This is a genomic window from Streptomyces sp. SudanB25_2051, assembly GCF_964272635.1.
GTDB lineage: Bacteria > Actinomycetota > Actinomycetes > Streptomycetales > Streptomycetaceae > Streptomyces.
In genome coordinates this window covers 4421028-4532728 of record NZ_OZ186787.1, presented here as the reverse complement: position 1 = coordinate 4532728, position 111701 = coordinate 4421028, and the positions used below count along the sequence as shown (strand labels likewise).

Annotated in this window: 105 protein-coding genes, 2 tRNA genes, 1 pseudogene and 1 riboswitch (2 of these 109 cut by a window edge); of the genes and pseudogenes, 46 read left to right on the top strand and 62 right to left on the bottom strand. The window is 73.6% G+C overall.

What is annotated here, in order from left to right; translation table 11 throughout:
• Positions 1 to 244, top strand: the 3' portion of a protein-coding gene (locus ACSUPT_RS20540) for a C40 family peptidase (RefSeq protein WP_436945212.1). The gene continues 854 nt to the left of window position 1, outside the view; 244 of the gene's 1098 nt are visible here — the last part of the coding sequence; its start codon lies beyond the left edge, outside the window; it ends in the stop codon at positions 242 to 244.
• 23 nt (positions 245 to 267) lie between these two features.
• Here ACSUPT_RS20540 and ACSUPT_RS20535 read toward each other — a convergent pair whose 3' ends face one another.
• The 5 genes from ACSUPT_RS20535 to ACSUPT_RS20515 all read right to left on the bottom strand — a co-directional run bounded on the left by ACSUPT_RS20535 (position 268) and on the right by ACSUPT_RS20515 (position 6035).
• Positions 268 to 1503 (bottom strand): styrene monooxygenase/indole monooxygenase family protein, encoded by a 1236-nt coding sequence (locus ACSUPT_RS20535; RefSeq protein ID WP_436945211.1) that lies wholly within the window; start codon positions 1501 to 1503, stop codon positions 268 to 270.
• Positions 1504 to 1653: 150 nt separating this feature from the next.
• Positions 1654 to 2268, bottom strand: a complete 615-nt coding sequence (locus ACSUPT_RS20530; RefSeq protein ID WP_351965827.1) for a GTP-binding protein — start codon at positions 2266 to 2268, stop codon at positions 1654 to 1656.
• Positions 2249 to 2656, bottom strand: a complete 408-nt coding sequence (locus tag ACSUPT_RS20525) for a DUF742 domain-containing protein (RefSeq protein ID WP_351965828.1) — start codon at positions 2654 to 2656, stop codon at positions 2249 to 2251. Before ACSUPT_RS20525 ends, ACSUPT_RS20530 begins: the two co-directional genes overlap by 20 nt.
• Positions 2653 to 3153, bottom strand: a complete 501-nt coding sequence (locus tag ACSUPT_RS20520; protein WP_351965829.1) for a roadblock/LC7 domain-containing protein — start codon at positions 3151 to 3153, stop codon at positions 2653 to 2655. Before ACSUPT_RS20520 ends, ACSUPT_RS20525 begins: the two co-directional genes overlap by 4 nt.
• Positions 3150 to 6035, bottom strand: a complete 2886-nt coding sequence (locus tag ACSUPT_RS20515) for a nitrate- and nitrite sensing domain-containing protein (RefSeq protein WP_436945209.1) — start codon at positions 6033 to 6035, stop codon at positions 3150 to 3152. The genes ACSUPT_RS20520 and ACSUPT_RS20515 overlap by 4 nt, the downstream gene beginning before the upstream one ends.
• Positions 6036 to 6479: 444 nt before the next feature.
• Here ACSUPT_RS20515 and ACSUPT_RS20510 point away from each other — a divergent pair, with 444 nt between their 5' ends.
• Positions 6480 to 7262: a hypothetical protein gene (locus ACSUPT_RS20510; protein WP_436945208.1), complete on the top strand. Its 783-nt coding sequence runs from the start codon at positions 6480 to 6482 to the stop codon at positions 7260 to 7262.
• Between the two features lie 141 nt (positions 7263 to 7403).
• On the opposite strand, the gene ACSUPT_RS20505 is transcribed toward ACSUPT_RS20510, so the two are convergent.
• The 5 genes from ACSUPT_RS20505 to ACSUPT_RS20485 all read right to left on the bottom strand — a co-directional run bounded on the left by ACSUPT_RS20505 (position 7404) and on the right by ACSUPT_RS20485 (position 13969).
• Complete coding sequence (locus ACSUPT_RS20505) at positions 7404 to 7991, bottom strand: MarR family winged helix-turn-helix transcriptional regulator (RefSeq protein ID WP_436945207.1); 588 nt, start codon at positions 7989 to 7991, stop codon at positions 7404 to 7406.
• A gap of 80 nt (positions 7992 to 8071) precedes the next feature.
• Positions 8072 to 8545 carry an NUDIX hydrolase gene (locus ACSUPT_RS20500; protein ID WP_351965833.1) on the bottom strand — a complete coding sequence of 158 codons (474 nt, stop codon included), beginning with the start codon at positions 8543 to 8545 and terminating at the stop codon, positions 8072 to 8074.
• A gap of 361 nt (positions 8546 to 8906) precedes the next feature.
• Positions 8907 to 10037: a sensor histidine kinase gene (locus tag ACSUPT_RS20495; RefSeq protein WP_436945205.1), complete on the bottom strand. Its 1131-nt coding sequence runs from the start codon at positions 10035 to 10037 to the stop codon at positions 8907 to 8909.
• Positions 10038 to 10069: 32 nt separating this feature from the next.
• Positions 10070 to 10747 (bottom strand): response regulator, encoded by a 678-nt coding sequence (locus ACSUPT_RS20490; RefSeq protein WP_403503452.1) that lies wholly within the window; start codon positions 10745 to 10747, stop codon positions 10070 to 10072.
• Between the two features lie 153 nt (positions 10748 to 10900).
• Positions 10901 to 13969, bottom strand: coding sequence for a M4 family metallopeptidase (locus ACSUPT_RS20485; RefSeq protein WP_436945203.1), 3069 nt, complete (start codon positions 13967 to 13969; stop codon positions 10901 to 10903).
• Positions 13970 to 14053: 84 nt separating this feature from the next.
• Here ACSUPT_RS20485 and ACSUPT_RS20480 point away from each other — a divergent pair, with 84 nt between their 5' ends.
• The gene (locus tag ACSUPT_RS20480; RefSeq protein ID WP_436945202.1) at positions 14054 to 15340 is read left to right on the top strand and encodes a helix-turn-helix domain-containing protein; all 1287 of its coding nucleotides are present in this window, start codon (positions 14054 to 14056) and stop codon (positions 15338 to 15340) included.
• 109 nt (positions 15341 to 15449) lie between these two features.
• Here the strand turns inward: ACSUPT_RS20480 and lon are convergent, their stop codons facing one another.
• Complete coding sequence (lon, locus tag ACSUPT_RS20475; protein WP_436945200.1) at positions 15450 to 17879, bottom strand: endopeptidase La; 2430 nt, start codon at positions 17877 to 17879, stop codon at positions 15450 to 15452.
• Positions 17880 to 18108: 229 nt separating this feature from the next.
• Between lon and ACSUPT_RS20470 the strand changes: the two genes are divergently transcribed.
• From ACSUPT_RS20470 to ACSUPT_RS20435, 8 genes are all read left to right on the top strand, one after another.
• Complete coding sequence (locus tag ACSUPT_RS20470) at positions 18109 to 18534, top strand: DUF4259 domain-containing protein (RefSeq protein ID WP_436945198.1); 426 nt, start codon at positions 18109 to 18111, stop codon at positions 18532 to 18534.
• 51 nt (positions 18535 to 18585) lie between these two features.
• On the top strand, positions 18586 to 19083 hold the full coding sequence (locus ACSUPT_RS20465) for a YfbM family protein (protein ID WP_351965840.1): 498 nt from the start codon (positions 18586 to 18588) through the stop codon (positions 19081 to 19083).
• Between the two features lie 134 nt (positions 19084 to 19217).
• The gene (locus ACSUPT_RS20460) at positions 19218 to 19877 is read left to right on the top strand and encodes a GNAT family N-acetyltransferase (RefSeq protein ID WP_361658701.1); all 660 of its coding nucleotides are present in this window, start codon (positions 19218 to 19220) and stop codon (positions 19875 to 19877) included.
• 56 nt (positions 19878 to 19933) lie between these two features.
• Positions 19934 to 20746 carry a spermidine synthase gene (locus ACSUPT_RS20455; RefSeq protein WP_436945196.1) on the top strand — a complete coding sequence of 271 codons (813 nt, stop codon included), beginning with the start codon at positions 19934 to 19936 and terminating at the stop codon, positions 20744 to 20746.
• Positions 20747 to 20829: 83 nt separating this feature from the next.
• Entirely contained in the window at positions 20830 to 21567 is a 738-nt protein-coding gene (locus ACSUPT_RS20450) for a response regulator transcription factor (RefSeq protein ID WP_351965843.1), read from the top strand.
• 308 nt (positions 21568 to 21875) lie between these two features.
• On the top strand, positions 21876 to 22949 hold the full coding sequence (locus ACSUPT_RS20445) for a HAMP domain-containing sensor histidine kinase (RefSeq protein WP_351965868.1): 1074 nt from the start codon (positions 21876 to 21878) through the stop codon (positions 22947 to 22949).
• Between the two features lie 301 nt (positions 22950 to 23250).
• Positions 23251 to 27108 (top strand): multifunctional oxoglutarate decarboxylase/oxoglutarate dehydrogenase thiamine pyrophosphate-binding subunit/dihydrolipoyllysine-residue succinyltransferase subunit, encoded by a 3858-nt coding sequence (locus ACSUPT_RS20440; protein WP_351965844.1) that lies wholly within the window; start codon positions 23251 to 23253, stop codon positions 27106 to 27108.
• Positions 27109 to 27239: 131 nt separating this feature from the next.
• On the top strand, positions 27240 to 27419 hold the full coding sequence (locus ACSUPT_RS20435) for a DUF6104 family protein (protein ID WP_023586593.1): 180 nt from the start codon (positions 27240 to 27242) through the stop codon (positions 27417 to 27419).
• Positions 27420 to 27488: 69 nt separating this feature from the next.
• Here the strand turns inward: ACSUPT_RS20435 and ACSUPT_RS20430 are convergent, their stop codons facing one another.
• Positions 27489 to 28370 (bottom strand): hypothetical protein, encoded by an 882-nt coding sequence (locus tag ACSUPT_RS20430; protein WP_403503252.1) that lies wholly within the window; start codon positions 28368 to 28370, stop codon positions 27489 to 27491.
• 205 nt (positions 28371 to 28575) lie between these two features.
• Between ACSUPT_RS20430 and ACSUPT_RS20425 the strand changes: the two genes are divergently transcribed.
• Positions 28576 to 29625 carry a helix-turn-helix transcriptional regulator gene (locus ACSUPT_RS20425; RefSeq protein ID WP_436945194.1) on the top strand — a complete coding sequence of 350 codons (1050 nt, stop codon included), beginning with the start codon at positions 28576 to 28578 and terminating at the stop codon, positions 29623 to 29625.
• Positions 29626 to 29652: 27 nt separating this feature from the next.
• Here the strand turns inward: ACSUPT_RS20425 and ACSUPT_RS20420 are convergent, their stop codons facing one another.
• From ACSUPT_RS20420 to ACSUPT_RS20400, 5 genes are all read right to left on the bottom strand, one after another.
• Positions 29653 to 31086 (bottom strand): glycoside hydrolase family 5 protein, encoded by a 1434-nt coding sequence (locus tag ACSUPT_RS20420; RefSeq protein ID WP_436945192.1) that lies wholly within the window; start codon positions 31084 to 31086, stop codon positions 29653 to 29655.
• A 121-nt stretch (positions 31087 to 31207) separates the two neighbouring features.
• Positions 31208 to 32176, bottom strand: a complete 969-nt coding sequence (locus ACSUPT_RS20415) for a zinc-binding dehydrogenase (RefSeq protein ID WP_404144575.1) — start codon at positions 32174 to 32176, stop codon at positions 31208 to 31210.
• Between the two features lie 233 nt (positions 32177 to 32409).
• Positions 32410 to 32856, bottom strand: coding sequence for a hypothetical protein (locus ACSUPT_RS20410; RefSeq protein ID WP_436945191.1), 447 nt, complete (start codon positions 32854 to 32856; stop codon positions 32410 to 32412).
• Entirely contained in the window at positions 32853 to 33119 is a 267-nt protein-coding gene (locus ACSUPT_RS20405; RefSeq protein WP_399216844.1) for a hypothetical protein, read from the bottom strand. Before ACSUPT_RS20405 ends, ACSUPT_RS20410 begins: the two co-directional genes overlap by 4 nt.
• Positions 33120 to 33412: 293 nt before the next feature.
• The gene (locus ACSUPT_RS20400) at positions 33413 to 34636 is read right to left on the bottom strand and encodes an NAD(P)-dependent malic enzyme (protein WP_436945189.1); all 1224 of its coding nucleotides are present in this window, start codon (positions 34634 to 34636) and stop codon (positions 33413 to 33415) included.
• Between the two features lie 955 nt (positions 34637 to 35591).
• On the opposite strand from ACSUPT_RS20400, the gene ACSUPT_RS20395 reads away from it, so the two are divergent.
• The 3 genes from ACSUPT_RS20395 to ACSUPT_RS20385 are packed head-to-tail and all read left to right on the top strand — an operon-like array spanning position 35592 to position 38327.
• Positions 35592 to 36581 (top strand): ABC transporter substrate-binding protein, encoded by a 990-nt coding sequence (locus ACSUPT_RS20395; protein WP_351965852.1) that lies wholly within the window; start codon positions 35592 to 35594, stop codon positions 36579 to 36581.
• Between the two features lie 43 nt (positions 36582 to 36624).
• Positions 36625 to 37563, top strand: a complete 939-nt coding sequence (locus ACSUPT_RS20390) for an amino acid ABC transporter permease (RefSeq protein WP_351965853.1) — start codon at positions 36625 to 36627, stop codon at positions 37561 to 37563.
• The gene (locus ACSUPT_RS20385) at positions 37560 to 38327 is read left to right on the top strand and encodes an amino acid ABC transporter ATP-binding protein (RefSeq protein WP_351965854.1); all 768 of its coding nucleotides are present in this window, start codon (positions 37560 to 37562) and stop codon (positions 38325 to 38327) included. The genes ACSUPT_RS20390 and ACSUPT_RS20385 overlap by 4 nt, the downstream gene beginning before the upstream one ends.
• Before the next feature lie 110 nt (positions 38328 to 38437).
• Here the strand turns inward: ACSUPT_RS20385 and ACSUPT_RS20380 are convergent, their stop codons facing one another.
• On the bottom strand, positions 38438 to 38893 hold the full coding sequence (locus tag ACSUPT_RS20380; RefSeq protein ID WP_351965855.1) for a hypothetical protein: 456 nt from the start codon (positions 38891 to 38893) through the stop codon (positions 38438 to 38440).
• Between the two features lie 364 nt (positions 38894 to 39257).
• On the opposite strand from ACSUPT_RS20380, the gene ACSUPT_RS20375 reads away from it, so the two are divergent.
• Positions 39258 to 39887, top strand: a complete 630-nt coding sequence (locus tag ACSUPT_RS20375) for a CGNR zinc finger domain-containing protein (RefSeq protein WP_351965856.1) — start codon at positions 39258 to 39260, stop codon at positions 39885 to 39887.
• On the opposite strand, the gene sodX is transcribed toward ACSUPT_RS20375, so the two are convergent.
• Positions 39791 to 40216, bottom strand: coding sequence for a nickel-type superoxide dismutase maturation protease (gene sodX, locus ACSUPT_RS20370; protein WP_351965857.1), 426 nt, complete (start codon positions 40214 to 40216; stop codon positions 39791 to 39793). The genes ACSUPT_RS20375 and sodX overlap by 97 nt on opposite strands.
• A 159-nt stretch (positions 40217 to 40375) precedes the next feature.
• On the opposite strand from sodX, the gene sodN reads away from it, so the two are divergent.
• From sodN to ACSUPT_RS20355, 3 genes and pseudogenes are all read left to right on the top strand, one after another.
• Positions 40376 to 40771, top strand: a complete 396-nt coding sequence (gene sodN, locus ACSUPT_RS20365) for a superoxide dismutase, Ni (protein ID WP_023586605.1) — start codon at positions 40376 to 40378, stop codon at positions 40769 to 40771.
• Between the two features lie 127 nt (positions 40772 to 40898).
• Positions 40899 to 41069 (top strand): hypothetical protein, encoded by a 171-nt coding sequence (locus tag ACSUPT_RS20360; RefSeq protein WP_436945186.1) that lies wholly within the window; start codon positions 40899 to 40901, stop codon positions 41067 to 41069.
• A 139-nt stretch (positions 41070 to 41208) separates the two neighbouring features.
• Positions 41209 to 41847, top strand: a pseudogene (locus ACSUPT_RS20355) (phosphatase PAP2 family protein); the annotation flags it as partial.
• Positions 41848 to 41916: 69 nt separating this feature from the next.
• Here ACSUPT_RS20355 and ACSUPT_RS20350 read toward each other — a convergent pair.
• The 3 genes from ACSUPT_RS20350 to ACSUPT_RS20340 are packed head-to-tail and all read right to left on the bottom strand — an operon-like array spanning position 41917 to position 45068.
• Positions 41917 to 42597 (bottom strand): response regulator, encoded by a 681-nt coding sequence (locus tag ACSUPT_RS20350; RefSeq protein ID WP_436945185.1) that lies wholly within the window; start codon positions 42595 to 42597, stop codon positions 41917 to 41919.
• Positions 42598 to 42610: 13 nt separating this feature from the next.
• Complete coding sequence (locus ACSUPT_RS20345) at positions 42611 to 44071, bottom strand: sensor histidine kinase (protein ID WP_436945184.1); 1461 nt, start codon at positions 44069 to 44071, stop codon at positions 42611 to 42613.
• A gap of 28 nt (positions 44072 to 44099) precedes the next feature.
• Entirely contained in the window at positions 44100 to 45068 is a 969-nt protein-coding gene (locus tag ACSUPT_RS20340) for a LysR family transcriptional regulator (protein WP_436945183.1), read from the bottom strand.
• A gap of 89 nt (positions 45069 to 45157) precedes the next feature.
• Between ACSUPT_RS20340 and ACSUPT_RS20335 the strand changes: the two genes are divergently transcribed.
• Positions 45158 to 46210, top strand: a complete 1053-nt coding sequence (locus ACSUPT_RS20335) for an alpha/beta hydrolase family protein (protein ID WP_436945182.1) — start codon at positions 45158 to 45160, stop codon at positions 46208 to 46210.
• A gap of 53 nt (positions 46211 to 46263) precedes the next feature.
• On the opposite strand, the gene ACSUPT_RS20330 is transcribed toward ACSUPT_RS20335, so the two are convergent.
• Complete coding sequence (locus ACSUPT_RS20330; protein WP_351965863.1) at positions 46264 to 47217, bottom strand: LysR family transcriptional regulator; 954 nt, start codon at positions 47215 to 47217, stop codon at positions 46264 to 46266.
• A 199-nt stretch (positions 47218 to 47416) separates the two neighbouring features.
• On the opposite strand from ACSUPT_RS20330, the gene snpA reads away from it, so the two are divergent.
• A complete protein-coding gene (gene snpA, locus ACSUPT_RS20325) occupies positions 47417 to 48142 on the top strand; it encodes a snapalysin (protein WP_436945180.1) in 726 nt (241 codons plus the stop codon).
• Positions 48143 to 48217: 75 nt separating this feature from the next.
• On the opposite strand, the gene ACSUPT_RS20320 is transcribed toward snpA, so the two are convergent.
• From ACSUPT_RS20320 to ACSUPT_RS20300, 5 genes are all read right to left on the bottom strand, one after another.
• A complete protein-coding gene (locus ACSUPT_RS20320) occupies positions 48218 to 48676 on the bottom strand; it encodes a DUF6304 family protein (protein WP_361664395.1) in 459 nt (152 codons plus the stop codon).
• A gap of 62 nt (positions 48677 to 48738) precedes the next feature.
• Positions 48739 to 49008: a hypothetical protein gene (locus ACSUPT_RS20315; protein ID WP_351968204.1), complete on the bottom strand. Its 270-nt coding sequence runs from the start codon at positions 49006 to 49008 to the stop codon at positions 48739 to 48741.
• Between the two features lie 19 nt (positions 49009 to 49027).
• Entirely contained in the window at positions 49028 to 49615 is a 588-nt protein-coding gene (locus tag ACSUPT_RS20310) for a dihydrofolate reductase family protein (RefSeq protein WP_351968203.1), read from the bottom strand.
• 160 nt (positions 49616 to 49775) lie between these two features.
• Complete coding sequence (locus tag ACSUPT_RS20305) at positions 49776 to 50831, bottom strand: family 2 encapsulin nanocompartment cargo protein polyprenyl transferase (RefSeq protein WP_436946245.1); 1056 nt, start codon at positions 50829 to 50831, stop codon at positions 49776 to 49778.
• Positions 50832 to 50923: 92 nt separating this feature from the next.
• Positions 50924 to 52348, bottom strand: a complete 1425-nt coding sequence (locus tag ACSUPT_RS20300) for a family 2B encapsulin nanocompartment shell protein (protein ID WP_351968202.1) — start codon at positions 52346 to 52348, stop codon at positions 50924 to 50926.
• 221 nt (positions 52349 to 52569) lie between these two features.
• Between ACSUPT_RS20300 and ACSUPT_RS20295 the strand changes: the two genes are divergently transcribed.
• The 3 genes from ACSUPT_RS20295 to ACSUPT_RS20285 all read left to right on the top strand — a co-directional run bounded on the left by ACSUPT_RS20295 (position 52570) and on the right by ACSUPT_RS20285 (position 55150).
• Entirely contained in the window at positions 52570 to 53511 is a 942-nt protein-coding gene (locus ACSUPT_RS20295) for a 1-aminocyclopropane-1-carboxylate deaminase/D-cysteine desulfhydrase (RefSeq protein WP_436946244.1), read from the top strand.
• Between the two features lie 263 nt (positions 53512 to 53774).
• Positions 53775 to 54188 (top strand): anti-sigma regulatory factor, encoded by a 414-nt coding sequence (locus ACSUPT_RS20290; RefSeq protein ID WP_028963827.1) that lies wholly within the window; start codon positions 53775 to 53777, stop codon positions 54186 to 54188.
• Positions 54185 to 55150: an RNA polymerase sigma factor SigF gene (locus ACSUPT_RS20285; protein WP_403501135.1), complete on the top strand. Its 966-nt coding sequence runs from the start codon at positions 54185 to 54187 to the stop codon at positions 55148 to 55150. Before ACSUPT_RS20290 ends, ACSUPT_RS20285 begins: the two co-directional genes overlap by 4 nt.
• A gap of 60 nt (positions 55151 to 55210) precedes the next feature.
• Here ACSUPT_RS20285 and ACSUPT_RS20280 read toward each other — a convergent pair whose 3' ends face one another.
• Positions 55211 to 55633 (bottom strand): hypothetical protein, encoded by a 423-nt coding sequence (locus ACSUPT_RS20280; protein ID WP_351968200.1) that lies wholly within the window; start codon positions 55631 to 55633, stop codon positions 55211 to 55213.
• Between the two features lie 70 nt (positions 55634 to 55703).
• Between ACSUPT_RS20280 and ACSUPT_RS20275 the strand changes: the two genes are divergently transcribed.
• Entirely contained in the window at positions 55704 to 56672 is a 969-nt protein-coding gene (locus tag ACSUPT_RS20275) for a diacylglycerol/lipid kinase family protein (protein WP_351968199.1), read from the top strand.
• Positions 56673 to 56990: 318 nt separating this feature from the next.
• Positions 56991 to 57248, top strand: a complete 258-nt coding sequence (locus ACSUPT_RS20270; RefSeq protein ID WP_003953983.1) for a WhiB family transcriptional regulator — start codon at positions 56991 to 56993, stop codon at positions 57246 to 57248.
• Between the two features lie 203 nt (positions 57249 to 57451).
• Here the strand turns inward: ACSUPT_RS20270 and ACSUPT_RS20265 are convergent, their stop codons facing one another.
• Positions 57452 to 58915 carry a sensor histidine kinase gene (locus ACSUPT_RS20265; RefSeq protein WP_351968209.1) on the bottom strand — a complete coding sequence of 488 codons (1464 nt, stop codon included), beginning with the start codon at positions 58913 to 58915 and terminating at the stop codon, positions 57452 to 57454.
• Positions 58916 to 59630: 715 nt separating this feature from the next.
• On the opposite strand from ACSUPT_RS20265, the gene nagB reads away from it, so the two are divergent.
• The gene (nagB, locus tag ACSUPT_RS20260) at positions 59631 to 60416 is read left to right on the top strand and encodes a glucosamine-6-phosphate deaminase (protein ID WP_351968198.1); all 786 of its coding nucleotides are present in this window, start codon (positions 59631 to 59633) and stop codon (positions 60414 to 60416) included.
• 80 nt (positions 60417 to 60496) lie between these two features.
• Here nagB and ACSUPT_RS20255 read toward each other — a convergent pair whose 3' ends face one another.
• From ACSUPT_RS20255 to ACSUPT_RS20240, 4 genes are all read right to left on the bottom strand, one after another.
• Entirely contained in the window at positions 60497 to 62020 is a 1524-nt protein-coding gene (locus ACSUPT_RS20255; protein WP_351968197.1) for a glycoside hydrolase family 3 protein, read from the bottom strand.
• Positions 62021 to 62028: 8 nt separating this feature from the next.
• On the bottom strand, positions 62029 to 62943 hold the full coding sequence (locus ACSUPT_RS20250; RefSeq protein WP_351968196.1) for a carbohydrate ABC transporter permease: 915 nt from the start codon (positions 62941 to 62943) through the stop codon (positions 62029 to 62031).
• Positions 62940 to 63944, bottom strand: coding sequence for a carbohydrate ABC transporter permease (locus ACSUPT_RS20245; protein ID WP_361656624.1), 1005 nt, complete (start codon positions 63942 to 63944; stop codon positions 62940 to 62942). The genes ACSUPT_RS20250 and ACSUPT_RS20245 overlap by 4 nt, the downstream gene beginning before the upstream one ends.
• Before the next feature lie 74 nt (positions 63945 to 64018).
• Positions 64019 to 65296 (bottom strand): extracellular solute-binding protein, encoded by a 1278-nt coding sequence (locus tag ACSUPT_RS20240; RefSeq protein WP_404144556.1) that lies wholly within the window; start codon positions 65294 to 65296, stop codon positions 64019 to 64021.
• Positions 65297 to 65591: 295 nt separating this feature from the next.
• Here ACSUPT_RS20240 and ACSUPT_RS20235 point away from each other — a divergent pair, with 295 nt between their 5' ends.
• The 6 genes from ACSUPT_RS20235 (at position 65592) to ACSUPT_RS20210 (ending at position 72763) form a co-directional block, all read left to right on the top strand.
• A complete protein-coding gene (locus ACSUPT_RS20235; RefSeq protein WP_351968208.1) occupies positions 65592 to 66377 on the top strand; it encodes a GntR family transcriptional regulator in 786 nt (261 codons plus the stop codon).
• A gap of 185 nt (positions 66378 to 66562) precedes the next feature.
• The gene (locus tag ACSUPT_RS20230; protein ID WP_351968193.1) at positions 66563 to 66826 is read left to right on the top strand and encodes a DUF3311 domain-containing protein; all 264 of its coding nucleotides are present in this window, start codon (positions 66563 to 66565) and stop codon (positions 66824 to 66826) included.
• Positions 66823 to 68445, top strand: a complete 1623-nt coding sequence (gene mctP / locus ACSUPT_RS20225) for a monocarboxylate uptake permease MctP (RefSeq protein ID WP_351968192.1) — start codon at positions 66823 to 66825, stop codon at positions 68443 to 68445. Before ACSUPT_RS20230 ends, mctP begins: the two co-directional genes overlap by 4 nt.
• Positions 68446 to 68584: 139 nt before the next feature.
• Positions 68585 to 69088, top strand: coding sequence for a GNAT family N-acetyltransferase (locus tag ACSUPT_RS20220; RefSeq protein WP_436945177.1), 504 nt, complete (start codon positions 68585 to 68587; stop codon positions 69086 to 69088).
• A 21-nt stretch (positions 69089 to 69109) separates the two neighbouring features.
• Positions 69110 to 69255: riboswitch (cobalamin riboswitch) on the top strand.
• Between the two features lie 146 nt (positions 69256 to 69401).
• Complete coding sequence (locus tag ACSUPT_RS20215; protein WP_436945176.1) at positions 69402 to 71747, top strand: ribonucleoside-diphosphate reductase subunit alpha; 2346 nt, start codon at positions 69402 to 69404, stop codon at positions 71745 to 71747.
• A complete protein-coding gene (locus tag ACSUPT_RS20210) occupies positions 71747 to 72763 on the top strand; it encodes a ribonucleotide-diphosphate reductase subunit beta (protein ID WP_351968189.1) in 1017 nt (338 codons plus the stop codon). The genes ACSUPT_RS20215 and ACSUPT_RS20210 overlap by 1 nt, the downstream gene beginning before the upstream one ends.
• A gap of 79 nt (positions 72764 to 72842) precedes the next feature.
• On the opposite strand, the gene ACSUPT_RS20205 is transcribed toward ACSUPT_RS20210, so the two are convergent.
• The 9 genes from ACSUPT_RS20205 to ACSUPT_RS20165 all read right to left on the bottom strand — a co-directional run bounded on the left by ACSUPT_RS20205 (position 72843) and on the right by ACSUPT_RS20165 (position 81352).
• Positions 72843 to 73580 (bottom strand): D-Ala-D-Ala carboxypeptidase family metallohydrolase, encoded by a 738-nt coding sequence (locus ACSUPT_RS20205; RefSeq protein WP_351968188.1) that lies wholly within the window; start codon positions 73578 to 73580, stop codon positions 72843 to 72845.
• A gap of 171 nt (positions 73581 to 73751) precedes the next feature.
• Positions 73752 to 74402, bottom strand: a complete 651-nt coding sequence (gene def / locus ACSUPT_RS20200; protein WP_351968187.1) for a peptide deformylase — start codon at positions 74400 to 74402, stop codon at positions 73752 to 73754.
• Between the two features lie 74 nt (positions 74403 to 74476).
• Positions 74477 to 75457, bottom strand: a complete 981-nt coding sequence (locus ACSUPT_RS20195; RefSeq protein ID WP_351968186.1) for a tetratricopeptide repeat protein — start codon at positions 75455 to 75457, stop codon at positions 74477 to 74479.
• Between the two features lie 97 nt (positions 75458 to 75554).
• Positions 75555 to 76787: an HD-GYP domain-containing protein gene (locus tag ACSUPT_RS20190; RefSeq protein WP_436945174.1), complete on the bottom strand. Its 1233-nt coding sequence runs from the start codon at positions 76785 to 76787 to the stop codon at positions 75555 to 75557.
• Positions 76784 to 78328, bottom strand: coding sequence for an HD-GYP domain-containing protein (locus tag ACSUPT_RS20185; RefSeq protein WP_436945172.1), 1545 nt, complete (start codon positions 78326 to 78328; stop codon positions 76784 to 76786). Before ACSUPT_RS20185 ends, ACSUPT_RS20190 begins: the two co-directional genes overlap by 4 nt.
• A gap of 206 nt (positions 78329 to 78534) precedes the next feature.
• Positions 78535 to 78831: a mycothiol system anti-sigma-R factor gene (gene rsrA, locus ACSUPT_RS20180; RefSeq protein WP_436945171.1), complete on the bottom strand. Its 297-nt coding sequence runs from the start codon at positions 78829 to 78831 to the stop codon at positions 78535 to 78537.
• Positions 78828 to 79484, bottom strand: coding sequence for a sigma-70 family RNA polymerase sigma factor (locus ACSUPT_RS20175; RefSeq protein WP_351968206.1), 657 nt, complete (start codon positions 79482 to 79484; stop codon positions 78828 to 78830). Before ACSUPT_RS20175 ends, rsrA begins: the two co-directional genes overlap by 4 nt.
• Positions 79485 to 79769: 285 nt before the next feature.
• Positions 79770 to 80417, bottom strand: coding sequence for an alpha/beta hydrolase family protein (locus ACSUPT_RS20170; protein WP_361656647.1), 648 nt, complete (start codon positions 80415 to 80417; stop codon positions 79770 to 79772).
• Between the two features lie 119 nt (positions 80418 to 80536).
• Positions 80537 to 81352: an SOS response-associated peptidase gene (locus tag ACSUPT_RS20165; protein WP_436945169.1), complete on the bottom strand. Its 816-nt coding sequence runs from the start codon at positions 81350 to 81352 to the stop codon at positions 80537 to 80539.
• Between the two features lie 49 nt (positions 81353 to 81401).
• On the opposite strand from ACSUPT_RS20165, the gene ACSUPT_RS20160 reads away from it, so the two are divergent.
• From ACSUPT_RS20160 to ACSUPT_RS20135, 6 genes are all read left to right on the top strand, one after another.
• On the top strand, positions 81402 to 82106 hold the full coding sequence (locus tag ACSUPT_RS20160; RefSeq protein WP_361656650.1) for a M50 family metallopeptidase: 705 nt from the start codon (positions 81402 to 81404) through the stop codon (positions 82104 to 82106).
• Between the two features lie 27 nt (positions 82107 to 82133).
• Positions 82134 to 83480 carry a 3-phosphoshikimate 1-carboxyvinyltransferase gene (gene aroA / locus ACSUPT_RS20155; RefSeq protein ID WP_351968180.1) on the top strand — a complete coding sequence of 449 codons (1347 nt, stop codon included), beginning with the start codon at positions 82134 to 82136 and terminating at the stop codon, positions 83478 to 83480.
• A gap of 5 nt (positions 83481 to 83485) precedes the next feature.
• On the top strand, positions 83486 to 84496 hold the full coding sequence (gene rsgA / locus ACSUPT_RS20150; protein ID WP_351968179.1) for a ribosome small subunit-dependent GTPase A: 1011 nt from the start codon (positions 83486 to 83488) through the stop codon (positions 84494 to 84496).
• 111 nt (positions 84497 to 84607) lie between these two features.
• Entirely contained in the window at positions 84608 to 84931 is a 324-nt protein-coding gene (locus ACSUPT_RS20145; protein ID WP_028963833.1) for a DMT family transporter, read from the top strand.
• Between the two features lie 117 nt (positions 84932 to 85048).
• A complete protein-coding gene (gene hisN / locus ACSUPT_RS20140; protein ID WP_351968178.1) occupies positions 85049 to 85849 on the top strand; it encodes a histidinol-phosphatase in 801 nt (266 codons plus the stop codon).
• A 179-nt stretch (positions 85850 to 86028) separates the two neighbouring features.
• Complete coding sequence (locus ACSUPT_RS20135; protein WP_351968177.1) at positions 86029 to 86436, top strand: CBS domain-containing protein; 408 nt, start codon at positions 86029 to 86031, stop codon at positions 86434 to 86436.
• A 128-nt stretch (positions 86437 to 86564) separates the two neighbouring features.
• Here the strand turns inward: ACSUPT_RS20135 and ACSUPT_RS20130 are convergent, their stop codons facing one another.
• A complete protein-coding gene (locus tag ACSUPT_RS20130; RefSeq protein WP_361656656.1) occupies positions 86565 to 88016 on the bottom strand; it encodes a catalase in 1452 nt (483 codons plus the stop codon).
• A 144-nt stretch (positions 88017 to 88160) separates the two neighbouring features.
• On the opposite strand from ACSUPT_RS20130, the gene ACSUPT_RS20125 reads away from it, so the two are divergent.
• Positions 88161 to 88577: a Fur family transcriptional regulator gene (locus ACSUPT_RS20125; protein WP_351965747.1), complete on the top strand. Its 417-nt coding sequence runs from the start codon at positions 88161 to 88163 to the stop codon at positions 88575 to 88577.
• A gap of 163 nt (positions 88578 to 88740) precedes the next feature.
• On the opposite strand, the gene ACSUPT_RS20120 is transcribed toward ACSUPT_RS20125, so the two are convergent.
• From ACSUPT_RS20120 to ACSUPT_RS20105, 4 genes are all read right to left on the bottom strand, one after another.
• Positions 88741 to 88814 (bottom strand) — tRNA-Met (locus ACSUPT_RS20120).
• Between the two features lie 49 nt (positions 88815 to 88863).
• Entirely contained in the window at positions 88864 to 90807 is a 1944-nt protein-coding gene (locus ACSUPT_RS20115) for a tetratricopeptide repeat protein (RefSeq protein ID WP_365728636.1), read from the bottom strand.
• Positions 90808 to 91016: 209 nt separating this feature from the next.
• Positions 91017 to 91090, bottom strand: a tRNA-Met gene (locus ACSUPT_RS20110).
• Positions 91091 to 91227: 137 nt separating this feature from the next.
• Complete coding sequence (locus ACSUPT_RS20105; RefSeq protein WP_351965755.1) at positions 91228 to 94236, bottom strand: UPF0182 family membrane protein; 3009 nt, start codon at positions 94234 to 94236, stop codon at positions 91228 to 91230.
• Between the two features lie 153 nt (positions 94237 to 94389).
• Between ACSUPT_RS20105 and ACSUPT_RS20100 the strand changes: the two genes are divergently transcribed.
• The gene (locus ACSUPT_RS20100; protein ID WP_351965745.1) at positions 94390 to 94947 is read left to right on the top strand and encodes a PPA1309 family protein; all 558 of its coding nucleotides are present in this window, start codon (positions 94390 to 94392) and stop codon (positions 94945 to 94947) included.
• Between the two features lie 204 nt (positions 94948 to 95151).
• On the opposite strand, the gene ACSUPT_RS20095 is transcribed toward ACSUPT_RS20100, so the two are convergent.
• From ACSUPT_RS20095 to ACSUPT_RS20080, 4 genes are all read right to left on the bottom strand, one after another.
• Positions 95152 to 96240 carry a YlbL family protein gene (locus ACSUPT_RS20095; RefSeq protein WP_399216859.1) on the bottom strand — a complete coding sequence of 363 codons (1089 nt, stop codon included), beginning with the start codon at positions 96238 to 96240 and terminating at the stop codon, positions 95152 to 95154.
• 61 nt (positions 96241 to 96301) lie between these two features.
• Positions 96302 to 96472, bottom strand: a complete 171-nt coding sequence (locus ACSUPT_RS20090; protein WP_351965743.1) for a hypothetical protein — start codon at positions 96470 to 96472, stop codon at positions 96302 to 96304.
• Between the two features lie 116 nt (positions 96473 to 96588).
• Positions 96589 to 97050 carry a molybdenum cofactor biosynthesis protein MoaE gene (locus ACSUPT_RS20085; protein ID WP_351965742.1) on the bottom strand — a complete coding sequence of 154 codons (462 nt, stop codon included), beginning with the start codon at positions 97048 to 97050 and terminating at the stop codon, positions 96589 to 96591.
• A 291-nt stretch (positions 97051 to 97341) separates the two neighbouring features.
• Positions 97342 to 98451 carry an SDR family oxidoreductase gene (locus ACSUPT_RS20080; protein ID WP_351965741.1) on the bottom strand — a complete coding sequence of 370 codons (1110 nt, stop codon included), beginning with the start codon at positions 98449 to 98451 and terminating at the stop codon, positions 97342 to 97344.
• Between the two features lie 190 nt (positions 98452 to 98641).
• Between ACSUPT_RS20080 and ACSUPT_RS20075 the strand changes: the two genes are divergently transcribed.
• Both ACSUPT_RS20075 and ACSUPT_RS20070 read left to right on the top strand, forming a co-directional pair.
• Positions 98642 to 100048: a zinc-dependent metalloprotease gene (locus ACSUPT_RS20075; protein WP_436945166.1), complete on the top strand. Its 1407-nt coding sequence runs from the start codon at positions 98642 to 98644 to the stop codon at positions 100046 to 100048.
• Positions 100045 to 100563, top strand: a complete 519-nt coding sequence (locus ACSUPT_RS20070; RefSeq protein WP_361656669.1) for an NUDIX hydrolase — start codon at positions 100045 to 100047, stop codon at positions 100561 to 100563. The genes ACSUPT_RS20075 and ACSUPT_RS20070 overlap by 4 nt, the downstream gene beginning before the upstream one ends.
• A gap of 109 nt (positions 100564 to 100672) precedes the next feature.
• Here the strand turns inward: ACSUPT_RS20070 and ACSUPT_RS20065 are convergent, their stop codons facing one another.
• From ACSUPT_RS20065 to ACSUPT_RS20050, 4 genes are all read right to left on the bottom strand, one after another.
• Positions 100673 to 101428, bottom strand: coding sequence for an AIM24 family protein (locus tag ACSUPT_RS20065; protein ID WP_351965738.1), 756 nt, complete (start codon positions 101426 to 101428; stop codon positions 100673 to 100675).
• A gap of 22 nt (positions 101429 to 101450) precedes the next feature.
• Positions 101451 to 102131: an AIM24 family protein gene (locus tag ACSUPT_RS20060; RefSeq protein ID WP_351965737.1), complete on the bottom strand. Its 681-nt coding sequence runs from the start codon at positions 102129 to 102131 to the stop codon at positions 101451 to 101453.
• A 13-nt stretch (positions 102132 to 102144) separates the two neighbouring features.
• Positions 102145 to 103959, bottom strand: coding sequence for a TerD family protein (locus ACSUPT_RS20055; RefSeq protein WP_436945164.1), 1815 nt, complete (start codon positions 103957 to 103959; stop codon positions 102145 to 102147).
• 117 nt (positions 103960 to 104076) lie between these two features.
• On the bottom strand, positions 104077 to 104652 hold the full coding sequence (locus tag ACSUPT_RS20050) for a M48 metallopeptidase family protein (protein WP_436945162.1): 576 nt from the start codon (positions 104650 to 104652) through the stop codon (positions 104077 to 104079).
• A 188-nt stretch (positions 104653 to 104840) separates the two neighbouring features.
• Between ACSUPT_RS20050 and ACSUPT_RS20045 the strand changes: the two genes are divergently transcribed.
• On the top strand, positions 104841 to 106037 hold the full coding sequence (locus ACSUPT_RS20045; RefSeq protein ID WP_436946243.1) for a ThiF family adenylyltransferase: 1197 nt from the start codon (positions 104841 to 104843) through the stop codon (positions 106035 to 106037).
• Positions 106038 to 106097: 60 nt separating this feature from the next.
• Positions 106098 to 107450, top strand: a complete 1353-nt coding sequence (locus ACSUPT_RS20040) for an ABC1 kinase family protein (protein ID WP_436945160.1) — start codon at positions 106098 to 106100, stop codon at positions 107448 to 107450.
• Between the two features lie 112 nt (positions 107451 to 107562).
• Here ACSUPT_RS20040 and ACSUPT_RS20035 read toward each other — a convergent pair whose 3' ends face one another.
• The gene (locus ACSUPT_RS20035) at positions 107563 to 107880 is read right to left on the bottom strand and encodes a hypothetical protein (protein WP_399216864.1); all 318 of its coding nucleotides are present in this window, start codon (positions 107878 to 107880) and stop codon (positions 107563 to 107565) included.
• 107 nt (positions 107881 to 107987) lie between these two features.
• Here ACSUPT_RS20035 and ACSUPT_RS20030 point away from each other — a divergent pair, with 107 nt between their 5' ends.
• Positions 107988 to 108416, top strand: a complete 429-nt coding sequence (locus tag ACSUPT_RS20030) for a DUF6210 family protein (RefSeq protein WP_403499591.1) — start codon at positions 107988 to 107990, stop codon at positions 108414 to 108416.
• A gap of 93 nt (positions 108417 to 108509) precedes the next feature.
• Here ACSUPT_RS20030 and ACSUPT_RS20025 read toward each other — a convergent pair whose 3' ends face one another.
• The 5 genes from ACSUPT_RS20025 to ACSUPT_RS20005 all read right to left on the bottom strand — a co-directional run.
• Positions 108510 to 108707, bottom strand: coding sequence for a hypothetical protein (locus tag ACSUPT_RS20025; RefSeq protein ID WP_351965731.1), 198 nt, complete (start codon positions 108705 to 108707; stop codon positions 108510 to 108512).
• A 98-nt stretch (positions 108708 to 108805) separates the two neighbouring features.
• The gene (locus ACSUPT_RS20020) at positions 108806 to 109132 is read right to left on the bottom strand and encodes a hypothetical protein (protein WP_351965730.1); all 327 of its coding nucleotides are present in this window, start codon (positions 109130 to 109132) and stop codon (positions 108806 to 108808) included.
• Positions 109129 to 109497, bottom strand: a complete 369-nt coding sequence (locus ACSUPT_RS20015; RefSeq protein WP_023586667.1) for a WhiB family transcriptional regulator — start codon at positions 109495 to 109497, stop codon at positions 109129 to 109131. The genes ACSUPT_RS20020 and ACSUPT_RS20015 overlap by 4 nt, the downstream gene beginning before the upstream one ends.
• A 168-nt stretch (positions 109498 to 109665) precedes the next feature.
• Positions 109666 to 110007 carry a hypothetical protein gene (locus ACSUPT_RS20010; RefSeq protein WP_436945157.1) on the bottom strand — a complete coding sequence of 114 codons (342 nt, stop codon included), beginning with the start codon at positions 110005 to 110007 and terminating at the stop codon, positions 109666 to 109668.
• Positions 110008 to 110177: 170 nt separating this feature from the next.
• A protein-coding gene (locus ACSUPT_RS20005; protein WP_436945155.1) for an ATP-dependent DNA helicase UvrD2 crosses the window boundary here: on the bottom strand, positions 110178 to 111701 show its 3' portion. 657 nt of this gene lie beyond the right edge of the window; only the last 1524 of its 2181 coding nucleotides appear in the window; the start codon falls outside the window, past its right edge; the stop codon is at positions 110178 to 110180.

Genomic DNA, 111701 nt, shown 5'->3' with positions numbered 1-111701 from the left:
GAGGGTGCCGCTGCGCTCCCTGCGCCCCGGCGACCTGGTGGTGTACTACCCGGAGGCCACGCATGTGGCGCTGTACGCGGGCGGCGGGCGGGTCGTGCACGCCCCGCGCCCGGGCGCCGCCGTGGCCGTGTCGCCGCTGGCCGCGCTGCCGGTGCTGGGCGCCGTACGGCCCGACGCGGACGCCCCGCCGCTGGACGGGTACACCCCGCCGGCCCTGGCGGACGGCGGGGGCGGCGGGGTGTGAGGGCCGGGGGCGTCAGGCGGACGTCACTCCGCGGCGGCCGCCTTCAGCAGGGCGGCGGTCTTCTCCGGGTCGTACAGGAAGTTCTCGAAGTCCGACGGGTCGTTGAAGCCGTTGGCGAAGCGGTGGGCGACGGACGGGTACTCCTGGCCGGCGCCGATCAGCCGCAGGACGTGCTCCGGCGGGACGCCCAGCATGGCGTTGGTCCACTTGGTGACGTGCTGGGCGGTGTCCCAGTACCGGTCGAACGTGGCCCGCATCCACTCCTCGTCGAACGGCCGGTCGCCGTGCTCGACGATGGACGCCAGATAGCTCGCGGCGCACTTTGACGCGGAGTTGGAACCCTGCCCGGTGATCGGGTCGTTGGCCACGACGACGTCCGCGACGCCCAGCACGAGCCCGCCTCCGGGGAGGCGCCCGACGGGCTTGCGGACGGTCGGCGCGTAACGGCCGGCGAGGGTGCCGCCCGCGTCGGTCAGCTCGACCTTGGTGGCGCGGGCGTACTCCCACGGCGTGAAGCGCTCCATGAGCTCCAGGGTCAGCGCCAGGTGCTCGGCCGGGTCCTTGACGCCCCGGAAGACGTCGAGCGGCCCACCGGGGATGCCCTCCCAGAACAGGATGTCCGCGCGGCCGCTCGTGGTGAGCGTCGGCATCACGAACAGCTCGCCCACGCCGGGCACCAGGTTGCAGCGCACGGCGTCGTACTCGGGGTGCTCGGGGCGCGGGCCCATACCGTGCACGTACGCCACGGCCAGCGCGCGCTGCGGCTCGGTGAACGGGGACCGGGACGCGTCCCGCTCGAACATCGACACCAGCTCGCCCTTGCCGGCGGCGACGAGGACCAGGTCGTAGGTGCGGGAGAAGAAGTCCAGGTCGGAGACGGCCGCGCCGTGGATGACGAGCTGGCCGCCGCGCTGCGCGAACGTGTCCATCCAGCCGGCCATCTTCACCCGCTGGTCGACGGACTGGGCGTAGCCGTCGAGCCGCCCCACCCAGTCGACGGCGCGGCTGCCGTCGGGGCCCGCGACGGAGATGCCGAGGCCCTCGATGCGGGGCGCCTGGGGCTCCCAGAAGTTCAGGCCGAGGTCCCGCTCGTGCTGGAGGGCGGTGTGGAACATGCACTGCGTGGACATGACGCGCCCGTAGCGGATCTCGTCGGCCGTCCGGTTCGACATCAGGGTGACCTCGTACCCCTGTGCCTGGAGGCCGAGGGCGAGCTGGAGCCCGGACTGGCCGGCTCCGACGATGAGTATCTTCCGCATCGAGAGGGGGCCTCTTTCCTTGGGTGGCGCCGCGGTGGGCGCGGGTTGAGCGGGACGGCGGGGGGCGGCGGGGAGCGGCACGGACCCGCCGGGCGGTGCCCGTCGGGCCCCTCGGGGCCCTGCGGGTCCTGCCGGACGGGTCCGGGGCCGCTAGGCGGGGGTCGCCTCCAGGGCGCGCATGACGAGGGCGAGCAGCGACTCGATGACGGTGAATCGTTCCCGCGCGTCCATGAGCACGATGGGCACGTCCTTCGGGACGGTCAGCGCGTCCCGTACGTCCTCCACCTCGTACCGCTCGGTGCCCTCGAACTGGTTGACGGCCACCACGTACGGCATGCCGCAGCTCTCGAAGTAGTCGAGCGCGGCGAAGCAGTCGGTGAGCCGGCGGGTGTCGGCCATGACGACGGCGCCGATCGCGCCGCGCACCAGGTCGTCCCACATGAACCAGAAGCGCTCCTGGCCCGGTGTGCCGAACAGGTACAGGACGAGGTCGTCGTCGAGGGTGACCCGCCCGAAGTCCATGGCGACGGTGGTGGTGAGCTTGTCGGGGGTCGCGGAGAGATCGTCGGTGTCCGCGCTGGCCTGGGTCATCAGGGCCTCGGTGCGCAGCGGTGTGATCTCGGAGACCGATCCGACGAAGGTGGTCTTGCCGACGCCGAAGCCGCCCGCGACGACGACCTTGGTGGCGATGGGGGCGCGCTCGGGGTCGAGCTGCCAGGGTGCCGGGACCTCCTCGTCCGGCAGGTCAGAGACGGCGAAGTCCACTCAGCACCCTTTCCAGCAGTGCGCGGTCGGGCTGACCGGAGCCGTGTCCGGTCCCGTACACACGGAGCTTTCCCTGGTCGGCCAGGTCGCTGATCAGCACCCGTACGACTCCCAGCGGCATCCGCAGCAGCGCGGACACCTCGGCGACCGTCCGCATGCGGCGGCACACCTGGACGATGGCCCGCATCTCCGGCATGAGCCGACCGCCGGGCCTGGCGGACCGCCCGTCGGCCGCCTCGGCGGCGGCCGCGGCCGGGGCGGCGACGAACGTCTCGACCAGCAGGACGTGCCCGAAACGGGTCCGTCCGCCGGTCAGCGAGTACGGGCGGACGCGGGCGGGCCTGCGGCCCTCCCCGCGCACCGGCAGCTTGGCCGACAGCGCCGTCATCGTCCGCCCTCCATCGACTGGCGCAGCTCACTGCGCAGTTCCGGGGTGAGCACGTGTCCGGCACGGCCCACGAACAGCGCCATGTGGTACGCGACGATGCTCATGTCGCAGTCGGGAGCGGCGTGCACGCCGAGCAGCGAGCCGTCGCTGATCGACATGACGAAGACGCTGCCCTCCTCCATCGCGACCATCGTCTGCTTGACGGCTCCGCCGTCCATGAGGCGGGCGGCGCCCACGGTCAGGCTGGCGATGCCGGACACGATGGTGGCGAGGTCGGCGCTGGAGCCCCGCGGGCCGCGCGGCCGGTCCGCGCCCGTCTCACCGGGGGCCTTGCCCGTCGCCTCCGGGTCGGACGAGAGCAGGAGCAGGCCGTCCGACGAGACCACGGCGACCGACCGGACGCCAGGCACCTCCTCCACGAGATTGCCCAGCAGCCAGTGCAGGTTGCGTGCCTCGCTGCTCAGTCCTTGGGTGCCGGTGCCGGTCGTCGGACTCAACTGTGTGCCTCCTCGACTGTGTCCCCCGCTCCTGGTGCCGCTTCTTCCGTTCCCCCGGCCAGCTCCGCCTCCACGTCGCGCCGCCCTTCCTTGGCGCCCTGGTGGAAGCCGCCGAGCCTGCGCCGCAGCTCCTCCGCGTTCACTCCGCCGGTGCGTTCGGCGCGGGTGACGCCCGCGTCGACGATCCGGGGGGTCCGCTTCGGCAGGCCCTTGTCGGTGACCCGCCCCGCCGCCGGCCCGTCGTCCGCCGTCCTGGTGTGCTCGGCCTCCCCGCCGGGCGCGGGCAGCCGCACCTGGAGGGTCGCCTCGTGGACGGCCGGCTCGCCGTCCCCGGTGTCCCCGGTGGCGGCCGGGGCGTGGTCGTCGGCGGTGTCATGCCGGTCGTGCTCGTCGTGGGCCCTGGCCCCCGCCTGCTCGGCGTCCTGCCGGGTGCCCCGGTCCTCGTCCCGGGCGGGGTCCGCGGCCTCGGCGTCCGGGGCATGGGCCTCGTCGCGTACGGGCTCGGCGTCCTCCCGTACGGGCTCGGTCTCGCCCCCTGCGGGCTGTGCGGTCTCCCGTACGGGCTCGGCGTCGTCCGGCGCGGCCTCGGCGTCCGGCGCGGCCTCGGCGGCGTCCCGTGGGGGCTCCTCCGCTGCCGTCGCCGGGCCGGTGCCGGACGCTTCGGGGTCCGCCGGGGCGGCCGGGTCGGGCTCGGTCCTGCGGGACGGCAGCGCGTTGGAGTTGGCCTCCGCCACCGATCCCGGCAGGGACACCGCCGGCATGCCCTCGGCGAGGGCGACCGCCGGGGGGCCGGCCGTCGGCGGGGCGTCCGGCAGGAGGGCCTGCGGGAGGACGACGACGGCCGTCACCCCGCCGTCCTGCTCCGCCCGCAGCTCGACCCGCACCCCGTGGCGCGCCGCGAGCAGCGCGGCCACGCGCAGGCCGAGGCCCTCGCCCTCGGGGGCGCCCTCCTGGCCCGCGTCCGCGTCCCGCGACGGCACCGCCGCGGCCTCGGCGAGCGCCGGGTCCGCGAGGCGGGCGTTCAGGTCGGCGAGCCGGGCCGGGGTGATCCCGATGCCCTTGTCGCGTACGGAGAGCATCACGTCACCGCCGTCCAGCAGCCAGCCGGACAGCTGGACCGTGGCGTCCGGCGGCGAGAACGACGTGGCGTTCTCCAGGAGCTCGGCCAGCAGGTGGCTGATGTCGTCGGCGGCGAACCCGGCCACGTAGGCGTGCTGCGGCAGCGACTGGATGGCGACCCGCTCGTACCGCTCGATCTCGCTGACGGCGGCGCGCAGCACGTCGACCAGCGGGACGGGGCCCTGGTGGGCGTGGCTGTGCTCGTGCCCGGCGAGGATCAGCAGGTTCTCGCTGTGCCGGCGCATGACCGTGGCCATGTGGTCGAGCTTGAACAGTGTGGCGAGCCGCTCCGGGTCCTGCTCGCGCTCCTCCAGCTTCTCGATGACGGTCAGCTGCCGTTCGACGAGGCCGAGGGTGCGCAGGGAGAGGTTGACGAACGTGTGGTGGACGCTGTGCCGCTGCCGCTCCAGCTCGGCGGTGAGCCGCTCGGTCTCGGCGCGCAGCTGCGCGTGGTGGGCGGCCAGTTCGGCGGCGGCGCTCTCCCGGTGCTCGTCCCGCGAGGCCCGTGAGCCGAGCTCCAGGAGCTTGGCGTGCAGGGTGTTGAGGGAGCGTACGACCTGGGCGAACTCGTCGTTGCGGCCCGTGAACCGGATCGGCTCCTCGCTCTGCGGCGCTGCGGCGACGCGGGCGGCGCCCAGGCGCAGGACGGCGAGGGGGCGGGTGAGGGTGCGGGCGACGGCGGTGGAGACGCCGATGGCGAGGAGGAGGCAGCCGCCGAGCAGGGCGATCCGCAGCTCCAGGGTGGTGACGTCGCTGTCGCGCAGCCCCTTCATGCGCTCGACCTGGCGGGTGGCGAGGGTGGACTCGACGCCGCGCATCTGCTCGATGCGGGCGGTGAGCGCGGCGGAGAGCCGCTCCGGGTCGGTCCTCCGCTCGGCGCGGGTCAGGGCAGGGCCGTCGGCGAGCTTGCCGAGGTAGTCCTCGGCGGCCTTCACCTCGGGTCCGGTGACGGTCGCGGCGAGCGACTCCCGGCTCGGGGTGTCGGCGGTGCTCTCGAAGTCGGCGAGGGCGACCTGTTCGCGGACGCGGGCGCGGTGGGCGGCGGCGCTCAGCGCGTCACGGGAGCGCGCGGCGGCCTCGGCGCCCGGGTCCTCCTCGGTGACGTACCGGCCGCTGACCGGGTCGTAGACGGTGCGTCCGCCGCCGCCCTGGCTGGGCACGGCGAGGGCGGCGAGGAGCAGGCCGCGGGTGGCGGAGGCCTGCTCGACGGCCTGGCCGAGCTCGGCGGGGGCGCGGCCGGGGCCGTCGGCGGCGCGGGCGGGCGTGCGGTCGGCGAGCTGCGCGGCGAGGGCCCGCAGCTTGTCGATGACGTCCGTGTAGGCGCGGTGGGCGGCGAGCGCGTCGCCGTCGCCGGTCAGGGCGGTGCGGCGCAGGGAGGGCACGTCGGCGAGCGCGCGGCGCACCTCGTCGGGCGCGGCGCCGCGGATCTCCTTGATCTGGCGGTCGACGCGGGCGCTGTGGGTGCCGGAGAGCGCGGGCTTCGCAGGGGCGGCGCTCCCGTCGGCGGTGCCCGTGCCCTCGCCGTCGCCTGTGCCGTCCTGGCCTTCCCGGTCCTTGCGCGGGGCGGCGTCGCGGCCGGCGGCGATGTAGGCGGTGACCTCGTCGCGCTCGTCGGCGAGGGAGTGGGCGAGGGTGACCGCCTGCCGGTTCAGCTCGGCGAAGGTGACCAGGCTCTGCGACTCCGTCAGATCGGCGGAGGTGGCGAGCACGCCGGGGGTCCCGGCGCCGATGACGGTGATGCCGACGAGGGCGACGCCGGCCACGAGCCGGCTCCGTACCCGTACGCTGCGGCCGCCCGGAACATGGGGATCGCCGGGAGTGTCACTGCGCTTCTGCACCGGTGCTCACATTCTTGAACTCGTTCGCCCATGAAGCAGAGGTGACGACCGGTCACACAAAGGAGAGCGCTCCCACCCCTGGTACGGCTTCCGACCATTCCAGCCCTTTTGGGAAGCGAGCACCCCTCGGCCGCTCCGCCACCCGAACGAGTGAACAACACTCCTGAGTTGGCTAACAACTTCTGGCCCCGGCCGCGCCGGGCGCCGGGTTGGACCTTCCGCGCGGGCTTTGGCAATATGCCCGCCCGCATGTCGGGGCGGGCGGCCGGGGAGGGTGGGCACAAACCCGCCCGCACGCCGCTGACCTGCCGGTAGGGCGTCTTCACGCGCTCTGTGCGCGGAGTGAAGGAGTCATGCAGACTGAACCGCATGTACGTGGAAACCGCCTCCCTGCCCGGCGATCCCGAACGCCCCAACGAGGACTGGGCCGCCACGGCGGTTCCGGCGTCCGGTCTGGGCGGGGTCCTGGTGGTTCTGGACGGGGTCACGCCACCGTCCGTGGACGTGGGTTGTGTGCACCCGGTGCCCTGGTACACGGCCCGCCTCGGGGGCGCGCTGACCGAACTGTCCGCTTCGCGGCGGGACCTGACGCTCGCGGAGGTCCTGGCGGAGGCAATCCGGCGCACCGCGGACTCCCACTCCGGATCGTGTGACCTTTCTCACATTCGCACACCGCAGGCGACGGTGGTCCTGGCGCGCTGGGACGCGGAGGCCGTCGAGCACCTGGTGCTGTCCGACTCGGTGCTGCTGCTGGAGTCCCCTGAGGGGGAGGTCCTGGCGGTGCGGGACGACCGGCTGGACCTCGTCCCGCCGGAGGTGCTGCGCTCCCACGAGGCGACGGACCGGCTGCGCAACGCGGAGGGCGGCTTCTTCACCGCCGCCGCGGACCCGGCGGTGGCGGCGCGGGCCGTGACCGGGGTGACGCCCAGGCCGGCCGTACGGGCGGTGGCGGCGCTCACCGACGGGGCGGCGCGCTGGGTGGAGCTGTTCGGCGAGGGCGACTGGGCCGAATGCCTGGGCGTACTGCGCAAGGAGGGCGCGCGGGGCCTCCTGGAACGGGTGCGGGCGCTGGAGCTGCGGGACGCCGAGGCGGGCGGGGTGCGCCGCTGGAAGCTCCACGACGACGCGACGGCGGTGTACGCGGAGCTGTGAGCCGGCGGGGGCGGCGGTGCGGGCTTCCGGGGGCGGGGCTTGCGGGGCGGAGTCTTTGGGGCCGGGGCTTGCGGGGCGAGGGCTCCGGGCCAGGCGGTCTTGCGGGCGGGGTCTTACGGGCCGGGTCTTACGGGCGGGGTCTCACGGGCGGGGCGCGCCGCCCTGGTCGCGGCCGTCGGAGCCGGTGTTGAGCTGGTGGAGCAGCCGGGCGAGTTCGGCGACCTCGGCGCGGTCCCATCCGGAGAGCTTGCGCACATAGCGGGCGCGGCGGGCGTCGCGTACCCGGCGGAAGCGGTCGCGGCCCTCGTCGGTGAGGCGGACGAGCCAGGCGCGCCCGTCGGCCGGGTCGGGTTCGCGGGCGATGAGGCCCAGGTCCTCCAGGGCGCGCAACTGGCGGCTGACGGTGGCCTTGCCGACGCCGAAGTACCCGGCGAGCTCGGTGGCCCGCTGGCCGCCCGCCTCGTCGAGCCGGACGAGCAGCCCGTACGCGGAGGACTCCAGCTCCGGGTGGACCTCCCGGGCCATCTCGCCGGACGAGGCGCGGGCGCGGCGCAGGAAGACCGCGAGCTCCCGTTCGAGCGCGAGGTAGGCCTGATCGGGCACACCGCCGTCCGCGCCGCCGGTGCCGGCGGCCTGCCCGGTGCCGGGGCCGCGCCCGTCGGGGGCGCCGTCGCCGCGGCGTGCCGGCTCGTCGCGTCCCGGCTCGTCGCCCGTGCCGTCTGCCCGCATGTCCGCACCCCTCGCGCGTCCTCACCGCCGTACCGCGGCCTGTCCCGTGGTACGCCCAGTATTCCGCAGGGAACGGGGCGTCAGCGCAGGTCGAGGGGGCGGGCCGGCGGGCCGTCCCGGCGGACCGCGGCGAGGAGCTCGGGCAGTCGCGGCGGCCACAGCGGCTCGTCGGCGGCGGCCAGCTCCTCCGCGCTCCACCAGCGCCAGCGCAGGATGCCGTCCTCGGCGTGGGCGGCGGCGAGATCGCCCGACGGCTCGCGGCGCGGGGCCGGCGCGGCGGCGAGGAACACGTGCTCGTGCTGGCGCACGGGAACACCCGCGCGGGTGAAGTCGTGCTCCCACAGACACAGCAAGGGGCCTACTCCGACGTCGGTCCAGCCGGTCTCCTCGCGCAGTTCGCGCAGGGCGCCCTCGGCGGGTGTCTCGCCCGGTTCGGTCCCGCCGCCGGGCATCGCCCAGTGGACGCCGACTTCCTCGTTGTCGTAGCGGAACAGGAACACGGCGCCCTCGGCGTCGAGCACGGCGACGCGGGCGGCCTTCCTCGGTGTGCGCACCGGGACAGTCTGCTACGGAAGCGCCTTCGGTGCGGGGTGGTTTCCCCGTGCGGGGCGGCTTCTCCGTGCGGGGCGGCTCTCCGTGCGGGGTGGTTTCCCCGTGCGGGGCGGCTCTCCGTGCGGGGCGGCTCTCCGTGCGGTGTGGTTCCGGCGCGCCGACGCACCGCTGCCCCGGTGCCCCGGTACGCCGGAACCGCGCTACCGGTGCCGTTCCACGGGCGCGTCGCAGCGCGACCGCGGAAGCTCCCCCTATGAGCCCGGCGGGACTGGTCGTGTTCCCGCCGGGGTCCGGCGGGAACATCCTGCCCGGCGTGGCCGGCGGGCGGTACCTCCGGTCGGCCCCCTCCGACCGGCGGGCGGCTCACAGCGGCAGGACCGCCCGTACGGCGAACCCCCCGTCCGGGCACCGGCCGGCCGACAGCGACCCGCCCAGCAGCGCGGCGCGTTCCCGCAGCCCGACGAGCCCGTACCCGCCGCCGGGCAGCACGTCCCCCGACCCGGCGCACGGGCCCGGCGCGGGCTCCGGGCACGGCTGCGGCGGGTGTACGGGCCGGGGGCCGCCCGCCGGCCCGGGGGGCGGGGCGTTGCGGACCTCCACCGTCAGGGCGGCGCCGTCCGGCGCCGGGGCGACGCGGACCGAGACGGGGGCGCCCGGGGCGTGTTTGCGGACGTTGTTCAGGGACTCCTGGACGATGCGGAACACCGCGCACTCCACCTCCGCGGACGGCTCCGCCGCGGGCGCCTCCACATCGACCGTGACGTCCAGCAGGCTGTCGTCCGTCAGGTCCCGCAGCCCGTCGAGGCCGGTGCGGCCCGCGGTGCGGGCGGCACCGGGGTCGGAGGCGCGCAGCACGCCCACCATGTCGCGCAGCTCCTCCAGCGCCTGCACGCTGTGGCGGCGGATGCTCTCGGCGGTGTCCCGCTTCCACGCGTCGGCGGTCTCGGCGGCGCGCAGGGCGCCCGACTGGACGGCGATGATGCCCACGTGGTGGGCGACCGTGTCGTGCATCTCCCGGGCCAGCCGGGCCCTTTCGCGGGTGACGGCGCGCTCGGCCTCCAGGCGCTGCTCCCGCTCGCGGGTGGCGGTGAGGTCGGCGAGGCGGGCGCGCAGTTCGAGGCGGGTGCGGGCGAGCAGGCCGAGCGCGGTGGGGCCCATGCTCATCAGGACGCCCGCCTCGACGTAGGTGAGGACCTCCTGGCGGGTCATCGCCGGGAGGTCCTCCACGGGCCACGGGCAGGACGCCGCCGCGAAGAGCAGCACGCACGCCGTCGCGGTGCGGCGCCGGGAGCCGCCGGACGCCACCTGGAACATCGCCACCATGGGCGGCAGCCACAGGTACCCGGCCAGCATCGCGGGCAGGGTCGCGCACAGGGTGGCCGTCGGCAGGCGCCGCCGCAGCGGCAGGACCAGCGCGGCCACCGCGCACACGGCGAGCGGCAGAGCGGTGAAGTGCTCGTCGACGGTGAGGAGTTCGGCCGCAGCGACGGCCACGAGGAGCCCCTCGGCTGCCGCGCGGCGCCACCTCACCGTACGAGCCGGAGCTGGTGCGCCCGGACCGCCGCCTGCACCCTGTTGGTCACGCCCAGTTTGCCCAGCACCGTACTGACGTGGTCCTTCACGGTGGTCGTCCCGATGAGCAGCCGCCGGGCGATCTCGGCGTTGGACAGGCCCTCCGCGAGCAGCACGAGGACCTCCCGTTCGCGCGGAGTGAGGTCGTCCGCGTCCGCCCGGTCCCGCCGGGGGTCGTCCGGGTCAGCGGACTCCCCGCTCTGCGCGCGTAGATAGCCGTCGACGACCGTACGGGCGACCTTGGGCGCGATGACCCTGCCGCCGGCCGCCAACTCCTTGATCAGGTACTCCAGTTGCTCGGGGGCGGTGTCCTTCAGCAGGAATCCGGCGGCCCCGCCGCGCAGCGCCGCCGACAGGTGCTCGTCCGCGTCGAACGTGGTGAGCATCGCCACCACGGGCGGCTCGGGCAGGGCCCGCAGGTCCGCGAGGACGTCCAGGCCGTGCCGGTCGGGCATGCGGACGTCGAGGAGGACCACGTCGGGCCGGTGGGCGCGCGCCTCACCGAGCGCCTCCGAGCCCGTACACACCGCGACGACGCGTGTGCCGTCGAAACCGTCGACGATCCGCCTGAGGCCCTCTCTGATCAGGACCTCGTCGTCGACGATCATCACGTGCACTGCTGAACGGTTCATACGGCCGGACCCCACTCAGGCGTTCTGGAGCGCCCTCAGCATAGGCGCTGCACGGCCGGGCGAGGACCCGTGCGCGGGCCGGGCGGAGGCCCCCGGCGCCCTTGGCGCCGGGGGCCTCCGGTCAGCGGAGCGCGTCCGCCGACTCGCCTCGGCTCAGCCGCACTTGCCCGCCGGGCGGGCGCGGGTGACGAGGTTCGTCCAGCCGCTGGTGCCGTCCAGCCAGACGACGCGGGTGCCGGAGTCGGCGGCCGGGGAGAGCTGCATGCCCCGGTCGCAGGACATCCGCTGGACGCGCGAGCCGTCCGCGGCGAGCTGCCAGATCTTCGGCAGGTCCGCGTTGGCGAGGGCGCCGGAGCCGTCGCCGGCGGGGGCCGGTGCGGCGCTGACGGTGACCGCCGTGTCGGAGACGGTCAGGTCGCCGGCGATCAGCGCGCCCGGCTTGTACTCGCTGCTGATGTCGTAGGTGCCGGTGCCGTCGTGCCCCGTCCTGCGGATGGTCGTCTGGCCCTCGTCGTCCAGGTTCTCGTCGTTGAGCCAGAAGACATGCGTGGCGTTGATACCGGTGCCGCCCAGCGACTGGGGTTCGCCGTGCTGCTCGGCGAGCACCGCCTTGCCGGTGGCCAGGTCGAGGATCTCCACGCCGAGCCGGTCGCCGTCGCCGGCCGGGTACAGCTTGGCGTAGGCGACGCGGCCGTGGCCGATCGACGGCAGCCCGGTGAGCGTGTCGGTGCGGGCGCCGTCGACGTACGCGGGCCGGGGGTCGCCGGGCCGCAGCAGCCCCACGTGGCGGCCGTCGCCGAACAGGTCGTACAGGTCGAAGACGGTCACGCCCCGGTCGACGCGCACGCTGAGCACGTCGGCCTGGGTGGTCAGCAGCCGCTTGACGGGCCCGCCGGCGAGCGGCCGGGACAGGATCTCGACGTTCTCCGCGCCGTACGCGACCCACACGACGGTGCGGCCGTCGGTCGCCGGGTTCACGTGGAAGCGGCCGTCGTTGGGGCTCATCAGCCTGGGCGCGCCCTTGCCGTCGATCCGGCCCGCGTACACCGAGTACGGCTCCGAGCCGTCGTCGTTGGAGGTCGCCGCGGTCCACCAGCCGCCGCCGGCGTGCACCTGCGTGCCGTCGGTGTTGACCTTGCGCAGCAGCGTGTCGGAGTCGGCCCCCAGGGCGTTCTCCCAGCCGCGGACGATGCCGTGCGCGTTGAAGGAACGCTTCACGGTGTCGGTCTGGCGGGCGGTCGCCCCGAGCGCGCGGGCCGCGGCGACGACGGCCTCGCGGCCCTCGGTGAACCCGTCGAGCGGGGTGAGGTACTCGGTCAGCGCCTTGTACACGATCCGGTCGGCGAGCACCGGACCGAGGTCCTGGCGCAGGTCCCACAGGGCTCCGGAGAAGATCGTGGAGTTGAGGTGGACGCCGCCGTTGTCGACGCCGAAGGTGACGCCGATGAAGTCCTTCGCGGTGGTGGCGCCGTCGTCCAGGTCCCGCAGCGCGCACGCGCGGGGCGCGGTAGTGCGGCACAGGTCCTCGCCGATGAGCCCGGCGTCGGGGTCGTCCATGGAGCGGCCCGAGCGGTCGACGTCGATGGCGTTGCCGAAGTAGTCGGCGACGGCCTCGTTGAGGGCGCCGGACTGGCCGGCGTAGACGAGGTCGGCGGTGTTCTCGACGACGCCGTGGGTCATCTCGTGGCCGACGACGTCCAGGTCGGCGGAGAGCGGCCGGAACTCCTCGTCACCGGAGCCGTACACCATCTTGGTGCCGTCCCAGAACGCGTTGACGTACGGCGCCCCGAAGGCGGTGACGCCCACCAGCGAGTTGACGGCCGAGCCGCGTCCGTCGAGGCCGGTGCGGCCGTGGCGCTCCTTGTAGTAGTCGAAGACCTGGCCGGCGGCCCAGTGCGCGTCGACGGCGCCGGACTCGGTGGCGTCCGGCCCGAAGGCGGGGGTGGCGGAGCTGACCGGCTTCAGGTCGTCGGGCCAGGTGCCGAGCACGTCGAAGACGTCCTTGTCGCGGGCGTCCCAGGTGGTGAGCGTGTTGCCGGTGGTGCCGGCCATGCGGGTGTGGTCGGCCATGACGTACGGGCCGTCCGGCGCCGGGCGGTGGACGGCCAGCGGGACCTTGGTCCCGTCGAGGCGGGTGCCGCTGCCGGTGACGGGCGTCCCGGGCGCCGCCGGGGCGCTCTCACGGACCCGCGCGTCCTGGGCGGGCCGTGCGTCCTGGGCGGGGCCTGCCTTCGTACCGGGGCTGGCCTTCGTGCCGGGACGGGCCTGCGTGCCGGGACGGGCCTGCGTGCCGGGACGGGCCTGCGTGCCGGGACGGGCCTGCGTGCCGGGACGGGGCGCGGGGGCGGTGCCGGTGGCCGGGGCGAGGGTCTTGATGCCGGTGTACTGGAGGACCGGGTAGCCCGCGCGGGCGTCGACGTACACGTGCTGGAGGACCGGTTCGCCGGTGACGGGGTGGGTGCCGCGCACGGTCACGTGGTAGGTGAGCACGCCCTCGCCGCGCGGGACGACCACGAGGCCGGCGGAGGCGCCGCGTAACGCCTGCCGCTCGGCGCGGGTGCCCCGCCGGGCCTCGGCGCCGTCCGTCCCGGGGCGGGTGAGGCGGTCGCCGGAGAGGCGGGAGAGCGTCGCGGAGACCGCGCGGCGTACGGCGGTGTCCTCGTCGACCGCCGGCCGGGTGCCGACCGTCAGGCCGGTGAAGTACTTGCCCGAGGTGCCCGTGACGGTGCGCCGGCCCTCGCCGGTCTCCATCCGGACGACGTACTGCCCGCCGAGCACGGGGACGCCGCGGTGTCTCTGCTGGAGCCGTACCGTCTCGTCGGCGCCGTGCCGCAGCGTCCCCACCGGGGCGAGGTCGCGGCGCGGGTCGGGTATCCGGTACCGGCCCCGCTGCGCGGCGAGGTGGGCGCGGGCCGCGTCGGCGGGCGCCGCCTTGGCGTCGGCCGGTTCGTGGAGGCCGTCCACGAGCGCCGGGGTGTCCGTCCCGGGGAGCGGGATGATGTCGGTCCCGGTGGCGGGCGGGGTGGTGCCGGTGGTGTGGGCGGCGGGCCCGCCGGTGTGGGCGCCGGCGGGCCGCGGGTGCCCGGTCCGGGTGGCGTCGGTGGCGTGGGCCGCGGGGATGGCGGTGATCAGCAGCCCGGCGGCGAGGAGCGCCGCTCCCCCGGTGGCGGCCGCCCCCTTCCGCCTGCCGGTTCGCGCCGAAGTCGTCCTGGGTTCGCGCACGGTCGTGTACCCCTCCTACGTGCTTGGTCAGAGCCGTTTTCGGGTGTTCGGGGCCATGCAAGCCTCGGGTGCGGCGGGTGGGCAATGAGCCAACCCCGCCGAGAAGTGGGCACGCACACTTGTGTGTCCGCCGGCGGCGCGGTGAGAATCCCACGCATGATCAAGGGGGGATTGCCCCCACTTGGCCTGGGGGAGGCCGAGGAGCGGGCATATGAGGCTTTGCTGCTGGAACGGGCCGATCGCGTCGAGGGGTTGGCGAGGCTCCTGGGGCTTCCGAGGGAACGGGTGGACACCGCGCTCGACCGGCTGGTGGAGCACGGCTTCGCCCATCCCGCGGACCCCGCGGGGGGCGGCGGGCTGCCGCACCCGGCGGCCCCGGCGGCCGCGATCCGCACTCTCATCGACCGCCGCCAGGCCGAACTGCACCGCCGCGTCGTGGAGTTGGAGCGGCTGCGGCTCACGGCGGAACGGCTGGCGGCGCGGCGGACGGCCGGGCCGGCCGGGGGCGGGTGCGCCGTGGAGGTCGTCACGGGCCGGGACGCGGCGGGCGAGCGGGCCGGCCGGCTGCTGGCCGGTGCGGAACGCGAGGTGCTGCTGATGGACCGGGCCCCGTACGGGGCGCTGGGCACGGGACTGGACGTGGGCGGGCTGCTCGCGCGGGGCGTCGAGGTGCGGGCGGTACTGGACCGGGCCGGCCTCTCCTCACCTGCGCGGGCGCGGGCGGTGGCCGCCCTGGCCCGGCGGGGGCTGCGGGTGCGGATCGCGGCGGGGGTGCCGACGCGGCTGGTGACGGTGGACCGGCGGGTGACGCTGCTGCCGCCGTCGGACGCGGCGGACCCGGGGGCGTACGGCCTGGTGGTGGCCGACGCCCGGCTCCGGGAGGCGCTGGTGCCGCTGTTCGACGCGGTGTGGGACCGCGCCACGCCCTGGAACGGCACGCCGAGCGGGGACCACGGGGGCGGTGCCTACGGCCGGGACGGTGCCGGAGACCAGGACGGTGCCGGAGACCAGGACGGTGCCGCGCGCGACGACCACCGGGGCGGTGCCGCGCGCGACAACCACCGGGGCGGTGCCGGGGACCAGGACGGTGCCGCGCGCGACGACCACCGGGGCGGTGCCGGGGACCGGGACGGCGACCGGCTCGCGGCCGGGGACCGGGGCGGTGCCGGGCACGGGTGCGGCGGGCCCGAGCAGCGGGAGTTGCTGCGGCTCCTCGCGGCGGGCCTCAAGGACGAGGCCATCGCCCGCCGCCTGGGCGTCCACGTCCACACCGCGCGCCGCCGCATCAGCCGCCTCCTGGAGGCCTTGGAGGCCCGTACCCGCTTCCAGGCCGGCGCCCGGGCCACCGCCAGGGGCTGGCTCGACCCGTAGAGCCGAGGCCCCGGTCGTCGGGGCGGCGGCCCGCACACGACCCCACCGCACCCGCCCGGCGGCCCGCACGCGCCCCCACCGCACCCGGCCGGCCCGGCCACGCCCCCGGTCAGGCGGCGACGGTCGCCGCCGCGGTCAGGTCCTCCGCCGCCTCCGCCGACTCGGCGGGCGTCAGGGCGATGTCCAGGACCTGGCGGACGTCCGTCACCGTGTGGACCTCCAGCTTGTCGAGGACCTCGGCGGGCACGTCGTCCAGGTCCGCCTCGTTCCGCTTGGGGATGACGACCGTGGTGATCCCCGCCCGGTGCGCGGCGAGCAGCTTCTGCTTGACGCCGCCGATCGGCAGGACGCGACCGGTCAGCGACACCTCGCCGGTCATCGCCACATCCGTCCGCACCAGTCGTCCGCTGAGCAGGGAGGCGAGCGCGGTGGTCATGGTGACGCCGGCGCTCGGCCCGTCCTTGGGCACCGCCCCGGCCGGGAAGTGGATGTGGACGCCCCGGTCCTTCAGGCCCGTCACGGGCAGTTCGAGCTCGGCGCCGTGCGAGCGCAGGTACGACAGGGCGATCCGCGCGGACTCCTTCATCACGTCGCCGAGCTGACCGGTGAGGGTCAGGCCCGTCGCGCCCGTCTCCGCGTCCGCCAGCGACGCCTCCACGAACATCACGTCGCCGCCCGCGCCGGTGACGGCGAGACCGGTCGCCACACCGGGCACGGACGTCCGGCGCTCGGCCGGGTCCTGGGCGGACTCGGGCACGTGGTGCGGACGCCCGACGAGGTCCCGCAGATCGTCCACGCCGACGGTGAAGGGCAGCTCGCGGTCGCCCAGTTCCGCCTGCGCGGCGACCTTGCGCAGGAGGCGGGCGATGGAGCGCTCCAGGTTCCGCACGCCGGCCTCGCGGGTGTACTCGCCGGCGAGCTTGCGCAGCGCGGCCTCCTCGATCGCCACCTCGTCCCGGTCGAGCCCGGCCCGCTCCAGCTGGCGCGGCAGCAGGTGGTCGCGGGCGATGACGATCTTCTCGTCCTCGGTGTAGCCGTCGAGCCGGACGAGCTCCATGCGGTCGAGCAGCGGCCCGGGGATGGCCTCCAGCACATTGGCGGTGGCGAGGAACACCACGTCGCTGAGGTCCAGTTCCACTTCGAGGTAGTGGTCGCGGAACGTGTGGTTCTGCGCCGGGTCGAGGACCTCCAGCAGCGCGGCGGCCGGGTCGCCCCGGAAGTCGGAGCCGACCTTGTCGATCTCGTCGAGGAGGACGACGGGGTTCATGGACCCGGCCTCCTTGATGGCGCGGACGATCCGGCCGGGCAGGGCACCGACGTACGTGCGCCGGTGGCCGCGGATCTCCGCCTCGTCCCGCACGCCGCCGAGCGCGACCCGCACGAACTTGCGGCCCATGGCGTGCGCGACCGATTCGCCGAGGCTGGTCTTGCCGACGCCCGGCGGGCCGACCAGCGCGAGGACGGCGCCGCCGCGGCGCCCTCCGACGACGCCGAGGCCCCGGTCGGCGCGGCGCTTGCGGACCGCCAGATATTCGGTGATGCGCTCCTTCACGTCGTCCAGGCCGGCGTGCTCGGCGTCGAGGATCTCGCGGGCGCCGCGGATGTCGTACTGGTCCTCGGTCCGCTCGTTCCACGGCATCTCCAGGACCGTGTCCAGCCAGGTGCGGATCCACGAGCCCTCGGGCGACTGGTCGCTGGCCCGCTCCAGCTTGTCGACCTCCTTGAGGGCGGCCTCGCGGACCTTCTCCGGCAGGTCGGCGGCCTCCACGCGGGCCCGGTAGTCGTCGGTGCCGCCGTCGGGGGCCTCGCCGTTCAGCTCGCGCAGCTCCTTGCGCACGGCTTCGAGCTGGCGGCGCAGCAGGAACTCGCGCTGCTGCTTGTCGACGCCCTCCTGGACGTCCTTGGCGATGGACTCCGCGACGTCCTGCTCGGCGAGGTGGTCGCGGAGTTGCTCGGTGGCGAGCTTCAGCCGGGCGACGGGCTCGACGGTCTCCAGCAGGGCGACCTTCTGGGCGGTGGTGAGGAACGGGGAGTACCCGGAGTTGTCCGCGAGGGCGGAGACGTCCTCGATCTGCTGGACCCGGTCCACGACCTGCCAGGCGCCGCGCTTGCGCAGCCAGCTGGTGGCGAGCGCCTTGTACTCCTTGACCAGCTCCGTGACGGCGCCGGGCAGCGGGTCGGGCACGGTCTCCTCGACCTGGGTGCCCTCCACCCACAGGGCGGCGCCGGGCCCGGTCGTGCCGGCCCCGATCCGCACGCGGGCCCGGCCCCGGATGAGCGCGCCGGGGTCGCCGTCGGACAGCCGCCCGACCTGCTCGACCGTCCCGAGGACGCCGATCCCCGCGTACGTCCCGTCCACGCGCGGCACCAGCAGCACCCGCGGCTTGCCGCTGCCCTCCCGCACGGCGGCCTGGGCGGCCTCGACGGCGGCGCGCACCTCGTTGTCGGACAGATCCAGCGGCACCACCATCCCCGGCAGCACGACCTCGTCGTCGAGCGGCAGCACGGGCAGGGTGAGCGGTGAGGACGTCGAAGCCATGATCTCCCCTTCGGCAGTCAAGTTGAGCTTTATCGACTCAATGCTTCTGAGCCCCTGGACGTTCCCGGCTCTTGTTCGCTGTGAGCGATCGGCCGATGACGGGGCGGGCCGCCGCTGCGGGGCGAAGAGCCGCCCGCGCCCGTGTCAGTGCCGCCTGCCACGATGCCCGGACGCACCACCGGCCACGCGCCGCGCCCCACGGGGCCGGCGCCGTTCGAGGAGCACACGGATGGGCACCTGGGGACCCGGTCCCTTCGACAACGACACCGCGGCCGACTTCGCCGACACCCTGGACGAGACCGCTCCGGAGGGGCGGGCCGCCCTCGTCCGGGACGCGCTCGTCCGCGCGGCGGACACGCCGGGGTGTCTCGACGCGGGCTTCGCCGACGAGGCCGTCGCCGCCGCGGCCCTCGTCGCCGCGCAGTGCCCCGGGGGCGAGGGCGCCGATCCCGTCTACGGGCCCGGTGAGCCGCTGCCGGACCTGACCGGCCTGCGCCCGCTCGCCGTGGAGGCCCTGGACCGGGTCCTCTCCGAGCCGTCCGAGCTGCTGGAGCTGTGGGCGGGCGCCGGCGGCGCCCGCTGGCGCGCGGGCGTCGGCCGGCTGCGCGACGCGCTCCTGCCCGAACCGCCGGGTGAGCGGCCGCGCCTGGCATGACGGCCCGCCCGGCCGGGATCCGTTGTCAGTGGCGGCGCCTACGATCCGCTCATGAGCATGATCGGAGAGTACGCGAGGCTGACGGCCGACGAGTTCGCGCGGGCGCTGCGCGACCCGGAGTGGGCCGGGGAGCGGGTGCGGGAACTGGTCGAGGCGGAGCTGGAGGGCGGCGGCGGTGAGGCGCGGTGCCTCGACACCGACAAGGCGTGGCACGCCCTGGACTTCCTGCTGACCCGGATCGGCTTCCCCGTCGACGTCGTCTTCGGCGAGGAGTCCATACCGGGCGCGGAGGACTGGGGGTACACGCCGCCGCGCTGCCTGACGCCGGAGCGGGTGCGGGCCGCCGCCGACGCGCTGCGGGCCACGCCCGTCGAGCGGCTGGTCGAGGGGGTCGGGCCCGAGGACCTGGCGAGGGCCGACGTGTATCCGGTGGTCGTCTGGGAGCGCGGCGAGTCGCTGGAGTACGCGACGGCCTACTACGAGGCGCTGGTGCCGTTCTTCGGCGCCGCCGCCCGCGACGGGGACGGCATGCTCATGTGGCTGGACTGAGCGGCGCCGCCCGGCTCCGGCCGCCGGGGCGCCCCGCGGCCGGACCGCCCCGTCGGGCCCGGTGTCCGTGGCGCCCCGCCCGCCCCGGCCGATATCTCCTTGCGCACGCGGACCCCCTGGCATGTAATGACCGGATGGACAATGCAGATATTACGGCGGCCTGGGTGCGGGGCTGGGCCGTCTCCCGCGGCACGCCACCGCCCGTGGACCAGCCGTGGGGCTACCGGATCGACGTGGGCCTGGGCCGCCACGTCTTCCGGCACGTCCTGCCCGAGCCGGACGAGGCCTCGGTGCGCAAGCTCTGCGAGACGGTGCACCAGCCGTACGCCTGGCTGAAGGTCCTCGCCGAGCCGGAGGAGGTCGCCGGCTGGATCACCCCCGAGTGGACCGTCCCGGACGACCCCGGCTTCATGATGTACACCGCTCTGCGCCCCGGCCCCGCCCCTGACCTGCCCGCCGGGTACGGGCTGCACGTCGAGACCCACGAGGGCGTCCACCTCGTGCGGGTCCTCGCGGCGGACGGCTCGCTCGCCGCGCGCGGCCAGGTCGCCCCCACGGGCCGCACGGCGGTGTTCGACCAGATCGAGACGTACGAGGGCCACCAGCGCCGGGGCCTCGGCAGCGCCGTCATGCGCCTCCTCCACAACGCCGCGGCCGGAGCCGGGGCCGCCACCGGCGTGCTGAGCGCCACCGTCCAGGGGCGGGCGCTCTACACGGCGCTGGGCTGGCGGTACCAGGGCCCGCTCACCGGAGTCGTCCGCGACGGCAGCGCGGTCCCGGACGGCCCCGCGTAGGCGGACGCCCGCCCGAACCACGGAACGCGACACGGGGGTTGCCTAAAGTGGGGCGCATGCCCGTGACGCTCGACCGACGTGAAGGCCCGTACGGTGAAGTCGTGCTGCGGCAGCGCGACGACCACTTCGAGATCATCGCCAACGGCACCTTCCTGATGGACACCTCCGACGGCCGCTCCGAGCGGCTGCTCGTCGACGCCGCCCTCCAGGCGCTGAAAGGCCGGGGGGACCGCAGCGCCGGCGGCACCCGCGCCCGCACCGCCGACGCCGACGACTCGCGCACCGCCCGCGCCGACGGACCCGGGACCGGCCACGCCGCAGACGCAGACGCAAACGCAGACGCAGACGCGCCCACCGACGCCGGGGACGGCCGCCGTCCCTCCGTCCTCATCGGCGGACTCGGCGTCGGCTTCTCCCTGGCCCACGCCGCCGCCGACCCCTCCTGGGGCCGCATCGCCGTCGTGGAGCGGGAGCAGGCCATCATCGACTGGCACCGCGCGGGCCCCCTCGCCGCGCTCTCCGGCAGCGCGCTCGCCGACCCCCGCACCACCCTGATCCACGCCGACCTCGTCGCGTACGTCCACGACCCGGACGTGGCCGACACCTACGACGCGCTCTGCCTCGACATCGACAACGGCCCCGACTGGACCGTCACCGAGGGCAACGACAGCCTGTACTCGCCCGCCGGACTGGCCGCGTGCGCGCGGCGCCTCAACTCCGGCGGCGTACTGGCGGTTTGGTCCGCCCGGCCGTCCGCCGATTTCGAAGAGTCCTTGCAGAATGCCGGTTTCACCGGGGTACGGACGGAAGAGATCCCGGTTGCCCGGGGCGTACCGGACGTGGTCCACCTCGGGGTTCGACCCGCGTAGCCTCGGCACGGCCGCTGCCTTTATGTTGTTGGGCGTACAGCGCACGGATCTACAGCTCGCGCAGGACGCGACAGGGGCGGGGCATGGAGCACGCACACACCAGCCACACCGGCAACGCGGTCACGCCGGGTACCCAGCGCCGGGTCCTGGTCGTCGAGGACGACACGACCATCGTGGAGGCCATCTCCGCGCGTCTGCGGGCCGAGGGGTTCCTCGTGCAGACCGCGTCGGACGGGCCGGCCGCGGTCGACGCGGCGGAGGCGTGGCAGCCGGACCTGATGGTCCTGGACGTCATGCTGCCGGGCTTCGACGGACTGGAGGTCTGCCGCCGCGTCCAGGCGCAGCGGCCGGTGCCGGTCCTGATGCTCACCGCGCGGGACGACGAGACGGACATGCTCGTCGGGCTCGGCGTCGGCGCGGACGACTACATGACGAAGCCGTTCTCGATGCGCGAGCTCGTCGCCCGCGTCCACGTGCTGCTGCGCCGTGTCGAGCGGGCCGCGCTGGCGGCCGTCACCCCCCGCAGCGGCATCCTGCGCCTGGGCGAACTGGAGATCGACCACGCGCAGCGCCGCGTCCGCGTCAAGAGCGACGACGTGCACCTGACGCCGACCGAGTTCGACCTGCTGGTCTGCCTCGCCAACACGCCGCGCGCGGTCCTCTCCCGCGAGCAGCTGCTCGCCGAGGTGTGGGACTGGGCCGACGCGTCGGGCACGCGGACCGTGGACAGCCACATCAAGGCGCTGCGCCGGAAGATCGGCGCCGAGCGGATCCGTACCGTGCACGGTGTGGGGTACGCCCTGGAGACCCCGGCGCCGTGAACCCCGGGCGCCCCGGAACCCGGGACCGCGACCCCGGTCAGGGCGGTCCGCCGGACAGGGACCGCGGGGGCCGCGCGGCCGAGCACGGCCCGACCGGGGGCCGTGGCGCCGAGGCCGCCGCGGGCGCGGACCGGCCGGCCGGGAGCCCCGCGGCCGGTACGCCGCAGAGCCCCCGGGCCGGCCTCGCCGAAGGCCCCCGGGCCGGCGCCGCGGAAGAGGAGCGTCTGCTCCCGGGCCGCGCCCTGAACGGCCCTCTGCCTGCCGAGGGCGAGGGCGAGGGGCGGTGCCGCGCCCGCCGGGGCCGCGGACTGCGCGGCCGGCTGCGCTCCGTCACCATCTCGATCAAGACGAAGCTGGGCAGCCTCGTCGTCGTCTCCGTCTTCATCACCACCGGACTGCTGCTGGTGGCGCTGCGCACCGAGACCGAGCTGCGGTTCATCACCGTCTTCTCGGTGATCGCGACCCTGCTCCTCACCCAGTTCGTGGCGCACGGCCTGACCGCGCCGCTGGACGAGATGAACAAGGTCGCCAAGGGCATCTCGCACGGCGACTACACCCGCCGCGTCCGGGGCGCCGACCGCCGCGACGAGCTGGGCGACCTCGCCTCCACCATCAACCGCATGGCGGACGACCTGGAGGCCGTCGACCGGCACCGCAAGGAGCTGGTCGCCAACGTCTCCCACGAGCTGCGCACCCCCATCGCCGCGCTGCGGGCCGTCCTGGAGAACGTCGTGGACGGCGTGTCCGCCGCCGACCCGGAGACGATGCGCACCGCGCTCGCGCAGACCGAGCGCCTGGGCCGGCTGGTCGAGACGCTGCTCGACCTCTCGCGCCTCGACAACGGTGTCGTACCGCTGCGCTCCCGGCGCTTCGAGGTGTGGCCCTACCTGTCGGGGGTGCTGAAGGAGGCCAGCCTCGCCGCCTCGCACCGGTCCGTCGGCTCCGGGGCGCGCCCCCACGCGCGCACGGACGTGCACCTGCACCTGGACGTGTCGCCGCCCGACCTGACGGCGCACGCCGACGTGGAGCGGCTCCACCAGGTCGTGGCGAACCTCGTCGACAACGCGGTGAAGCACTCGCCGCCGCACGGGCGCGTCACCGTACGGGCCCGGCGGGGGCCGTTCCCGGAGTCGCTGCGCCTGGAGGTGGAGGACGAGGGCCCGGGCATCCCCGAGTCGGAGCGGCACAAGGTCTTCGAGCGGTTCAACCGGGGCAGCGTCCCCTCGCCGCACGGTCCGGGCAGCGACGGCGGCACGGGGCTCGGCCTGGCCATCGCCCGCTGGTGCGTCGATCTGCACGGTGGCCGTATCGGTGTGGCCGAATCGGCACGGGGCTGCCGCATTCTCGTCACCCTTCCGGGGATTCCGCAGCAGCGCGGTTGACATAGGGTTCGAACCGGGGCCGCGAGGTGTCCGTGTACGTGTACGGGGTACGCGTCCGGCGCGGGGGCGGAACCGCTCAGGGGTGCGGACCAGGCAGGTCGCAGCTCCGCCGCGTGCTACCCGGTCACAGCCGGTCATCGTCGAACCACGCTTGTTTCCCGCCATTTCCGCGCGCGAAACCCGCGCTTCGATGTGATGTACGCGACGATGGCACGCCCCGCCTGCACCTTCCGCTCGTAGAGGCGTAGCCTTTATTTCCGCTGTCCATCACCTTGTGAAGCGGAAGAGGGCGGTTGCCGCCGTGTCGTCTCAGTCCCCCAGTAACTCGAGCATCTCGACCGACCAAGACGGCCAGGGCCAGAGCCCTGCGGCCGCCTTCGGAGCCAATGAGTGGCTCGTCGACGAGATCTACCAGCAGTACCTCCAGGACCCGAATTCGGTCGACCGCGCCTGGTGGGACTTCTTCGCCGACTACAAGCCGGGTGCCTCCGGCTCGGCGGACAAGCCCGCAGGCGAGGCTCCCGCGGCCTCGGGGGCCGCGGGCACCGTGACGCAGCCGGCCCCGGCCGCGGAGGCCACCGCACAGGCCCCCGCCGCCCCGGCCGCGCCCGCCGCCCAGGTCCCCGCCCCGGCCCCGGCGCAGCCCGCGCCCGCCGCTCCCGCGCAGGCCCCGGCGCCCGCTCCGGCGCAGGCCGCCCCGGCGGCCCCCGCCCAGCCCGCGCCCGCGAAGCCCGCCGCCAAGCCGGCTGCGGCCAAGCCCGCCGCGGCCCCGGCGACCGAGGCCCCGGCCGGCCCGGAGTACGTGACGCTCCGCGGCCCCGCCGGCGCGGTCGCGAAGAACATGGACGCCTCGCTGGAGATGCCGACCGCCACCTCGGTCCGCGCCGTCCCGGTGAAGCTGCTCTTCGACAACCGCATCGTCATCAACAACCACCTGAAGCGTGCCCGCGGCGGGAAGATCTCCTTCACGCACATCATCGGCTACGCGATGGTGCAGGCCATCAAGGCGATGCCCTCCATGAACTGGTCGTACCAGATCAAGGACGGCAAGCCGACCCTGGTCAAGCCCGAGCACGTGAACCTGGGCCTCGCCATCGACCTGGTGAAGCCGAACGGCGACCGCCAGCTGGTCGTCGCGGCCATCAAGAAGGCCGAGACGCTGGGCTTCTTCGAGTTCTGGCAGGCGTACGAGGACATCGTCCGCCGCGCCCGCGCGAACAAGCTCACCATGGACGACTTCACCGGCGTCACGGTCTCCCTGACCAACCCGGGCGGCCTCGGCACGGTCCACTCCGTGCCGCGCCTGATGCCCGGCCAGTCGGTGATCATGGGTGTCGGCTCGATGGACTACCCGGCCGAGTTCCAGGGCACCTCGCAGGACACCCTGAACAAGCTGGGCATCTCCAAGGTGATGACCCTCACCTCGACGTACGACCACCGCGTCATCCAGGGCGCCGCGTCCGGCGAGTTCCTGCGGATCGTGTCGAACCTCCTCCTGGGCGAGGACGGCTTCTACGACGACATCTTCAAGTCCCTGCGCATCCCCTACGAGCCGGTCCGCTGGCTGCGGGACATCGACGCGTCGCACGACGACGACGTCACCAAGGCCGCGCGCGTCTTCGAGCTGATCCACTCCTACCGGGTGCGCGGCCACGTCATGGCCGACACCGACCCGCTGGAGTACCGCCAGCGCAAGCACCCCGACCTGGACATCACCGAGCACGGCCTCACCCTGTGGGACCTGGAGCGGGAGTTCGCGGTCGGCGGCTTCGGCGGCAAGTCGATGATGAAGCTGCGCGACATCCTCGGCGTCCTGCGCGACTCGTACTGCCGCACCACCGGCATCGAGTTCATGCACATCCAGGACCCGAAGCAGCGCAAGTGGATCCAGGACCGCGTGGAGCGCCCGCACTCCAAGCCGGAGCGCGAGGAGCAGCTGCGCATCCTGCGCCGCCTGAACGCCGCCGAGGCGTTCGAGACCTTCCTGCAGACCAAGTACGTCGGCCAGAAGCGGTTCAGCCTGGAGGGCGGCGAGTCCGTCATCCCGCTGCTCGACGCCGTGATCGACTCGGCGGCCGAGTCGCGCCTGGACGAGGTCGTCATCGGCATGGCCCACCGCGGCCGCCTGAACGTCCTCGCGAACATCGTCGGCAAGTCGTACGCGCAGATCTTCCGCGAGTTCGAGGGCAACCTCGACCCGAAGTCGATGCACGGCTCCGGCGACGTGAAGTACCACCTGGGCGCCGAGGGGACCTTCACCGGCCTCGACGGCGAGCAGATCAAGGTCAGCCTGGTCGCGAACCCCTCCCACCTGGAGGCCGTCGACCCGGTCCTGGAGGGCGTCGTCCGCGCCAAGCAGGACATCATCGGCAAGGCCGGCACGGACTTCACCGTCCTGCCCGTCGCCCTGCACGGCGACGCGGCCTTCGCGGGCCAGGGCGTCGTCGCCGAGACGCTGAACATGTCGCAGCTGCGCGGCTACCGCACCGGCGGCACGGTCCACATCGTCATCAACAACCAGGTCGGCTTCACCGCCGCCCCGGAGTCCTCGCGCTCCTCGATGTACGCCACGGACGTGGCCCGCATGATCGAGGCGCCGATCTTCCACGTGAACGGCGACGACCCGGAGGCGTGCGTCCGCGTGGCGCGGCTCGCCTTCGAGTTCCGCCAGACGTTCAACAAGGACGTCGTGATCGACCTCATCTGCTACCGCCGCCGCGGTCACAACGAGGGCGACAACCCGCAGTTCACGAACCCGCAGATGTACACGCTGATCGACCAGAAGCGCTCGGTGCGCAAGCTGTACACCGAGTCGCTGATCGGCCGCGGCGACATCACCCTGGAGGAGGCGGAGCAGGCGCTCCAGGACTTCCAGGGCCAGCTGGAGAAGGTCTTCACCGAGGTCCGCGAGGCCACGGCGCAGCCCAGCCCGGCCGCCGGTGTCGACCCGCAGGCCGGCTTCCCGGCGGAGGGCGTGAACACGGCCGTCCCGCAGGAGGTCATCAAGCGGGTCGCCGAGTCGCAGGTCAACATCCCGGACCACATCACGGTCCACCCGCGCCTGATGCCGCAGCTCCAGCGCCGCGCGCAGTCGATCTACGACGGCACCATCGACTGGGGCATGGGCGAGACCCTCGCCATCGGCTCGCTGCTGATGGAGGGCGTCCCGGTCCGCCTCGCCGGCCAGGACTCCCGCCGCGGCACGTTCGGCCAGCGCCACGCGGTGCTGGTGGACCAGGTGACCGGCGAGGACTACACCCCGCTGCTCTACCTGTCCGACGACCAGGCCCGGTACAACGTCTACGACTCGCTGCTCAGCGAGTACGCGGCGATGGGCTTCGAGTACGGCTACTCGCTGGCCCGCCCGGACGCGCTGGTCATGTGGGAGGCGCAGTTCGGCGACTTCGTCAACGGCGCGCAGACGGTCGTCGACGAGTTCATCTCCTCGGCCGAGCAGAAGTGGGGCCAGACCTCCGGCGTCACGCTGCTGCTGCCGCACGGCTACGAGGGCCAGGGCCCGGACCACTCGTCCGCCCGCCCGGAGCGCTTCCTGCAGATGTGCGCGCAGAACAACATGACGGTCGCCATGCCGACGCTGCCGTCGAACTACTTCCACCTTCTGCGCTGGCAGGTGCACAACCCGCACCACAAGCCGCTGGTCGTCTTCACGCCGAAGTCGATGCTGCGTCTGAAGGCCGCCGCGTCGAAGCTGGAGGAGTTCACCACCGGCTCGTTCCGCCCGGTGATCGGCGACACGACGGCCGACCCGGCCGCCGTCCGCAAGGTCGTCTTCTGCTCCGGCAAGGTCTACTACGACCTGGAGGCCGAGCGTCAGAAGCGCGGTGTCACCGACACGGCGATCATCCGCCTCGAGCGGCTGTACCCGCTGCCGGGCGCCGAGCTCCAGGCGGAGATCGCCAAGTACTCGGGCGCCGAGAAGTACATCTGGGCGCAGGAGGAGCCGGCGAACCAGGGTGCGTGGCCGTTCATCGCGCTCAACCTGATCGACCACCTGGACCTGGCGGTCGGCGCCGACATCCCGCAGGGCGAGCGCCTGCGCCGCATCTCGCGGCCGCACAGCTCCTCCCCGGCGGTCGGCTCGGCCAAGCGCCACCAGGCGGAGCAGATCCAGCTGGTCAACGAGGTGTTCGACGCCTGACCGGCAGCCGTACGCGCGTACGCCGGAGGGCCCGGCACCCGAAGGGGGTGCCGGGCCCTCCGGCGTGCCGGGCGCCCTACCCTGAGAGGGACCACCCGGGGAGCGCCCCGGCAGGATTCAGGAGACGTGTCTTGTACTTCACCGATCGCGGCATCGAGGAGCTGGAGAAGCGGCGTGGCGAGGAGGAGGTCACCTTCGAGTGGCTGGCCGAGCAGCTGCGGACGTTCGTGGACCTGAACCCGGACTTCGAGGTGCCGGTCGAGCGGCTGGCGACCTGGCTGGCGCGGCTGGACGACGAGGACGAGGAGTAGCCCCGGCGGCCCGTCGGGCTGCGGGCCGCGCCACCGGGCCTTTCCCGTCGCCCCGGCGCCCGTCGGACCTCAGAGCGGCCCGTTGGGCCTGAGCGGCCCCTCGGCCCCTTCACGGCGCTGTACGGCCCCTTCACGGCGCTGTACGCCCTCGTCGCGGCGCTGTACGGCGCGGAGCCGCTCGTACGCGAGTCCCGCCGCGCCCTGCGCCGTGAGCAGCGCCCCCGCGGCGGTCCAGCCGGAGCGGGACGTGCGCCGGGCCAGGGCCCAGGCGAGCAGGGGGAGCCCGACGGCGACCTGGAGGCGGGCGAGGAGGCCCGGCAGCCGTGCCAGGGCCCCGTCGGGGACGCTCAGCTCGGCCCGTACGGCGTCGCGCCAGCCGTGGCCCTCCACGCCGCGGGCGTCCGGGTGGGCCTGGGCGGCGGCGCGCAGATGCGTGGTGGCCTCGCCGGGCTGGACGCCGGGCGGCAGTTCGAGGCCGAGCCGGGCGAGGACGGCGACGAGGCCCAGGAGGCGGGCGCGGGCGTCGGCGTCCGGGTCGGGGCGGGTGAGGGCCTGGAGGTCCTGCACGTCCAGGACCGGGTCGAGGCCCAGGCGCTCGGCGAAGGTCAGCATCGCCTCGTCCATCCCGACGGGCGTGCCGTCCGCGAGCCAGGTGTAGTCGACCGGGCGGCGGAACCCGTACGCCAGGGTGTGCCCGGCCCGTTCGCCGTCCCACCACAGGGCGACGACCGGCCAGGGGGCGCCGACGGCGAGGGCGGTGGCCCAGCCGGTGGCGATCCGCTCGACCGGTTCGGAGCCGTCCAGCCAGGGGCGGCCCTCCGGGACGAGGACGCTCCACTCCGCTCCCGCCGGGGCGAGGACGACATGCTCGCGCAGCAGGCGGGCGGGGGCGGCCACCGCGTCGGGCTCGGCCCGGCAGAGCAGCAGCGCACCGGTCGATGTCGCGTTCATGAGCCATACGCTAGGGCAATTCGCCCGGTTGTGACGGTTTCACGGCGGTCTTGACTTCCCTCATCCGCGATATATCGTGCAAGCGGGCCGCACACGCGATATGCCGCGTCTCCGCCTCCCGTCCGCCTCCCCGGGGAGCCGCGCCGCCCCGCGGCGCCGCCCCCGCCCCCGCGGCCCACGACGTACCCTCCGGAAAGGCTGTGCCATGCCCCCCGTCTTCGCCCACGGCCGTCTGCGGCTGTATCTGCTGAAGCTGCTCGACGAGTCCCCCCGCCACGGCTACGAGGTGATCCGCCTCCTGGAGGAGCGCTTCGAGGGCCTGTACGCGCCCTCCGCCGGCACGGTCTACCCCCGGCTCGCCAAGCTGGAGGCCGAGGGCCTGGTCCGGCACACCTCCGAGGGCGGCCGCAAGGTGTACTCGATCACCGAGGCGGGCCGCGCCGAGCTGGCGGCGCGCGAAGGGGAGCTGGCCGACCTGGAGCAGGAGATCCGCGAGTCGGTGTCCGAGCTGGCCGCCGGGATCCGCGACGACCTGCTGGGCACCGCGAGCCGGCTGCGCGGGGAGCTGCGGGCGGCGGCGAGCGAGGCGCGCCGCACGGCGGACCGGCTCGGCGGCGGCCAGGACCGGGAGGCGTGGCGCGCCGCGAAGGAGGAGCTGCGGCGGGCCAAGCAGGAGTGGCGCGAGCAGGCCCGGCGAGCCAAGGACGAGTCGCGCCGGGCCCGCGAGGAGGCGCAGCAGGCGCGCCGCCAGGCGCAGGAGGCCCAGGAGTGGGCCCAGCAGGAGATGCGGCGGGTCGCCCGGCAGGTGCAGGAGCAGCTCGCGCAGGGCGACTGGCCGGCCGGGGTGCGGGACGGGCTCGCCGACCTGACCGGCCGCCTGAGCGGCCTGTTCGGCGCCCCGGCGGGCGGCGGCGCCCCGGCACCGGCGGACGGCGCCCCGGCGGGCGACACCGCGGCGGACGGCGCCCCGGCGGACGGCGCCCCGGCACCGGCGGACGGCGCCCCGGTGGGCGGTGCCTCGGCACCAGGGCACGAGCCGGGCCCGGAGGGGGCGCCCGACTGGGCGGAGGACGCCACCACCGGCGACGACCCGGCACGCGACCTGGAGCGCCTGCTGGACCGGTTCCGCGACGAGGTGCGGGACGCCGCCCGCGACCACGGGGTGACGGCCGCGCAGCTGGCGCAGGCGCGCCGGCACCTGGGCACGGCGGCCGCCCGCCTCACCTCCCTGCTCCGCCCGGCCGACGAGGACTGACGGAGGCCCGGCGCGGCCCCGTGGCCGTCAGCGCGCGCTGACCCGCAGGGTGACCGTCGCGCCCGGCACCGCCCGTACCAGCACCCGCGTCGCCCGCCCAGCCGCCGGGACCTCCGTCCGGTCCGGCCGGGCCCGCCCCTCCACCCGGACGCGCCAGCCGCGCGCGGAGGGCGGCAGGGACAGCTCGGTGACGCCGGGCCGGGCGGTGTACACCACCCGGTAGGCGTTCTGCGCGTGGGCCTCCTCGCGTACCGCGCCCGCCACGGCCGGGGCGTACGGCGCGGCCGTGGCGTCCTTGTTCGCGCGGAACCGGCCCTCCGCGTCCAGCGCGCAGTACCCGCCGCCGTAGCACCACACGTAGCCCGCCCAGCCGGAGCTGTAGCGGTTCAGCGAGGCGAGGGCGTCGCGGTAGAAGCGGCCCATGTGCGGCAGGGAGTTGTTCAGCGGGCCCCACTCCCCCACGACGACGGGCACCTTGTACGCCTTGGGGTACTCCACGACCGCCGCCTCGTACGCCTCGATCCAGCCGGCTGCGGGGTCGTAGTCGGCGCCCGCCTCCATGGCGGTGTTGTAGAAGTGCGGGGCGTAGACGGTCTTCGGGTCGCCGATCCGGCCGAGCGCGGTCGGCACGCCCTCCCCGACGATCGGCGTGGGCTCCACGAACAGCCAGTTGTCCCGGTCCACGGCCCGCACGGCCGCGGCGAGCCGCCGGTACATGGGCGTCAGCTGCTCGGCCTCGATGCGGCGGGCGGCGGCCGCCAGGTCCTCGCCCTCGCGCAGTTCGCCCATCGGTTCGTTGATCAGGTCGTATCCGAGGACCGCCGGGTGGTCCGCGAACCGGGCGGCGAGGACCCGCCACATCGCGGCCTGGGCGCGGCGCAGATCCTCGTCCTCGTAGAGGTGGGTGAAGGCGCGCTGGACGGCCGGCTCGAAGTACTCGGAGAACCAGTCGTCGGGGCGCGGGGTGAACGGCAGCCCGTCGGTGCGGGTCGCCCACTCCGGGATGCCGCGGTGCCCGAAGGCCGGGCCGAACACGTCCTGGTGGGCGTCGATGACGACCTGGACGCGGTGCTTGTGCGCCCAGTCGAGGACGCGCTCGATCTTCCGCAGGTACGTCTCGCTGTACCGGCCCCGCCGGGGCTCCAGGTCGTCCCAGAAGACCAGGAGGCGGGCGAAGCCGAAGCCGTGGGCGGCCAGGTCGCGGAAGTGGCGCTCGGTGACGGCGGACAGGGCGGCGGCGCCGCGGTTCGCCTTGTCCTCGACGTTCCAGCCGCGCAGGGTCAGGACGCGCCCGCGGTCGTCGGTGAGCGGGGGGATGCCGTCACTGACGGCGGCGGCTCGCGGAAGCGCCCGCGCGCCGGGGGCTTCGTCCCGGGGGGCCGCGCCGGCCGGCGGGAAGGCCCCGGCGAGCAGGGCGGCGAGGGCGGCGGCGCAGACGGTGGTACGCGTGGGGCTACGCATGGTGGACCTCCGGCAGGCGTGACGTGACGCTCGTACGCGACGCGATGCCGGAGATCCCACAGCAGAAGTGACGAACCCTCAAGTACCGGTACGGAAAAGCCCGCTCCGTCGAGCCGGGGCGTCAGGAGGCGGGCGTGAGCACGACCTTCCCGAACAGGTCGCCCGACTCCATCTTGGCGAAGCCCTCGCGCGCCCGGTCCAGGGGCAGCACCTCGTCGATGACGGGCCGGACGCCGGTGGCGGCGCAGAAGGACAGCAGGTCCTCCAGCTCGTCCTTGGAGCCCATGGTGGAGCCGACGACCTTCAGCTCCAGGAAGAAGATCCGGGTCAGCTCGGCGTGCGAGGGACGGTCGCCGCTGGTGGCGCCGGAGATGACCAGGGTGCCGCCCGGCTTGAGCGACTTGACCGAGTGGGACCAGGTGGCGGCGCCGACCGTCTCGATGACGGCGTCCACGCGCTGCGGCAGCCGCGCGCCCGGCTCGAACGCGTCGACGGCGCCCAGGTCGACGGCGCGCTTGCGCTTGGCCTCGTCCCGGCTGGTGGCGAAGACCCGCAGGCCGGCCGCCTTGCCCAGGACGATCGCGGCGGTCGCGACCCCGCCGCCCGCGCCCTGGACGAGCACGGAGTCGCCGGGGCGGACCCCGGCGTTGGTGAAGAGCATGCGGTACGCGGTGAGCCAGGCGGTCGGGAGGCAGGCGGCCTCCTCGAAGCTGAGCTCCTTCGGCTTGGGCAGCACGTTCCAGGCGGGCACGGCGACCCGCTCGGCGAACGTGCCCTGGTAGCGCTCGGTCAGGATGGAGCGGGGCTCACGGGGCCCGACTCCGTGGCCGGTCTGGCCGATGACGGAGTGGATGACGACCTCGTTGCCGTCCTCGTCGAGTCCGGCGGCGTCGCAGCCGAGGATCATCGGCAGCTTGTCCTCGGGCAGGCCCACCCCGCGCAGGGACCACAGGTCGTGGTGGTTGAGGGAGGCGGCCTTGACGGTGACGGTGGTCCAGCCCGGCCGTACCTCGGGCTCCGGGCGGTCACCCAGCTCAAGGCCGTTGAGGGGCTGATCGCGGTCGATACGTGCGGCATAGGCAGCGAACATGGCCCTGAGACTAGGCGTGTTCGGTCACCGGAAGGAACCACGCCCCTGTGTGACACGCGTCCCTCCGAGGTCCCGAGCGCCTCGGACGGCACGCCCCCGCCCCGCAGCCTCACCACCCGCCGCGAGGGGGCACCCGGCGCACGGCGGCCGCCGACACCGACACCGGGTGACAAGGCCACCCCACCCGCCCGCACGAATGCCCTGGTCGTCACTCCAGTGCGGGCGGTGTCTCCTCAGACCTTCTCGATGCGCACGGGGTGTCCCGAGAGGAGTTGACTCATGTCGTCGGTGTCGGAGGTGAAGACCGTCGTCTGGGCTCCCCGCACGGCTGCCTGCCCGGCCACGGCCGCCAGAACGGCGTCGATGGCGTACTTGCGTCCATGCAGGCCGGCTCCTTTCAGCATGTCGCGTGCCATGGCGATCACCTGGTCGTCCGTGTGCACGATGCGAATCCGGGAGAGGGTCCAGTTCCACAGTGCCTGCCTCGACGTTTCACGAGGGTCCCATGCTTCCAGGGTCGTGAGCGCCGAGGTGACGATCGGGATGTCCATCCGCGGTGCCGTCTTGATCAGCGCAGCCATCTCCCGGTCACCCTGAACCGCCTTGGAGAGAGCCTCGGAGTCGAACACGAAGACGCGCTGCCGCGGCCGGAGCGGCTTGGCTCGGGCGGTGCGGCTCACGCGGCCTCGTCCGAACTCGATCGCCGCTCGTCATGCCAGTCGTCAATAGCGGCGATGCGGTCCAGCGCTGCTTGCTGCTCGTCGTCCGTCACGGAGCCGTGCTCCTCTTCGAGGCGCTCGGCCCATTCGCGCAGTCGGTCCATGGCGTCCTGATGAGCGGCGGCGGCCGCGATATACCCGGACACCCCGCGCGCATCGACGCGCTCCTTGATCGACTCCACCAGTTCTTCCGGCACGGTGATGGTGATCTTCCGCGTGGCCATACTGCAAGTATGGCAAGGTCGGCGAGGTATGACCTCCTCCCCTCGGGACGCCGCTTCCGAAAGCACGGTCTCCAGGGCCCGTACGTCACGTTCACCGAAGGGCCGCGCCCCCTCCCCCGCACGGGGAGGGAGCGCGGCCCTCGGGACTCGTGTCGTATCGGTCCGCCCGCCTGGACCGGCGCGGGACCGACCGGCTCACACCGGCACGGGCACACCCCTCACGTCGGTGCGAGCGACCCGCCCCACGTCCGCGGGGCGCCCGGCCGTGCTCCGGCGCGGGCGCCCGGCTCGCGTCAGCGGCGGGCGACGCCCTCCGCGCGGGCGGCCGCCGCGACGGCGGCGGTGACCGCGGGGGCCACGCGCTCGTCGAACGGCGACGGGATCACGTAGTCGGCGGCGAGGTCGTCGCCGACGACGTCCGCCAGCGCGTTGGCCGCCGCGATCTTCATGCCCTCGGTGATGCGGGAGGCCCGCACCTGGAGGGCGCCCGCGAAGATCCCGGGGAAGGCCAGCACGTTGTTGATCTGGTTCGGGAAGTCCGACCGGCCGGTGGCCACGACCGCCGCGTACTTGTGGGCGACCTCCGGGTGGACCTCCGGGTTCGGGTTGGCCATGGCGAACACGAACGAGTTCGGCGCCATCGACGCGACCGCCGGCTCCGGCACCGTACCGCCGGAGACGCCGATGAAGACGTCGGCGCCGGCGAGGGCCGACTCCAGCGATCCGGAGAGCCCGGCCTTGTTGGTGATCTCGGCGAGCTCCCGCTTGACCGGCGTCAGGTCCTCCCGGTCCCGGCTGACGATGCCCTTGCGGTCCGCGACCGCCACATCGCCGAGACCGGCCTCCAGCAGGAACTTCGCGATCGCCACGCCGGCCGCGCCCGCGCCGGAGATCACGGCGCGCAGCTCGCCGAGCCCGCGCCCGGTGAGCTTGGCCGCGTTGCGCAGGGCCGCCAGGGTGACGATGGCCGTGCCGTGCTGGTCGTCGTGGAAGACCGGGATGTCGAGGCGCTCCTGGAGCTTCCGCTCGATCTCGAAGCAGCGCGGCGCCGAGATGTCCTCCAGGTTGACCCCGCCGAAGGAGGGGGCGAGCCGGACGACGGTCTCGACGATCTCGTCGGCGTCGGTCGTGGCGAGCGCGATGGGCACCGCGTCCACGCCGCCGAACTGCTTGAAGAGGATGGCCTTGCCCTCCATCACGGGGAGGGAGGCCTCGGGCCCGATGTCACCGAGGCCCAGGACGGCCGTGCCGTCCGTGACGACGGCGACGACCTGGGACTTCCAGGTGTAGTCGTGGACGAGTTCGGGACGCTCGGCGATGGCGCTGCACACCTTCGCCACACCGGGCGTGTACGCGAGGGACAGGTCGTCCTTGTCGCGGACCGGGACGGTGGCCTGCACGGCCATCTTGCCGCCCCGGTGGAGGGCGAATGCCGGGTCGAAGGGTTCGTCCGAAGCGCCGCGCGTACCGCCGTCGGTATCGCTGTCGCTACGAGGGTTGACGATCTCCGCTGCCATTGGGTTGACCCCTTAATTCTTCATGGTCTGAGGGTGGCCACTCCTGGTTGAGGAGGGGTGGGCGGGCACCGCGTCCGTGCCTCGCGGCAGGCGGTTGGCCCGCCCCCGCGGGGACTGGTACGAACGCGCGGGCGCGCCGCACAACGCGCCCTGAGCCCCGGATGAGGGGTGTAAGGGTCCTTCTTACCTGACGGAGGGCCCGGCAGACGAGTCGGATTCGCCGCGAGAACGGTCACCCCGCCCGCGGAGCCCGCCGACCGCGTCCGGTAAGGGGCGCACAACCGGCCGGTAGCTTTCCCGGGGGTGTCCCACGGGCGACGCGGAGGCGTCCGGCGGGGACGCCGGACGCCCCGTACGGGTCGCCGTGCGGGCCCGCCGGAGCACGCCCACGCGCACCCTCGGGAAGGGACGCGGGCCGCGGCCGGGAGCACCCGGCCACCACCTCGCCGATCGCCGGGCACCGCACGCCCGACCGCCGGGCACCGCCCGTCCGGCCGCCGGGGCACCGCCCGTCCGGCCGCCGATCACCGCGCGCCCGGGAAAGGGGCGACCGCCCCGTTCGGGCATTCGGACGAAACGGCCCATCGCGGCCGGTCACCGGGGGTTCACGTATCCGGTCATTCGCGCCCAGAGCGCACCGCGAGCCGGTGACATGACTCATAGGCGAATGTCTGGACAAGTCCTCCCCGGCGCCGGATTGCAACTCCAATCCCGTCCGGATAGCGAGATCGACAGGAGATTTTCCGGCGCGTCTCCGGTGTGTCCGCAGAAGGTCCGGCCATGGTGGGCCGGGTTGTTGAGGTTCAGGGGTCACCCGTTACCCGATTTTGACATGCTGAGCCCCTTGTTCGGGGTGGTCCGAATGGCAAGATGCCGTAATCACACGAGGTCGCGACACCCGAAGGTGCGTGCCCGACCCCTTGGCATTCCTTTCACCCTCCGGAGGAACCCGACCATGACCGCAAGCACCACCCACCGCCCGACCGCCGCGAAACCCCGGACGCTGCGGGCGTCCCGGACCGTCGCGGTCGCGGCCACCGCGGTCGCCGGCGCCATGCTGCTCACCGCGTGTGGCGACCAGACGCAGAACGGTGCCTCCGAGAAGGAGACCAAGGGCTCGGCGGTCGCCTCCGCCCCGCTGGCCGACAAGCTGCCGAAGGACATCCGCGACAAGGGCGTCATCAAGGTCGGCTCGGACATCGCGTACGCCCCTGTCGAGTTCAAGGACAAGGACGGCAAGACGGTCGGCATCGACCCCGACCTGGCCGACGCCATGGGCAAGCAGCTCGGCGTGAAGTTCCAGTTCGAGAACGGCACCTTCGACACCCTGATCACCGGTCTGCGCGCCAAGCGGTACGACATCGCGATGTCCGCCATGACGGACACCAAGGACCGCCAGCAGGGCATCGACTCGGAGACGAAGAAGAAGGTCGGCGAGGGCGTCGACTTCGTCGACTACTTCAACGCCGGCGTCTCGATCTACACCAAGAAGGGCGACGACAAGGGCATCAAGTCCTGGGCCGACCTCTGCGGCAAGAAGATCGTCGTCCAGCGCGGCACGGTCTCCGAGGACCTGGCGAAGTCCGAGTCGAAGAAGTGCGTGGACGGCAAGAAGCCGGCCATCACGATCGAGGCCTTCGACACCGACCAGCTCGCCCAGACCCGTCTGCGCGCGGGCGGCGCGGACGCCGGCTCCTCCGACTTCCCGGTCGCCGCGTACACCGTGAAGACCTCCGGCGGCGGCAACGACTTCCAGATCGTCGGCGAGCAGGTCGAGGCCGCCCCGTACGGCATCGCGGTCGCCAAGAACAACACGCAGCTGCGCGACGCGATCAAGGCCGCCCTGGACGCGATCATCGCCAACGGCGAGTACAAGAAGGTCCTCGACAAGTGGGGCGTCGCCCAGGGCGCCGTGACCGAGGCCAAGATCAACGGCGGTTCCTGATCCAAGGCCGGGCACCCACAGGCCACTGAGAGGCACCACCACTGTGACAACTGACATCGAGAAGAAGGGCCCGGAGGGCGCGCTCCCGCCCTCCGGTCCCGAGGCGATCAAGGCGATCCCGGTCCGCCACTACGGCCGGTACATCAGCGCCGCCGTCGCCATCGCGGCCTTCGTGGCGATCGTCTACGCGTTCGCGCAGGGCAAGATCAACTGGGGCGCCATCCCCGACTACTTCTTCGACGACCGGATCATCGAGGGCGTCGGCCAGACGCTGCTGCTGACCGTCCTGTCGATGACCATCGGCATCGTCGGCGGCATCCTGCTCGCCGTCATGCGGCTGTCGAAGAACCCGGTGACGTCGTCCATCGCCTGGTTCTACATCTGGTTCTTCCGCGGCACCCCGGTCCTGGTCCAGCTCTTCCTCTGGTTCAACCTGGGCCTGGTCTTCGAGTACATCAACCTCGGCCCGTTCTACAAGGACGAGTGGTCCGACTTCATGACGCCGTTCCTCACGGCGCTCCTGGGTCTGGGCCTGAACGAGGCCGCGTACATGGCCGAGATCTGCCGCGCGGGCCTCCTCGCCGTCGACGAGGGCCAGACCGAGGCGTCCCACGCCCTGGGCATGAGCCACGGCAAGACGCTGCGCCGCATCGTGATCCCGCAGGCGATGCGCGTCATCGTGCCGCCCACGGGCAACGAGGTCATCAACATGCTCAAGACGACCTCGCTGGTGGCGGCGGTGCAGTACTTCGAGCTGTTCAAGCACGCCCAGGACATCGGCCAGACGTCCGGCGCCCCGGTGGAGATGTACTTCCTCGCGGCCGCCTGGTACCTGATCATGACCTCGGTCCTGAGCGTCGGCCAGTACTACCTGGAGCGGTACTACGCGCGGGGCAGCTCCCGCTCGCTTCCGGCCACCCCGTGGCAGAAGGTGAAGACGCACGTGCTGTCGTTCTCCAGCCGGCAGGGAGGCAAGGCATGACCGCGAACGCCATGGTGAAGGCCGAGGGCGTCCACAAGTCCTACGGCGCCGCGCACATCCTGAAGGGCATCGACCTGGAGGTCGCGCCGGGCGAGGTGTTCTGCCTCATCGGCCCGTCCGGCTCCGGCAAGTCGACGTTCCTGCGCTGCATCAACCACCTGGAGAAGATCAACGCCGGCCGGCTGTACGTCGACGGCGAGCTGGTCGGCTACCGCCAGAAGGGCGACAAGCTGTACGAGCTCAAGGACAGCGAGGTCGCGCTGAAGCGGCGGGACATCGGCATGGTGTTCCAGCGCTTCAACCTGTTCCCGCACATGACGGCCGTCGAGAACGTCATGGAGGCGCCGGTCCAGGTCAAGCGGGAGTCCAAGGCGGTGGCCCGCGAGCGGGCGCTGAAGCTGCTGGACCGGGTGGGCCTCGGCGACCGCGCCGGCCACTACCCGTCGCAGCTGTCCGGCGGCCAGCAGCAGCGCGTCGCGATCGCCCGCGCGCTGGCCATGGAGCCCAAGCTGATGCTGTTCGACGAGCCCACGTCGGCGCTCGACCCGGAGCTGGTCGGTGACGTCCTGGACGTCATGCGGGACCTGGCCGAGTCGGGTATGACGATGGTCGTCGTCACCCACGAGATGGGCTTCGCGCGCGAGGTCGGCGACTCGCTGGTGTTCATGGACGGCGGTGTGGTCGTCGAGTCGGGCAACCCGCGCGACGTCCTGACGAACCCGCAGCACGACCGGACCAAGGCGTTCCTGTCGAAGGTGCTGTAGCGGCCGCGGCCGTGAACGCCCGAAGGGGCGCCGCCCGCCAGGTCCTGCCTGGCGGGCGGCGCCCCTCGCCCGGGTCCGCCCCCGTTCCGGACGGGCGGCCCGGAGCGGTGTCAGCGGCCGGAGACGTACGCGATGGGGCCGGCGGCGCTGTAGACCGGCTTGCCCTTGGCGCCGTCCTGGGCGACGACGGTGAAATGGACGAGGTAGCGGCTGGTGCCGCCGAGCTTCCCCTCGGGGAAGTCGTAGTTGCACGTCACCGTCTTTCCGGCGCCCTTGGTGTTGTGGCACTCCCCCGTGCGGATGATGTATCCGGACGTGCCCTTCTTCTTGCGGTCGCCGAGCTTCCACTTCACCACGCTGCGCAGCCCGTCGGCGTAGTTGTCGGTGACGGTGAACTTGTCGCCGTCGGAGTAGAAGCACGCGAAACCCGGCTTGTGCAGCGGGGTCGAGCAGAACTCCGTGTAGCCCGGGCCCGTCTTGGCGTGGGCCGCGCCGCTCATGGCGAGCACGCTCGCGATGGCCGTGCCCAGCACACCGGCAGCCTTGGCGGCACGTCGTATCCTCATGCGCATTACCTCCCGTTTTTCGTGACCCGGTCAGGTCGGTCGGGGTCACGGAGGAGCACGCTAGTGGCGGAAAGCGGTCCGGCAGGGCCCGCGCGGGAAATTCTGAGGAGAATCTGAGGCTCCACTTGTTTCCCCCTCCCCGCCCCCGCAGATAAACGCGCCCATTTCCCCATCCGTCGCCCGCCCGACCCGCGCCCCCATTCCCCGGCATTCCCTCCGGCCGCTCTCCCGGCGCCCTCTTCCCGGGCCCTCCCGCCCGGAATTCCGCCGAAGGTTGTGCACCACAACCGTAATGGCCAGAAGTGCGACAAACCCCTTACGCTGGAGATGTCTCCCGCTGGACCCCTCAGACCAAGGACCTCACGTGGAACTGGCCTACTACTCGGATTACGCCGTACGTCTGGTGAACACCGAGGAACCGGCGCGCAGCAAGGACTCCCTCACGTCCGTCGAGGCGGTCCGGGACCTCTTCGGCGAGATGTCGCAGACGGCCCGGCGGGTGACCGATGCCGACGTGACGCGTTTCCGCGCGGTCCGGGCGCGGCTGAGGGCGGTCTTCACCGCCGCCGACGAGGGCGACCAGGCCCGCGCCGTCGACCTGCTGAACTCGCTGCTGCTGGAGTTCCCCGTCAGCCCGCAGATCTCCGGCCACGACATGCTCGACGAGGAGGGCCGCCCCCGCTGGCACATGCACCTGGCCGAGCACCCGTCGAACGCGACCGCCGGGTACGCCGCGATCGCCGCCATGGGCCTGGCCTTCCATCTGACGGAGTTCGGCGCGGACCGGCTGGGCCTGTGCCAGGCGGCGCCGTGCCGCAACGCGTACCTGGACACCTCGACCAACCGCTCCCGCCGCTACTGCTCCGACCGCTGCGCCACCCGCGCGAACGTCGCCGCCTACCGGGCCCGCAAGCGCCTGGAGAGCGAGCGGTCGGCCGGCACGGGCCGTACGGCCGAGAGCAGCCACGCGGCCACCACGCCCACGGACCGCTGACGCCCGGGCCGGATGCCCCGGTACCGCGCCCTGACCACGCCCAGCACCAGCTCCGCCGGGACCGGCCCGAAGGCCCGGCTGTCCACCGCCTCGGCGGCCTGGTTGTCGCCCAGCACCCACCAGCCGCCGTCCCGCTGCCCGGCCAGCCGCTTGACGATCAGCAGGTCCTGCTGGAGCGGATGCCGCAGCACCGCCACGGCCCCCGGGCGCAGCGGCGCCCCGTAGTGCACCAGCAGCCGGTCGCCGTGGTGCAGCGTGGGCACCATGGACGGCCCCGTCACCTCCGCGACCCCGAAGGGCAGGAGGGGCTCGCGCCCTCGTTCCGTCATCAGCGTCCGTCCTCCGCCCGGCTGTCCACCTGTCATTCCTCCACCAGCCCCATGATCGACCCGGACTTTTGTCCTAAGCCGCAGGGGGCACTCGCGAAAACCGCTCTCTCACGGAGTAATGTCCCACCTGAGAAGACGATCACGAGGAAGGACAGCTGCATGCTCTCCCGACTGTTTGCCCCGAAGGTGAAGGTCAGCGCCCACTGCGACCTGCCGTGCGGTGTCTACGACCCGGCCCAGGCCCGCATCGAGGCCGAGTCGGTCAAGGCCGTCCAGGAGAAGATGGCCGCGAACGACGACCCGCACTTCCAGGCCCGCGCCACGGTCATCAAGGAGCAGCGCGCCGAGCTGGCGAAGCACCACGTCTCCGTGCTGTGGAGCGACTACTTCAAGGCCCCGCACTTCGAGAAGTACCCGGAGCTGCACCAGCTGGTCAACGACACCCTGAAGGCCCTCTCGGCCGCCAAGGCGTCGACGGACCCGAAGACCGGTGAGAAGGCCCTCGAGCTGATCGCCGAGATCGACCGCATCTTCTGGGAGACCAAGAAGGCCTGATCTCCGTCCGGACGGCCCGGCCCGCACCTTCGCGGGCCGGGCCGCTCCTGTGTCCGCCCCCCTGTGGCCCCTCTGTCAGGACCACGGGTCGTCGCAGTCCTCGAAGTCGGCCATGCCGGGATGCGGCATGGCGCGCAGGCAGCGGTGGAGGCCGCTGACCCTGGAGGTCCCGACCGCGCGCATCCACGGCAGCGGCGCCATGAGCCGTGCCGTCCCGGACAGGGCGCGCGCCGTGCTGGAGGAGCTGGCCACCGACGGGACGGCCCGGCGGGTGACCCCGGCCAGGTGCTCCGGCTGACCGGGGGCCCGGGGTTCCGGGCGGTGGGGACGGGGGCGTGGCGGACGTGGGTGGCCGGCGTCAACCCCGTCCTTCGTCGGGGGGCGGGGGCGGCGTTCGGGGGAGGGCCGGGGGTGCGGGTCGCTTCTAGCTTCCCGGTATGGAACAAGGATCTTCGAAGCGGAGCCGGGCGGCGCGGGTGGCCGGAGGCGGGGGTGTCCTCGCGGCGGGCGGGGGTGTCTGCTGGTGGCTCTCGCCCGGCGGGCTCGGGCGTGAGGAGGCGGCGGTCGTCACGTCCGGCGCCTCCGTCGAGATGTACCGGGCGCTCACCGGGGCGGTAGCCGACGGGCCCGGGTGGCTCGGCGGGGTGCTGGAGGTGGCGACCGAGGCGACCCTCGTGGTGCTCGGGCTGCTGCTGGCGGGCGTGGTGTGGCGGGCCCTGCGCGCCGGGGACGTGCGGCGGGTCGCCGGGGCGGTGCTGACCGGCGTCGGCACCGTCGCCGCGTACGGGGTGAGCGAGGCCGCCAAGCTGGTCGTCGACGAGGAGCGGCCCTGCCGGGCGCTGGGGGCTGCCGTACGGGCGGTCGCGCGGTGCCCCGAGCCGGGTGACTGGTCGTTCCCGAGCAACCACGCGACCCTCGCCGCCGCGCTGGGCGCCGGCCTCGCCCTCGTACGGCCCCGTCTCGCCCCGCCGGCCCTCGCCGTCGCGGTGGCCGCCGCTGTGCTGCGGGTCCTCGTGGGCGTGCACTATCCGCACGACGTCGCCGCGGGGGCCGTCCTGGGCGCCTGCGTCGTGGTCGCCGTGACCGTCCTCGCCGGGCCGCCCGCACGGCGCCTCACCGCGCGGGCGCTGGCCTCGCCCCTGGCGTCACGGGCGCTCCGGCGGGGCCGCCACGATGCCCGCCTCGTGCGCGACGACCGCCGCGGCGGCCCGGTTGTCGACGCCCAGCCGCGCCAGGATCGAGCTGACGTGGGCCTTCACGGTGCCCTCCACGATGTGCAGCCGGCGGGCGATCTGGCCGTTGGACAGGCCCGTGCCGATCAGCGCCAGCACGTCCCGTTCGCGCGGGGTGAGCGCCCCGACCCGTTCGCGGGCGGTACCGCGCCGGGCGGCCAGGTCGCCGGCCCCGGTCGAGGCGAGATGGGTGACCACCCGCGCGGCGACCTTCGGTGACAGGTACGCGGCGCCCTCCGCGACCGCCCGCACCCCGGCGATCAGCTCCTCCGGCTCTCCCGACTTGATCAGGAACCCGGCGGCGCCCCCGCCGAGGGCCCGCAGGATGTACTCGTCCTCGCCGAACGTCGTCAGGACGACGACCCCGGTGGCGGGCGCCGCCCGCCGGATCTCGGCGGCCGCGCGGATGCCGTCCATGCCGGGCATGCGGATGTCGAGGACGGCCACGTCGGGGCGGTGGCGGAGCGCCAGCTCCACGGCGGCGTGCCCGTCGCCCGCCTCCGCGACGACCTCGATGCCGGGGTCGGTGGCCAGCACGGCGCGCACGCCCGCGCGGACCATCGGCTCGTCGTCCGCGATCAGCGTCCGGATCACCGCGCACCCCCGCTCACGGGGTGAGCAGGTCGCGGGACCACAGCGTCCCGTCGCGGAAGCAGAGCCGGTACGCGTCGCCCGACCGGTGGTCGAAACGGTCGGCCGTCACGGCGTAGTACTCGCACACGATCCCCTCTCCCTCGGGCTCCGGCGCCGTCGGCCGGCTCACCAACTGGCGCTCGGGCAGCACCCGCGCCACCTCCGCCCGATCCTGCCCGACCCTGAGCCGGCCGTAGTCCGCGGGCTCCAGCACGGCCTGGTGGGCGGTGGCGGACTCCCAGGCGACCAGGACGGCCGTGAGCACGGCCCCCGTCGCCAGCGGGACCAGCGCCAGGGCCGCCAGCGCCCGCCCGGCCCGCCGCCGCGCCCACCGGTGCTCCTGCGGAAGCGGCAGGGATTCCCGTACGGCCCCGGGGCGCGGCCCTTCGGGGGGTGCCGCGGGGGCGGGGCGGGCGCCGGGCGCGGAGTGCGGGAGCGTCGCGGCGACCCCGAAGCCGTCGCCGTCGGGGCCGTACCGGAAGGTGCCGCCCGCCAGCCGTACGCGCTCGTCGAGGCCGATCAGCCCGCGCCCGCCGCCCGACACTGCGCCGGGCGGCCGGTCACCGGCCGGCGGGCCGTTGACCACCCGCACCTCCGTCCGGCCGTCGCCGTGGAGGAGGGTCACCGTCACGGGGGCGCCCGGCGCGTGTCGGGCGGCGTTCGTGAGCGCCTCCTGCACCACCCGGTGCGCCGCCCGCGCCACGACGGCCGGAAGGCCCTCCTCCGGCGCCGCCCCCTCGACGCGCAGCCCCACCGGGAGCCCCGACGCGGCGGCCGACGCGACCAGGCCGGCGAGCCCCGCGTCCGGTGACCCGCCGCCCGGTGCCGGCTCGGGCCCGGCGCCCTCCTCGCGGAGCAGGCCCACGACCTCGCCGAGCCGCTCCACGGCGGCGCCCGCCCGGGCGCGGATGTCCCGCGCGGTGGCCCGGTGCCCGCCCGCGAGGCCCGGCGCGAGCTGGAGCGCCCCGGCGGACAGCGCGATCAGGCTCAGGTCGTGGCCGAGCACGTCGTGCATGTCCTGCGCGATGCGGGCCCGTTCGCGCAGCCGGGCCTGTTCGGCGACGAGCCGCTGCTCGCGCTCCAGGTGCGCGGCCCGCTCCCACCCGGCCCGCACCAGCTCCCGGTACTGCCACCAGAACCGGCCCGCGAACCACGGCAGCATGCCGGCGATCACCACCACGCCCACCAGGAACGTGGCGTGCGTGAGCCACGACGGCACCAGCAGCACCGCCAGCGCCCCCGCCGCGACCGCGCCGCCCAGCGCGACGGCGCTCGGCCGTGCCGTGCCCGGCCGCCGCCCCGCCAGGAACGCCGCGACGGCCGTCGGCAGCGCCCACCAGTCGCTCAGTACGCTCAGCCCCGCCGCCGCGGTCGCCGCCGCCAGCAGCGCGCCCGCCACCAGGGCGGCCCGTGCCCTCACCGCTGTGTGCTCCATGCGGTGACCGTACGCAGGCCGCCGGCCGTCAGGACACTGCCGAAAGTCCACCTTCCGGCAGCCAGTCGCGGTCCGGGTCGTACTCCAGCCAGCGGCGCGCCCGGCCCGTGCGGGCGAACGCGTCGAGCAGCGGCCGCAGCCGCGGGGCCCCGTCCGGTGCCGCGCGCCACACGAGGGACCAGGCGTAGAGCGGGACCGGGTCGGCGAGCGGGATGAACCGCAGCCCCCGGGCGGCGGCGGTGTCGGGGACGGCGTCGGCCGGGAGGAGCGAGAAGCAGGCCGGGTCGTCGCGGACGGCGGCGAGGAACGGCGCGGGGCCCAGGTTGGGGCCGCCGGTGCGGTGGGCGATGCCGAAGCGGTCCGCGAACCGGGCCAGGAAGTCCAGGCGCCCCGGCTCGGCCGGGCAGCGCAGGGTGCTGCCGCGCAGGTCGGCGGGGCGGAGGCGGTCCGCGCCGGCCAGCGGGTGGGCGGCGCTGACGACCGCGTCGACCGGTTCGAGCCGGACGACGCGGTGGGAGAGCGCGGGCTCGGCCGGTCCGCCCGGGGCCCGCGGGGGCACCCGCCCCAGCCCCGCGTCCGCGTCGCCGCGCCGCAGCGCCTCCGCCACGGCGGCGTGGTCGCGGCCCGGGCCCGTCTCGACGGCGAGGCCCGGCGTGTCGGCCAGCACCTGGGCGAGGGTGCGCAGCGGCGCGTAGAGGTGGCCCCACACGTCGACGCGGAGGCCGGGGCCCGGTACGGCGAGGGCGGCGGCCACGGCGGCCGCACCGGCGTCCAGGGCGTGCCGTGCCGGCCCCAGGAACCGCTCCCCCGCCGCCGTGAGCCGTACGCCGCGGCCGTCCCCGCGCTCCAGGAGGCGGACGCCCAGCCGGGCCTCCAGCCGGGCGACGCGCTTGGACAGGGCCTGCTGGGTGATGCCCAACTCCCCGGCGGCGCGGCCGAAGTGGCGCAGCGCGGCGACGGCGGTGAACGCCCGTACCTGCGCGAGATCCAGCTCCATCCCGCTCAGCCTAGGCGACAACTCCGGGTTGTCGGCGGGCCTGTGGCGGTTGTTGGACGTCCGGCGCGGGCGCCCGCTGGGATGGGGGCATGCACTTCATCGACCAGCCCGACGTCCTGGCCCCGTTCGTGGAGGGGAACCGTTCCCGCGCGTTCGGCGCGGGCCTCGACCCGTTCGCGTACGAGCGCGTGACCGGCGCTCTGCGCTCCCTGTACGACTGGCCTGCGGCGTTCCGCGCGGTGGGCGGCCGGCTGGTGGAGGACGCGGAGCGGTACGCGGCGGAGGGGCGGACGGTCTCGGCGGGCGAGGCGCTGCGCGGCGCGGCCCGCTGGCTGCACGTCTCCACGCTGCTCCCGCACCCGGACGCGGCGGCGATGGCGGACGCGGCCCGCGCGGCGGACCGGGCGATGGGCCGGGCGCTGGCCCTGACGGAGCCTTCGGCGGTACGGGTCGAGGGGGCGTCGTTCGCGGGCTGGCTGCGGCGGCCGGCGGCCGCGGGGCCCGCGCCGGTGGTGGTCGTGGTGCCGGGGCTCGACTCCGCGAAGGAGGAGTTCCACGCCGTGGCCGAGGCGCTGCTGGCGCGCGGGGTGGCGGTCTGCGCGATCGACGGCCCGGGACAGGGCGTGATGGCCGCCGCGCTGGCGCCGCGCGCGGACTTCCAGCGCGTGGTCGGCGAGGTGCTGGACGCGCTGGCGGGCCGGCCGGGCGTGGACGTGTCGCGGGCCGGGGTGCTGGGGCTGAGCCTGGGCGGCTACTACGCGTCGGTGTCGGCGGCGTACGAGCCCCGGCTGCGCGCGGCGGTGGCGGTGAGCGGGCCGTACCGGCTCGACTGGGAGGGGCTGCCGCTGTTCGTCACGGACACCCTGACCCGCCGCTGCGGGGGCGTGAGGGAGGCGCGGGCGTTCGCCCGCCGGGTGGACCTGACGGACACGGCGCCGCGCATCGGCTGCCCGCTGCTGGTCGTGGAGGGCGGCACGGACGACATTCCGGGTGTCACCGGCGGCACCGCGCTGGCCGCGGCCGCCCCGGACGCCGCGCTCCTGTCGGTCCCGCACGGCGACCACCTGCTGGGCAACTGCCGCCCGGAGTGGCTGCCGCGGACGGCGGACTGGCTGACCGCCCGCCTGGCCCCCGCCGCCTGAGCCCGCTTCCGGTGAAGGGCCCCTGCACCGGGAGCGGGCTCAGGCGGCGGGTGTCACCCCGCCCGGAGCAGGGGGCTGTCGTGGCGGAGGAGCCAGTGGCGGTACGCGGTGGTGCGCAGCGCCGCCTCCCGGTAGGCGGCGGCCAGTTCGGCGTACGCGGTCTCGTGGAGCGGGCCGCCGCCGGGGCGGTGGTACAGCAGGAGCCGTACGGCCAGCGGGTCGTCGCGCAGCGGGCGGATCGCCATGTCGTCGCGGGGCCCGGACGTGGGCTGGCAGGGGGCGACGGCCTCGCCGGCGACGATGAGCGACGCGGCCGTGTGGTAGTCGGCGTGCAGCACGGGCGGGTCGATCCCGGCGGCGCCGAGGACCCGCCGCAGGCCGTCCCATTCGCCGTCGACGGTCGGGTCGACCATCCACCGGTCCTCGGCCAGGTCGGCCACGGCCACCACGGGCGCGGCGGCGGCCGGGTGGTCGCGGGCCATGGAGATGAACTGCGGCTCCCGTTCGACCAGGACGCGCCGCTCCAGGCCGTCCGGGACGCGCAGCGGGCAGCCCTCCACCTCGTGGACGAACGCCACGTCGAGCTGTCCGGCGGCGAGCGCGCGGAGCAGGGCTCCCGCGGACACGTCCATGTGGAGGGTGATGTCCGTGCCGGGGAGCCGCTGCCGTAATCGCCGCAGCCATCCGGCGAGGGCGCGGCTGGCGGTGGAGCCGATCCGGAGGCGGGCGCCGTCCGCACGGGCGGCGGCGGCGCGGGTGTCGCTGACCAGCAGGGCGAGCTGGGTGACGAGGGGCCGGGCGCGGCTGAGGACGTCCAGGCCGAGCGGGGTGGGGCGGCAGCCGGTGCGCTCGCGGGTGAACAGCTGGGCGCCGAGGGCGTTCTCGATGCGCCGCAGCTGGGTGGTGAGGGAGGGCTGGCTCATGCCGAGGGCGCGGGCCGCCTTGTGCAGGCTGCCCGTGTCGGCGATGGCGCACAGCACCCGCAGGTGCCTCACCTCCAGCTCCATGCCCCGAGCGTAGAGCGGGCACCTCGCACCACACCAGACGCTGTGAGCGCGCTGATTCGCGTCTGCCGGAAGGGAGTTGCGGGCGGTGATGCGCCGGTGCTATCGCCGTTTGCCATCATCCGCGCGGGGCCGGGGCTCCCCGACACTCGGTCCGACCGAACGCGTCCACCCAACCGTTCAGGACGAGTAGGAGCCCCCCATGAAGCCCCCCACCTTTCACCGTGTCACCTCCGGTGCCGGTTCGGCCGGACGTCCGCCGGCTAGACGCCGCAGGGCCGTGCTCGCCGTCGCGCTGAGCGCCGCCGCCGCCCTTGCCGCCGTACCGGCCGCCACCGCCACCGCCGCCCCCGCCCCGGCGGGCACCGCCGAGCGGACCGCCGCCACCGCCGGGTACACGGCGTACGCGGGTTCGGCCCAGGAGGCGCGCGCGAACCGGGCGTTCTTCGAGGCCGTCATGGAGTCCGTGGCGAGGAAGCGCGCCGCCGTCCCGGGCACCCAGGCCGTCACGGTCGTCTACTCGGCGGCCAACGCGCCCAGTTTCCGCACCCAGATAGCCCGCTCCACGCAGATCTGGAACAGCTCGGTCACCAATGTGAAGCTCCAGGAGGGCAGCAACCCGGACTTCCGGTACTACGAGGGGAACGACTCGCGCGGCTCGTACGCCAGCACCGACGGGCACGGCCGGGGCTACATCTTCCTCGACTACCGGCAGAACCAGATCTACAACTCCACCCGGGTCACCGCCCACGAGACCGGGCACGTCCTCGGCCTGCCGGACCACTACTCGGGCCCGTGCAGCGAGCTGATGTCCGGCGGCGGCCCCGGCCCGTCCTGCACCAACGCCACGCCCAACTCGCAGGAGCGGTCCCGCGTCGACTACCTGTGGCGCAACGGCCTCGCGGCGGCCCTCGCCCCCGCCTCCTGACGCCCCCGCACGCACGCCGAGGCGCCCCGCGGCAGTTCCGCGCGGGGCGCCTCGGCGCGGTCCGGCGCGCCGCCGCTAGGCCGCCTGGATCAGGTCGCGGGCGAACCGCGTGCCGGGCGGCAGCTGGCGCAGGATGCGCGCCAGGGCCTGGTCGAAGTCGCCGCCGGTGACGCCCGACTCGTACGCCGCTCCCCCGCAGTGCAGGGTGAGCTGGAGGTCCACCCGCTCGGGCGTCCCGTCGGACAGGGCCTCGGCGATGGTCAACAGGCAGCTGAGGGTGGCCTGCTGGGCGGCACCGTCGGGGGTGAGGACCGGCAGGGGGAGGTCCCACTCCAGGACGCAGCCGGCCAGCGGGAGGCCGCCGTTCTCCTCGGCCGCCCGCAGTCCGGCGAATCCGCCGCCCGTGTACCGCACACCCCTGACGCTGGTGCTGACGCCGCGCCCGTCCGACGTGATGTGGATGGCTTCCGCCCCTCGGCGGTCCCGGTACCAGCCGGTCCAGACTTCGGTCGACTCCGATGACTCCGTTGACATGGCGCGGACTGTAGCGGCACGCCGGGCTCCGGGGTGACGCCGGACACCCCGGGAGCCTGACTTCAACCGGTCTCGGTGCGGTTGCCCGGCTCGTCCCCCTGCCCGTCGCCCGGACCGCCGGACGGCCGGGCCGCCGCCTCGTGCGGCGTCCTGCCGAACAGTTCGCAGCCGGGGTTGTGGCACGGCCGGGGCTCCCAGGTGGGAACCCACGCGCCGAGCACCTTGCGTCGATGTATCGCCTTGCCGACAGGCTGTCCGCAGGCGGGGCACACGGGCTCGTCGGCCGTGGCCTCCTGCGGGCGGCGGACGGTGCGGCGTCCTTCGCTGGCCATGCCTCCAGGGTATTGCGGTTCAGCGCTTCCGGCCGTACCGGCGGATGACGACGCCGTTGCCGAAGGCGCGGGTGTCCTGGAGGGCGAAGTCCATGACGCCGAAGGGAACGCCGCCGAACAGCGGCATCCCCGTGCCGTAGACCTGCGGGTAGGACTTGATCACCAGTTCGTCGATCTCGTCGATCAGCTGCCCGGCGATGGTGGCGCCGCCGCACAGCCAGATGCCGAGCGGCCCCTCCTCCGCCTTCAGGGCGCGGACGCGGGCGGTCAGGTCGTCGGAGACGATCTCCACATGGGGGTGCGGGGAGGCCGTCATCGTGCGCGAGGCGACGATCTCGCGGAGGTGGCCGTAGGGGCTGGGCAGACCGGCGTCCACACCCAGCTGGTAGCTGGCGCGGCCCTGGATGACGGTGTCGAAGTGCTTGTTGGGGGCGTCCGCGATGCCGACCATCCGGCGGCCCTCGGTGTTGAGGGTCTCCGGGTACTCGGTGGCGAGGTAGCCGACGTACTCCTCGTCCAGGAAGCGGAACATCGAGGAGGCGTCGCCGTCCGGGTCGCCGATGAAGCCGTCGAGCGAGCAGGCGACGAGGTACGTCAGAGTGCGCAAACCATGTCCTTCGGTGAGGGAGGGCCGAGCCGTGCGGCTCAACCACTACGCCCAGAGTGCTACAGACGTAGTGGTTGACGCAAGGGCTTTTTCCGGACACCCGTTCGCCCTCGCATGGCCGGAAGTCACACCCCCGCGCACGCCCGCCCGGCCCGTCCCCTCAGTGGCTGCGCCGGGTCACGAACTCGGCCAGGGCGAGCAGCTCCTCCGCCGCCGCGAGGTCCGGCACCGCGCAGGAGAGCTGATGCACCGCGCGGGCCATCCGGTCGGCGGCCTCGGCCTGCGCCCAGTCCCGCCCGCCCGCCCGTTCCACCGCGTCCGCGGCGAGCGCCACGCCCTCGTCGTCCAGCACCGGCCGCCCGTACAGCTCCGCCAGCTCGTCGGCGCCCGGCGCCCGGGAGGCGAGGGCGGCGACGACGGGCAGCGACTTCTTGTGCGCCGCCAGGTCCGCCCCGGCCGGCTTCCCGGTGCGCAGCGGGTCGCCCCAGATGCCGATGAGGTCGTCGATCAGCTGGAACGCCAGCCCGGCCTCCCGCCCGAACGCGTCCATCGCCGCGACCTCCGCCTCCCCCGCGCCCGCGTAGAGGGCGCCCAGGGCGCAGGCGCACCCCAGCAGGGCGCCCGTCTTGGACTCCGCCATGGCCAGGCACTCGTCCAGCGTGACGTCGAGCGGGTCGCGCCGCTCGAAGGCGCAGTCGGCCTGCTGCCCCGCGCACAGCTCCACCACGCACGCGCCGAGCCGCGCCGCCGCCGCCGCCGACGCGGGGTGCGGGTCGGCGGCGAGCACGGTCAGCGCCAGGGCCTGGAGGGCGTCGCCGGTGACCAGGGCGTCGGGCACGCCGAAGACGGTCCACGCCGTGGGCCGGTTCCGGCGGGTGCGGTCCTCGTCCACGATGTCGTCGTGGAGCAGGGTGAAGTTGTGGACGAGCTCCACGGCGGCCGCCGCCCGCACGGCGCCGTCCGGGTCGCCGCCCAGCGCGCGGGCCGACGCCAGCACGAGGGCCGGGCGGATGGCCTTCCCGCCACGGCCGGCGGCCGGGGTGCCGTCGGCGTGCTCCCAGCCGAAGTGGTACATCGCCACGCGCCGCAGCGGCGCGGGCAGGGTGGCGAGGTCGGCGCGCAGCCGGGGTGCGACGACGGTGTGCGCGCGGTCGAGGAGCGCCGCCGCGTCCCCGCCGCTCCCGGACCGCGCGCCGGCCCTCCCCGTGTCGGTCATCGTCACGGTCTTCTCCTCCGCTTGTGCGCGTACCTCCGGGCAGGGGTACGGGCGGGGGCGCCGGTGCAGGACGCCCCCGCCCGTACCGGTCCTCAGCTCCAGCGGCCGATCTCGACGTTCTCCAGGACGCCGAGGGCGTCGGGGACGAGGATCGCCGCGGAGTAGTAGGCCGTGACCAGGTACGAGATGATGGCCTGTTCGTCGATACCCATGAAGCGCACCGACATACTCGGCTCGATCTCGTCGGGGATGCCGGTCTGGTGGAGGCCGATGACGCCCTGCTCCGCCTCGCCGGTACGCATGCAGAGGATCGACGTCGTGCGGGCGTCGCTGATCGGGATCTTGTTGCAGGGGAAGATCGGGACGCCGCGCCAGGTGGGGATGCGGTGCCCGGCGACGTCGATGCTCTCCGGGACCAGGCCGCGCCGGTTGCACTCGCGGCCGAAGGCGGCGATGGCCTTGGGGTGGGCCAGGAAGAGCTTGTTGCCCCGGCGGCGGGACAGCAGCTCGTCCATGTCGTCCGGGGTGGGCGCGCCGTCGTGCGGGGTGATGCGCTGGCCGTAGTCGCAGTTGGCGAGGAGGCCGAACTCGGGGTTGTTGACCAGCTCGTGCTCCTGGCGCTCGCGCAGCGCCTCGACCGTGAGCCGCAGCTGCTGCTCGGTCTGGTTCATCGGCTGGTTGTAGAGGTCGGCCACGCGCGTGTGGACCTTCAGCACGGTCTGGGCGACGCTCAGCTCGTACTCGCGGGGCGCGGGGTCGTAGTCGACGTAGGTCTGCGGGATGACCGGCTCGCCGCGGTGGCCGGCGGACAGGTCGATGGCCTTCTCGCCGTACTTGTTGGTCCGCTGCTGGGGGATCGCGGCCATGCCGGCCAGGTGCGCGGAGAGGGAGCCGGCGCGCTCGGCGAGGTTGAGGACGTCGGAGCGGGTCAGCTCCAGCATCACGCAGACGGTCGCGGCGCGGTGGGTGTGGTCCCAGGTGGCCTCCTCGTCGAGGAGGGAGGCGTCGCCGAAGTAGCCGCCGTCCGCGAGGACGTCGATGACGGCCTCGTCGCCGTACGGGCCGGTGCCGAGCCGCTCGACCTTGCCGTGCGCGAGCAGGAAGACCCGGTCCGCCCGGGTGCCCGCCTCGGCGATCACGTCGCCGGGCTGGAAGGTCCGCTGGGAGCAGCGCTGGGCGAGCTCGTGGAGCGCGGCCTCGTCGTCGTATCCGCGCAGGGGCGGCAGTTCGCCGAGCTCGGCGGGGATGACCTCGACCCGCTCGCCGGTCTGCATGAACGTGACGCGCCCGTCGCCCACGGCGTAGGTGTACCGGCGGTTCACGCGGTACGTGCCGCCCTGGACCTGCACCCACGGCAGCATCCGCAGGAGCCACCGGGAGGTGATCTCCTGCATCTGGGGTGCTGACTTGGTGGTGGTCGCAAGCTTCCGCGCCGCGTCCGTGCCGAGGCTCTTCTGCGGTGAAGCCTGTTCGGCCCGGACGTCGTCGCCGACCGAACCAACCGAACCAACCGACATGATGTCCCTCTCGATGATCTGACTGTCGCCCGCAGCCTTTCAGTACCGTGTGTAACGGCGCCATTACACAATCGGGTGGGATTGAAGCGCCCGGGCCGTGGGTAGCGGGTCGGCTTTTCCGGTGCCCGGCCGCCCCGGGCGGGGCGGATGCCCGCACGGGCGTCCGGCGGCCCGCACGGCGTTCGACGCCGCACAATGGTCGGGTGACCCCCTTCGATCCCGTGCGCCCCGGGGCGGCGCCCCCCGCGGCGGCCGCCGGCGCGCCCGGCGCCCTCGGGCCGCGGCTGCCCTCGCCGCTGCTGCCGGTCGACGACGACCGGTTCACCGGGCGCGGGCTGAGGCTGCTGCTGAAGCGGGACGACCTGATCCACCCGGAGCTGGTGGGCAACAAGTGGCGCAAGCTGGCGCCGAACCTCGCCGCCGCGGCCGGGCGGCCCGTGCTGACCTTCGGCGGGGCGTACTCGAACCACCTGCGGGCCACCGCGGCGGCCGGGCGGCTGCTGGGCTTCCCGACGATCGGGGTCGTACGCGGCGACGAGCTGGCCGGGCGGCCGCTGAACCCGTCGCTGGAGCGGTGCGCGGCGGACGGGATGCGGCTGGTGTTCGTGGACCGGGCGACGTACCGCGCGAAGGGCGACCCGGAGGTGGTGGCGCGGCTCCTGCGGGACGCCCCGGACGGCACGGTGGTGGTCCCGGAGGGCGGCAGCAACGCGGCGGCGGTGCGCGGCTGCGCGGAGCTGGGCCGGGAGCTGCGGGGCCGGGCGGACGTGGTGGCGGTGGCGTGCGGGACGGGCGGCACGCTGGCGGGCCTGGCGGCGGGCCTCGCGCCGGGGCAGCGGGCGCTGGGCGTGCCGGTCCTGCGGGGCGGCTTCCTGGGCGGCGAGGTGCGGGCGCTGCAGGAGGCGGCGTTCGGCGGACCGGCGGGCGAGTGGAGCCTGGAGGAGCGGTTCCACTTCGGCGGGTACGGGCGGACGGGACCCGCGCTGGAGGCGTTCGCCGAGGACTTCTCGGCCCGCCACGGCCTGGCGGTGGAGCGGCTGTATGTGGCCAAGATGCTGTACGCGCTGGTCGCGCTCGCCGAGGAGTGCGCGTTCGCACCTGGTACGACGGTCGCGGCGGTGGTGACCGGGCGGCCGGATCCGGCCGGCGGGGGCCGGACGTGAGACGCGGAAGGTTCGACCGGCCGGCGCGTGGGTACGTCAACCCTCCGCCGAGTCCTCGGGATTGGTTGCCGCAAACCCCTAGCCACTGTGTGTACCCGTGTGTTTACGATGGGTGACGCACGTCGGCTCGGGGGCCCCGGCGACACGGCGGCATGGATCGCGATAGCGTCACGGCGACTACGCATTCCTGCGTACCGCACGGTTCCGGGGGGACATCGCTCCTCCCGGTCCCCGAACGAGTTTGTGCCACCTTGGAGGTGAGGGTGTCCCAGATCGCAGGCGAGCCCGGGACCCAGGACTTCGTGGAAGTCCGGCTGCCCGCTGCGGGTGCCTACCTGTCCGTGCTGCGTACGGCCACGGCCGGTTTGGCGGCGCGTTTGGACTTCACCCTCGACGAGATCGAGGACCTGCGCATCGCGGTGGACGAGGCGTGCGCGATCCTGCTCCAGCAGGCCGTGGCGGGCTCGGTCCTCAGCTGCGTGTTCCGGCTGATCGACGACTCGCTGGAGGTCACGGTGTCGGCGCCGACGACCGACGGGCGCGCGCCCGAGCGGGACACGTTCGCGTGGACGGTGCTGTCCGCGCTGGCGGGCAAGGTGGACTCGTCGGTCGCCGATGACCGCACGGTCTCGATCAGCCTGTACAAACAGCGCGGCGCGGGACCCGGGCCGGCGTGAGGGACGGGGGCGGTCCGGTGCGGAACGAGGAGCGCGGCCCGCGGGCCGCGGGCGCGGCGGAGGGCATCGCGGGCATCCCGGAACAGCAGGCGCGGCCGCACCCGGAGGACGGCCTGGTGGAGGCGCCCGAGCGGGCGCGGGCAGAGCGGGCGACGCGGATGAGCGAGAACGACAGCGGGCAGCGGGGCGGTGGCCAGCGGCACGATCCGCAGGACCGGAGCGGCGCGCGGGCGATGTTCGTGCGGCTGCGGAGCCTGCCTGACGGCTCGCCCGAGAAGGCGGAGCTGCGCAATCAGCTGGTCCGGATGCACCTGCCGCTCGTGGAGCACCTCGCGCGCCGGTTCCGCAACCGCGGGGAGCCGCTGGACGACCTGACGCAGGTCGCCACCATCGGCCTGATCAAGTCCGTGGACCGGTTCGACCCGGAGCGGGGCGTCGAGTTCTCGACGTACGCGACGCCGACGGTCGTCGGGGAGATCAAGCGGCACTTCCGCGACAAGGGCTGGGCGGTGCGGGTGCCGCGGCGGCTCCAGGAGCTGCGCCTGTCGCTGACCACGGCGACGGCGGAGCTGTCCCAGCGGCACGGGCGGTCGCCGACCGTGCACGAGCTGGCGGAGAAGCTCGGGATCTCCGAGGAGGAGGTCCTGGAGGGCCTGGAGTCGGCGAACGCGTACTCGACGCTGTCGCTGGACGTGCCGGACACGGACGACGAGTCGCCGGCCGTCGCGGACACGCTGGGCGCGGAGGACGAGGCGCTGGAGGGCGTCGAGTACCGGGAGTCGCTGAAGCCGCTGCTGGAGGACCTGCCGCCGCGGGAGAAGCGGATCCTGCTGCTGCGGTTCTTCGGGAACATGACCCAGTCGCAGATCGCGCAGGAGGTCGGCATCTCGCAGATGCACGTCTCGCGGCTGCTGGCCCGCACACTGGCGCAGCTCCGCGAGAAGCTGCTGGTCGAGGAGTGACCCCGCGCGGGCGGCCGCGGGCCCGCGCCTCGCGGGGTGCGCGCCCGTAGCCGCCGGCCGTCAGGAGGTGGGGCGGCCGATGCCCAGGGCGGTGGTGGTGGCGGGGTGCAGCAGCAGCACCAGGGACGTCACCGCGGCCACCGCCAGCGCCACGCCCGCCGGGACCGCCGCGCCCACGCCCGTCAGCAGCGTGTACGCGACCGGCAGCGCCATCAGCTGTGTGATGATCGCCGGGCCCCTGCTCCAACTGCGGCACAGCAGCAGGCCCCGCGCCGCGATCATCGGGATGAGGCCGAGCGCGATGAGCGTGGCGCCGCCCGTGAGGGCCTGGGTGAAGCCGTCGGGGGTGCCCGTCAACGTGTTGACGAGGACGTAGAGGCCCCCGGCGAAGAGGGCGAGCGCCTCCAGTCCGGCCACCGCCGCGGCGGCCGTCACACGGGTGGGACGCGAGGTCGGGGCGGGGTTCTGTTCGCTGCTGCTCACCCTTGCAGGGTAGCCGCCCGCGCCCCGGCCCCCCTGGGCGCGGTACCGCGCGGTAGGTAACCTGGCGGGCATGCGCGCACTTCTCGTGGTCAACCCGGCAGCCACCACCACGAGTGCCCGCACCCGTGACGTGCTGATCCACGCGCTGGCCAGCGAGATGAAGCTGGACGCCGTCACCACCGAGTACCGGGGCCACGCCCGCGACCTCGCCCGGCGGGCCGCGGAGGCGGAGGACGTCGACCTGGTGGTCGCGCTCGGCGGGGACGGCACGGTCAACGAGGTCGTGAACGGCCTGCTGCACCGGGGCCCGGACCCGGACCGGCTGCCGCGCCTGGCGGTGGTGCCGGGCGGGTCGACCAACGTGTTCGCCCGCGCGCTGGGGCTGCCGAACGACGCGGTGGAGGCGACCGGCGCGATCCTGGACGCCCTGCGGGAGCGGCGGAGCCGGACCGTCGGCCTGGGCCTCGCGGCCGGGACGCCCGGCACGGAGGACGAGGCGGTGCCGGCCCGCTGGTTCACCTTCTGCGCCGGCCTGGGCTTCGACGCGGGCGTGATCGGGCGGGTGGAGCAGCAGCGGGAGCGCGGCAAGCGGTCGACGCACGCGCTGTATCTGCGCCAGGTGATGCGGCAGCTGCTGGTGGACCCGCACCGGCGGCATGGGACGATCACGCTGGAGCGGCCGGGCGAGGCCCCGGTCGAGGACTTGGTGCTGTCGATAGTCTGCAACACCTCCCCCTGGACGTATCTGGGGAACAAGCCGGTGTACGCGTCGCCCGAGGCGTCCTTCGACAAGGGCCTGGACGTGCTGGGGCTGAACCGGCTGTCGGGGCCCGCCGTCGCCTGGTACGGGACGCAGCTGCTGACGTCCAGCCCGGAGCGCGGCCCGCGGGGCAGGCACGCGGTCACTCTGCACGACCAGATCGACTTCGCCTTGCATTCCAAGGTCCCCTTGCCCTTCCAGATGGACGGCGACCACCTGGGACTGCGCACGAGCGTGACGTTCACAGGCGTTCGCCGTGCACTGGGTGTGATTGTGTGAGGAGAAGGGCCCTCAACCCTTTATCTCGAACGTATGGGCTGGGTTCCACCCCATAGAAGTACGGCTGTGACCTAGCCGACACCGAGGAATCAAAAAAAACTTTCCAGAAGGGGTTGTATCCGCAGCCGAGGTTTGCGAATCTCTACGTGGCGATCGAGACGGCCCGCAGCACCGGCCTCCAGCGAAAGCCAGAACCCCTCCTCAATCACAGGACCACACCAGCTTGCCTGGCCGTCGGCCCTTCCCTTGCGGGGGGATTCGTGAAAGCGTTCACATTCACAAGCAACTTGCATGCAACACCAAGGAGAGGTAGCAGCCATGGACTGGCGTCACAACGCCGTTTGTCGTGAGGAAGACCCCGAGCTGTTCTTCCCCATCGGCAACACCGGTCCTGCGCTGCTGCAGATCGAGGAAGCCAAGGCCGTCTGCCGTCGCTGCCCCGTGATGGAGCAGTGCCTGCAGTGGGCGCTCGAGTCCGGCCAGGACTCCGGCGTCTGGGGTGGCCTCAGCGAGGACGAGCGCCGTGCGATGAAGCGCCGCGCCGCCCGTAACCGGGCGCGGAACGCCAGCGCCTGAGCACCGCCACCGCGCCTCCCGAGTAGCAGCGCGCAGCAGTAACCCACAGCGTTCGAGCCCCGGACCGTGTCGACGGTCCGGGGCTCGCTGCCGTCCGGAAAGGCCGCGGGCCGGACACCCGGCCGGACCGGCCGGACCGGCCGCCGGGGCGCTTCCGCCCCCGGCTCCCACGGGATCCACTCCCGCCGCCCTCCGGCCGGCGGTTACTTCTGGGCGCGGACCGGGACGTCGAGGACCACGCGCGTACCGCGTTCGGGCGCCGGGCGCATGTCGAACGAGCCGCCCAACTCCCCTTCCACCAGGGTCCGTACGATCTGCAGGCCCAGGTTCCCGGCGCGCTGCGGGTCGAAGCCCTCGGGCAGTCCTCGGCCGTCGTCCTGGACGGTGATCAGCAGTCGGGCGTCGCGCCCGTCGCCGCGTACGGCCGTGACCTCGACCGTGCCGCGCTCGGCCGGGGCGAAGGCGTGCTCCAGGGCGTTCTGGAGGATCTCGGTGAGCACCATCGACAGGGGCGTGGCGACCTCGGCGTCGAGGATGCCGAAGCGGCCGTTGCGGCGGCACACCACCTTGCCCGGGGAGATCTCCGCCACCATCGAGATCACCCGGTCGGCGATGTCGTCGAACTCCACGCGCTCGTCCAGGTTCTGCGACAGGGTCTCGTGGACGATGGCGATGGAGCCGACCCGGCGGACCGCCTCGTTCAGCGCCTCGCGGCCCCGGTCGGAGTCCATCCGGCGGGCCTGGAGGCGCAGCAGCGCGGCGACCGTCTGGAGGTTGTTCTTCACCCGGTGGTGGATCTCCCGGATGGTCGCGTCCTTGGTGATCAACTCGCGTTCGCGGCGGCGCAGTTCCGTCACGTCGCGCAGGAGGACGAGCGAGCCGATGCGGGTGCCCTTGGGCTTGAGGGGGATCGCGCGGAGCTGGATGACGCCGCCGTTGCCCTCGACCTCCGTCTCGCGCGGGGCGTAGCCGCTGGCCAGCTTGACGAGCGCCTCGTCCACCGGGCCGCGCGAGGGCGCCAGTTCGGCGGTGATCTGGCCGAGGTGCTGGCCCACGAGGTCGGCGGCGAGACCGAGGCGGTGGTACGCGGACAGCGCGTTGGGCGAGGCGTACTGGACGAACCCGTCCGCGTCGAGCCGGATCAGCCCGTCGCCGGCGCGCGGCGAGGCGTCCATGTCGACCTGCTGCTCGGGGAACGGGAACGCGCCGGCGGCGATCATCTGCGCCAGGTCGGAGGCGGACTGGAGGTAGGTGAGCTCCAGCCGGGAGGGTGTACGGACGGTGAGCAGGTTGGTGTTCCGCGCGATGACCCCGAGGACGCGGCCCTCGCGGCGCACGGGGATGGACTCGACCCGTACGGGGACCTCCTCGCGCCACTCCGGGTCGCCCTCCCGCACGATGCGGCCCTCGTCCAGCGCCGCGTCCAGGAGCGGGCGGCGGCCGCGCGGGACGAGGTGGCCGACCATGTCGTCCTGGTAGGAGGTCGGACCGGTGTTGGGCCGCATCTGGGCGACGGAGACGTAGCGCGTGCCGTCGCGGGTGGGCACCCACAGCACGAGGTCGGCGAAGGAGAGGTCGGAGAGCAGCTGCCACTCCGAGACGAGCAGATGGAGCCACTCGAGGTCGGACTCGCCGAGCGCGGTGTGCTGGCGTACGAGGTCGTTCATGGACGGCACATCTGCGAGCGTACCCGTGCCGTGGAACCTGGTGCTTTGCCGGTCCTTGGGGGAGGATGGGTCGGCAACCGTCTTTTCCGCCTGTGGACCGCAGGAGGATGGACAGACCGAATTGGTCTAGTCCACAATGGATGGTAAAGGCTTCCGCCCTCCCCGCACAGGAGGGTGGACCGGGGCTCCGGCGCTCTCTGCCCTGACTGCGCCGAGGCCTCACCCATGGCCGCGGGACCGCACACCCTCGGCCGTTGCAACTCCGGGCTGCGGTGCCGGACGGGTTGAGGGTCCCGTCGCGGCGCCGCGGCCCGCGGGTCTTTCCGGGGCCCCGCTCCCCCACGGCGCCCGCCGCCGGCCGGCCGTACAGGCTCCACCGCCGCGCCGCCGCCCCGCCGTACGAACCCCACCGCCCCCCGCCAGGCCGGGCCCGCCGTACTAACCCCACCGCCCCGGCCCGCGCCCGGCCCCGCCGCCGTACGGGCTCCGCCGACACCGGCCGGTCCGCGCCGCCACGGGAGCGGGGGCGCACGCCCGCACCCTCGCCGCCACAGGTTCCGCCGTACCGCCCGGAGCCCTCCCCCACCGGCCGTCTGGAGGGGCGGAAAAGGGGCACGCGAAGGGCATGGGGGCGCAGGCGACGCTCTGCTAGATTGGTCTATACCACCTTCCGTGTGACCCCCCTTTCCCCTCCTTCCAGAACGGCAGGCCCAGCGTGGAAGTTGTGATCGTCCAGGACGCCAAGGCAGGCGGCGAGCTCATCGCGGAGGCCATCGCGGACCTCCTGCGCCGCAAGCCCGACGCTCTGCTCGGCGTGGCCACCGGATCGACGCCGCTGCCCGTCTACGACGCGCTCACCGCCAAGGTCCGCGCGGGCGCGGTGGACGTGTCGCGCGCCCGGATCGCCCAGCTCGACGAGTACGTGGGGCTGCCGGCCGGGCACCCGGAGTCGTACCGCTCCACCGTCCTGCGGCAGGTCGTGGAGCCGCTCGGGCTGAGCCCGGACGCCTTCCTGGGCCCGGACGGCACCGCCGAGGACGTGCAGGCGGCCTGCGAGGCGTACGACCGGGCCCTCGCGGAGGCGGGCGGCGTCGACCTCCAGATACTCGGCATCGGCACCGACGGGCACATCGGCTTCAACGAGCCGTGCTCGTCGCTGGCCTCGCGGACCCGGATCAAGACGCTCACCGAGCAGACCCGGATCGACAACGCCCGGTTCTTCGACGGGGACATCGACCAGGTCCCGCACCACGTGATCACCCAGGGCATCGGCACCATCCTGGAGGCCCGCCACCTGGTGCTCCTGGCCACCGGCGAGGGCAAGGCGGACGCGGTGGCGGCGACGGTGGAGGGCCCGGTGGCCGCGCTGGTCCCGGCGTCGGCGCTCCAGCTGCACCCGCACGCCACGGTCGTCGTGGACGAGGCCGCCGCCTCCAAGCTGAAGCTCGCGGACTACTTCCGCCACACGTACGCGAACAAGCCGTCCTGGCAGGGCCTGTAGGAGGACCCCCGGGAGGTACGGGAAGGGGCCGGGCACCACGGGTGCCCGGCCCCTTCCCGGTGCGCGTGCGCGCGTGGGCGCTACACCCCCGCGACGGCCTCGGCCGCCGCGATCCCGCAGACCCGCGCCGCGCCGTGCGTCGCGATGTGCAGGGCCCCGCGCGGCGGAGCCTGGTTGAGGCCCATCTCCACCACGACCGTGTCGGGGCGTGCGGCGAGCAGCCCGTCCAGCGCCTCCCTCATCCAGGCGTGACGGTGCGCGTCGCGCACGACGGCCACGATCCGGCGCTCCCCCGCCGCCCGCAGCACGTCCTCGGCGGCGGCCCCGGGACCGTACGAGCCGGTCCGGGTGCCGGGCAGCAGCCGCTCCAGCGCGTCGGCGACGCCCCACGGGGTCTCGTCGCCGACGGCGATGTTGGCGACGGGCGCGAAGGAGGCCACGTACGGCGCCGAGGCCGGCGGGACGTACGGCTCCGCGCCCGGCGTCACGCGCAGCGCGCGGCGGGCCGCCACCAGACCGATGCCGGTGCCGGGCGCGGTCCCCTCCTGCACTGCCGCGCCCGGCTCCGAGCCGGCCCCCCTGACCCGGTGCGCCTGGGTCCAGGACGCGAGGGCACGCACCCGCGCCGCCGCGTCCGCCAGTCGCTCCTCGGGAAGTTCACCGGTTCGTACCGCTTCCACCAGCGCGTCGCGCAGGCTCAGTACGATCTCCTCGTCCGCCAGGCCGCCGCCGACGCAGATGGCGTCGGCGCCCGCCGCGATCGCGAGGACGGAGCCGCGCTCGATGCCGTACGTCGACGCGATGGCCTGCATCTCCATGCCGTCGGTGACGATCAGCCCCTCGTAGCCCAGCTCCTGGCGCAGCAGTCCGGTGAGGATGCGCGGGCTCAGGGTGGCGGGGCGGTCGGGGTCGAGCGCGGGCAGCAGGATATGCGCGCTCATCACCGATTTGGAACCCGCGGCGATGGCCGCGCGGAAAGGTGCCAGCTCACGGGCGTGCAGTGTGTCGAGGTCCACATCGATGCGGGGCGTCGCGAGGTGCGAGTCGACACTCGTGTCGCCGTGGCCGGGGAAGTGCTTGACGCAGGCGGCGACGCCCGCGGACTGCATGCCCTCGATGTACGCGACGGTGTGCCGGGCGGCGAGCTGCGGGTCGGCGCCGAAGGAGCGCACGCCGATGACCGGATTGTCCGGGTTGGAGTTGACGTCGGCGGAGGGCGCCCAGTTGAAGTCCACGCCGCAGGCGGCGAGGCGGCGGCCCAGCTCGTGGGCGACGGCGCGGGTCAGCTCCGGGTCGTCGACGACGCCGAGCGCCAGGTTGCCGGGGAAGGAGGAGCCGGTGCGGACCTCCAGGCGGGTGACGTCGCCGCCCTCCTCGTCGATGGCGACGAGGACGTCCTCGCGCTCGGCGCGCAGCCGGTCGGTGAGGGCGGTGAGCTGCTCGGGGGTGTGGATGTTGCGGCCGAAGAGGCCGACGGAGGAGAGGCCCTCGCCGATGCGGCGCAGCAGCCAGTCCGGCGGGGTGGTGCCGACGAAGCCGGGCTGGAGGACGGTGAGGGCGTCGCGGGTGAGCGTGTCGGACGTACCGCGTACGAGTGTGGTCATGGGAGCGGTCATCCCTTCACTGCGCCGGCCGTGAGGCCCGCGGCCATCTTGCGCTGGACGAGGAGGAAGAGGATCACGATCGGGACGGCCATCATGGTGGAGCCGGCCATCATGGGCGCGTACTCGGTGCCGTTCTTCGTGATGAAGTTGCCGAGCCAGACGGTGGCCGTCTGGTTCTGCTGGCTCATGAGCATCAGCGCGTACAGGTACTCGTTCCAGGCCTGGATGAAGCCGTAGACGGACGTGGCGACCATGCCCGGGGCGAGCAGCGGGAAGACGACGCGGACGAAGGCGCCGGTGCGGCTGCAGCCGTCGACCATGGCCGCTTCCTCCAGCTCCTTGGGGATGTTCACGATGAAGCCGCGCAGGGTCCAGACCGTGAACGGGAGGATGAAGGTCAGATACGTGATGATCAGGCCGGTCAGCTTGTCGTACTGCCCCAGGTCGTTGAGGAGCAGGAAGACCGGGATGATCATGGCGACGAGCGGGACCATCTGGACGGCGAGGATGCCGACGATGACGATCTTGCGGCCGCGGAAGGCGAACCGGGAGATGGCGAGCGCGGCGAGCATGCCGACGGCGATGCCGATGACCACGACGACCAGGGAGACGACCAGGCTGCGGCCGACGGGGCCCCAGAAGTCGGCGATCTGCAGGGCGCGCTCGAAGTTCTCCAGCGTGAAGGTGGAGGGGAAGAAGTGCGGGTCGGGGTCGATGGCGTCCTTGGCCGGCTTGAAGGCCGTGTTCACCATCCAGTAGACGGGGAAGCCGAGGACGGCGAAGACGAGGAGGCCGAGCGCGTTCCAGCCGAGCCTGCCGGCGCGCCGGCGGCCGGGGGCGGTCCGGGGGACCTTGGCGGCGGGGGCCGTGGGGACGGCCGGGGTGACGGGGTCGGCCGCGGTGACCGTGGCGTTGGCGCTCACTCCACCTCTCCGATCTTGAGCATCTGACGCATGTAGACGGCGACCGCGCCGAGCAGCAGGAAGACCGTGACGAGGGCGATGGCGGAGCCGGTGCCGTAGTCGTTGACCACGAACGCCTTGTCGAAGGAGTAGGTGGTGAGGACCTGGAACTCGGGTTCGGGGTGGCCGTTGCGCATCACGTAGACCTGCGGGAAGACGCCCATGTCCCAGATGACGGAGAGGGTCGTCAGCATGACGATGATGGGCTTGAGGATCGGCAGGGTGACGAAGCGGAAGACGCCCCAGGCGCCGGCGCCGTCGAGGCGTGCCGCCTCCTCCAGCTCCTTGGGGACCTGGGTGAGGCCCGCGCTGAGCGTGATGACCACGAAGGGCACGGCGCCCCAGACGACCAGGAGCATGATGACGGCCAGGCCCTGCGGGCCGCTGGCGAACCAGTTGTGGCCGATCATGTCGACACCGGGCAGCTTGTCGATGAGCCAGTTCAGGACGCCGTAGTCGGCGTCGAAGAGCCATTTGAAGATGGCGGTCGCGACGATGATCGGCATGCCCCAGCTGGCCACCAGGACGATGCTGATGAGCGCCTTCACCCAGGGCGAGACCCGCTGGAGCAGCAGCGCGATCAGCATGCCCAGGACCATGGTGAGGATGACGGCGCCGCCCGCGAAGAGGACCGTGCGCAGGACGACGGCCCAGAACTCGCCGTCGCCGAGGATGCGGGTGAAGTTCTCCAGGCCGACGTTCTCGGCCTCCTGGAAGCCCCACAGCTGCGGCTGGCCGAACTTCTGGAAGGAGAGGGTGACCAGCCGCACCAGCGGGTAGCCGAGCACCAGGACCAGGACGGTGAGGCAGGGGGCGAGGAGGAGCCACGGCACCCCGGCGCCGGGGCCTCGCCCGGTCGGCCGGCCGGCCGACTTGCCTGCGGTGGGCCCGGCACCCCGGCCGGGCGGTGGCGCGTGGCGCACCGGCGGCGCCTTCGCGGTGGTTGTCTCAGCGGCACTCATCCCGTGCTCCTCAGCGATCCCTCTCGTGCGTACGGGCGGCGGGGCCCCGTCGGCGACGGGGCCCCGCCCACAGGTCACTTGGTGTTGATGACCTTGTCGATCGCGGCGTCCGCGTCCTTCGCGGCGGCCTCGACCGACTTCTTGCCGTTGGCGATCTCGATGAGCATCGTCTTGAGGATCTGGCTCTTCTCGACCTGGCCCCAGCCGGGCGCGGTCGGGACGAACCAGCTGGACTCGGCGGCGGTGGCCGGGACGGCGGTCGCCGGGTCCGACTTCAGCGGGGCCAGGTCCTTCTTGTTGTTGGGCAGGTTGCCCTTGGCGGCGAGGCCCTTCTGGCCCTCGGGGCCGGTGAAGGCGGCGATCCACTCGGCCGCGATCTCCTGGTTCTTCGACTTGACCGGGATCGCCAGGTCGGAGCCGCCGAGGAAGACGGGGAGGTTCTTGCCGGACGGGCCCGGCATGACGAAGTTCTCCAGCTTGTCCTTCAACCCGCCGACCTTGTCGTTCTTCGGGTCGGCGGCGGTGGCGCCCTCCCAGCCGGCGCCGAAGATGGTGGCGGCGTTGCCCTGGCCGAAGACGACGGGGCGGTCGGCCTCGTCCTTCGTCTTGTCCCCGTGCATGTACGCGTCGAGGACGTTCTTGTACGCGGTGAGGCCCTTGACGGACTCGGGCGAGGAGAGGTTCGCCTTCCAGGTGTCGCCCTCCTGCTTGGCGATGGAGCCGCCGGCCTCGAAGACGAACGACATCGCGGCGTACCAGTCGGGCGAAGGCTGGTACCAGGCGCTGAACTTGGCGCCCTTCTTCGCCTGGATCTTGTCGAGGGCGGCGGTCAGCTCGGCCCAGGTCTTGGGGGCGGCCTTGACGCCGGCCTCGGCGGCGATGTCCTTGCGCCAGGTGCCCACACGGCCGCCGGCGTAGTAGGGGACGCCGTAGGTCTTGCCGTTGTAGGTGACGGAGGCCTTGAGGGCGTCGAGCCACTGGTCCGAGTTGGCGAACTTCTTCGGGTCGACCTCGGCGAAGGCGCCCTTCGCCATGTAGCCGATCATCTCGGTGTTGCCCATCTCGACGACGTCGGGGGCCTTGTCGGTGGCCAGGACGGCGTCGAGCTTGGTGTTCTTGTCGGGCCAGCCGTAGTACTCGTGCTTGATCTTCGTGCCCGGGTACTTCTTGACGATCGCGTCGTCGGCGGCCTTCACCAGCTCGGGCCAGTTGTTCTGCGCGTCGACGGTCAGCCATACGGTGAGCTCCTTGGCCCCCGCCTTGCCGTCCCCGCCCTTGTCCGAACCGCCGCACGCGACGACGCCGACCATCATGCCCGCGACGCCGATCGCCGCGATGAGCTTGCGCTTCACGCCACCCTCCTCAGGGATGCCTGCAACCCCGCCCACCGCGAAGACATACGTACGACCGAACGACGAACACTGCTCGTGGGGCTGGGACCTGGTCTTTAATGGTTTAGACCAGTAACCCGGAGCTTGGCCTAGACCTTTGGGGGTGTCAAGGGTGTATAAGAGGGGCTGTTGCGTCCGTTATCGGACCGACACCTGAGGAGGGGCGACGACCCGTGACCGGTCCGTGCCACCATGTGAGCCGCGAAAGACGGAGGAGCCGGTGACGGCAGCAGCAACGGAGTCGGAGAGGCAGATCATGGCCACGGACAGTGGCGGTACGGAGACCGCCGGCGGACGCCCGTCCGAGAACGGCACGGCGACCCGCACGGCGCGCGTGCCCAAGTACTACCGGCTCAAGCGCCACTTGCTGGAGATGACCGAGACGATGCCCCCCGGCACCCCCGTGCCGCCGGAGCGCACCCTCGCCGCCGAGTTCGACACCTCCCGCACCACCGTGCGCCAGGCCCTCCAGGAGCTGGTCGTCGAGGGCCGCCTGGAGCGCATCCAGGGCAAGGGCACGTTCGTCGCCAAGCCGAAGGTCTCCCAGGCGCTCCAGCTCACCTCGTACACCGAGGACATGCGGGCGCAGGGGCTCGAACCCACCTCCCAGCTGCTGGACATCGGGTACGTCACCGCCGACGACACCCTCGCGGGCCTCCTCGACATACAGCCCGGCGGGCGCGTCCTGCGCATCGAGCGGCTCCGCCTCGCCAGCGGCGAGCCCATGGCCATCGAGACGACCCACCTGTCGGCCAAGCGCTTCCCCGCGCTGCGCCGCTCCCTGGTGAAGTACACCTCCCTCTACACGGCCCTCGCCGAGGTGTACGACGTGCGGCTGGCCGAGGCCGAGGAGACCATCGAGACCTCCCTCGCCACGCCGCGCGAGGCCGGGCTGCTCGGCACGGACGTGGGCCTGCCCATGCTGCTGCTCTCCCGCCACTCCTTCGACGAGAACGGCGCGCCCGTGGAGTGGGTCCGCTCGGTGTACCGGGGCGACCGCTACAAGTTCGTGGCCCGCCTCAAGCGGCCCGCCGCGGAGTAGCCGCGCACCCTGCGGATGTCCGGCCGCGCACCCTGCGGATGTCCGACGGCCGTCCCGTCCAGCGCGGTCACTGCCGTCACTCTGGTCACCGCTGTCACACCGTTATCCGACAACGGGTTCCCTGAGGCCGGACCGTCCCCTAGATTCACCGCATCTTCGGCTGATCAGTGAGGGGACGGTTCGCCATGTCCGAGGTCACGCAAGGGAAACAACCGGTCGTCACGCCCGTCAGGGTGGTGATCGCGCTCTGTCTCGTCGCCCCGTTCGTCGCGATGCTCTGGGTGAGTTCCTACGCCCGGACCGAGCCCGTGCTCGCCGGAATCCCGTTCTTCTACTGGTACCAGATGCTCTGGGTCGTGCTGTCGACCGCGCTGACGATGGTCGCGTACAAGCTGTGGCACCGTGAGCAGCGCGCCCGCGCCGCCCGGAAGGGGGGTGCGGAGCGATGAACGACGGTGTGAACGGCGTCGCGCTCGCCGTCTTCGTCTTCTTCTTCCTGGTCGTCACGGTCCTCGGCTTCATGGCCGCGCGCTGGCGCAGGGCCGAGAACGAGAACAGCCTCGACGAATGGGGCCTGGGCGGCCGCTCGTTCGGCACCTGGGTCACCTGGTTCCTGCTGGGCGGCGACCTCTACACGGCGTACACCTTCGTCGCCGTCCCCGCCGCCATCTACGCGGCGGGCGCGGCCGGCTTCTTCGCCGTGCCGTACACGATCCTCGTCTACCCGCTGATCTTCACCTTCCTGCCCCGCCTGTGGTCGGTGTCGCACAAGCACGGGTACGTCACCACCTCGGACTTCGTGCGCGGCCGGTTCGGCTCCAAGGGCCTGTCCCTGGCGGTCGCCCTCACCGGCATCCTCGCCACCATGCCGTACATCGCGCTCCAACTGGTCGGCATCCAGGCGGTGCTGGACGTGATGGGCGTGGGCGGCGGCGAGTCGACGCACTGGTTCATCAAGGACCTGCCGCTGCTCATCGCCTTCGGTGTGCTCGCGGCGTACACCTACTCCTCCGGGCTGCGCGCCCCCGCGCTGATCGCGTTCGTCAAGGACACGCTGATCTACCTGGTCATCGCGGTCGCCATCATCTACATCCCCATCAAGCTGGGCGGCTTCGACGCCATCTTCAGCGCGGCCGGCGACGCCTTCGCCGAGGTCAACCCGGCCACGGACAAGCCGCGCGGCGCGCTCGTGCCGGGCGACGCGGGCCAGTGGACGTACGCCACGCTGGCGCTCGGCTCCGCCCTGGCGCTGTTCATGTACCCGCACTCGATCACGGCGACCCTGTCGTCGGGCAGCCGTGACGTGATCCGCCGCAACACGACGATCCTGCCGCTGTACTCGCTGATGCTGGGCCTGCTGGCGCTGCTGGGCTTCATGGCGATCGCCGCCGGGATCAAGGTGCAGAACGGCCAGCTGGCCATCCCGCAGCTGTTCGAGGACATGTTCCCCGACTGGTTCACCGGCGTGGCGTTCGCCGCCATCGGCATCGGCGCGCTGGTGCCCGCCGCCATCATGTCCATCGCCGCCGCGAACCTGTTCACCCGCAACATCTACAAGGACTTCCTGAAGCCGGACGCCACGCCGGAGCAGGAGACCAAGGTCTCGAAGATCGTGTCGCTGCTGGTGAAGGTGGGCGCCCTCGCCTTCGTGCTGACGATGGACAAGACGGTCGCCATCAACTTCCAGCTCCTCGGCGGCATCTGGATCCTCCAGACGTTCCCCGCGCTGGTCGGCGGCCTGTTCACCCGCTGGTTCCACCGCTGGGCGCTGCTCGGCGGCTGGGCGGTCGGCATGGTCTACGGCACGTGGACCGCGTACAACGTGGCCAGCCCGACGCAGAAGCACTTCGGCGGCTCGTCGGCGGAGATCCCCGGCATCGGCGAGATCGGCTACATCGGCCTCACCGCGTTCCTGCTGAACGTGCTGGTCACCGTCGCCCTGACGTTCGTGCTGCGGGCGCTCAAGGCGCCGGAGGGCGTGGACGAGACGGCGGAGGGCGACTACACGGCCGACGCGGGCGACCCGGGCGTCGACCCCGAGCTGCCCAAGGTCGGCACCGGCCACTGAGCGACCGGTCACTGAGCACCGGCGCCACTGAACCGGGCGGCGCCTCCCGCCACTCCAGGGCCCCCGCACCGCGCAGGTGCGGGGGCCCTTCCCGTGGCCGGGCTCCCGGGCCCCCGGCCGCACGGCAGACTGCTGCACCATGGACATCACCATCAGGGAGATACAGCCGCGGGAGCACGCCGCCCTCGCCGAGATCAGCGTCCAGGCCTACCTGGACGGCGGGCTGCTGACCTACGGGGCCGACGATCCGTACCTGGACGTGCTGCGGGACGTGGCGCGGCGCGCCGCCGAGGCCGAGGTGCTCGTCGCCGTCGACCCGGACGGCACGCTGCTCGGCGGGGTCACCTTCGTACCGTGCGGCGGCACCCCGTGGGCGGACATCGCCGGGCCGGACGAGGCCGAGTTCCGCGTACTGGCCGTGTCCGGCGCCGCCCGCGGCCGGGGGGTGGGCGAGGCGCTCGTACGGGCCTGCGCGGACCGGGCGCGGGCCCGCGAGGGGTGCGTACGGCTCGTCCTGTCCGTCACGCCGCAGGCCGTCGCGGCCCGGCGGCTGTACGACCGGATGGGCTTCGCGCGGGCCCCGCGACGGGACTGGGACCCTCTGCCCGGTGTGACGCTCTTCGCGTACGAGCTGACACTCTGACACAACATGTGGGGGGTGCCGTAACGGACGCCCCCCACATGTATGCTCGTCCTCGCTGTCGCAGCAGGGGAATCCGGTGCGAGTCCGGAACTGTCCCGCAACGGTGTACCGGTGTGCCCTTCGCGTACCCCGCAAGTCCGACGACCTGCCGGCAGCGCGCTCGGACCGCCCGGTCCGGGTGCCCAGACGTCCGGGCCTCGCGGAGTGGGCCGGCGGACGCGGTCACGCACGCCCCCGTGCCCAGGGGCGAGGTGCGCCCGCTCCCCCGCCGCCCGCCGTGTGCGCCCCGAGCCGAGCGAGGGAGAGCCCCCACGTGACCATCGCGCCTGCAGATCCGGCCTCAGCGACCGAGACCGACGCGCCCGGGACCGCGCTGCTGCGGACCCTGACCGACCTCACCTCGGACCTTCCCGACGCCGACCCCGGACGGGTCGCCGCCGCCGCGCTGCGCGGCCGGCACGCCGGGTCCGACGAGGCGGAGCTGCGGGAGCTCGCCACCGAGGCGGCGGCCGGCCTGATCGCCGAGGACCCGGCGTACTCCCGGCTCGCCGCCCGGCTGCTGGCCCGGACCATCACCGAGGAGGCCGCGGGGCAGGGCGCCGTGTCGTTCTCCGCCTCGGTGGCCGTGGGCCACCGCGAGGGCCTGATCGCGGACCGCACGGCACAGTTCGTGGCGCTCCACGCGGAGCGGATGGACGCGGTCGTCGACCCCGACGGCGACGACCGGTTCGGCTACTTCGGGCGGACGCTGTACTCGCGCTACCTGCTGCGGCACCCGATCACCCGCAAGGTCGTCGAGACGCCCCAGCACTTCCTGCTGCGGGTCGCCGCCGGTCTGGCCGAGGACGACTCGGTGCGCGCGCTCGGCGAGGTGGAGGCGCTGTACCGGCTGATGAGCCGCCTCGACTACCTGCCGTCCTCCCCCACCCTGTTCAACTCCGGCACCCGCCACCCGCAGATGTCCTCCTGCTACCTGCTGGACTCCCCGCAGGACGAGCTGGACTCCATCTACGACCGGTACCACCAGGTCGCGCGGCTGTCGAAGCACGCGGGCGGCATCGGCCTGTCGTACTCCCGCATCCGCGCCCGCGGCTCGCTCATCCGGGGCACCAACGGCCACTCCAACGGCATCGTGCCGTTCCTGAAGACCCTCGACGCGTCGGTGGCGGCGGTCAACCAGGGCGGCCGCCGCAAGGGCGCCGCCGCCGTGTACCTGGAGACCTGGCACGCGGACATCGAGGAGTTCCTGGAGCTCCGCGACAACACCGGCGAGGACGCCCGCCGCACCCACAACCTGAACCTGGCGCACTGGGTTCCGGACGAGTTCATGCGCCGCGTCAACGACGACGCCGAGTGGTCGCTGTTCTCCCCGTCGGACGTGCCCGAGCTGGTCGACCTGTGGGGCGACGAGTTCGACGCCGCGTACCGGGCCGCCGAGGCGAAGGGCCTGGCCCGCAAGACGATGCCGGCCCGCGACCTGTACGGCCGGATGATGCGCACCCTGGCGCAGACCGGCAACGGCTGGATGACGTTCAAGGACGCCGCCAACCGCACCGCCAACCAGACCGCCGAGCCGGGCCACACGGTCCACTCCTCCAACCTGTGCACCGAGATCCTGGAGGTCACCGACGACGGGGAGACCGCCGTCTGCAACCTGGGCTCGGTCAACCTCGGCGCGTTCGTCGACGGCGACGGCATCGACTGGGAGCGGCTGGACGAGACCGTCCGCACGGCCGTGACCTTCCTCGACCGGGTCGTGGACATCAACTTCTACCCGACCGAGCAGGCCGGCCGGTCCAACGCCCGCTGGCGCCCGGTGGGCCTGGGCGCGATGGGCCTCCAGGACGTCTTCTTCAAGCTGCGGCTGCCGTTCGACTCGCCGGAGGCGCGCGCCCTGTCCACGCGGATCGCCGAGCGGATCATGCTCGCCGCGTACGAGGCGTCCGCCGACCTCGCCGAGCGCAGCGGCCCGCTGCCCGCCTGGGACAAGACCCGCACGGCGCGCGGCGTGCTCCACCCCGACCACTACGACGTGGAGCTGACCTGGCCGGAGCGGTGGGCGGCGCTGCGCGAGCGGATCGCGTCGGTCGGCATGCGCAACTCGCTGCTGCTGGCCATCGCGCCGACCGCGACGATCGCGTCCATCGCGGGCGTGTACGAGTGCATCGAGCCGCAGGTGTCCAACCTGTTCAAGCGCGAGACGCTGTCGGGTGAGTTCCTCCAGGTCAACTCCTACCTGGTGGACGACCTGAAGAAGCTCGGCGTGTGGGACGCGCAGACCCGCGAGGCGCTGCGCGAGTCGAACGGCTCGGTGCAGGGCTTCACCTGGGTGCCGGCCGAGATCCGCGCGCTGTACCGCACGGCGTGGGAGATCCCGCAGCGCGGCCTGATCGACATGGCCGCCGCGCGCACGCCGTTCCTGGACCAGTCGCAGTCGCTGAACCTGTTCCTGGAGACGCCCACCATCGGCAAGCTGTCGTCGATGTACGCGTACGCCTGGAAGCAGGGCCTGAAGACCACGTACTACCTGCGCTCCCGCCCCGCGACGCGCATCGCCCGCGCCGCGTCCGCGACCCCCGTCCCCGTCCAGCAGGTGTCCGAGCCCGACGCCGTCGCCTGCTCCCTTGAGAACCCCGAGTCCTGCGAGGCCTGCCAGTAATGAGCACCACCCGTAACACCAACCTCCTCGACCCGGGCTTCGAGCTGACGCTGCGCCCGATGCGCTACCCGGACTTCTACGAGCGCTACCGGGACGCCATCAAGAACACCTGGACCGTCGAGGAGGTGGACCTCCACTCGGACGTCGCGGACCTCGCGAAGCTGACGCCCGGTGAGCAGCACCTGATCGGCCGGCTCGTGGCGTTCTTCGCGACGGGCGACTCGATCGTGGCGAACAACCTGGTGCTGACGCTGTACAAGCACATCAACTCCCCGGAGGCGCGGCTGTACCTGTCGCGTCAGCTGTTCGAGGAGGCCGTGCACGTCCAGTTCTATCTGACGCTGCTCGACACCTATCTGCCCGACCCGGACGACCGCGCCGCCGCGTTCGCCGCCGTCGAGAACATCCCCTCGATCCGCGAGAAGGCCGCCTTCTGCTTCAAGTGGATGGACTCCGTGGAGAAGCTGGACCGGCTGGAGACCAAGGCCGACCGGCGCCGGTTCCTGCTGAACCTGATCTGCTTCGCCGCCTGCATCGAGGGCCTGTTCTTCTACGGGGCGTTCGCCTACGTGTACTGGTTCCGCTCGCGCGGTCTGCTGCACGGCCTGGCGACCGGCACCAACTGGGTGTTCCGCGACGAGTCGATGCACATGAGCTTCGCCTTCGAGGTCGTCGACACGGTCCGCAAGGAGGAGCCCGACCTGTTCGACGACGAACTGGGGCAGCAGGTCACGGACATGCTGAAGGAGGCCGTGGAGGCGGAGCTGCAGTTCGCCCGCGACCTGTGCGGCGACGGCCTGCCGGGCATGAACACCGAGTCGATGCGCGCCTACCTGGAGTGCGTCGCCGACCAGCGCCTCCAGCGCCTGGGCCTCGCCCCGGTGTACGGCTCGGAGAACCCGTTCGCGTTCATGGAGCTCCAGGGCGTCCAGGAGCTGACGAACTTCTTCGAGCGCCGCCCGTCGGCGTACCAGGTGGCCGTCGAGGGCTCGGTCGACCTGGACGAGGACTTCTGACGGTCCCGTCCTGACGCTGTGCGGCGGCCCGCACCCCTCCCTCGCGGGCGGGGTGCGGGCCGTCGGCGTGCCGGGCGGGTCAGATGCCGCAGCTCGGGGCCGACCAGTAGCGGCTCGGCCGGTGGTCGAGGTGGGTGTGGTCGTTGTGGTCCGGGTAGCCGGGGCCGAGGATTCCGTTGAAGCCGTGGGAGCGGGCCTGCTGCGCCAGCTTGCACAGCGAGTGCGGGCCCGCGCCGAGGTCGGCCGCGTCCCCGTACAGATGGCGGCTGGTGGACGACCCGCCGACCGCGCTGTTGCAGGAGTACGAGCGGAAGCCGCTGGTCACGGTGATCGGCTGGTCGCCCAGGGCGTGCCGCAGGGCCTCCAGCTTCCACATGGTGCGCAGCGCGTTGGCCTTGGCGGTGGCGGCGCTGACCGCGCCGCCCGACCAGTCGGAGTTGCAGCGGTTCAGCTCGGCGTAGCTGAAGTGGACCGGGGTGCAGTCGCTGTCCTGGAGCGCGTAGATCTTGCTGAAGGTGGCCGGTCCGGCGACCCCGTCGGCGGTCAGGCCGTACGCGGCCTGGAAGCGCTTGACGGCGGCGGTGGTCGCGGGTCCGTACGAGCCGTCGATGGCGAGGACCCCGCCGTAGCCCGGGTATCCGGCGACGCGGATCTGGAGCTGGGTGACGTCGGAGCCGGTCGCGCCCTGGGAGAGGGTGCGGGACCAGGTGTAGCAGTCGTCGGCCTGGGCGGGCCCTGCGGTGGCCACGACCCCGGCGAGCCCGGCGGCGAGGACCATGACCATGGACAACAGAAGGCGTGCCGTGCGTCTCAGCATTGGGACTCCCTGCTGGGGGAACGGTGTACGCCAGAGACTGGCGTGACGTTCAACGCGCGTCAACAGGCCGTGCGCCACCGCCATTTGTCCGCCCAATGACAATGCGGTGAAGAAACGCCGCCGGCCCCCGGGCACGGGGCGCGCCCGTGTCCGGAGGCCGGCGCGGAGGACCTACTCGTTCGGGACGACCGGGTAGCGCGGGGTGCCCTCGGCCATCTGGCGCAGGGCGTCCTTGCGGTCGCGCTTCGAGAGGCGGTCGATGTACAGGTAGCCGTACAGGTGGTCCGTCTCGTGCTGGAGGCAGCGGGCGAAGTAGCCCGTGCCGCGCACCTTGATCGGGTTGCCCTTCACGTCCTGGCCGCGCACGACCGCGTAGTCGGGGCGGGCCAGCGAGGCGTACGCGGTGGGGACGGACAGGCAGCCCTCGTTGGAGTCGTCCAGGACGCGCCGCTCCGGCGGCAGCTCCTCCAGGACCGGGTTGCAGACGACGCCGACGTGGCGCACGCCCTCGTCGTCCGGGCAGTCGTAGACGAAGACCTTCAGGTCGACGCCGATCTGGTTGGCGGCGAGGCCGACGCCCTCGGCGGTGCGCTGGCTGGCGAACATGTCGTCCACGAGGCGCGCCAGCTCGTCGTCGAACTCGGTGACGTCCTTGCACTCCTTGTGCAGCACGGGGTTGCCGACGACCGTGATCGGACGCGAGGTGCCGCGCTCGCGGTACGCCCGCTCGCGCTCCTCGCAGTTCTCCGTGTCGACGACGAAGCCCTCGTCGTCGACGGGGAGGGCGTCGTAGCCCTGCTGGTCGGTCTCCTGCTGCGCCATGTCCGGTTTCGCGCCTTCCCTTAAGTACCCGTTGCGATGTGCCCGTACAGCCTAAGGGCCCGGTGCGGCACGCCTCAGCAGACTTCCTCCAGATCCCGCCACTCCCGGCTGTCCGGGCTGTCGGCGACCCACCCGTCCAGCAGCCCACGTACGAGCCCGGCGGGCGCGGCGATCCCGCACTCCCGCTCCGGCACCCACAGGTCGCCCGCGGTGCGGTGGCCGAGCGGCCCGGGGTGGCCGGGCTCGCTGTGGTCGTGCGGGTCGAGGTGCTCGCCGTCGCCCTCGGCGCTCGGCATGCGCGACTCGGAGCACGTGCGGCACAGCAGCCGCACGGACGACGACCAGTCCTCGGCGGCGAACCCGGCGTCGGCGGCCAGCTGCTCCAGGGCGTCCCGGTCGGCCTCGGTCGCGGCCTCCAGGAGGACCACCCAGGTCGGCACGGGCGACGGCGCCCACAGCTCGATCTCGTCGAACACCGGGAAGCTGTGGCCCGAGGCGGTCGTGCGCTCGCCGTTGGGCACCCCGTCGTGGAGGACGACCTCGCCCCAGCGGCGCCCGGACGACGGCAGCGGGATGGACAGCACCTCGATGCGGGCCGGGTCGAGCCTGCGGCCCCACACGACCTCCGCCTCGCCCTCGGGCGACAGGCGTACGGCCGCGCTGCCCAGCTCCATGCCGACCGGCTCCCCGCCGGGCGCGTCACCCGCCGGGACCTTCAGCCCGTACGCCTGCCAGGCGCGGCGCGCGAGCGGCCAGTCCTGCAGGGCCGTCGCGGCGATGCCCACGTTCCACCAGTCGGGCGCCCCGGTCTCCTTGTCCAGCAGGGCGACCGCGCGCAGCCCCGCGGCGCGGGCCTGCTCCCAGTCGTGCCGGAACTTGTGCAGCAGCGCCAGATTGAACCAGGACTCCGAGAGCCAGGGCTCCAGATCGGCGGCGCGCGTCAGCAGCGCGCCCGCGTCCTCGTACCGCCCGTCCCCGATCAGCGTGAACGCGCGGTCGGTGGCCTGCCGCCACGAGGCGGAGGGCCGATGCCGTACCTTCCCGAAGATCCTCACGATTCCCGCCTGCCGGTCGCGATGAGGTCACTGCCCCCGGACACCTCTCGTTGGCATCCAACCATGCCCGGTCGCACGCCCGCTCATTACCCATGGGTTACCCCCGCACCGCCCCCGTGACGCCGCCGCGGGCGACGACCCTGGCGAGGGATTCCACCACCGCGGGGTCGTAGTCCCGGGCGGTCCCCAGGCGCAGGTGCTCCAGGGCGCGAGGCGCCCCCTGGGCGGTTTCCCCGGAGAGGTCGTCGTACGCGTTGGCGGCCCGGACGATCCGCGCGGCGAGCGGCTGCTCCCGGTACGGGTCGGCCTGCCGCTCCACCACGACGGCGACGGACCGGGCCACGCCGGTCCGCCGGACGACGGCGCCGCCGAGGAGGGCGATACGGCGCTGCCCGGCGGCCGGCAGCAGGGCCGTGGCGCCGCCGGGGAGCGGGTCGACGAGGGACAGCTGCCCGATGTCGTGCATGAGCGCCGCGTACTCCAGGACGGTCAGGTCCTCTCCCCCCAGGCCGAGGTCGCGGCCCACGGCGAGGCTGAGCGCGGCGACCCGGTGGGCGTGGCCCGGCCGGGTGTACCCGGCGACCTCGGTGGCCCTGGCGAGGGACGCGACGGTCTGCCGGAGGGTGCGGCGCACGGCGGCGTACCGGCGGAAGGCCGGCTGGGTGAGGAGCAGCGGGACGCACAGCACGGGCAGTGCCCACAGCCCGGCGGCGGCCACGGCGAGGGCCAGCACGGCGCCGGTCGCGCAGACCGCCGGGCCGACGCCGGGCACGCCGCGCGGCTCGTCGCCCCCGTCGCCGAGGAGCGGGTCGTAGGCGGCGGGGCCGCCGCCGGGCCCCCGGAGGCGGGCGCGCGCGAGGAGGGCGGCGAGCGCGGCGTCGCACAGGGCGGTGAGGGCCAGGACGAGCAGCAGGGCGGCGACGTGCCGGGGCCCGGTCACCTGGTGCAGGGGGTGGGCGCAGGCGGCGGCGAAGGCGACGGTGAGCACCCGGCGGGCGGCGTGGTCGGGGTCGGGGCCCCGGCCGCGCGCGATGTGCGGGACGGCCCCGGCGAGCGCGCCCGCGACGACGACGGCGACGACCTGCCACGGGTCCTGCCCGGCCGGTACGAGGGCGTAGCCGAGGGCGCCCGCGGCGGCGAGCGGCGCGGGTTCCCGGCCGGCGGGCGGCCCGTCGAGCGGGCGGGCGAGCACGCCGCCCGCCACGAGCAGCCCGAAGGCGAGGGCGGGGCCGGGCCGGTTCAGGCCGCCCGCGAGGGTGAGGGCGACGCTCCCGGTGGCGACCGCCCCGGCGCAGAGCCGTACGGCGGCGGCCGCGGGCTCCGCGCTCACCGCTCGCCCCCGGGGGACGGCCCCCGCGCGGCGCCGGGCGCGGGCACGGCGGTGGTGCGGGACGCGTGCCTCCGGTGGTGCCGGGCGCCGTCGCCCGCTTCGCCGTCGGGGGCGTCGGCCGGGATGCCGTCGGGGGCGTCGCGGGCGTCGGATGAGGCTCCGGAGGAGCCTTCGGCAGGGCAGAACGGGCATCCGGCGTGCCCGCCCGCGAGGTGCGCGGGCGCCGGGGCCGCGGCGGGCGCCGGCGGGGGCGCGGGCGCGCGGGAGGCGGCGGTGGCCTGCCGGCCGTGCCGGCCGAGGGCGGTGGCCAGCGCGTCGACCACCACCGGGTCGAACTGGCTGCCCGCGCAGCGGGCGAGCTCCGCGAGGGCGCTGGGCACCGGCCGGGCGCGGCTGTAGGTGCGGGTGGAGGTCATCGCGTCGAACGCGTCGGCCACGGCGACGACCCGCGCCAGTTCGGGGATCTCGGCGCCCCGGAGGCCGTAGGGGTAGCCCTTGCCGTCGAGGCGTTCGTGGTGGTGGAGGATCGCGGCGCGGGCCTCGCCGAGGAAGCCGATGCCGCGCACCACCTCGTGCCCGTACTCCGGGTGCAGTTCGACGATCCGCCGCTCGTCGGGGGTGAGCGGCCCGTCCTTGCGCAGGACGCGGGTGGGCACACCGATCTTCCCCACGTCGTGGAGGGTCCCGGCGAACCGGAGCACCTCCAGGCGCTCGTCGTCCATGCCGAGTTCGCGGCCGATGAGGACGCAGGCGCGGCCGACGCGCTCGCTGTGCCCGCGCGTGTACGCGTCCTTGAGGTCCACGGCCTGCACGAGGGCCCGGACCGTCGCCTGGTGGGCGGCGCGCTCCCGGTGGCACTGGGCGGACACCCAGCAGGTGACGTACATCGGCAGCAGCGCGAACAGCGCGGCGGGTCTGCCGTGGGGGCCCTGCCACAGCACGGCGGCCATCAGCCCGACGAGCCCCGGCACGGCGTGCGCGGCGAGCGACCGGCCGGCGAGGCCGCGCCACGCGGCGCGCGGCGGCACGCGCTCGGCCGTGGCGAGCACACCGCCGTCGAGGGCGGCGAGGACACCGCAGTACGTGACGACGGCCGCGCCCGCGGGGAGGAGGGCGTACGGCAGGTCGGGCGAGGGGCCGACGGCGGCGGGCCCGCCGAGGAGCTCCGCGCTCCGGGCGGCGGCCGCCGCGGCGAGGGCGAGCCGCGCGGCCCGCCACACGCGCCGGGGCGCGGCGGGCGTCCGGTCGCCGGCGTGCGAGAGCAGCGCGCCGGGCACGGCGGTGAGCGCGGCGGCGGACGGGGGGAGCAGCAGCGCGGCGGCGAGGAGGACCGGGAAGGCGCATCCGGCGGGGGCGCCGCCCGGCCCGGCGACGAGCCGGCCGGCGGCCCGGCCCTCGCCCAGCGCGTACAGCCCGGCCAGGAGGGCCACGGCGCCCCACGGGGTGGCGGCGGCCGGGGCGAACGCGGGGAGGGCGCACGCGGTGGCGCCCAGCGCGGCGCAGGCGATGTACGCGCGCGCCGCTCCCGGAATGCCCGCCACGACCCCTCCGCCTTCCGTTCGCCTCCTGTTCGCCCCGACCGAGCGCCTGTCGGGCAGGCTAACGAGCGGGTGCGCCGGGGGCGGCGGGACGGAACCGATTAGCACCTTCGGGTGAAAACACCGACGGAAAGGGGCGCCGCCGCGGTGTGTCCCGCGACGGCGCCCCGTCCTCGTGCTGTGTGTCGCGCGCGTACGCGCGCGTGCTGTTACTCCTGGGCGGCGGGGACGTCCGGGCCGGGGACGGCCTCCCCGGCGCGGATCATCTCGATCCGCCCCATGACCTTCGCGCGCAGGTCGCTCGGTACGTCGTCATGCCCGCAGCACCGCTTGACGAGCTTCTTCACGGCCTGTTCGAGCCCGTACTTCTCCAGGCAGGGCGAGCACTCCTCGAAGTGCGTCTCGAACTTGGTGCAGTCACTGTCGGGCATTTCGCGGTCGAGGAACTCGTAGAGGTGGTCCAGGACCTCCGAGCAGTCCGTCTCGTGCGGCTCTCCGCAGCTCATGAGCCCGAGCCTTTCCGATCGTTCGTGGACTCTCCGGCGCCCGCGGGAACCAGCCCGCGTTCGCGGGCGTAGTCCTCGAGCATGCCGCGCAGCTGGCGGCGCCCACGGTGGAGTCGCGACATCACCGTGCCGATGGGTGTACCCATGATGTCCGCGATCTCCTTGTAGGCAAACCCCTCGACATCGGCCAGATAGACGGCGATGCGGAACTCCTCCGGGATGGCCTGGAGGGCGGCCTTCACATCGGAGTCCGGGAGGTGGTCCAGCGCCTGCGACTCGGCCGACCGCAGGCCGGTCGACATGTGCGACTCGGCGCGGGCGAGCTGCCAGTCCTCGATCTCCTCGGCCGCGCTGCGCTGCGGCTCGCGCTGCTTCTTGCGGTACGAGTTGATGAAGGTGTTGGTGAGGATGCGGTACAGCCACGCCTTCAGGTTGGTGCCCTCGCGGAACTGGTGGAACGAGCCGTACGCCTTGGCGAACGTCTCCTGCACCAGGTCCTCGGCGTCCGCCGGATTGCGCGTCATGCGCAGGGCGGCCGAGTACATCTGGTCGAGGTAGCCGAGGGCGTCCCGTTCGAAGCGCGCGTTGCGCTCGTCGGTCGTCTCCTCGGGGCCTGCGTCGGCCCCCCTGTCGGTCCCAGTGACCGGACCCACCTCCTCAAGCGCCGCGGCGAGACCGAGTGCGGACCCGCTCGAATCGGAGAATAGTCGACGCTCCGCCGAGCTTCCCCTTCGATTCCTGTCGCCGGTCACCCGCGCGGAGCCGGTCGTGGGCCCGGACAGCACCGTCCAGTCCAGCTCAGTGGCGCGCGACCGGTTCGGGCAGATGGTCGAACCCATGCGACGGACTCCCTCTCCTGGCCTGATGTCGTTCACCGACGGTGGTCACAACAGCGGGGTCCCGTCCGGCATTCCCGCCCCGGACCGCGATCCGGCGCGCTACGCCGAAAGGCTCACGAGCCACGCGGCGACGGCGTCGGTGAGGGTCCGCAGGGCGTCCTCCTGCGTGGTGGGCGCGCGCTTGGGCACGGCGAAGGAGTGGTCGGCGGACGGCACCTCCACCACCCGGTGGCCGCCGCGCGGGAACTCGGCCGGCTTGCCGAAGGAGTCGTTGCCGCCCTGGACGACCAGGGTGGGCAGGCCGCTGCCGAGGAGCTCGTCGGCGCGGGACTTCTCGGGCCTGCCCGGCGGGTGCAGCGGGAACGCCAGGGCGAGCACGGCGTGCGCCTCCAGCTCCCGGGCAGTGCGGCAGGCGACGCGCGCCCCGGCGCTGCGCCCGCCGGCGACCACGGGCAGGCCGGGCGCGCGCAGGGCGGGCCACACGTCGCGCCAGGCCGCGTCGAGGGTCTTCGGGGCGGGTGCGAGCTTCTTGCCGGCGACCCGCCAGGGCTGCTCGACGAGGGCGACGGTGGCCCCGGCGGCCTTCGGCAGGCGCGCGGCCAGGGCCTGGAGGTCGCGGGCCTCGACGCCGCCGCCGGCGCCGTGGCCGAGGGCGACGGTGAACCGGGCGGCGGGCCCGGCGGCGTACCAGGTGATCCGGGCGTCGCCGGACCCGGTGGGGACGGTCTCGGTCGTGGTCTTGGTCACCGGGCCATCTTCCCGCGCCCCGCGCCGCCGGCCGGGCAGCCCCGGCCCGGTACGCGCTACGCCGGGCAGCCCCGGCCCGGTACGCGCCCAACCGGGCGGTGCGCGGTACGGCGGGCCGGTCAGAAGAGGGTGCTCTCCTCCGGGGCGTCGAGCTCGGTGAGCAGCTCGGGCCCGTTGTTGCGGACGTTGCTGACGGCGGTGGAGACCGGGTACGCGCGCATCAGGCCGCCGGGCGGCGGCGCGAGCAGCGCCCGCAGCTCGTCCACGTCGGTGCGGGCCGGGTCCAGCCAGGCGTCCCAGCGGTCCCCGGTGAGCATCAGCGGCATGCGGGGGTGGATGTCGGCCAGCGAGCGGGGGCCCTCGGCGGGCGCGACACCGAGGGGCTCGCGCTCGGCCTCGGTGGTGATCACCGAGCAGGTGGCCCACCAGGCCCCGGGGTGGTCGGGCGGCAGCGTCGGGTCGCGCCAGAACTCGTACAGCCCGGCCATCGCGAAGACGGAGCCGTCGGCGGGGGTGACGAAGTACGGCTGCTTGCGGGGCCGCTTCTTCCTGCCCTCCACCTCCAGGCGCCGCTCGTCGTCGCCGGTGACCCACTCGTAGTAGCCGTCGGCGGGGAGGATGCAGCGGCGGGAGGCGAAGGCCCGGCGGAAGGCCGGCTTCTCGTGGACGGTCTCGGCCCGCGCGTTGATCATCCGGGCGGCACCCTCGGGGGTCTTCGCCCAGGACGGCACGAGGCCCCACTTCAGGGCCCGCAGCTGGCGAACCGGACGGGGCGTGGCGGCGTCCTTCAGGGGACGGTCGAGTACCGCGTACACCTCTTTGGTCGGGGCGATGTTCCAGTCGGGCTCCAGAGCCTCCTCGGGCTCCCACTTCTCTATGCCGAAGATCCCGGCGAGGTCCTCGGGCTTTCGACTGGCCGCGTAACGTCCGCACATACTGCCCACCCTGCCATGTCCCCGAGCCGTACCAGGAGCCCTTCGCCAGATGGCCACCACGAAGATCCTCAACGATGTCCTGGGCACCCAGCCCGCGCCCGCGCTGTGGCTGGTGGTCGCGACCGCCGTGGCGGCGCTGCTGGTGACGGTGCCGGGGGCGCTGTGGCGGACGGCGCGGAACGCGGTGACCATCGCCCACGAGGGCGGCCACGGCCTGGTGGCGCTGCTCACCGGGCGGCGGCTGGAGGGGATCCGGCTGCACTCGGACACCAGCGGGCTCACCGTGAGCCGGGGCAGGCCGACCGGGTTCGGCATGATCCTGACGGCCGCCGCCGGGTACACCGCGCCCTCGCTGCTGGGCCTGGGCGGGGCGTGGCTGCTGGCGGCGGACCGGATCACGCTGCTGCTGTGGGTGGCGACGGCGCTGCTGATCGCGATGCTGGTGATGGTCCGCAACGCGTACGGAGTGCTGACGGTCGTGGTGACGGGCGGGGCGTTCCTGCTCGTGTCGTGGCTGACGGAGCCGGAGGTGCAGGCGGCGTTCGCGTACGCGGCGGTGTGGTTCCTGCTCCTGGGCGGGGTGCGGCCGGTGTTCGAGCTCCAGGCGAAGCGGCGGCGGGGCGAGGCGGCGGACTCGGACGCGGACCAGCTGGCCCGGCTGACGCACGCCCCGGCGGCGGTGTGGGTGTTCCTCTTCCACGCCGTGTCGCTGTCCTCGCTGATCGGCGGTGGCCGTTGGCTGCTCGGTCTGTGACCTGCCCGGCCCACTAAAGTGAAGGGCATGACCGATACCCCCGCGCACCTCGACCTCTGGCCCGCCCCGTACGCGAGCGGCGCGGTCGACGCGACCGTTTCCGTGCCCGGTTCCAAGTCGGTCACGAACCGCGCCCTGGTACTGGCCGCCCTCGCCTCCGAGCCCGGCTGGCTGCGCCGGCCGCTGCGGTCGCGGGACACGCTGCTGATGGCGGACGCGCTGCGCGCGCTGGGCGTCGGCATCGAGGAGACGGTGTCGTCCAGCTCGACCGCGGCGGGCGCCCCGGACGGGCGCGGCGAGGCGTGGCGGGTCATCCCGGCGGGGCTGCACGGCCCGGCGTCGGTGGACGTGGGCAACGCGGGCACGGTCATGCGGTTCCTGCCCCCGGTGGCGGCGCTGGCGGACGGCCCGGTCCGCTTCGACGGCGACGCCCGTTCGTACGAGCGTCCGCTGCACGGGGTGATCGACGCGCTGCGGGTGCTGGGCGCCCGGATCGACGACGGCGGGCGGGGCGCGCTGCCGATGACCGTGCACGGCGGGGGCGCGCTGGACGGCGGCAAGGTCGACATCGACGCCTCGTCGTCCTCGCAGTTCGTCAGCGCCCTGCTGCTGTCGGCGCCGCGCTTCAACCAGGGCGTGGAGGTGCGGCACACCGGCCCCCGGCTGCCGTCGATGCCGCACATCCGGATGACCGTGGACATGCTGCGCGCGGTGGGCGCCCAGGTGGACGAGCCGGAGACGGGCGGCGAGCCGAACGTGTGGCGGGTGTCCCCTTCGGCGCTGCTGGGACGCGACCTGGTGATCGAGCCGGACCTGTCGAACGCGCAGCCGTTCCTGGCGGCGGCGCTGGTGACGGGCGGCCGGGTGACGATCCCCGACTGGCCGTCGCGCACGACCCAGCCGGGGGACGCGCTGCGGGAGATCTTCACCGAGATGGGTGGTTCCTGCGAGCTGACGGACGCCGGTCTCACCTTCACCGGATCGGGTCGCGTGCACGGTATCGATGTGGACCTCGGCGAGGTGGGAGAGCTGACCCCGGGCATCGCGGCCGTCGCGGCGCTGGCGGACTCCCCGTCGACCCTGCGCGGGGTGGCGCATCTGCGCCTGCACGAGACGGACCGGCTCGCGGCGCTCACCAAGGAGATCAACGGCCTGGGCGGCGATGTGACGGAGACCGAGGACGGCCTGCGCATCCGCCCGCGCCCGCTGCGCGGCGGCGTCTTCCACACGTACGACGACCACCGGATGGCGACGGCCGGCGCGCTGCTGGGCCTCGCCGTCGAGGGCGTCCGCGTCGAGAACGTGGCGACGACCGCCAAGACCCTGCCCGACTTCCCCCAGATGTGGACCGAGATGCTCGCGATCGAGGCCTGAACGACATGCGCCGCTACGGCAAGAACGCCGACGAGGACGACGTACGCGTCCGTCCCAACCGGAAGGGGAACCGCCCCCGCACCAGCATCCGCCCCAAGCACGAGGACGCCGCCGAGGGCATGGTCCTGACCGTGGACCGGGGCCGGATCACCTGCCTGGTCGAGGACCGCACGGTCATGGCCATGAAGGCGCGGGAGCTGGGCCGCAAGGCGGCGGTGGTCGGCGACCGGGTCTCCCTCGTCGGCGACCTGTCGGGGAAGAAGGACACGCTGGCGCGGATCGTGCGGATCGGGGAGCGCGCGTCGGTGCTGCGCCGCACGGCCGACGACGACGACCCGTACGAGCGGGTGGTCGTGGCCAACGCCGACCAGCTGGCCATCGTGACGGCCCTCGCCGACCCGGAGCCCCGGCCGCGCCTCATCGACCGGTGCCTGGTGGCGGCGTTCGACGGCGGCCTGGAGCCGCTGCTGGTGCTGACCAAGTCGGACCTGGCCCCGCCGTCGACGCTGCTGGAGCTGTACGGCGCGCTGGACATCCCGTACGTCGTGGTGAACCGCGACGAGCTGTACGACGGGGGCGCGGCCGACCGGGTGCGGGAGCATCTGGCGGGGCGCACCACGGCGTTCGTGGGCCACTCGGGCGTGGGCAAGACGACGCTGGTCAACGCCCTGGTCCCGGAGGAGCGGCGCCGGTCGACGGGCCATGTGAACGCGGTGACGGGACGGGGCCGGCACACGACGACGTCGGCGCTGGCGCTGCCGCTGGAGGGCGCCGACGGCTGGGTGATCGACACGCCGGGCGTGCGGTCGTTCGGGCTGAACCACGTGGACCCGTCGCGGGTCATCCACGCGTTCCCGGACCTGGAGCCGGGCACGGAGGGCTGTCCGCGCGCGTGCAGCCACGACGAGCCGGACTGCGCGCTGGACGCGTGGGTCGAGGCGGGGCACGCGGACAAGGCGCGGCTCTACTCGCTGCGGCGGCTGCTGGCCACGCGGGAGCGACGCGAAGGCGACTGATTCGTCCGGTTTTGCCAGGCTTGAGGAAGGTACGGGCATAATCGCACCGAGCGCGGCGCGCAGGGGCGGCCCGGTCACCTGCCGGTGGCGATGGCGTGGGAGGCACGGACGATGGCGTGGCTGTTGGTGGTGGTCGCCGGCCTTCTGGAGACGGGGTTCGCGGTCTGTCTGAAGCTGTCGCACGGCTTCACGCGGCTGTGGCCGACGGTGGCCTTCGCGGCGTTCGCGCTGGGGAGCTTCGGGCTGCTGACCCTGTCGCTGCGCAAGCTCGACATCGGACCGGCGTACGCGGTGTGGACGGGGATCGGCGCGGCGGGCACGGCGATCTACGGGATGGTCTTCCTGGGCGACCTGGTCTCCACGCTGAAGATCGTCTCGATCACGTTGGTGATCGTGGGCGTGATCGGGCTCCAGTTGTCGGGCTCCTCGCACTGAGCCACCGCGGCGCCGCCGCACCCGGCCGCCACCGGGCGGCGGCGCCCGGGCCGTGGCGCCCGTCGGGCGGCCGCTCGCCCGCACCGGGCCCGGTGGCTCGGGGATAGAGTCGACCGCATGGCCGATTACCACGATGACCTGCGCCTCGCCCATGTACTCGCGGACGCCGCCGACGCCGCCACGATGGACCGGTTCCGCGCCCTGGACCTCAAGGTCGAGACGAAGCCCGACATGACGCCGGTCAGCGAGGCCGACCGCGCCGCCGAGGAGCTGATCCGCGGCCACCTCCAGCGCGCCCGGCCGCGCGACGCGATCCTCGGCGAGGAGTACGGCGTGGAGGGCACCGGCCCGCGCCGCTGGGTGATCGACCCGATCGACGGCACCAAGAACTACGTGCGGGGCGTGCCCGTGTGGGCGACGCTGATCGCGCTGATGGAGGCCGGCGAGGGCGGCTACCAGCCGGTGGTCGGCGTCGTGTCGGCCCCCGCGCTGGGGCGCCGCTGGTGGGCGGCGAAGGGCCTGGGCGCGTACACCGGGCGGAGCCTGGCGTCGGCGAGCCGCATCGGGGTGTCGAAGGTGGCGGAGCTGTCGGACGCCTCGTTCGCGTACTCGTCGCTGACCGGCTGGGAGGAGCGGGGCCGCCTGGACGGCTTCCTGGACCTGTCCCGGGCGTGCTGGCGCACCCGCGCGTACGGCGACTTCTGGCCGTACATGATGGTCGCCGAGGGGTCGGTGGACATCTGCGCCGAGCCCGAGCTGTCGCTGTGGGACATGGCGGCGACGGCCATCGTGGTCCAGGAGGCGGGCGGCACGTTCACCGGGCTCGACGGCCGCGAGGGCCCGCACAGCGGCGACGCGGCGGCGTCCAACGGGCTGCTCCACGACCAGCTGCTGGGCTACCTCGGCGGGCGCGGCTGAGCCCCGGCGGGAGAGCGGGCCGCGCGTACGGGAGGCGGGCCCCGTCAAGGAAGCGCCCGAGCGGACCACCCGCGCGGCCCCTTGCCGGGGTCCCGTCCCGCTGCCACTCTGAGACTCCCCCCGCTTGTGCGCTTGTGAACGGCTTCTCGAAGTGCGTTCACCAAGGAGGTGGCTCCCCCATGCTCGTCCGCGACGCCATGAGCTCCCTGGTCCTCACCATCGGCCCCGCCCATACGCTGCGGCAGGCGGCGACGCTGATGTCGGCGCGCCGCGTCGGCTCCGCCGTCGTCCTCGACCCCGACGCGCACCACCTCGGCATCCTCACCGAGCGCGACATCCTCAACTCCCTGGGCGCCGGGCAGGACCCGGACCTGGAGACCGCCGGGGCCCACACGACCACGGACGTGGTGTTCGCGGCGCCCGACTGGACGCTGGAGGAGGCCGCCGAGGCGATGGCCCACGGCGGCTTCCGGCATCTGATCGTCCTCGACGGGCGCGGCCCGGTCGGGGTGGTGTCCGTACGGGACGTCCTGCGCTGCTGGGCCCCGGCCCGGCGGCGGGCGGCCGCGGTCCCGGCGACGGGCTGAGCCCCGCCGCCCGCCGGCCCGCGCGGCGGCGGCGGTCTTGTGCGGCGGCTGCCGCGGGAACAACGCCGGAGGGCCGGCTCCCCCACAGGGAGCCGGCCCTCGGCCCAACGACAAGCGGTCCAGTGCTGTCAGCCGCGCAGGGCCTGGACCGCGGCCTCCAGCCGCTTGCCGAAGTCTCCGTCGGCCTGACGGAAGTTGTTGATCGCGCGGTCGACGATGTCCTCGCGCGACACCTGGGAGATCGAGCCGGCCAGGTTCTCGATCAGGCGGTTCTTCTCGTCCTCCGTCATCAGCCGGTAGAGGTTGCCGGCCTGGACGAAGTCGTTGTCCTCGGCGTGGACGGGCGCCGCGTGGTCGCCGGTCACCCCGGTCACCGGGACCGGCTGCCACAGCGGGCGGTCGGTCTGGTGCGGGCCGCCGAAGCTGTTGGGCTCGTAGTTCTTGGCGCCCTTGTGGCGGCCGTCGTACAGGTAGCCGTCCCGGCTGTGGGTGCGCGCCTCGGTGGCGTGCGGGCGGTTCACCGGCAGGTGGTCGGCGTTGATGCCGACGCGGTAGCGGTGGGCGTCGCCGTACGCGAAGAGGCGGCCCTGGAGCATCTTGTCGGGCGAGGGGCCGATGCCGGGCACGAAGTGCGCCGGGGAGAAGATCGACTGCTCGACCTCGGCGAAGATGTTCTCCGGGTTCCGGTTGAGCTCCAGCTTGCCGAACCACTGGACCGGGTAGTCCGCGTGCGGCCACACCTTGGTGAGGTCGAACGGGTTGAAGCGGTACGTCGCCGCCTCGGCGGCCGGCATGATCTGCACGCCCACCGTCCACGTCGGGTACTCGCCGCGCTCGATCGCCTGGCGCAAGTCGCGCTGGTGGGAGTCCGGGTCCTCACCGGCGAGCTTGTTGGCCTCGGCCTGCGTGAGGTTCTTGATGCCCTGGTCGGTCTTGAAGTGGTACTTGACCCAGAAGACCTCGCCGGCCTCGTTGTTCCACTGGAAGGTGTGGGAGCCGAAGCCGTCCATGTGGCGGTAGCTGGCCGGGATCCCCCGGTCGCCGAACAGCCAGGTCACCTGGTGCGTGGACTCCGGCGACAGGCTCCAGAAGTCCCAGACGTTGTCCGCCTCCTGCGAGCCCGTGTACGGGTCGCGCTTCTGGGTGTGGATGAAGTCGGGGAACTTGATGGCGTCCTTGATGAAGAAGACCGGGGTGTTGTTCCCGACGAGGTCGTAGTTGCCCTCCTCGGTGTAGAACTTCACCGCGAAGCCGCGCGGGTCGCGCACCGCGTCCGCCGCGCCGAGGTTGCCCGCGACGGTCGAGAAGCGCAAGAAGACCTCGGTCTCCTTGCCGATCTCGGAGAGGAAGGCGGCCCGCGTGTACGGGGTCACGTCGGCGGTCACGGTGAACGTGCCGTAGGCGCCCGCCCCGCGCGCGTGGACGACCCGCTCCGGGATGCGCTCGCGGTTGAAGTGCGCGAGCTTCTCCAGCAGGAGCTGGTCCTGGACCAGAACCGGGCCGCCGATGCCCGCGGTCTCGCTGTTCTGGTTGTCGGCGACCGGCGCCCCGGCCTCCGTGGTGAGCGGTCCCTGCGTCACGTGCGCCTCCTGCGTAGCGGCAACAAATCCTGTCCCTTGGCCAAAGCCGTTCTCGATCCTACAATGGACATTGTCTAAGTCAAGCCCGCATCCAAAGCCACACCCGTTCGGGACTGGAGTCCCCCGCCTGTTAGGCTGAAACGCATGAGTGACCTGTTGGAACGCCTGCGCGGCCGCGGCTGGCGGATGACCGCGCAGCGCCGCGTCGTGGCAGAGGTCCTGGACGGAGACCATGTCCACCTGACCGCCGACGAGGTCCACGCGCGCGCGGCCGAGCGACTGCCCGAGATCTCCCGCGCGACCGTGTACAACACGCTCGGCGAGCTGGTCAGCCTGGGCGAGATCCTCGAGGTGTCCACGGACCGCCGCGCCAAGCGGTACGACCCGAACGCCCACCGGCCGCACCACCACCTGGTGTGCGGCCGCTGCGGCGCGATCCGCGACGTCCACCCGACGGGCAACCCCCTGTCGGACCTGCCGGACTCGGAGCGCTTCGGCTTCACGATCTCCGATGTGGAGGTCACGTACCGCGGCCTCTGCCCGGACTGCGCGGGCGCCTGACCGCGATGTGACAAAAAGCCCCCGGCCGCCGCCCCGGCGCCGGGGGCTTTCGCACGCGCGCCACCGGCCACGGCTCCGGCGGCGGGAACAGGCGGACCGGGGCGAAACGGGCGGGGAACACACCGAAGGCCGGATCTCGATGAGATCCGGCCTTCGGTTTCAGTAGCGGGGACAGGATTTGAACCTGCGACCTCTGGGTTATGAGCCCAGCGAGCTACCGAGCTGCTCCACCCCGCGTCGGTGAACACCACCTTACGGGACGCCGTGGACCAGCGCAAATTCCCCACTACGCGGTCAGCTCCTGGTGCAGCGCCTCGCTCAGCCGGGCGGCCCGCTCGGCGACCTCCGCCGGGCCGAGCTCCACGGCGCGGGCGCACCAGCGCCGCCCCTCGGCCAGCTCACCGCGCCGGGCGGCCAGCAGCGCCAGGCGCAGCGCGGCCCGCCCGTGCCCGGCCCGTGCGGCGCGGCTCCACCACAGGGCGGCCTCCCGCTCGTTGCCGTCGCGGGCGAGCAGCAGGCCCAGGTTGAACGCGCCGTTGCGGCTGCCCGCCTCGGCGGCCTCCCGGTACCAGCGCGCGGCCTCGGCCACGTCGCCCCGCGCGGCGGCGAGCATGCCGACCCGCACCTGGGCGCGGCGGTGGCCCTGCTCGGCGGCGCGCTCGTACCACTCCTCGCACTCGGTCTTCGGCAGCTGCGGCTGCCCGAGCGTGTGCGGCTCGGGTGGCGGCTGGCGCGCGTCGAGGACGGTGGCCAGCCGGAAGGCCGCCTCCGCGCTGCCGCTGGACGCCGCGCACCGCAGGTGGCGCTCGGCCTCCTGCTCGTCGCCGTCGCGGAGCCGGGCCATGCCGACCTGGAGGGCGGCCTCCGTGTGTCCGGCCGCGGCGGCCCGCTCGTACCAGCTCAGGGCGGTGCGGTCGTCGTCGCGGCCCGCGTAGAGGATGCCGAGGTTGAACGCGGCGTCGACGCTGCCCGCCTCGGCGGCCTTGGAGAACCAGGGCTCCGCCCCGTGCGGGTCGCCCGCCTGGAGCAGGAGGATCGCCAGGGCGTTGGCCGCCTCGCGGTGGCCGGCGTACGCGGCGCGGCGGTACCACTGCTCGGCCTGGGCGGTGCGGCCCTGCGCGGCGAACAGCAGGCCCAGGTTGTAGGCGCCGTTGACGTCCCCGGCGTCGGTCGCGGCCCGGTACCAGCGCTCGGCGGTCTGGTACTCGCCGCGCGCGGCGTGCAGGGCGCCGAGCGCGTTGGCGGCGTTGCCGTCGCCGTCCTGGGCGGCGCGCAGCCACCACACGGCGGCGCTCTCCTCGTCGCCCGCGTCGCGCAGCAGGAAGCCGAGGGCACAGGCGGCGCGCGGCTCGCCGTCCTTGGCGGCCATCAGGTACCAGCGGCCGGCCTCCTTGACCTCGCCGCGCTTCTCCAGGATGGCGCCCAGGTGGAGGGCGGCCCGGCGGTGGCCGCGCGCGGCGGCCTGCCGGTACCACTGCTCGACGCTGTCGTCCGTGTCGTCGCCGTCGCCCGCGGCGTCCGGCGGCGGGGCGTCGCCGGTGATGGCGACCCCGGTGAGGGTGTCCACCGGCTCCTTCCTGGCGGAGCGGCGCTCCAGGGCGCGGGCGAGGCGGTACGCGGCCTCGCGGTGGCCCTGCTCGGCGGCGACCCGCAGCCAGCGCTCGGCGCCGCTGTCGCCCCGGTGCTCCATCAGGTCGGCGAGGGCGTACGCGCCCAGGGCGTGGCCCTGTTCGGCGGACTGGCGCAGCCAGTACTCGGCGGCCGGCTCGTCGCCGCGCTCGCGGTGGTGGCGGCCCAGCGCGTGGGCGGCGGCGGCCGATCCCGCGACGGCGGCGACCCGCCACCAGCCGGCGGCCTCGTCGGGGTAGCCCCGCTGGTGCAGGAGGACGCCCAGGTTGTTGGCGGCGGCCCGGTCGCCGGCCGCTGTGGCGGCACGCAGATAGGGCTCGGCGCCGTCCAGGTCGCCGCGGCGCAGCAGCATGGCGCCGAGGACGCTCATCGACGCGGTGTCCCCGTCGTCGGCCGCGCTGCGGTGCCGCGCTTCGGTCTCGACGGTGTCGGCGGCGGCCTCCGCGAAGTCCATCGCGGCGTCCATCGCGGCGGCGTTCCATCCCCCCGTGGTGTCCGGTGCGGCGTCGGCGTGGTCGATCGCCTCCGCGGCCCCTCCGGCGTGCTGTCGCTCGAACCGCCCAGTCTCCAACAGCGTCGCCCTGTCCCCCATGCATTCCATCGTTGCACCACCCGCAACCCGCGTACACCTGGTATACCGCAGCCAGTGAGGTCACTTCAGCGTTTTGTCGACATGCCCACAGAGAGACAAGTCAAACACGTCGCGCGTCAACTCCGCGCCCCGGACACGACTTTGGGACCGTGGGCGGACGGCCCGGCACATGACCAGGGCCCGGATCTCCATGAAGGAGATCCGGGCCCTGGTTTCAGTAGCGGGGACAGGATTTGAACCTGCGACCTCTGGGTTATGAGCCCAGCGAGCTACCGAGCTGCTCCACCCCGCGCCGTTGTGTTGTCCACTGTATCACGGTGCGGGAGGAGCTCCGCGGCCCCCCGTCGGGATGACCCTCGCGGGGGTGACCCCGGCCGGGGCGACCCTCGTACGGGTGACCCCGGCGGGGATCCGCGGGCGGTCGGCCGGTCAGCCCGTGCCGCCCCCGGCGGCCGGCGCGGACGGTGTCGGCGCCGGCTTCTGGTCCGGGGCGGGCGTCTGGCCCGCGGCCGGTGTCCGGCCGGGCGCCGGTGTGCCGCCCGGAGCGGGCGTCTGGGCCGGCGCCTTGCGCTCGGCGTCGGCCTCGGCGGCCCGCTGGAGCGCCTTCGCGAGCTCCGCCTGCGCCTTGCCGTACGCCTCCCAGTCGCCCTTCTTCAGCGCCGCCTCACCGTCGTCGAACGCCTTCTGGGCGTCCGCGATGGCCTGCTTGAGCGCCGCCTCGCCGGTGACCGGGGGCCTCGGCTGCTGCGGAGTGTCCGACGGCGGGGTCGTGGGCGTCTCGCCCTCCACGCCGAACACCGCGTTGAGCGCCTCCGCGAGGCTGTTCTCGAACCGCGTCGTGTCCTTCGTGGCGTCGCCCTCGGGCTTGCTCGCGTCGATGTACGACACGGCGACCTTCTTCAGCAGCGGGTAGAGCGCGCTGCGGCCCTGGGCGTAGACCGGTTCCACGTACAGGAAGCCGCCGTCCATCGGCACGGTGAGCAGATTGCCGTACTCGATCTCCGAGTCGGCGCCCTTCATGTCGCGGACGAACGTCGCCACGTCCGGGAGGCTGTTGAGCTTGCTCTGCACCTGGGCGGGCCCCGGCACCTCGGAGGTGACCCTCAGCAGCCTTATGCGGCCGTAGTCTTTGCTGGTCGCGTCGGCGTCGACGGCCATGAACGCCCCCAGGTTGGGGCGCCCGTTGGGCGTGAACGTCGTCGTCAGCGAGAACCGCTGCTGGGTGTCCCCGGGCATCTTCATGCTCAGGTAGTACGGCGGGACCGCGTTGCCGTCCTTCTTCGTCGGGTCCGCGGGCACCTGCCACGCGTCGGAGCCGCTGTAGAACTGGGCGGCGTCGCGCACGTGGTAGCGGGTCAGCAGCTCGCGCTGGACCTTGAACATGTCCTGCGGGTAGCGCAGGTGGGACTTCAGCTCGTCGCTGATGGCGCTCTTGGGCTCGACCGTGCCGGGGAACGCCTTCATCCAGGTCTTGAGGACCGGGTCCTTGGTGTCCCACTGGTACAGCTTCACCGTGCCGTCGTACGCGTCGACGGTGGCCTTCACCGAGTTGCGGATGTAGTTGACCTGGTTCTGCTGGGCGACGACCGTGCGGGTCTGGTTGCCGGCGGTCAGCGAGTCCGCGGTGCTGTCACCGAGGGTGGTGCGGGAGGCGTACGGGTAGCCGTTCGTCGTGGTGTAGGCGTCGACGATCCACTGGATGCGGCCGCCCACGACCGCCGGGTAGGCGTCGCCGTCGATGGTCAGCCACGGGGCGACCGCCTCGACGCGCTGCTTCGGCGTGCGGTTGTAGAGGATCCGCGAACCGTCGCCGATGGCCCCCGAGTACAGGATCTGCGGCTCGCTGAACGCCACGGCGTACGCGGCGCGGTTGAAGGCGTTGGACAGGCTCACGCCGCTGTCGCCGCGGTAGCTGGTGGTCCGCTCGCCGTTCGCCTCGTAGTCGAGCTCCTTCTGCGGGCCGCCGACGATCGAGTACTGCTCGGTCTTCTCGCCGTAGTAGATCCGCTGCTCGTACTTGGGCATCTGGCCGGTGGTCGGCAGGCCGCTCTCGGTGAAGATCGGGGCGCCCGTCGAGTCCGTCGCCGTGCCCGTGGCCATGATCGCGCCGAAGCCGTGGGTGTAGGTGAAGTGGTCGTTGATCCAGTTCCGCTTCGGGATGCCCTTGATGTTCAGCTCGCGCAGGCCGATGACGGTGTCCTTGCCCTGGTACCGGTCGACGTCGAGCGTGACGGGGAACTGGTAGTACTTCCGCTTCTGCTCCAGCTGCTGGAACGTGGGCGACACGATGTTCGGGTCCACGAGCCGGTAGCTGGCCGCCGCGTCGGAGTCCTTGCGCAGCTGGTCCTTCGACTTGACGGTCGCCTTGCCCGAGTAGTTCTCCGGGACGGTCCCGTCGATGGCGTACGCCTTGCGCGTGGCCTCGATGTTCTTCTTGATGTACGGCGCTTCCTTGGCCTGCTCGTTCGGCTGGACCTGGAACTTCTGCACGATCGCCGGGTACAGCCCGCCGATCAGGATCGCCGAGAGGACCATCAGGCCGAAGCCGATCACCGGCAGCTGCCAGGTGCGGCGCCACAGCGTCGCGAAGAACAGCAGCGCGCAGATGACCGCGATGCAGAAGAGGATCGTCTTCGCCGGCAGATAGGCGTTGGCGTCGACGAACCGCAGGCCCGTCCAGTTGCCCGCCGCCTTGAAGTCGCTGGACTTCACCGCGAGGCCGTACCGGTCGAGCCAGTACGCGATCGCCTTCAGCGACACGAACACGCCGAGCAGCACCGACAGGTGGCCGGTGGCCGCGGCCGTGGCGCGCGCGCCCGGGCTGGTGATCCGCAGCCCGCCGTACAGGTAGTGGGTGAGCGCCGCCGCGATCAGCGACAGCACCGTGGCCGCGAAGCCGAAGCCGAGGAGGAAGCGGTACCAGGGCAGGTCGAACGCGTAGAACGAGACGTCCATCCCGAACTGCGGGTCCTTCTCGCCGAAGGCGACCCCGTTGATCCACATCAGCCAGGTGCGCCACTGCCCCGAGGCGGACGCCCCGGCGATCAGGCCGACCAGCGCCGTGATCGCGAGGAGCACCCACTTCTTGTACGGGGCCACGCCCATGCGGTACCGGTCGAGGCTCTGCTGCTCCAGCGACATCGCGCTCAGCGGGGGGCGCAGCCGGTGGGCGAGCCAGATGTTCAGCCCGACGGCCAGGCCCATCAGCAGACCGAAGACGGCGAACATGCCGACCTTGGTCCACAGCGTGGTGGTGAACACCGACGAGTACTCGACGGACCTGTACCAGAGCCAGTCCGTCCAGAACCCGGCGAACATGACGAAGAGCATGGCCAGGACGGCCAGCACCCCCAGCGTCATGAGCAGGGTGCGGGCCCGCCGGGACGGCCGGCCGACTCTGATCCGTGGCCCGGTCGGGCCTCCGCCGCGGTCCGGCATCTGGAAAGCCAACGTGCGCCCCTCGAGTTCGGAAACGTGTGTGCTGCCTGTGTGGTGCGGTGGCCCCCGATGTGCGCGGGGCCCCACTGATGCAACTTACTAAGGCTTTACCTGGTTCCCGTCTCCGGGTCGAGAAGAGGCAGGATATTGACCATGTCCAATGTTTCCCCCTCCGGCCCTCCGATGGCCGCCAGTCCGCTCACCCGCGCGGTCCTCGAAATCGACGAGTACGCCTCGGGGCTCGGCTGGGACCAGCCGGCCCGCCTGTTCGCCCTGGTCGACACGGCGCGGCTGCGCGCCGACGAGCCGGAGCTGGCCGCCCAGCTGGGGCTCGACTCCGACGAGGCGGCCGCCCCCCTGACCCCGATCGAGCAGGACGAGCTGCCGTCCGGCGCCCCGCTGGACGAGTTCCTCGCCACGGTCGCCTGGCCCGACGCGGTCACCGGCTGCGCCCTGACCGTGGAACGGCTGATGCTCCCGCCGTCCGCCGAGGGCTCGGTGCCCGACGGCCTGGACGAGGCCGGGCTCGCCCGGTGGGTCGCCGCGCACCCGGACCGGCAGGAGGTGCGGATGACCGTCGCCGTGCTGCGGGACGGCGCGCGCGAGTCGGCGATCCGGCTGCGGGCGAAGGACTCCCCGACGGAGGTCCTGACCGGCTCCGACCTGGTGCCGGGGCTCGCGGAGGCCCTCTCCGCGACGTTCGAGGCCTGACGGAGCGGAGGCTTCGGGTCTGACGGGCGGCGGGGCGGCCCCGGTGCGGGGCCGCGCTGCCGTACGGCGGCCGCGGGCGTGCCGGCGTGCGGGGGCCGCTGCCGTGCCGGCGTCCGGGGTCCGCCGCCGTGCTTCCGTACGGGCGCCGCGGGCATGCCGGCGTCCGGGGGGGCCGCTGCCGTGTTTCCGTACGGGCCGCGGGGCTCAGCCCCGGGAGCAGCTGGGGAGGCCGGCCGTGTCGCCCTTGCTGACCTTCTCCAGCGACGTCACCGCGTCCGCGATCGTGTCGACCTTGATCAGCGTCAGCCCGTCGGGGGTGTCCGCCGCGGCCGTCGGGCAGTTGGCGGCGGGGGTCAGGAAGTACGAGGCCCCGGCCTGGCGCGCGCCCACCAGCTTCATCTGGATGCCGCCGATCGGGCCGACCTTGCCGTTCTCGTCGATGGTGCCCGTGCCGGCGACGAAGCGGCCGCCCGTCATCGGGCCGGGCGTCAGCTTGTCCACGATGCCGAGGGCGAACATCAGCCCGGCGCTCGGCCCGCCGACGTCGTCGAGCTTGATGTCGATCTGGAACGGGAACGTGTGGTCCGTGCCGGCCTGGATGCCGACGATCGCGCGGTTCGCGTCGCCGGCCCGCTTGGTCCTGACGGTGATCTCCTCGGTGGTGGTCGGCTCCCGGCCGGCCTTCTCCGCCGCGGCGGCGTCCTTGGCGGGGACGATGGTGAATTCCACGGGCGCGCCCGGCTTCCGCTTGGTGACGACGCCCGCCACGTCCTTGGGCTCCCGGACGGGCACGCCGTCGACCGCCTTGATCACGTCACCGGCGTGCAGCCGGCCCTCCGCGGGGCTGTCCTTCTGGACGGAGGAGACGATCACGCGGCTCGCCACGGGGAGGCGCAGCTGCCGCAGGGCGGCCACCCGGGCGCTCTCCTGCGACTGGCTGAACTCCTCGGCGTTCTCCTGCGTGGACTGCTCCTCGGTCTTGCCGTCCGGGTAGAGCGTGTCGTGCGGGACGACGACGCGGTCGTGGGCGAGCCAGCCGGCGACCGCCTCGACGATGTTCATCCGGTACTCCGCACCGGTGACCCTGACGGTGGTCATGTTGAGATGGCCGGACGTCGGGTACGTCTCGTGGCCGGAGATCCGCAGCACGGGCTCGCCGCCCGAGTCGCCGAGCGTGTTGACCGTCGGCCCGGGGCTCATCTCGGAATAGGGCACCGGGATGAGCACTCCCGCGCAGAGCAGCGCGATGAGGGAGAGGGTGGCGGCGAGCAGCGTCGCGGTGCGGCGTGGCATGGAACGACAGTACGGGACCGGTCCGTCCGTGCACCCTCGGGGCCGCCGTCCGGGGTGATCGTCAGACGGATTCGCGGCGGGCGTGGGCCCGGTCCATCGCGTCGCGGAAACGCGCGTAGCCGTCCAGCTCGGCTATGTCCTCGGTGGTACGGCTCCGCGCGGCCCAGCCGCCCCATATCGCGGCGCCGACGGCAGCGGACAGCGGAATCAGCAACCAGGCGAGTGCTGCCATCACAACCTCCCCGTAGTGAAAGCGACTGGCTGATCAGCAGATTAACCAGCTGTCGTCTCAACGCTGCTGCCGGGGAGGCGGTTACGCAAATCGGGGCGGTCGGCGGGACGGGAGGGTCAGCAGGAGCCGACCCACTCCTCGGTGCCGTCGGAGAAGCGCTGGTGCTTCCAGATGGGCACCTCGTGCTTGAGGTCGTCGATCAGCTTCCGGCACGCGGCGAACGCCTCGGCGCGGTGCGGGCACGACACGGCGACGACGACCGCGACGTCCCCCACGGCGAGGTCGCCCACCCGGTGGACGGCGGCGAGGGCGCGTACGGGGAAGTCCGCGACGACCTTCTCCGCCACGCGCCGCAGTTCCGCCTCGGCGGTGGGGTGGCTGGAGTAGCCGAGGGCGTCCACGTCGGCGCCGCCGTCGTGGTTGCGGACGGTCCCGACGAACAGCGCGGTGCCTCCGGCGGCGTCGTCGCCGACGGCCCGGAACACCTCGTCGAGGGAGAGCGGCGTGTCGCGGATCGCCAGCAGCCGGATCGGCTCGTCGGCGGCGAGCTCGCCGGGGTGGTCGTAGAGGGCAGCCATGCCCCCATCGTGCCGCACGCCCCCGCCGCACGGAATTGCCCGTTCACCCGGCGGACACGGCCCCCGCCTTGGAGCCTCCTACAGGCCGGCGCCCGCGACGGCCGGCCGCCCGCGTACGGCGACCCCGTGCCCGCCCCCGACCGGTCGCCGCGGCGGCCGGTCGGGGGCGGGGGTCGGTCTGGCACAACACCGGGCACGCGCTGCGGCGGCGACCGGTCCGGGCCGGTCCGGTCCGGGGCGGCGAGGTCCGGGCAGGCGCCGGTCCGGGGCGGCGAGGTCCGGGGCGGGGGGTCACAGGCCCCTGCGGCGCCTCGCCCGGCGTACCAGCGCGGCCGTGCCGAGCAGCGCCACCGTGGCGCCCGCCGCGCCCGCAGCCGTGGCGTCCTTGCGGCCCAGCCGGCGGCCCGCGACGGTGTGCCGTCCGGCGACCTCCTCCAGCAGGGCGGCCAGCACCTCCTCGTTGGTCCAGGCCGGCCGCCAGCCCGCGTCGTGCAGCCGGCCGACGCTCACCACCCACGGGTGCATCGTGTACGCGAGGTCCCCGGCGGGCGACGGGGTCAGGCCGATGCGGTGCAGCCGGGCCGCCGCGCCCAGGGCGACCGCCGAGGGCAGCTCCATGCGCCGGATGCCGCTGAGCTCCTCGACCTCCTCCTGCTCCAGCCAGCCGTCGCAGCCGACCGCGAACTCCCCGTCGACCTTCTCCAGCGCCGCGTACTCCAGCGCGCTGACCAGGTCCTCGACGTGGCAGAACTGCCAGGCGGGCCGCGATCCGGCGACGACCAGCAGCCGGGGCGACTCGAAGTAGCGGGTCAGGGCCGTGTCGGTGCCGCCGACGAGGATGGCGGGGCGCACGACCGTGATGTTGAGCCCCGGGTGCGCGCGGGGCGCCCGGCGCGCGAGGCGCTCGATCTCCAGCAGGTCGCCGACGCCGGTCGCCTCGGCGGTGGCCCGCAGCTCGGCGTCCTCGGAGAGCGGGATGTCGTTGTCGGGCAGGGCGCCGTACACCATGGCGGAGGTGCACAGCACGACGCGGCGGACCCCCGCCGCCGCGGCGGCCGTGAGCACCGTCTGCGTACCCCGCACGTTGTACGCGGTGCGTGCGGCCGGGTCGGTCTCCAGGTCGAGGTCGAGCGCCAGGTGCACGACGACGTCGGCGCCGCGCAGCTTCTCGGCGATGGCCGGGTCCCGCACGTCGAGGATGTGCCACAGGGCCTCGGAGACGTCGCCGCGCCGCTCGTCGATGGCGACGACCTGCCTGATCTCCTCGGACGCGGCGAGGCGCCGGGTCAGCAGTTCGCCGACGCCGGAAGCGGCGCCGGTGACCGCGACCACGGGGCCCCGGGCGCCGGACGGGGTTGAGCGGTTTCGCGCTGCGCGAACCTGCGGATCTGGGGAACTCACCAGGCGTCTCCAGCGGTTGTCTTCAGTACGTACGCGGACAACGCGCACGTACCAGGTGCGTCCATCCTGCCGCAGGCGGTGCCCGGACGGAGCACCGAGCCCCACACCCGGCGGGGATGTCTACGCTGGGTGTGATGTCGGGCCACCGCCGTCGGCACAAGGCCGGCGGCCCTACGAGCCGAGGAAACCCGTGAGCGACACCCCATTCGGATTCGGCCTTCCGCCGGAGGAGCCGGACGACGGCGACGAGGGCAAGAAGAAGCCCGAGGGTGGTGCCAACCCCTTCGGGTTCGGCGGGCTGCCCGGAGGCCAGGGCGGCGGGGACAACCCGTTCGCCGCGATGTTCGGGTCCTTCAACCCGGCGGACCTGGGCGCGGCCTTCCAGCAGCTGGGCCAGATGCTCAGCTACGAGGGCGGCCCCGTGAACTGGGACATGGCCAAGCAGATCGCCCGCCAGGCCGTGGCGCAGGGCACCCCCGACGGCACCAAGGACGCCAGTGTGGGCCCCGCCGAGCGGAAGGCCGTCGAGGAGGCCGTGCGCCTCGCCGACCTGTGGCTGGACGGGGTGACCTCCCTGCCGTCCGGGTCGGCCACCGCCGTCGCGTGGTCGCGCGCGGAGTGGGTCGAGGCGACGCTGCCCGCCTGGCAGCAGCTGGTCGACCCGGTCGCCGAGCGTGTCGGCACGGCCATGGGCGATGTGCTGCCGCAGGAGATGCAGGCCATGGCGGGCCCGCTGATCGGCATGATGCGCTCCATGGGCGGCGCCATGTTCGGCCAGCAGATCGGCCAGGCGGTGGGCGTGCTCGCCGGCGAGGTGGTCGGTTCCACCGACATCGGCCTGCCGCTCGGCCCGTCCGGGAAGGCCGCGCTGCTCCCGCTGAACGTGACGGCGTTCGGCCGCGACCTGAGCGTCCCGCTGGACGAGGTGCGGCTGTACCTGGCCCTGCGCGAGGCCGCCCACCAGCGGCTTTTCGCCCATGTGCCGTGGCTGCGCTCGCATCTGTTCGGCGCGGTCGAGGGGTACGCGCGCGGGATCAAGGTCGACACGTCGAAGCTGGAGGACGCGGTCGCGCAGCTCGACCCGTCGAACCCGGAGCAGCTCCAGGAGGCGCTGCAGCAGGGCATGTTCCAGCCGGAGGACACGGCCGAGCAGAAGGCGGCCCTGGCCCGTCTGGAGACGGCGCTCGCGCTGGTCGAGGGCTGGGTGGACGCGGTGGTCCACGCCGCGGCCGGCTCCCGGCTGTCGTCGGCGGACGCGCTGCGGGAGACGCTGCGCCGCCGCCGGGCCTCGGGCGGCCCCGCCGAGCAGACCTTCGCGACGCTGATCGGGCTGCAGCTGCGTCCGCGCCGCCTGCGGGACGCCTCACGGCTGTGGGCGTCGCTGACCGACGCGCGCGGCATGGACGGCCGGGACGCCCTGTGGGCGCACCCCGACATGCTGCCGACCGCCACGGACCTGGACGACCCGGACGGCTTCGTGCACCGGGAGCACCTGGACTTCTCCGAGCTGGACAAGATGCTCGGCGAGGCCGCCCCCCGACCCGACGAGGACGGCGAGGGCGGCCGGGGCGGCAAGGACGGCGGCAGCGGCGAGTGAGCCTCTACGACGACGCGGTCCTCGTCCTGAAGGGGTACGAGGACCAGGCGGAGCTGCGCGACCTGTATCTGGACCATCTCGCGGAGCACGGCGACGACGCGATGTGGAAGCCCTGCGCGGCCGGGCATCTGACGGCGAGCGCGCTCGTCGTGGACCCGGAGCGCGGGCGGGTGCTGCTGACCCTGCACCGGAAGCTGCGCATGTGGCTCCAGATGGGCGGCCACTGCGAGCCGCAGGACCGCACGATGGCCGAGGCGGCGCTGCGCGAGGCCACCGAGGAGTCCGGTGTCCCCGGTCTGGCGCTGCTGCCCGGCGGCCCGGTGCGGCTGGACCGGCACGCGACGCCGTGCGCCTGGCACCTGGACGTGCAGTACGCGGCGGTGGCTCCGCCCGGCGCGGTGGAGGCGATCAGCGACGAGTCGCTGGACCTGCGCTGGTTCCCGTACGACGAGGTGGGCTCGGTCGCCGACGCGTCGGTGGTCCGGCTGGTGGAGCGGGCGCGGGCGCGCCTGTAGCGGAAGCGTCCGGCCGCTCGGGCCGTTCCCGGTGCGCCCGGGCCCGCCCGCCGGACGTACGTAAGGGGCGGCCTCCCTGGAGGCCGCCCCTTACATCTGCCGGCTTCGGTCAGTTCCAGGCGTTGTTCTGGTTCTGGCCGTGGGCGCCGTGCTGGCCGACGCCGAACTGCGCGGCGACGCCCTGGCCGATCTGCGCGTTCTGCGGCGGCATGACCTCGCTGGGCTGGACGAGCGCGAAGCCGTGGCCGAGGAAGTTCAGCTCCCAGCCCTCGCCCGTGTTGCCGCGGCGCCTGCGGATGTTCGACGAGTGCGTCTGGGCCTGCATCTGGACCCGCAGCGCCGACGACCAGGCGACGATGGCGTCCGCGTCGACGTTGACGTACTTCTCCGGGGTGACCTGGAGCATCAGCGGCTGCCCGGACGTCATGAGGGCGACCTGGCCGCGGCCGGAGATGTTCAGCTGGTACTTCCCGGAGCCGGAGATGCCGTACTGGCTGTCCACGGCGATGACCTCGGTGTGCAGCGTCGAGTCGAGCGCCAGCACATAGGCGCTGTCCACGGTCAGGCCGTCCTGGTCGACGTCCACGACGTGGATGTGCTGCGCCAGGTTGGCGAGGTAGACGGTGCCCTGCCCGGAGCAGCGCATCAGGTCCAGGCCCTCGCCGGTGCGGGCCCGGGCGGTGGCTTGGTTCTGGTTCTGGTACTCGCCGTCGAAGTCCATCAGGCCCTGGTAGGCCACCATGGCGCCCTTGCGGGCGAGGACGTCGTCGTGTCCGGTGAGGGCGACCCGCAGCAGCTGCGGGTTCTGCACGGTGTACCGGTCCTGGCTCTGCTGTTCGGTGTGGCTGAAAAGCGGGCTCTGCATGATCTGTTTCGCTCCCCCTGGCTCAGTGCCGGATCCGCAGGCGGTCGGTACTGTCCTCGCTCGGCTGTACGACGACGATGCCCTGGCCCGAGAAGGCCATCTGGTACGCCTCGCCGCTGCCCCGCCCGATCAGGGAGGACGCCTTGAAGCTGCGCTTGCCCTTCACCTTCAGGCCGGGCGACCAGGCGACGAGCGCGTCGGGGTCGACGTACGTCTCGTCGTCGCCGCGGCCGCAGTCGACGACGACCGGGGTGCCGCGCGAGGTGAGCGCGACCCAGCCCGTGCCGGAGATCTGCACGTTCCACAGGCCCTGGCCGGCGAACTTGGCCATGCCCTTGACCCGCTCGACGCCCCACTGCAGGTGCGCGTCGAAGGCCAGCACATTGGTGCCGTTCACGGACAGCGCGTCGTTGTCCAGGTGGATGACGACCACGTCGGCGCCGTAGTCGGCGAGGTAGAGCAGTCCGTCGCCGGAGCACTTCATCAGGGGCGCGCCCTCGCCGGTGACCCACGCGGAGGCGATCTGCCGCACGGCGGGCGGGTTCGGCTCGTACTGGATGAAACCCTCGTACGCGACGACGGAGCCGGTGCGGGCGAACAGGTCCTGGCCGGTCGCCATGGCGACCTTCAGCATGGCGTTGCCGTGGTTCTCCATGCGGGCGGCCGCCGCGGTGGGGGCGTAGCCCGCGAGCTGCTGGTTCATTCTTCGGGCTCCCTCAGACCTCGTACGGCTGGACGACGATGAAGTTGCCGGGGGCGCCCCGGAACTGGAGGTTCACGGTCTCGCCGCTGTGCCCCGGATAGGCGTTGCGGCGCAGCCGGACCTGGCTGGAGAGGACCACCTGCGATGCGGCCGACCAGGCCACGACGGCGTTGCAGTCGGCGAACGTGGTGGGTGTGACGGGCAGGACGACCGGGATGCCCTGGGTCTTCACGACGACGGTCCCGGTGCCCTGGAAGAGCATGGTGAACAGGGCGCCGCCGGGGATGCCGTGGCCCTCGATACGGCGGACCTCGTGGTGCAGCGACTCGTCGAACGCCAGGACGTTCTCGGCGGAGACGCAGATGCCGTCGCCCTGGAGCTCGATGGGGTGCAGATGGGCGTTGTTCTCGGCGAGGAACACCTGGCCGCGCCCGGTGCAGCGCATCAGCTGCATCTCCTGGCCGGTGGCGTTGCCGACGATGCGCCCGGCGAACCCGGCGCCCTTGTAGCTGAAGTCGACCTTGCCCTGGTACATGACCATGCTGCCCTGGCGGGCGAGCACGGGGGTCTGGCCCATGGCCAGGTCGACGCGCATGAGCTGGGCGTTCTGCGGGGTCCAGCGCTGGCCGGTGGGCGTCTCTCGGTACTTCTGCAGCGCCGCCGCGAGCCCGGCGCCCTGCGGCTGCTGCGGCACGCCGTGCGGCACACCGCCCTGCGGCATGCCGATGTGCGGCTGCTGGGCGTACGGGCCGGGGACCGGCTGTCCGTACGGGGCGGGCTGTCCGTACGGGGCGGGTACGCCGTGCGGGGCGGGAGCGGCGTGCGGGGCGGGTGCGCCGTGCGGGGCCGGGGCGCCGTGGTGGAGCGGGGCGCCGTGCGGCGGGGTCTGCCCGGGGACCTGGCCGTAGGGCGCCGGCTGCTGGGGCTGGTGCGGCTGCTGCGGGTGGCCGTACGGGGCCGGGGGCGGCGTCGGAGCCTGCGGCGGGGCCGGGGTGTGCGGGGCGGCCGGGGCGTGGGGCGGCGTCGGGGCCTGCGGGGTCACGGGGCCGACCATGGTGGGCTGCGCGTGCAGCGGCTGGTGCGGCTGCGACGGGGGCGGCGTGTGCGACGGCGCGGGGGCCGGGGCGGGCGCGGGAGCCGGGGCGGGCGCGGGGGCCGGGGCGGGCGCGGGGGCCGGTGCCGCCGGGGCGGCGAAGCCGGGAGCGGGCTGGGCCGGTACCGCACCGCCGGGCGGCGGGGCGAAGCCGGGCGCCGCCTGCGACGGGGCCGGGGCCTGCGGCGCCTGCTGGGGCTGCTCCTCCTCCAGGACCTCGCCGCCGAAGTTCTTCAGCAGCGCCTCCAGGCCGCCGTCGAAGCCCTGGCCGACGGCGGCGAAGCGCCAGCCGTCCTTGCGGTAGAAGTCCCCCAGCATGACGGCGCGCTCGGTGGAGAACTCGGCGCCGCTGAACGCGTACCGCGCGACCTCCTCACCGCCCGCGACGATCCGGATGTACCCCGGTCCGACCTGCGACATCTGGCCGGCGCCGTCGATCGTCGCCGTGAACGACAGCTTGTGGACCGCGTCGGGCACCCGGTCCAGCGTGACGCGGAACGACTCGGTGTCACCGGCCTGGGCGCCCAGCAGCTGAATGGACTCCTCGGGCGACTTCGGCTGGTTGAAGAAGACGAAGTAGCGGTCGTCGGAGAGCCGCTCGTCGGCGTCGAGGCCGAAGCAGCTGATGTCGAAGGACAGCCCGGGGCCCGCGATCTGCACGCCGACGTACAGATCCGTCCCGGCTGTCAGATCACTGATCCGGGCCTTGTGGCCCCGTTGGAATTCCCTGGACATGCGTTACGACCGTCCCCCATCCCGGATTGGTTGCGTCGCGCCAGGCTAACGGCTTGCTTCGACACGGGACACGTCGGCGACAGGCTCGGTACGGACTCGGTACAGGACCGGTGATCGTCAGTCGCCGGACGTGCGCGGCGGGTGCGGCAGACGGTCGGCGGCGACCACGCCCTCCAGGTATCCCCGCGCCCGCTCCGTCCTCGGGTACGCCTCCAGGAGCCGCCAGAAGTCCGGGCCGTGGCCGGGCACGAGCAGATGGGCCAGCTCGTGGAGGAGGACGTAGTCGACGACGTACTCGGGCATGCCCTGGAGCCGGTGCGAGAGCCGGATGCTGCCCTCGGCCGGGGTGCAGGAGCCCCAGCGGGTGTTCTGGTTGGTGACCCAGCGCACGGACGCGGGCTTGGCCCGGCCGCCGAGGTACTGGCCGGACAGCCGCTCGGCGCGCTCGGCCAGCTCCGAGTCCCCGGGGCGCCGTCTGCTCTCCTGGGCGGCGAGCTTGTCGAGCATGACGCCGACCCAGCGGCGCTCCTCCGCCTCGGACATCCGGGCGGGGATCAGGACGATGGTCCGGTCGCCCTCGCGGTACGCGGAGACGGTGCGGCGGCGCCGGGAGCTTCTGCGCACCTCGACGGCCGGGGTGCCGGGGGCGCGGGACGGATCGGTGGCCTGGCTGGTCTGCGGGTCGGCGGGCACCCCACGACCGTACCGGGCGGGCCGCGTCGAGCCCGCGTCCCGAGGGGTGACGTACACCGCTTGTCCACAGGCCGAGCTATTCGTACGACGAGACGACCGGCTCTGTGGACGACGCCCGGCGGGGAGGGCGGCCGGGGCGCGATGCTGTCGGCGTGACCGATGACGGGGTACGGCTCGGGGGTGGCGGTATGCGTCCGATGGTGCGGCCCGCGCTGCGGCGGGCCTGGCGTGATCTGCGGTATGCGCAGTTCGGGGTGGCGCCCGCGCACGCGGTGGTGGTCGGGCCGCTCGACACGGCGACCGGAAGCCTGCTGGAGCTGCTCGACGGGACGCGCGGTGTCCCGCTGCTGCGCGAGGAGGCCCGCGGGCTCGGGGTGCCGGACGACTGGCTGGAGGGCCTGTTGGACCGGCTGGCGGGGGCGGGGCTGCTGGAGGACACGGCGTCGGGCGCGGGGACCGGTGCGGAGCCCGCGGGACGCGTGCGGGCGCGGCAGGCGGTGGTGCCGGAGCGGTTGCGCGCCGATCTGGGGTCGCTGTCGGTGGTGCACCGGGGGCCGGGTGAGCCGCTGCGGCGTCTTGAGGCGCGCGGGGCGATGCGGGTGCAGGTGCGCGGCGCGGGCCGGGTGGGCGCGGCCGTCGCGGCGCTGCTGTCGGCGGCGGGCGTGGGGTGCGTGGACGTCCTCGACGGTGGCCGGGTGCGGCCGTGGGACGTGGCGCCGGGCGGGCTGCCGCCCGAGTCGGTCGGCGAGCGGCGGGACGCGGCGGCCCGGCGGCTGGTGGCGCGGTCGGCCCCGCGGAGGGCCGGGGGCGGGGATCGGGATGCCTCGCCGGACGGCCCGGCGGGGCGCGGGCACGAGCCGGCGTTGTCGCTGGTGGTCGTCGCGCCGCGGGACGGTCTCGCGGCGTACGCGCCCGATCCCGCGGTGGCCGACGCGTGGGTGGAGACGGGGACGCCGCATCTCTTCGCGGGGGTGCTGGAGGCCACGGGCGTGGTCGGGCCGCTGGTCGTGCCGGGTGAGACGGCGTGCGCGCGGTGCGTGGAGTCGGGCCGGGCGGACGCCGATCCGGCGTGGCCGCGTCTGCTCGCGCAGTGGCGTTCGGGGCGGCGGGGCGGTGCGGCGCCGACCGGGGACGTGGGGCTGGTGGCGGCGGTGGCGGGGCTGGCCGCGGCGCACGCGCTGGCGTTCCTCGACGGGGGCGCCCCGGCGAGCGCGGGCGCCCGGTGGGAGGCGTCGTCGCCGCTGCTGGAGTGGCGCGCGCGTCGGCTGAGGCCGCACGAGGCGTGCCCGTGCGGGGCGGCGGGCCGCGCCCGGCGGGACGAGCGGGAGGCGGATCGGGAGCGGCCCTCGGGCGCCCGGGACGGGCAGGACACAATGGCGGGGTAACCGCCGTCGGCGGCGCGTGTCAGGGAACGCGGCACGCCAGTCTGGGTTTTGGAGGGGCGTATGTCTGATCTTCCCCGGAAGGCGGTCACCCGTACCGCCAAGTTGGCCGCGCTGCCGCTGGGCTTCGCGGGGCGGGCCACTTGGGGCCTCGGCAAGCGGATCGGGGGCAAGTCGGCGGAGATCGTCGCGCGGGAGCTGCAACAGCGCACGGCGGACCAGCTGTTCAAGGTCCTGGGCGAGCTGAAGGGCGGCGCGATGAAGCTCGGCCAGGCCCTGTCCGTCTTCGAGTCGGCGCTCCCCGAGGAGGTGGCGGGCCCCTACCGGGCGGCGCTGACGAAACTTCAGGAGGCGGCCCCGCCGATGCCGACGCGCACGGTGCACGGGGTGCTCGCGGAGCGCCTGGGTGCCGAATGGCGGGATCTCTTCCTGGAGTTCGACGACAAGCCGTCCGCCGCGGCGTCGATCGGGCAGGTGCACCGGGCGGTGTGGCACGACGGGCGCCCGGTCGCGGTGAAGGTGCAGTATCCGGGGGCGGGTGAGGCGCTGCTGTCGGACCTCGCGCAGCTGAGCCGGTTCGCCCGGCTGCTGGGGCCGCTGGTGCCGGGGATGGACATCAAGCCGCTGATCGCCGAGATGCGCGAGCGGGTCTCGGAGGAGCTGGACTACGGGCTGGAGGCGCAGGCCCAGCGCGAGCACGCCGCGGAGTTCGCCGACGACCCGGACGTGGTGGTCCCGGACGTGGTGCACCAGTCGGACCAGGTGCTGGTCACGGAGTGGATCGACGGGGTGCCGCTGTCGGAGGTCATATCCGGCGGGACGCCCGAGGAGCGGGACCGGGCGGGCCAGTTGCTGGCGCGGTTCCTGTTCTCGGGCCCGGCCCGGACGGGGCTGCTGCACGCCGATCCGCACCCGGGGAACTTCCGGCTGCTGCCCGGAGAGGACGGCGGCGAGGCACGGCTCGGCGTGCTGGACTTCGGCACGGTCGACCGGCTCCCCGGCGGGCTGCCGGAGACGATCGGCGTCTGCCTGCGGATGGCCATCGTGGGCGAGGCGGAGACGGTCTACGAGCTGCTGCGCGACGAGGGGTTCGTGAAGGACTCCATAGAGCTGGACCCGGACGCGGTGCTGGACTATCTGCTGCCGATCATCGAGCCGGCCGAGGTGGACGAGTTCCTGTTCACCCGCGAGTGGATCCGCACCCAGGCGGCCCGGATCGCCGACCCCCGCTCCCCCGCCCACCAGCTCGGCAAGCGGATGAACCTCCCGCCCGCGTACCTGCTGATCCACCGGGTGACGCTCAGCACGATCGGCGTGCTGTGCCAGTTGAACGCGTCGGTTCGCCTCCGGGACGAACTGGAGGAGTGGCTGCCGGGGTTCCTGCCCGACGAGCACCGCGAGGAGGAGCCGGCCTGAACCCGGGCCGGCCTCCCACCGCCCTGCCGGGGCGGGAGCTCCGCCGGTCCGCGGACCGGTCCCTCCGGCTGGCCGCCGCACGGGCGCGCGGCGGCGGGCCGCGCGGGCCGGCCTACGGCTCGTACAGCGGCAGGAAGTGGATGACCGCCTCCTCGTAGGGGTGGGCCTCGCGGACTGCCCGCAGGACGGCGGCGGCCTGCGCCTCGTCGCAGACCGATTCGATCCGGCACTCCTCGCTGTGCTGTACGGCGCCGACCTCACCGTCGTACGGCCGGGCGCCCGGCAGGGCCTGCCAGGTGCCGGTCACCTTCCAGACGCTGGAGCAGCGCGCGTAGTCGCCCACGCGTCCCGCGCCGGCCGCGTGGAGAGTTTCGATCACGGCCTGCGCATGGCTCTCGGGCACCGATATCTCGATCTTCAAGCGCGTCATGCCGGGACCCTACCGACCCGTGGCACGGCCCGCCCCCGCCCTCCGGTGGAGCCCGGGCCCGCGCAAATGCCGTTGAGCTGGGGCCGGCCGGCCGGAAGACTGGCCGCATGAGCGCTCGGCGGTACGTCTTCCTCGATCCCGACGGCAGTGGCGGCGACACCTGGTTGTACGTGGTGGTGGAGGCGGCCACCGGCGTGTACTACCAGCAGCAGTACGGTGGGACGGCGTGCAGGCAGGGCGAGGTGGAGGGCTTCCTCGTCCCGGTGGCGGCCGATGACGCCCTGGCGGCGCTGCGCCGCCTGTTCGAGCACGACTTCCGCGGCGCCGGCACCCGCAACCGCACCTGGGCGAAGAACGAATGGGAGCGGCTCCGTCAGATCGTCGGGACCATCCCCTACTGGGCGTGCGACGGGCAGGTGGAGGAGCCGCACGATCTGCGCCTGGACGACGACCGCGCCGACGAGGCGGACGAGGCGTGGGTTCCCGTCCTCACGCCGGACGGCCCCGGCGTGCTGCTGTGGTGCAACTCCGACTGACCGCACCGGCACGCCGACCCGGCCGCGACCCGGCGCGCGAGTCCCCTTCGGGGCACCGGGTTTGAGGGCGGAGGGCCCTGGTGTGACGGCGGGTCACCACCAGGTGGGGTCGAGTCTGCTCTCGATGGCGCGGATGTGCTCGCGGGCACAGGTCTCGCAGAGGTCGTACCTGGTGCCGTTCTCCACGGAGCTCGTCCAGGTCAGGGGGGCGTGGTCGGCGGTCGCGCCGCAGCGGGAGCACACCACGGCGTCATGGCGCGGCCCCTCGGGTTCGGAAGTCCGGTCGTTCACCACGCGACGATAACGCCGCTTCCCTGCCGCGGCGGGGAGACGCCGCGGGGCCGGTCCTGGTGGACCGGCCCCCGCGGGCAGGTGGTGCGTCGGCAGCCTTACTGCATGACGGCCATGGCCAGGGCGCGGCGGGCGCGCATCGAGGCGCGTTCGGCGCGGCGCTGCATCCGGCGGGCGGCGATCAGCCGGGTGCCGGTGCGTTGCTCGTCGGCCTCCCGGAGGCGCTCGCGCATATGGGCACGGGCCAGGGCTTCGGGGATGAGTTGCATTTCTCGGGTCCTGTTCTGGCGCGAGGCGTGCGCGCCGAGGGTGGTGACGTCAGTGCTCGCGGAGCCGATGGGCTCGCTGGTGGAAGAGGTCATCGGGGCCTGCTTCTGGGGGTCGTGCGTGAGGGGGCGGTCGATGGTTCCGGCGGCGGTGTTCATGCCGTGACCGGGTTCTTGCGCGGGCGGCCGCGGGGCCGCTTCCGGGCGACGACCACGCCCTGGACGAAGAGCTCCCCGCCCCAGACGCCCCACGGCTCACGCCGCTCCTTGGCGCCGGCGAGGCAGGCGGCCATGAGCGGGCAGGTGCGGCACAGGGACTTGGCGTACTCGACGTCCGCGGGCGACTCGGCGAAGAAGACCTCCGGGTCGTAGGAGCGGCAGGGAACGGGTACGCCGAGGTTCTCGATGGCGTCGTCAAGCGCGGTGAGCGCGGTGAGGGCGGTCACGTCGTGGTCCTCCGTGAGACCGGGCGGGGGGAGCGTCTGGGAAGGCGGTACGGACGGGGCGTGCGCTTCGAGTTGCACGGTGGTGTTTTCCTCGTCTGGTCGGTCCGGCTGGTCGGCCGGTGGGCTGGTACCGGGTTCTGCTGGTCCCGGGGCCCCTTCGCTCCGTTCCGCCCGGTCGGGCAAAACAGAAGGGCCGCGGACCCCTGTGGGGTTCCGCGGCCCTGAAGGCGCCGGCCTGATCCTGGATCAGGCTGGATCACTCCAGGGTTCGAGCCCACGGAAGGCCCACATCGTGTGGTGCTGCTGCGTCTGCTTCGTCTTGTGGTCGGCACCGGTCGCCGCAAAGGCATAGGCCGGGGCCTGCGCCGCTGCTACTCCTGCTTCCAGTGCCTTGGTCGGTCGCTCATTGCCCTCGATGCCCTCGATGACGGGGAGGGTCGACAGGGAGGACGGCAGTCCGAAGGCCCGGAAGCCGGACAGACCGCTGCCAAGGAGCGCCGAGGTGGAGAAGCCGAGCGTGCAGGCGGAGACGACCGAGCGATCGGTCATTTTGGCGGTGCTGACGAAGCTGGTCTCGATGCTGATCACTGGAATCGCCTCCTCTCGGCGTCTCGGGGGGACTGGCCAGGGGCCGGACCCGCGTGTATTCGGATAAGTACAGCACGACGACAGCGGTTCAAGGAAGCCGCTGTTCGCGTGGTTAAGAACCTATGGGGCTTGATGGGGCGGGCGCAAACTATTTTTCCGACGAGTTGTGATCAGTCTTCGCCGTCGCCGCTGCCGGGGTCCTCACCTGCGCAGATGGCGAGGACATCGGCCCCGAAGCGGTTGAGCTTGCGGATGCCGACGCCGGGGATCGCGGCCAGCTCGGCGTCGGTGGACGGGACGGTCTCGGCGATCGCGATGAGGGTTTTCTCGGTGAAGACGCAGTAGTCGGGCTGCCCCAGCCGGCGGGCCTGGCCGGCGCGCCACTCCAGGAGGCGCCCGTACAGGCCCTCGTCCATCTCGGAGGGGCAGTCCTCGCAGCGCATCAGCTTCATCTCGCCGGCCACCGTCAGCGTCGTGCCGCACACGCGGCAGCGAACGGGGCCCCGTGCGCGGCGGGTGCGGGCCGGCCCCGCCGCGCGCTCGACGCCGCCGGCCGCGCGGACGGTGCGGGCGGCGGGACTGCCGCTGCCGGGGCGCAGGCCCTTCAGGAAGCGGGACGGCTCGCGGTGGGGCCGGCCGCCCGGCGAGCGGGACAGGGACCACGACAGGTTGAGGTGGCGGCGGGCGCGGGTGACGCCGACGTACAGGAGCCGCCGCTCCTCCTCTATCTGCTCGTCGGTGCGGGCGTAGGTGATGGGCAGGGTGCCGTCGGTGAGGCCGACGAGGAACACCGCGTCCCATTCGAGGCCCTTCGCGGCGTGCAGCGAGGCGAGGGTGACGCCCTGGACGGTGGGGGCGTGCTGGGCGGCGGCGCGCTCGTCCAGTTCGGTGACGAGGTCGGCGAGGGTGGCGGCGGGGCGGGCGCGGGCGAGGTCCTCGGCGAGGCGGACGAGCGCGGCGAGGGACTCCCAGCGGTCGCGCGCCGCGCCGGAGCCGGTGGGGGGTTCGGTGGTCCAGCCCTTGGTGGAGAGCACGGCGCGCACCTGTGACGGCAGGTCGACGACGTCGTCGAGGAGGGGGTCGTTCGCGCCGAAGCGGGCGGCGCTGCGCAGGGCGGCGCCGGCTTCCCGTACCTCCTGGCGTTCGAAGAAGCGCTCGGCGCCGCGCAGCTGGTAGGGGACGCCGGCGTCGGCGAGGGCCTGCTCGTAGATCTCGGACTGGGCGTTGACGCGGTACAGCACGGCGATCTCGCCCGCGGGGACGCCGGAGGCGATGAGGTCGCGGATGCGGCGGGCCGTGCCCTCGGCCTCGGTGGGCTCGTCGCCGTACTCGGTGTAGACCGGCTCGGGGCCGGGGTCGCGCTGGGAGACCAGTTCGAGGCGGTGGTCGGCGGCGCGGCCGCGGGCCTGGGCGAGGAGGCCGTTGGCGAGGTGGACGACCTGCGGGGTGGAGCGGTAGTCGCGGACCAGTTTGACGACGGTCGCGTGGGGGTGGCGGGTGCGGAAGTCCAGGAGGTAGTCGGGGGTGGCGCCGGTGAAGGAGTAGATCGTCTGGCTGGCGTCGCCGACGACGCAGAGGCTGTCGCGGTCCCCGAGCCACAGGTCGAGGAGGCGCTGCTGGAGCGGGGAGACGTCCTGGTACTCGTCGACGACGAAGTGCTGGTACTGGTGGCGGATCTGTTCGGCGATGTCGTG

Excerpts from the sequence above, each read along its gene's own strand:
- ACSUPT_RS20105 (WP_351965755.1), bottom strand. The coding sequence starts at position 94,236 with ATGCCGGACCGCGGCGGAGGCCCGACCGGGCCACGGATCAGAGTCGGC.
- ACSUPT_RS20420 (WP_436945192.1), bottom strand. The coding sequence starts at position 31,086 with ATGCGTAGCCCCACGCGTACCACCGTCTGCGCCGCCGCCCTCGCCGCC.
- ACSUPT_RS20525 (WP_351965828.1), bottom strand. The coding sequence starts at position 2,656 with ATGACGGCGCTGTCGGCCAAGCTGCCGGTGCGCGGGGAGGGCCGCAGG.
- ACSUPT_RS20305 (WP_436946245.1), bottom strand. The coding sequence starts at position 50,831 with ATGACCGACACGGGGAGGGCCGGCGCGCGGTCCGGGAGCGGCGGGGAC.
- ACSUPT_RS20270 (WP_003953983.1), top strand. The coding sequence starts at position 56,991 with ATGGACTGGCGTCACAACGCCGTTTGTCGTGAGGAAGACCCCGAGCTG.
- def (WP_351968187.1), bottom strand. The coding sequence starts at position 74,402 with ATGGCGCAGCAGGAGACCGACCAGCAGGGCTACGACGCCCTCCCCGTC.
- ACSUPT_RS20415 (WP_404144575.1), bottom strand. The coding sequence starts at position 32,176 with ATGTTCGCTGCCTATGCCGCACGTATCGACCGCGATCAGCCCCTCAAC.
- ACSUPT_RS20100 (WP_351965745.1), top strand. The coding sequence starts at position 94,390 with ATGTCCAATGTTTCCCCCTCCGGCCCTCCGATGGCCGCCAGTCCGCTC.
- mctP (WP_351968192.1), top strand. The coding sequence starts at position 66,823 with ATGAACGACGGTGTGAACGGCGTCGCGCTCGCCGTCTTCGTCTTCTTC.
- ACSUPT_RS20115 (WP_365728636.1), bottom strand. The coding sequence starts at position 90,807 with ATGGAATGCATGGGGGACAGGGCGACGCTGTTGGAGACTGGGCGGTTC.
- ACSUPT_RS20255 (WP_351968197.1), bottom strand. The coding sequence starts at position 62,020 with ATGACCACACTCGTACGCGGTACGTCCGACACGCTCACCCGCGACGCC.
- ACSUPT_RS20340 (WP_436945183.1), bottom strand. The coding sequence starts at position 45,068 with ATGGAGCTGGATCTCGCGCAGGTACGGGCGTTCACCGCCGTCGCCGCG.
- ACSUPT_RS20205 (WP_351968188.1), bottom strand. The coding sequence starts at position 73,580 with ATGCTGAGACGCACGGCACGCCTTCTGTTGTCCATGGTCATGGTCCTC.
- ACSUPT_RS20275 (WP_351968199.1), top strand. The coding sequence starts at position 55,704 with ATGCGCGCACTTCTCGTGGTCAACCCGGCAGCCACCACCACGAGTGCC.
- ACSUPT_RS20035 (WP_399216864.1), bottom strand. The coding sequence starts at position 107,880 with ATGACGCGCTTGAAGATCGAGATATCGGTGCCCGAGAGCCATGCGCAG.
- ACSUPT_RS20135 (WP_351968177.1), top strand. The coding sequence starts at position 86,029 with ATGCTCGTCCGCGACGCCATGAGCTCCCTGGTCCTCACCATCGGCCCC.
- ACSUPT_RS20065 (WP_351965738.1), bottom strand. The coding sequence starts at position 101,428 with ATGCAGAGCCCGCTTTTCAGCCACACCGAACAGCAGAGCCAGGACCGG.
- ACSUPT_RS20220 (WP_436945177.1), top strand. The coding sequence starts at position 68,585 with ATGGACATCACCATCAGGGAGATACAGCCGCGGGAGCACGCCGCCCTC.
- ACSUPT_RS20315 (WP_351968204.1), bottom strand. The coding sequence starts at position 49,008 with ATGGCCAGCGAAGGACGCCGCACCGTCCGCCGCCCGCAGGAGGCCACG.
- ACSUPT_RS20235 (WP_351968208.1), top strand. The coding sequence starts at position 65,592 with ATGGCCACGGACAGTGGCGGTACGGAGACCGCCGGCGGACGCCCGTCC.
- ACSUPT_RS20430 (WP_403503252.1), bottom strand. The coding sequence starts at position 28,370 with ATGAACGCGACATCGACCGGTGCGCTGCTGCTCTGCCGGGCCGAGCCC.
- ACSUPT_RS20360 (WP_436945186.1), top strand. The coding sequence starts at position 40,899 with ATGGCGCGCAGGCAGCGGTGGAGGCCGCTGACCCTGGAGGTCCCGACC.
- lon (WP_436945200.1), bottom strand. The coding sequence starts at position 17,879 with ATGGCTTCGACGTCCTCACCGCTCACCCTGCCCGTGCTGCCGCTCGAC.
- ACSUPT_RS20380 (WP_351965855.1), bottom strand. The coding sequence starts at position 38,893 with ATGAGGATACGACGTGCCGCCAAGGCTGCCGGTGTGCTGGGCACGGCC.
- ACSUPT_RS20265 (WP_351968209.1), bottom strand. The coding sequence starts at position 58,915 with ATGAACGACCTCGTACGCCAGCACACCGCGCTCGGCGAGTCCGACCTC.
- rsrA (WP_436945171.1), bottom strand. The coding sequence starts at position 78,831 with ATGAGCTGCGGAGAGCCGCACGAGACGGACTGCTCGGAGGTCCTGGAC.
- ACSUPT_RS20030 (WP_403499591.1), top strand. The coding sequence starts at position 107,988 with ATGAGCGCTCGGCGGTACGTCTTCCTCGATCCCGACGGCAGTGGCGGC.
- ACSUPT_RS20055 (WP_436945164.1), bottom strand. The coding sequence starts at position 103,959 with ATGTCCAGGGAATTCCAACGGGGCCACAAGGCCCGGATCAGTGATCTG.
- sodN (WP_023586605.1), top strand. The coding sequence starts at position 40,376 with ATGCTCTCCCGACTGTTTGCCCCGAAGGTGAAGGTCAGCGCCCACTGC.
- ACSUPT_RS20320 (WP_361664395.1), bottom strand. The coding sequence starts at position 48,676 with ATGTCAACGGAGTCATCGGAGTCGACCGAAGTCTGGACCGGCTGGTAC.
- ACSUPT_RS20400 (WP_436945189.1), bottom strand. The coding sequence starts at position 34,636 with ATGGCAGCGGAGATCGTCAACCCTCGTAGCGACAGCGATACCGACGGC.
- ACSUPT_RS20405 (WP_399216844.1), bottom strand. The coding sequence starts at position 33,119 with ATGGCCACGCGGAAGATCACCATCACCGTGCCGGAAGAACTGGTGGAG.
- ACSUPT_RS20395 (WP_351965852.1), top strand. The coding sequence starts at position 35,592 with ATGACCGCAAGCACCACCCACCGCCCGACCGCCGCGAAACCCCGGACG.
- ACSUPT_RS20330 (WP_351965863.1), bottom strand. The coding sequence starts at position 47,217 with ATGGAGCTGGAGGTGAGGCACCTGCGGGTGCTGTGCGCCATCGCCGAC.
- sodX (WP_351965857.1), bottom strand. The coding sequence starts at position 40,216 with ATGACGGAACGAGGGCGCGAGCCCCTCCTGCCCTTCGGGGTCGCGGAG.
- aroA (WP_351968180.1), top strand. The coding sequence starts at position 82,134 with ATGACCGATACCCCCGCGCACCTCGACCTCTGGCCCGCCCCGTACGCG.
- ACSUPT_RS20090 (WP_351965743.1), bottom strand. The coding sequence starts at position 96,472 with ATGGCAGCACTCGCCTGGTTGCTGATTCCGCTGTCCGCTGCCGTCGGC.
- ACSUPT_RS20425 (WP_436945194.1), top strand. The coding sequence starts at position 28,576 with ATGCCCCCCGTCTTCGCCCACGGCCGTCTGCGGCTGTATCTGCTGAAG.
- ACSUPT_RS20210 (WP_351968189.1), top strand. The coding sequence starts at position 71,747 with ATGAGCACCACCCGTAACACCAACCTCCTCGACCCGGGCTTCGAGCTG.
- ACSUPT_RS20245 (WP_361656624.1), bottom strand. The coding sequence starts at position 63,944 with ATGAGTGCCGCTGAGACAACCACCGCGAAGGCGCCGCCGGTGCGCCAC.
- snpA (WP_436945180.1), top strand. The coding sequence starts at position 47,417 with ATGAAGCCCCCCACCTTTCACCGTGTCACCTCCGGTGCCGGTTCGGCC.
- ACSUPT_RS20480 (WP_436945202.1), top strand. The coding sequence starts at position 14,054 with ATGAGCCAACCCCGCCGAGAAGTGGGCACGCACACTTGTGTGTCCGCC.
- ACSUPT_RS20145 (WP_028963833.1), top strand. The coding sequence starts at position 84,608 with ATGGCGTGGCTGTTGGTGGTGGTCGCCGGCCTTCTGGAGACGGGGTTC.
- ACSUPT_RS20060 (WP_351965737.1), bottom strand. The coding sequence starts at position 102,131 with ATGAACCAGCAGCTCGCGGGCTACGCCCCCACCGCGGCGGCCGCCCGC.
- ACSUPT_RS20535 (WP_436945211.1), bottom strand. The coding sequence starts at position 1,503 with ATGCGGAAGATACTCATCGTCGGAGCCGGCCAGTCCGGGCTCCAGCTC.
- ACSUPT_RS20020 (WP_351965730.1), bottom strand. The coding sequence starts at position 109,132 with ATGAACACCGCCGCCGGAACCATCGACCGCCCCCTCACGCACGACCCC.
- ACSUPT_RS20470 (WP_436945198.1), top strand. The coding sequence starts at position 18,109 with ATGGGCACCTGGGGACCCGGTCCCTTCGACAACGACACCGCGGCCGAC.
- ACSUPT_RS20335 (WP_436945182.1), top strand. The coding sequence starts at position 45,158 with ATGCACTTCATCGACCAGCCCGACGTCCTGGCCCCGTTCGTGGAGGGG.
- ACSUPT_RS20160 (WP_361656650.1), top strand. The coding sequence starts at position 81,402 with ATGGCCACCACGAAGATCCTCAACGATGTCCTGGGCACCCAGCCCGCG.
- ACSUPT_RS20465 (WP_351965840.1), top strand. The coding sequence starts at position 18,586 with ATGAGCATGATCGGAGAGTACGCGAGGCTGACGGCCGACGAGTTCGCG.
- ACSUPT_RS20045 (WP_436946243.1), top strand. The coding sequence starts at position 104,841 with ATGCGTCCGATGGTGCGGCCCGCGCTGCGGCGGGCCTGGCGTGATCTG.
- ACSUPT_RS20085 (WP_351965742.1), bottom strand. The coding sequence starts at position 97,050 with ATGGCTGCCCTCTACGACCACCCCGGCGAGCTCGCCGCCGACGAGCCG.
- ACSUPT_RS20385 (WP_351965854.1), top strand. The coding sequence starts at position 37,560 with ATGACCGCGAACGCCATGGTGAAGGCCGAGGGCGTCCACAAGTCCTAC.
- ACSUPT_RS20450 (WP_351965843.1), top strand. The coding sequence starts at position 20,830 with ATGGAGCACGCACACACCAGCCACACCGGCAACGCGGTCACGCCGGGT.
- ACSUPT_RS20455 (WP_436945196.1), top strand. The coding sequence starts at position 19,934 with ATGCCCGTGACGCTCGACCGACGTGAAGGCCCGTACGGTGAAGTCGTG.
- ACSUPT_RS20460 (WP_361658701.1), top strand. The coding sequence starts at position 19,218 with ATGGACAATGCAGATATTACGGCGGCCTGGGTGCGGGGCTGGGCCGTC.
- rsgA (WP_351968179.1), top strand. The coding sequence starts at position 83,486 with ATGCGCCGCTACGGCAAGAACGCCGACGAGGACGACGTACGCGTCCGT.
- ACSUPT_RS20040 (WP_436945160.1), top strand. The coding sequence starts at position 106,098 with ATGTCTGATCTTCCCCGGAAGGCGGTCACCCGTACCGCCAAGTTGGCC.
- hisN (WP_351968178.1), top strand. The coding sequence starts at position 85,049 with ATGGCCGATTACCACGATGACCTGCGCCTCGCCCATGTACTCGCGGAC.
- ACSUPT_RS20510 (WP_436945208.1), top strand. The coding sequence starts at position 6,480 with ATGTACGTGGAAACCGCCTCCCTGCCCGGCGATCCCGAACGCCCCAAC.
- ACSUPT_RS20165 (WP_436945169.1), bottom strand. The coding sequence starts at position 81,352 with ATGTGCGGACGTTACGCGGCCAGTCGAAAGCCCGAGGACCTCGCCGGG.
- ACSUPT_RS20345 (WP_436945184.1), bottom strand. The coding sequence starts at position 44,071 with ATGGAGCACACAGCGGTGAGGGCACGGGCCGCCCTGGTGGCGGGCGCG.
- ACSUPT_RS20125 (WP_351965747.1), top strand. The coding sequence starts at position 88,161 with ATGAGTGACCTGTTGGAACGCCTGCGCGGCCGCGGCTGGCGGATGACC.
- ACSUPT_RS20300 (WP_351968202.1), bottom strand. The coding sequence starts at position 52,348 with ATGTCGGTTGGTTCGGTTGGTTCGGTCGGCGACGACGTCCGGGCCGAA.
- ACSUPT_RS20230 (WP_351968193.1), top strand. The coding sequence starts at position 66,563 with ATGTCCGAGGTCACGCAAGGGAAACAACCGGTCGTCACGCCCGTCAGG.
- ACSUPT_RS20095 (WP_399216859.1), bottom strand. The coding sequence starts at position 96,240 with ATGCCACGCCGCACCGCGACGCTGCTCGCCGCCACCCTCTCCCTCATC.
- ACSUPT_RS20490 (WP_403503452.1), bottom strand. The coding sequence starts at position 10,747 with ATGAACCGTTCAGCAGTGCACGTGATGATCGTCGACGACGAGGTCCTG.
- ACSUPT_RS20505 (WP_436945207.1), bottom strand. The coding sequence starts at position 7,991 with ATGCGGGCAGACGGCACGGGCGACGAGCCGGGACGCGACGAGCCGGCA.